Genomic DNA, 113,268 nt, shown 5'->3' with positions numbered 1-113,268 from the left:
GGGCAAACGGGACCCTGCTGGGCGGTTCTGAACCGCGCAAGGACGGCTGCGCCCTCGGTCTGTAGACCGGTTATGGCCAGAGTGGGATCCAAGATGCCGAAGATGCTCTTCATCGACATTTGGCCGGCGAGCAGGAGCCGCTGGCGCCATGGTCCAGATAATTCTTGCACGCCATCGACAATCCGATCGGCGCGAGGTTGTCACCCATGTCTTAGGTACAAACTGTTACCCATCTCCGGGCCGTACAGGGAAAAATGGTGCCCAGAGGCGGATTCGAACCACCGACATGCGAATTTTCAGTCCGCTGTCGGTGATTGATATTGTTCAGATTTTAGGTCGAATGTCGCGTTTGTGTCGCGTCAAGCCAAAAGCGCCCGCTCGGCCTGAACTCGTTGCCTTGTTCAGCGCCCAAACACGCGTGCCGTGGTGCCGACAGTCATTCAGATGGATGATGGTATGGTTCGGCACTCCTAGTAAGCTCCGATCACCAGGCAATTTAGAGACTTTCTGAGGTCCATGTTCCTATGGGCGCAAGCGGCGCGACGACGGAGGTGTTGGCGCAGGCGGCGGGGTCGGCGTCGTCGAGGCTCGCACGCCTGGAAGCCACAACGACCGACGTCGACCAACGGGCAACCGTGGGGCACGCGCTCGATCAGGAGATGGCACGGGCGACGAGCCAGTTCGACAGCGACAGGCGTGTCAACCAGCCGCAAGCGCAGGCGATCGAGAAGCAATTGCAAGTTCCCAAGTCAACCGGCAACGCTGTCGCGGCTCAACAGGCGGGACTGCACGCCATGGAAAGGCAGTTCCCGCCGCATCGCATCTCCTCCAAATCTTTTTGCGGCGTCAGCAGGATGCCAGCGAGCGGGGTCAACTCGGCCAGGCGGATGCCAGAGTGTTTACGCTCGCCACACCGCCGGAGCGGGCGAGCTCGCTTCATCCGATCTTTCTGTTTCCTGTTCGGGAGGTCCCTACATGATTATCGAGTTGTTCGGTCCGCCTGGTGCAGGCAAGACGACCCTTCTCCGCGCCCTTTGCCGTGAGCTGGCGAAACGCGACATCCGTGTGAAGACAGTCAATGGCTATCGCCGGATTGATTTTGTGTCTTTCGGCAGCGAAGTCGATTCGGTCGAGGATGAAGGCCCGGAGACACGCCATGGCATCCAGCGTCTGGTGCACAAGCTCGCCACCGCGAGTCCGGTCTTGTTCTCGACCCCGCCGAGCGAGGGGGCCGCTGCGCGGCTTTTGGCATCGATCCCTCCAAAAAGTCGAATATGGGCGTTGCGTCTGAAGATCGACGTCGTTTTGCTCTTCGAAGCCTGGAATACGGCGCAGGCCTCAGAAGGGTACTTCATTTTCGAAGAGGGCATCGTTCAGGCGTTGTGTGCGCTCGTCCTGTTGGCACGAAATCCAAGTATCGACATGGTTCGTAATTGCATGACGTTCCTGCCGCGACCGGATCTCCTCATTCAAGTCGACGCGCCCGGGGAAACGCTGCGCCACCGCCTCATTGAGCGGTATGCGCGGCAGCCGTACCTCGAGCGCCTTCTCGAAGTCGGAGTGGTCAGGGGCCTGAAGCAAGCGGATATCGCGAGGGAGATCGGCCAATGCCTGCAAGACAAATGGCCGCTGATGCGTGTCGACGGCCTCGACCCACGCAATTTCGAACAGGTCGTCGCGCGCATCGTGGGGCACGGATTGCCCGCGACGGCATGCGTCGGGCCAGACTAGAGGCGCGAGTTGCATGGTGCTCACGGTGAGATCGTTCGTTGGCATTCGCAGATTTCTACGGGCGCAGCGGCGACCGTTAGGCAGCGTCCATGAGAACCGTGCACCCGCTCGTCGGGATTACCGAGCAAGCCACCAGACGGATGGGTACGGTGCCCATTACTCCGACACGTTCCGGTCCGGCTACTATGCAGCTCTGTGGTCGGGTATCGAAAAGCCCTTGGTCGAACGTACTCTCCTGCCTGTCGGCGGGCCGAACCGGAAATGCCTGGACTTCGCATGCGGCACAGGCCGCATAGCAAATATCGCAGCTCAATTTTTTGGTGAAGTCGTCGGCGTTGACATCTCCCAATCTATGCTGGCTAGCGCACGGGTTCCGAAGAACGTGAAATTGGTCCGCGCTGATATTACGCTCTCTCCGCTCGCCGAAAGGTTCGACGTGGTCACGGCATTCAGATTCTTCCTCAATGCTGAAGATGAGCTCAGGAAGGATGCACTGTCGGCCATCAGCGCGCATTTGAACGAAGGTGGATTGCTAATCTCGAATATCCACATGAATGCGACCTCGCCAATAGGGCTGGTCTGCCGCATTCTGAACCGTTATGCAGGAGGGACAGTCCGCCACACTTTGAGCATTAAAGGATACGAGCAGACGCTCATTGCAAACGGCTTTATTGTCGAGCGGATAGTTGGGTACGGTTTTTTGCCGCGACCCGGGAAATTGCTGCCAAGACTCTGCGAAATATTGATCGTGCCGTTTGAAAGGATCTGCGCAAGTGCCAGGATTCCGGCGGAGCTTGCGCAGAATTTCCTGGTGGTTGCCAGAAAGCGGTAAAGCCGGCGGGCACATGAAATTTGAAACCGAGCATTTGCCATGAGGCTGGTCTTTGTTGAAGCTATTGGCAGGAAAGTATCGAGTGTCGTTTTTGGCTGCGCTTCGCTTGGCTCAATCAGACAAAGCGCTGCTCGCCTCTGCTCATCAGTGCGTTTGGCGACGGCGCTCGCCGGTGACCAACGATGCACTTGCCCTTTTGAGGCAGGACGATCGCAAGCATCCCGACGTCGCGAGGTACTTTCGTAGGTTGGGGGATTCCGGCAACGTAACGCGGGTTCGCGCCGTAATTTCCAGACGTCTTGAGGTTCAAGTATCTCCCTGCCGATTGCGGGACGCGAATTCCTCGTAATGCCTGCGTATGAACTCCGGTTTGGCCCGATGCCGCACCTGCCGGCCTGTAAGCCTCTCGCAGACAGTGCCCACGCATCTCGAACCATAAAGACGCATGAGAGAACGTCTGAAAGCGGCTACGGCGCGCTTTACGCGTGCCCATGTCGCGTTCATGTCGCGTGGAGTTGCCTACAGTCGCAGGAAACCCTTGAAAATCAACGGTAACAGTTCGCAACACGGCGCGACATGAAATGCCGTAAGTCGCCAAGTTGGCGACACCGCAAGCCATTGAGTGATTTTATATGAGGAAGTAGTGGTGCCCAGAGGCGGATTCGAACCACCGACACGCGGATTTTCAGTCCGCTGCTCTACCAACTGAGCTATCTGGGCCTGCTCCGGCGGGCGGCAATCTGCACACCGGGTTCATGAAAGCGCCGTCGGCACCCCTTGAAAGCGCGTGGGTTATAGCACGGGAATTCGGCCTGTCCAGCGCTTAGAGCATGATCCCGAAAAGTGGAATCCGGTTTTCGGAAAAGATTATGCTCAAACAAAACGCCAGAACCTGTTCCGTCCGACAGTGCCCGGATGGAACAAGTTCTGGACATTGATTTCAGGCGCGAAACGACAGGCAGTCCGCAAGGCCGATCATCGGTCACGATCGCGGCTGCGAAACCGTCCCAAGCCTGTGGAAAACCGCAGGTGGACGGCGCTATTTCTGGTCGTCGTTCTCGTCCTCGTCGTCGCGTCCCGGGATGACGTAGACCCCCTTCAGCCAGCGGTTGAGGTCGATGTCCTTGCAGCGCGTCGAGCAGAACGGGTAGGTTTCGCGCGCCGATGGCTTGCCGCATTCGGGGCAGGGCCGCTTGGGCCGCAATGGCGTGACCTTGTCGTCCGGGCTCATATCCGCGCACCCGACAGCCAGTTGGCGTGCACCTTAAACCCTTCGCCGCTCAAAAGCGCTACCGTCTCGTAGAGCGGCAGGCCGACGACGTTGGTGTAGGAGCCGACAAGCTTGACGACGAAGGCGCCGGCGAGCCCCTGGACGCCATAGCCGCCGGCCTTGCCGCGCCATTCTCCCGATGCGATGTAGGCCTCGATCTCCTCGCGCGGCAGCCGCTTGAAACGCACCCTGGTCTCGACCAGCCGCAAGCGCTGCTTGCCGCCCGGCGTGATCAGGCAGATGCCGGAATAGACCCGGTGCGAACGGCCGGACAAAAGCCCGAGGCAGTTGGCGGCGTCGTCGAGCGTCTCGGCCTTGGGCAGGATGCGCCGCCCGACGGCAACCACCGTGTCGGCGGCCAGCACGAAGCTCGGCAGGTAGTCGGCTTCGGTCTTCAGCGAAGCCAGCGCCTTCTCGGCCTTTTGTGTTGCCAGGCGCTTGGCCAGCGAGCGCGGGTGTTCGGCGCGCAGCGGCGTCTCGTCGACATCGGCCGGCAGCACACGGTCCGGCTCGATGCCGGCCTGCTGCAGCAGCTCGATCCGGCGCGGCGAACCCGAGGCAAGCACGAGCTTCTGCAAAATGCCCATCGCGATCCCGGCCGGGTTCTTGAACTTACTTGAAGCGGTAGGTGATGCGGCCCTTGGTCAGGTCGTAGGGCGTCATCTCGACCAGGACCTTGTCGCCGGTCAAAACGCGGATGCGGTTCTTGCGCATGCGGCCGGCCGTATGGGCGATGATTTCATGTTCGTTTTCGAGCTTGACCCTGAACATCGCGTTGGGCAGCAGTTCCGTCACGACACCCGGAAACTCGAGGACTTCTTCCTTCGGCATTCGATACCTTTGCTTGGATGGGTACTTCCAGCGCCCCGGCCGGAAAGTTGCGCGGAACCTATATGATAAACGTCCGCTTGTGAACATGCTTAATCCGCGGCGTTTTCAGCCCCGGTGCCGAGAAAACGGCGGCCGATCCGCGCCTTCAGCCGCTCGCGCACGTCGCGGTAGGCGGCCATGATCTGCTCGCGCGTGCCGCTGACGCCGGTCGGGTCGGGCATAGGCCAATACTCGACCTCGACGGCCAGCGAGCGGGTGAGCTCGAGCGCGGTGTGGTGGGCTTCCGGCGCCAGCGTCACGATCAGGTCGAAATAATCATCCTCGAGGTCGTCCATCGTTCTCGGGTGCCGTTCGCCGAGCGACAGCCCTTCTTCGGCCAGCACGGCATCGACGAACGGATCGCGTTCGCCGCCGCGCACCCCGGCCGAGGCGACGAAGGTGGTGGGCGGAAGCACCTTGCGCGCCAGCAATTCGGCCATCGGCGAGCGCACGGCGTTCATGCCGCAGACAAACAGGATCGAGCGGGGCAGGATCGGGCGGGGCAGCGGGGCGGCCAGTTCAGCCTCGCCAGTGCAGCACGCAAACCAGCGTGAACAGCCGGCGCGCCGTGTCGAAGTCAATCTCGATCTTGCCGGCAAGCCGGTCCATCAGCGTCTGCGAGCCTTCATTGTGCAGGCCGCGCCGGCCCATGTCGATCGCCTCGATGTGGCTGGGTGTCGCGGTGCGGATGGCATCGTAATAGCTTTCGCAGATCATGTAGTAATCCTTGACGATGCGCCGAAGCGGCGTCAGCGACAGGATGTGGGTGACCACGGCTGCGCCGTCCTCGCGCGCCACCGCAAACACCAGCCGGGATTCGGCCAGCGACAGTTTCAGCCGGTACGGGCCGGCGCCGTCGTCATTGACCGGCTGGAAGCGGTTCTCCTCGATCAGGTCGAAGATCGCCACCGCCCGCTCATGCTCGACATCGGGCGTCGAGCGGCCGATCGTCTCGTCGAGCTCGACATCGATCAGCCTGGCGCGGGTTTGGTCGTAGTCGGACATTTCTACATGTTCAGCCGAATGCCGACGGAGCGTCCATGTGCATCGAGCCCTTCCGCCTTGGCGAGCGTGATCGCCGCCGGCGCCAGCGCCCGCAACTGCTCCGGCCCGAGCTTCAGGACCGAGGTGCGCTTGACGAAATCGAGCACCGAAAGCCCGGACGAAAAGCGCGCCGAGCGCGCCGTCGGCAGCACGTGGTTGGAGCCGGCGACATAGTCGCCGATGGCTTCCGGCGTGTGGCGGCCGAGAAACACCGCACCGGCATTGCGCATTCGCGCCAGGAAGGCCTCTGGGTCGTCGATGGCAAGCTCGACATGTTCGGCCGCGATGCGGTCGACCAGCGGCAGTGCTGCCTCGATCGTCGGCACCAGGACTATGGCGCCAAAATCGCGCCAGCTCGCCGCCGCCGTTTCTCCGCGCGGCAGGTTCTGCAACTGCCGCTCCACCGCCTGTTCGACCGCCGCGCCAAAGGCAGTGTCGTCGGTGATCAGGATCGACTGCGCCGACACATCGTGTTCGGCCTGGGCGAGCAGGTCGGCGGCGATCCAGTCCGGATCGTTGCTGCCGTCGGCGACGACCAGCACTTCCGACGGCCCGGCGATCATGTCGATGCCCACCGTGCCGAACACCTGGCGCTTGGCCGCAGCGACATAGGCATTGCCGGGGCCGACGATCTTGGCGACGGGCTTTATCGTCTCGGTGCCATAGGCAAGGGCCGCGATCGCCTGGGCGCCACCAACGCGGTAGATTTCGGAGACACCGGCAAGGTCGGCTGCCACCAGCACCAGCGGCGGCACCTCGCCGCCGGAGGCCGGCACCACTATGGCGATGCGCTCGACGCCGGCGACCTTGGCCGGTACCGCGTTCATCAGCACCGAGCTCGGATACCTCGCCGTGCCGCCCGGCACGTAGAGCCCGACGGCCTCGATTGCCGTCCAGCGCGAGCCGAGCTCGACGCCGGCGGCATCGGTGTAGCGGTCGTCCTGCGGCAGCTGCCGCTGGTGGTGGGAGCGGATGCGCTCGCGCGCGAATTTCAGCGCCTCGACCGTCTGCGGATCGGCGGCCTCATAAGCCTTGGCAATGTCGTCCCTGGAGACGGCGATGCCGAGCCTGGCCAGGTCACCGCCGCCGAATTTCTGCGTGTACCCGACCAGCGCCGCGTCGCCCTCGGCACGCACCTTGGCGATGATCTCGCGCACCACGGCGTCGACATCGGCCGAGACTTCCCGCTTGGTCAGCAGGAACGCGGCAAAGCGCTGCTCGAAATCGGCGTCGGACTGGCGAAGCGTGATGGCCATCGGCTCAAACCCTGTGGACCGGGCGCGACGTCGCTTCCCAGGCGCCGCCGACATCGGCAAGCCGTGCCTCGATGCATTCGACATCGAGCATGATCGCGCCGCCGCCCGAAAAGATCAGCTCGACGATGCCGGCCGGCTTGTCGAGCGCGAGAAAGCTGATCGCCAGCAGCGACAGCACTTCGTCCGGCTTGTCGCGGGCAATGCCGCTGGTCTTGGCGCCGAGCACCCGGTCGAAATGCAGCACGGCCTGCCGCCGCTCATTGTGCTGGCGCAAGAAGCCGGATTTCGCCTCCCACACGAAGCGGTTCATGGTCAGCACGAAGCGCTTTACAGAAGGCAGGTATTCGAGATCGCTGACCTTCATGACGGCATCCTGGACATGCGCCGAGATGATGCTCAGATCCTGATCGTCGAGCGCGACAAGCTTGAGGCCATTCATGCGGAATTCGCACCTGCGAGTTGATTATTCGACCTTCTGTTAGGCGGTCTTTCCGGCTCGTGCAACCGCGCCGGAGGTCTTGGCCAGGCAATCGCTCCGGTCGGCGCCGCCCCTCATCCTCCTGCCGGGACCTTCTCCCGTATAGGGACGGGTGTAGGGGCTGGCCGCAACCTCGGCACCCTCTCCGCAACGCCGGAGATTGGCGAAATCCTTCGCGAGGCGGTCCTACTCCCCGTCCCTATACGGCGAGAAGATGCCGGCAGGCAGGTGAGGGGCAGCGCCGACCTGAGCCTGCTATCATTACCCCGAAATGCGCTCGATTTCCGCGCCGCAGCCGGACAGCTTTTCCTCCAGCCGCTCGAAGCCGCGGTCGAGATGATAGACGCGGTTGACCGTGGTTTCGCCTTCGGCAGCAAGGCCGGCAATGACCAGCGACACCGAGGCCCGAAGATCGGTCGCCATGACTGGCGCGCCCTTCAGCTTCGCTACGCCGTCGACAATCGCCGTCTGGCCGGACAGCGTGATGTGGGCGCCGAGCCGGGCGAGTTCCTGGACGTGCATGAAGCGGTTTTCGAAGATCGTCTCGGTGATGCGCGACTTGCCCTTGGCCATCGTCATCAGGCCCATGAACTGCGCCTGCAGATCGGTCGGGAAAGCCGGGAAGGGCGCCGTCGTCACGTCGACCGGCGAAATGCCGGCGCCGTTGCGCCTGACGCGGATGCCGGAATTGGTCTGCGTGATCTCGGCGCCGGTCTGTGAAATGATGTCGAGCGCCGTCTGCAACAGGTCGGGCCGCGCGCCTTCCAGCACGACGTCGCCGCCGGTCATCGCCACCGCCATCGCATAGGTGCCGGTCTCGATGCGGTCGGGGATCACCCTGACGCGGGCACCCGACAGCGCCTCGACGCCGTCGATGGTGATGGTCGCCGTGCCGGCGCCCGAGATCTTCGCGCCCATGGCGTTGAGGCATTCGGCGAGGTTGACGATCTCCGGCTCGCGGGCGGCGTTTTCGAGCACCGTCTCGCCCTTGGCCAGCGAGGCCGCCATCATCAGCACATGGGTGGCGCCGACCGAAACTTTCGGGAACACATAACGGTTGCCGACAAGCCGGCCGTTCCTGGTCTTGGCGATGACGTAGCCGGTGTCGACATCGATATCGGCGCCCAGCGCCTGCAGGCCTTCGAGGAACAGGTCGACAGGCCGTGTGCCGATGGCGCAGCCGCCGGGCAGCGACACCTTGGCTTCGCCCATGCGGGCCAGCAGCGGGCCGATCACCCAGAACGAGGCCCGCATCTTCGACACCAGCTCGTAAGGCGCCGTCGTGTCGACGATGTTGCGGGCGGAGAAAGTGATGGTGCGCGAATAGCCTTCCTGCTGCTTTTCGCGGCGGCCATTGACCGAATAGTCGACGCCGTGATTGCCGAGGATGCGGATCAGCTGCTCGACATCGGCCAGATGCGGCACGTTTTCCAGCGTCAGCGTGTCATCGGTCAAAAGCGCGGCGATCATCAGCGGCAGCGCAGCGTTTTTCGCGCCCGAGATCGGAATGCTTCCGGCAAGCTTGTTGCCGCCGACAATTCTGATGCGATCCATGAAGAGCGTCCCCTCGGCGCCAAGGCCGGTTTAAATCGGTTGAGTCTGTTGCGGCCATCTAGACCATTGGCCGGCTTGGTTCAAGAAACAGGCTACTCCCCACTTTGGCCCACGCCGACTTGGCCAAAGTACCGGCGACCAACATAGCCGATTCGCGTTAATCTTTTTTCATCGCCGCCTGCAGCCCCTCCGGCCGCTCGTCGGCCTCGCCAGCGCGCCGCTTGTCGGCGTCGCCGGTCCTTCGTGAGCGCGATTGCGCCTTGCGCTTCTGCAGGTTGGCGCGCAACTGCTCGGCCAGCCGGTCCTTGCGGCCCGTTCCGGCCTTTTTCGGTGGGTCATCCTTTTTTGGTGAAAGCGTCTTGTCGTTCATCGTCCCGTCTCCGGCCGGCGACCCGCCAGCGTGCTATCAAGGGATAGCCAACATTGTGGCACGGCCATGTCCGGAACAATCGCCGGTGCGGCCTTTCAACCCGTCTTTGTCTTGGCCTTGCGCTTGCCGGTTCGATATGGCAGAAGCCCCGCCATCGGCGGCTGCGGTAGCTCAGTGGTAGAGCACTCCCTTGGTAAGGGAGAGGTCGAGAGTTCAATCCTCTCTCGCAGCACCAGATTGTTTTCGCTGGCGCATCTTCCAAGGCCTCTTTGACCTGCTCGATGATGATTGTGCGCGGTTGGCGAGGTTGCCGAAAAATATGGCGCCCCGCGATCTGCCGAGTGCCACGCGCACAAGCTCGTCGAAACAGTGGTCTTGCACGCTCACCTCCCGGCGCTCGCACGAGCCATGATGCGCGGGGAAAGCGTTCCAGTCTGCCCTGCTGCAGGCTGCTTAACAAAGCTTGCAGCCGGGAACAATCGCTCAATGACTCGCGTTTCTTGCGAAGACCCGCTTCTTTTGCACGGGCAGCGGCCTCGAAGGCTCGCAAATGTCGCGCCGGCGTTTCAATCGCACTCGCCTCAGCCCTCACGATTTGGCTATTTGTGAACGCGTGTTTGATCAGGTTTGCGCAGATGAGCACATTGACCCTCTAAGCCTGGATGCCGAAGCCTTAGCGGTGATGATTGTCGCAATCTTCCGAAACGTGACTACCAATGAGCGCGAACTGCTGGAGGAAGTTAGGTCTCTTCGTCGCTCAAAAGGCGCAGAGAAGGCGCACTAGCTAGGCGGCGTTCCGAGGCGAATTGTTCTAGTCCCGCATTGGCACAATCGGATTGGCATCTGAATTGCCCATTGATGATCGCCAGAGTGTAGCCACCGAGCTTGCGAAGGGGATAGAAATGGGTTTGGCCGAAGACTTATCTGATGTCGCGCTCACATTCGAATGTCCGGATTGCTCACACCCGGCGGTAAGAAAGGGCTCCGCACTAAGAACAATCGCGCACTTCAGATGCGACGGGTGCAACGCCAAGGTGCGGATGACCTATCCGCAGAAGCTCGCGATCTTCGAAAAGCACAAGCTATTGGCCGCAAGCAGCCGGCAAAGCCGCGGGAAGCGATTATACGCCCCCTACCGGGGCTGATTGCCGCCGACAACACGACACAGAAGGAAAAAAATGCCCGAGGTCAGGGGCACAGATGCGGCCGAAGTGGCTTCGCGACCTCTGCCGCGTGCAGCGACGCCTGCTAAGCCTTCCTCATCCGCGCGGCCTTCGCCCCTTTTGACGCATGTTGACCATGACAATGCGCCCAATCGGACTAATTCGGGCGAACGGCTCGTTAGTTCGTTAGACGGTGCTAAAATACGGCAAAGTGTCCGAATGTCATCTCATGAAGCCCGCCAGACAGGCTGCGGCTCGCTCTGGCCTAACCGCGAAGGGAACCAGGAATGAAAACGGCTGTTTCGACCTCTTTGACAAGACGAAGTGTTGTCGCCGCGCTGGCGCTGACCGCGGCATCGACGGCGGTATTGCCTACCGACAACACGCTCGCCCAGGCCAAGAAAACCACAGCTGAGAAAAGTCTGTATGAGCGGCTGGGCGGCGTGTTTGCCATCGCAGCGGTGATCGATCACTTCAGCGACGCCGTCGTGAAGAACCCGATCGTCGGCAAGAAATCCAAGAATCCGCAGCTGCGCAAATGGCACACCAAGAACCTGGAAAGGTTGCCCGGCCTCAAGTTCATGCGCACGCTGTGGGTCTGCGACGTTTCTGGCGGGCCCTTCAAGTTCGTCGCCACCAAGCCCGGCACGACGCCGCTCGGTCTCGAGGAGGCGCATCGCGACCTGCGGATTTCCCCCGCGGAATTCGATGAGGTCGCAGCCGAACTCGGGCGGACCTTGGATCATTTCAAAATTCCGAAGCCTGAGAAAACCGAAGTCCTGGAAGCTTTCGCCGCCCACAAAGACGAGGTCACCGCCGGCTACGTCAAACCGGGCTGAAGCGCTTATATCGCGCGGGCATTCGTTCTCAGCATGGCGCGCATCGCCGTGACGATGCGGCGCGGCCGTAGCTCAGCGCGCGCAGTCTTCCGATGGATCCTACTCGGAACCTGCGCGAACTGTTTCCGCGCTGAGCGACCCTTCCGGCAGTGGCAGCATGAGTTCAGCCTCGGACCTCGTGAGATGGATCCAGGCCGCCCAGTCCGATGGCCGCAGCACAACCACTTGCCGATTGTGATATGGCGCGACGTCCGGCCCCGGATCGGTCGTCAGCATCGTGAACGTCGGCGGCTTGTTGCCGACACCCTCGCGCCACAGCCCGGCAATCGCCATGAACGAATGGCCATTCAGCGAGAACCTGTGCTTGGTCTTTGGATATTTCGTTCCCGTGAATTCGAAGAATGCCGACGCCGGAACGAGACAGCGCTTGCTGTTGCCGAACTGCCGGCCCTCCGAGCGAAAGTTGAATACAGGTCCGCCTTTTGGCCCGGCCGGGGGAAAGCCGAATGTCATCGACGCCAGTTCGATTGCGTCGCCGGCGGCGCGCATTACAGGCGCGGGGTCGTTGATGTGGATGTCATCCGCCTGCGGCAGATCCAGTTCGGTTTGATGGCTGGGGATTTTGAGCGCCAGCGATTCCATCATCCGGCAGTATTCGGCCCAGGCGATGTGCTGCTCGTAGTCATTGCACATGGAAAGGCTCCGTACGCTCGACCGAGATCAGTTCAACAAAGCGTTTATCGGTGGGCGCCGATTGCTGGCGGGTTTGATATAAGCCTATTTGGGCCGGCGTGCGGCAGCGATGGCCTGCAACAGATTGATGCTGTTCACGTCGGGTTCGCTGGATGCGGCAACGGCAAGTGCGGCGGCTTCGGCTATTTTCGCGACGTCGTCGCTGCTGATCGTTCCACGCTTTTCCAGCAGATTTACGAGTTCGACAACGAGAAGAAAGGCGTTCACACCATATCGTTCGGCTTTGAGCTCGAACTCGCCTCGAGCCAATCTCTCCGCGTCTCCTTCAGCCCGTTTGTCCACGTTGGCGTCCTCTCCTATGGCTACAAGCTATTAACGCTTAGCACGAATGGTTTAATCCTTCGAACTGGCCACAACCTTCGCCAATTGCCGGGCATAGTGTCGCCGGTGGCAAGGGCATGGGTTCAGCCAAGGATGAGACCAACCAACAGAACGGTAAGAATAAAGGACAACACGACGGCAAGTAGCCCGCATGCTTCCAAAGTGTTGGTTTGCCAAGCTTTCGTCGGGCGCCTCCGGTTTGAATTCCCGTTTCGCGAAACAAACTTCATCGGGCACCAGATCGGACGCGGAGCCGGCTTGAATTTGGCAAAGCGCTCCTCTTCATCGGCCCGGAAGGCATCTCCGCGAAACTCCGGAGCACCGTATGCGCGGCGCCGGCCTGCCTTTCATCGACGCGAGCCATCACCAGTACGACACCTTCTGCGATCTTCGGCTTGCGCGGCTTCTGGGCGAAATTGGCGAAAGTTCCGAGAAGCACGCCGGCAAAGCCGCCCCACGCCGCACCGACCAGGGCCATGCCGGTCATCCCCGCAGGATCAAGGCCTTGAACTCCAAAAGCGCTGAAACCGGCCAACAGACCAGCCGTGGCGCCAAGTGCGGCACCAGCAACCGCACCCCGCCAGAGAGCGCTCATCTCATCGTCGTAATATCCAGCAACGCTGATCGGTTCATCATTGTCATTGTAAGATCCGACGACGCTGATCTGGCGGCGACGAATCCCGGCAGCCTGAAGCCTGGCAACGGCACGTGCTGCCTGGGCATGGGAATTGAACAGTCTGCTGATCGTTTGCATTTACGCCCAGGCCCGTCGCCCGTTCGGAGCGTCGGGCCTCGCCTCCCTGGCTTGAACTCTTCCGCCCGGACGCATCTTCGTCGCGCCAAAGCTCACCACAACGTGAGCCAGCCGGCTACGTTCCTCAGCCGGGGCTTCGGTCCAACCCCAGAGCGTCTTGCTTGGGACCTAAGTCTGACCAGCTTGGGCGTGCTGAGGCCATGCCGAGCGGGGACGGTCGCCGACTCGAAGAGAGGGTTCAGATGCTATCGCAGACCCAAAAAGCTCAAAATGGCTATTACGATCACGATCGCGCCGACCAGCCAGATAATGTTGTTCATGATTGCACTCCTTGGATCCGGGCTGGGCGCACGCCGGGGCGAAGCCCGCCACGCAAGTGGAACATCAGATATGGCTAAAGGTTCCTCGCCGGCCTCGCTGTCGAAAGAGCCCACCGCACCAGTCGGCACGGCGGGCGACGCAGAGTTTCACCCCGGTGGTGGGGCAGCAAACGGCGTTGCGCCCAAGGCTCAGCTGATGCTTCGGGACCAGTCATCTACCTGGCGCTCTGCCTCTTCCTTGGCGATGCCATATCGCTCCTGGATACGTCCCAAAAGCTGGTCTCGGTTGCCCTCGATGCGATCAAGATCATCGTCGGTGAGGTCACCCCACTGCTCTTTCGCCTTGCCCTTGAACTGCGTCCATTTTCCCTTGATTTGATCCCAGTTCATATGTTCCTCCTTGCTTCCTGGGCCCGCGCTGAAGCGGAGCGCGGACCGATCGGCATTTCAATGTTGGTGACGAATGAAGATTAGCAGCCGCTAAAAGTTCCGGTGCCGGCGCAAAAAGCCCGCCGTGCCCGTGCCTGACTGCGAGCTGATGTTGATGATGTCCGGAGCTTGATGCTCTTTCGCGGCACTATCTTATGCCGTTGAAGGCGCTGAGCTTCTTGCTGGTTGGCCTTGGCTGGCAAGCCTCGAAAGGCTACCCGGCAGCATTGTTCTGTCCTTGCCGATCATGAGCACGCCGCTGTCGGGCGCCAACAGTGCCGAGAACGGCAGCATCGCCGCGCCGATCGGCGAGGCCTCGGGGCCGAATTGTCCCGAGACGATTTCCGGCGCCACGATGCCGATGGCGCTGATCCTGTTGAACTGGGTCTGCACCTTTGCCAGCAGCTCGAGATGAATCGGCCGCGGCAGGATGCTGTCGAGAACGATCGCCTCGATGTCGATGACGGAGGTGATGGCGATGATCGCCTCGACCAGCGCATTGGCGCAATCGTCGATCCATTCGGACAGCGGTTCGCGCGCCCCTGGCGGCAAGGGGTCGAGTTCGCGCACGCGGTTGATCTCGATGCCGCGCGATTTGAGATGATTGACCAGCACATAGATCGAAGCGCGATGCAGCAGGCTCTGGTAGCGCGCCGGCTTGGCCGCCACCGAATCGAGGCTTGAAGGCGAGACCGGCAAAGGACCGAGCGCGGCGCTGTTGCCGTGCGGCCCGGTATGGACCTTGCCGCCTTGCACCAGTCCGCCGCCGACAAAGGTGTCGATCGAGATATGCATGAAGTCGCGGAACCGTGCGCCGGTCCCCTGGATGAGTTCGGCGAGTGCGGCCGATGATGCGTCGTTTTCCACGAAGACCGGGGTCTTCGGCTTTGTGGCGAAGAACGTCGTCAGATCGATTGCTTCCCAGCGGCTGCCGAGATCGTCGGGAAAGCCGAGCTCTTCGCTCCAGCCGCCGAGGAAATATGGCGAGGCGATGCCGACGCCGACGATGCTGGCATCGCCAAGCCCCTCGACCAGCTTGTCGAAATTGGCCAGCGACATGTTGCCGGCCTTGAGCACCATGTCGGGATCCGGAAAGCGATATTCGTGCGACTCGCGCGAGCGGACCTCGCCGGCAAAGTCGACGAGCACGGCTTCCAGCGCGCGCCGGCCGATCTTGATGCCGACGCTGTAGATACGCTCAGGTGCAAGTCGGTAGAGAGTGGATGGCGATCCGCGTTGCCCGAACCTTTTCCCCACTTGCTTTACGAATCCGGACGATTCCAGCCCGTCGACAATGGTGGCGACCGCGGCCGGCGTCAGATTTGCGGCGCGCGCCAGATCGGACTTGGATGCCTCCTTCAGGCGGCGAATGGCATCAAGCACGAAGCGCTCGTTATAATGCCGAACCTTGACCGAATTGCTGCCTTTTCCGGACAAAACCGGCGCCTCCCCATTCATTCCCGCAGAGCCACTCCAGCCGCTTGCAGCTTTGAGGCTGCCGCGGGGTCGAGCACTCCAATCGCACCCGTGCGCGACGCGACAGTGCCCTTCGCGGCCATGGAAGTCAATTTTCCAGTTGCGGCATTCGGCCATTTAATATAGCAAATTGAAAAAACAGGACCAGGGAGGAAAGGTGCTGCACTTGGGCGCATTAGGCGAAGCCGACGCCATGGTGAAGAGCGACGCGGCTGTCCCCGTTGCCCTGGTTCAGGCGACAAAAGCCTTCGGCGGCACGATTGCCCTCAAGGACGCGTCCTTCGAATTGCGCTCAGGCGAGGTGCTGGCTCTGCTTGGCGAAAACGGCGCCGGCAAGAGCACCTGCGTAAAGCTGCTGGCCGGCGTGTATCTCCCGACCGGCGGCCATGTCGAAGTCGATGGCAAGCCTGTGGTCTTCCATTCGCCGCACGACGCCCAGGCTGCCGGCATCTCGGTCATGCACCAGCACCCCGGTCTTTTCCCTGATCTTTCGGTGGCGGAGAACATCTATCTCGGCCATATGCCGCGCGACCGCTTCGGCGGCATCGACAACGCCGCCATGCTTGCCGGCGCGCGCAGGGTGCTGGCGACAGCCGGCCTCGACGTGCCGGCCGAAACCCGGCTCGGAACGTTGCGCACCTCCGAACAGCAACTGGTCGAGATCGCCCGCGCCCTGTCGCTCGACGCGCGGGTGCTGATCATGGACGAGCCGACGGCCGCCCTGTCGCAGCGCGAGGTCGAGCGGCTGTTCACCGTCGTCGCCGACCTGCGGCTGCACGGCGTGGCGATGATGTTCGTCGGCCACCGCATGGACGAGATCTTCCGCATCGCCGACCGCATCGCGGTGCTGCGCGACGGGCGTCTCATCGGTGTCAAGCCGAGGGCCGAGCTTGGCCGCGCCGCCGCCATCGGCATGATGGTCGGCCGCGAGGTCACCGACCTCTATCCGCAACGAAGCCACGCCACCGGCGCACTGGTGCTGGAGGCGAGGGGGCTTTCGCACGCCGGTGGCTTTTCCAATATCGACCTCAAGCTCCATGCCGGCGAGGTGCTCGGGCTCGGCGGCCTGGTCGGCAGCGGGCGGACCGAGATCGCGCGCGTGCTGTTCGGAATCGACCAGCCCGATGCCGGCGAAATCCTGATCGACGGCGAAGCTGTGCGCTTCGCGTCGGCACGCGACGCCATGGATGCGCGTATCGCCTATGTCTCTGAAGACCGCATGGGCCAGAGCCTGGTGATGGATTTTTCCATCCTCGACAACGCGGTGCTGCCAGTCCTCGACAAGGCAGCCCGCTCCGGCTTCTACGGCACGAACCGCGCGATCAATCTGGTTTCGGACTGGCTGAAGCGCATGAAGCTTCGCTTTTCCGGCTATGCGCAGCCGGTAAAGGAACTGTCCGGCGGCAACCAGCAGAAGGTAGTGTTGGCCAAATGGCTGCGCAGCGAACCGCGCGTCCTCATCCTCGACGAGCCGACGCAAGGCATCGACGTCGGCACCAAGGCGGAAGTGCATGCGATGATCGCCGACCTTGCCGCCCAGGGCATGGCAATCATCCTGATCTCCTCCGAAATGCCCGAGCTCATCGGCATGTGCGACCGCATCATCGTCCTGCGCGAAGGCCATCGGACGGCCGAATTTGCCAGGGGCGAAGCCACTCAGGAAAAGGTGCTGGAAGCAGCGACCAAGGCCGGCGAAAGCGCCGATGCGGCGGCACAGGCCACCGGCGAGGAGAAGAGAAGAGGACCGCTCGACATACTGAAGCGGCGGGAGTTCGGTCTGCTCGCCGCGATGCTGGCGGTCGCCATCCCGGTCACCGTCATCAACCCGCGCATGGTGAGCGCCGCAAACCTGACCGCCGTGTCGATGGATGCCGCCTTGCTCGTCGTTGCAGCACTCGCGCAGATGCTGGTGCTGATCACCCGCAACATCGACCTTTCGATCGCTGCGGTGATCGGCCTGTCGGCTTACATGGCGGCCAGCATGGTCCAGGCCTATCCAGGGCTCGACATCGGCATTGGCCTGATAACCGCATGCGCCGTCGGTGGCGTCGCCGGCCTGATCAACGGCCTCGTCGTCACCAGGGGAAAGATCCCGGCGATCGTCGTCACGCTGGCCTCGATGTCGATCTTCCGCGGCTTCAACTCGATCTGGGCAGCCGGTGACCAGATCAGCGCCGACGAAGTCACGCAAGCCTGGCTCGACATGACCGGCCTGAAGATCGCCGGCGTGCCGCTGATCGTCGTCATCGCGATCGTCATCCTGTGCCTGGGTTATGTGCTGCTCTATCGCACGGCCATCGGGCGCGAACTGTTCGCCGCCGGCTCCAATCCCGACGGCGCGCGTCTTATCGGCATCCCCGTCGACCGCCGCATTCTGTTGGCCTTTGGCATGGCCGGCCTGCTCGGCGGCCTGTGCGGCGCGCTGTGGGCATCGCGCTATGCGACCATCGATGCACGCGTCGCGCTCGGTTTCGAACTCACCGTGATCGCGTCGGCGGTGGTCGGCGGCGTCGCCATCCGCGGTGGTTCGGGCACGCTGCTCGGTATCATCCTCGGCGCGCTCACGCTGCTCGTCATCAAGAACGGGCTGACGCTGGTGCGCGTCGACCCGCTGTGGCTGCAGGGCGTCTACGGCCTCGTGATCCTGGTCGCCATCGGCATCGACACCTTCATCGTGCGGCGGGCCGAGCAGGCAAGACAGGCGAGGGCGCGGTGAAAAAGTTCCTCCGTTCGATCGACTTCTGGGATCTGCTGCTGGCGACCTCTTGCGTGGCCATCTTCCTCTATGCCGCGATCTTCGTGCCGAATTTCGTTTCCGGCTTCAATCTCTCGCAACTGGCCGCCAGCGCCTCGGAAAAGGCATTGCTGATCCTGCCGATGACGCTGCTCATCATCACCCGCGAGATCGACCTGTCGATCGCCTCGGTGCTGGCGCTGACGTCCGTCGTCTTTGGCTTGCTGGTCCAGGCCGGTGTGCCGACATTTGCCGCAATCCCGCTGACGCTCGTCATCGGCGGCCTGCTCGGCGCCTTCAACGGCTATCTGGTCTCGGGCCTTGGACTGCAGTCGTTGGTTGTGACGCTCGGCACCATGGCGCTCTATCGAGGCATTGGCTACATCCTGCTCGGCACCGGCTCGGTCAACATCCTGCCGCCCGCGGTCGTCGATTTCGGCATCAACAACCTGCCTGGCACCGAGATACCGTGGACCATCGTGCCCTTCCTGGTGCTGGCGCCGGTGTTTGCGGTCGTGCTGCAGAAGACGCCGACCGGCAAGCGCATCTACGCGCTCGGCGGCAGCCCCGAAGTGGCGCGCTATTCCGGCATAAACACGCGCCGGATGGTGCTGAACCTGTTCGTCGTCTCGGGCGTCGTCGCGGCGATAGCCGGCATCGTCTATACCGCGCGCCTTTCCAACGCCCGCGCCAACAATGCGCTCGGCATGGAGCTCGACGTCATCACCATCGTGCTGCTCGGCGGCGTCAGCGTCTTTGGCGGCAAGGGCCGCCTGACCGGCGTCATGCTGGCACTGGTCCTGATCGCCATCATCCGCAACGTGCTGGCGCTGAACCAGATCGGTGGCGACGCGCAGGGCATGATCATCGGCCTGCTTCTGATCGGCTCGCTGCTGGTCGGCAATTACTGGCGCTCCACACAGGAGATGCTCAGCAGATCCCGCGCAATGCGCGAGACAAAGGGGTGATCTCGGGCCCCTTCCTTCAAGCCCGAATTTTGACGGAGGAGTCACAATGAAAGCGTTTAGATTAGCCCTGCTCGCATCCGCGGTTCTGCTTGCGCCAAGCTCGCTGGCCTTCAGCCAGGAGTGCGCCAAGGAACCCGTAACGGTCGGTTTCCTGCCCAAGCTCGACACGGATCCCTACTTCAAAGTGGCCTTTGGAGGCGCACAAGAGGCAGCCAAGGAAATTGGCGGCACCGCTACCCAGGTCGCCCCATCGCAGGCGACCGCCGAGGCGCAGATCGAATTCATCAACAGCCTCGTGTCGCAGAAGGTCGGAGTCATCGCAATTGCCGGCAACGACGCCAATGCCGTCGCGCCTGCGCTGAAGCGCGCCGTTCAGCAGGGCGTCAGAGTGATTTCGTATGACTCCGATGTGGCCGCCGATGCGCGTGCGGTGTTCGTCAATCAGGTGAAGGGCGACAGTCTCGCCGAGATGATGCTCGAAAGTGCATTCGCCCTCAGCGGCGGTGAAGGCGAATTCGCGATCCTGTCGTCGACGCCGACGGCAACCAACCAGAACGCCTGGATCGACTTCATGAAGGCGAAGATGGCGGCCGAGCCGAAGTTCTCCAAAATGAAGCTGGTGCAGGTAGCCTATGGCGAAGAAAGCGAACAGATCAACCAGCAACAGGCGTTGGCGCTGGTGCAGGCGTTTCCGGATCTCAAGGTGATCATCGTCCCGGCTGGCATCGGCCTTCCGGCGGCCGCGCGTGCACTCGAGGAAGCGGGCATGATCGGCAAGGTCAAGCTGACCGGCCTCGCGCCGGCCACTCTGATCTCGAAATACATCAAGGACGAAGCTGCTCAGGATATCTGGTGGAACGTCACCGATCTTGGCTATCTTACTTATCAGACGGCCCAGGCGTTTGCGCAATGCAAGATCACCGGCAAGGAGGGTGAGAAGTTCACGGCAGGCAGGCTCGGCGAATACACGATTGGCGCCGGCGGCGAACTGATCCTTGGTCCGGCCAAGATCGTGACTCCCGAAAATCTGGCCGAGTTCAAATTCTGATCCTATAGAGCTTGAGTTCTAGGGGGCGCCGGTCCATCCGGCGCCCTTCCTAAAAACCTCTCGAATGAAAACAGTGCGGGGCGGCAATGAAGATATTGCTTGCAGGCGAAACCTTTGCAGCGACGACCTCGGTTGCCATCGGCAGCGACGTGCTTACAAGTGCGGCCTCGACAAATGGTGCGACGGCCTTCAATGCCGTGCTGGCCACTGAAGGCATCGCGGTCACGCAGATCGGCGGCGAGCGTTGCAGCGCGGAGTTTCCCTGTGACCTCGATGGGCTCGCCCAATATCAGGCGGTGGTGATCTCCGACGTCGGCGCCCTGACATTGCTGGTGACGCCGGATGCCCGCGCTGGGCGTGTCGGCGTCAACCGCCTCGATGTGCTCAAGGCCTATGTCGAAGGTGGCGGCGGGCTGATGCTGGCCGGCGGTTACATGGGCTTTCAGGGCATGTTCGGGACGGCGCGTTTCCACGACACCCCGGTCGAGGACGTTCTGCCGGTCCGTTGCCTACCCTACTGCGACGGCATGGAGGTGCCGCAAGGCCTGCAGGCCTCCATCCTGCAGTCGTCACATCCGATTTTTTCCGGGGTGGAGGGACCTTTGCCGCCGATTCTCGGCATGAACAAGCTGGAATTCAGGCGTGACGGTTCGTCCCGGCTTCTGGCGACCTGCCATCATCGCGGCACCGACTGGCCGCTCCTTGCCGTCGGTAGCCATGGCCGCGGCCGCACGATTGCCTGGGCAACCGATATCGGCCCGCATTGGCTCTCGCAGGATTTCCTCGGATGGCCGTTCTACGGAAGACTGATGGCGAACATGGTCGGTTGGCTCGCCGGCGATGGATGAGAAAGCTGGTTTGACCAGTGCTGCTGCCCAATCCTCCAACGAAAGACCAGGCTATCAAGCATACGTTGAATCAGGACGGCAGTGGCTCATAAACCGAAACCCCGATGTATCGATCGTATGAGCCACGATCTTTCTCAGGAAGCTTGTCTCGGGTTACACGCAATGTGAATCCCCCCTGCAAGTGCCCCGCGTCGAGAACCATCCAATCGAAAATATCATCGCCTTCAAACGAAAGTCGCTGTCCGACTTGATGCCATTTCTGAAGCTCGGGTGGCACCTCGAAAAACGTGCCTGAAAATAGCCGCTCCTCAGCATGATAATGCACAGCGGCAAGCCAAAGGAAAACAAAGTGGTCCTCCCGAAGACGTACGGACTCGTCGGGATCGCGAAACCGAAGCTTCGCGGAACAGAAGGCATCTGCATTTCCCTCGATATGTTCGACAAATGTCGGCACACTCGCAAGCGCGCGATCGTAAGCTGCTAGGAAGGCGGGGTCTGTCTGCGAGATAGCCGTGAAGAGTGGCTCATTCCGCGGTTCGTCGAATTCACCGTTCGATTGAGATTTTTCGCTCATAAAAGACCTCTTGGACTAACCTTGCGAAGTCCGCGCGCTTCTTCCTGGTGTGGGGAGACGGCGCTCGCGAAGCGGTGTCGCACTACCAGCCAAAGAGTCCTATCACGCTACCGACCAACCGCCATCCACCAATTATTTTCGCGCCAGTGATCAGTGACGCCGGCGGCGAGGCGAGGAACACCACGGTGCCCGCGACGTCGATCGGGTCGCCGATGCGGCCGAGCGGAATGTGGCCAGCACATGCAGGCGAGTGCGCAGGCGCGGCCGCTGCCGCGCGAGGCCCCGGTGACCAGCACCACCTTGCCGGCGAGGTCGAATTTCGGCGTGAACTCATTTGTCATGCGATTCCACCTTGTTCTTCAAATCGGACCGGCTGCCGTGTCGAACCGAATAGGCTCGCGTGAATTCGGCGCCCAGCAGAAATATCTCGGCCGAATAATAGACCCATAACAGCACGACGAGCAGGGCGCCGGCCGCGCCGTATGACGATGAGATGGCGCTGGTTCCGATATACCAGCCAATCAGCGACTTGCCGATGGTGAACAGAAACCCGGTGACCACGGCGCCGATGCCGACATCGCGCCATTGCAGGCTGCGGTCCGGCAGCACCTTGTAGATTGCGGCAAACAGCAGCGTGATCAGGGCAAACGAGACGATCCCGTTGATGGCGCTCAGGATGATGGTGCCGAACGGCAGGTAGGCGTTGATGACTTCTCCGAGCGCCGAAATTGCAGCGCTTACGACCAGTGACACCAGGAGCAGAAAACCGAGGGCGGCGACCAGGCCCAGGCTTGCAATGCGTGCCCGAACCATTCGTGAAATCGTTGCCCCGGTCGGTTTGACTTTCCAGATTTCGTTCAACCCCAGCTGCATCTCGCCGAACACGCCGGATGCGGCGACGAACAGCGTGACCAGCCCCAGAATGCTGGCGAGGGTTCCGGCTTCCTTCTGCGAGGCGTTTTCGATCGTAGCTCGCAGCAGCTCGGCACTTTGCGGCCCCATCAGGCCAGCGATCTGTGCCGAAAGGGCGAGTTGCGCCGCCTCGTGCCCGAAGGCCATGCCGGCAATAGCGACAACGATGAGCAGGATCGGCGCAAGCGAGGTCGTGGCATAAAACGCTATCGCCGCCCCATGGCTCAGCGCATTGTCGTCGATGAAGCCGATGACGCTCTGCTTGAGGAGCCTCCAGCCCTCTGCTGCCAAATTCCACATGTAGGCCTCGCATGCCTGTCAACAAACAAGTAGCGGCGGCGCAGCGCTAGGCGAGGGGTGGGGGCTCGGCCGGAACAAAGCCGGCAACGGCACGCCGTACAAGGCGATCGCCTATAAAGGCGGCGTGCAGCGAACATCCTGCGAAAGGTGCCGCTCGACTGGCCGGGGACGTGCTCACGATGCAATCAGGGGAACTGTGACAGTTGTCTGATAATGTATCGGATATCGGTTGAAATACGGGAACTCGATCACGAACGCATATTGGGCGGTCAGATGTGCCATGCGAAAGCCGCCGCTGGCGACGTCGATTGCTATTGTTACGTCGACGTCTTTCAATCCCAAATCCAGTAATTTTTCCGTGGCAATGGCTTGGATCTGGGCCTGAGTCAGCGAGTTCTTCATTTGCAGCGCACGTGACGACGTTTCCAGCGTGTACCGAACACTCGACATAGCGTTCAGAGCCCAGCCGAATGCAAAGATGCCGATCAAAAGCATTATCAGAAAAGGCGCGATCAGCGCGAACTCTAATGCAGCTCCGCCTGATGCATCCCCCGTGAAAGCTCTCGACTTAGCGGACACGAATCACCTGTTGATGACTGAGTTCGCGCGAGAGGGAAAACGCGCCAAAACTGAAGGGCGGTGACCAGGTGGCTGTCGCCTGTATTACGAGGAAGACCGAGGGGGCTTTCAAAGTGTCGCACAGGACCGATGGATCGGCCACGATGTTCCCGCACATGTATTTCCGGCTCACTGCCACCTGCGCGCCATCAGGATGGTTTTCCCAGCTCGAAAGAGCGACAGCTTGGATGGTCGTATCCTCGACTGCTCCTTGCATCACGAGGTTCGCCGCGGTTTTGACGCCTGCACGCATCGACAATGCGCTCGAGACAAAAGACCAGCCGTCGATGATGCCAAGAAGTACCAGGCAAAGGATGGGCAGAACCAGCGCAAACTCTACCGCGGCAACACCCGAATCACTCCGGAACATCCGGACTTGTAGCCGATCCACGAAAACTACTCGACAAGCTGAACGGTTTGCGTGGCCGGAATGTCTCGCATTCCAAGGCTCGTGCAATCCTGAATGATGTTTGCGTTGCCGGACCATTGCACGGTACTTGCGACGACCTGCGTGCAACCACCTTTGCCCGAGAAATTGCCGAGATAATTGACGCCCTGTGTTGGAAAATACAGAGCGCCGGTCAATAGCGAATCCGCCGTGCCATTAAACGTGTTGGATCCCGCCAGGTTGGCTCTGTCGCCATAGAACAGCACACCTGAATAGGTGCCCGACGTCGGTGCGCTGAGCTTGACGGTCGCCGTGCCGTTCATGCTAACGCCGGAGGTATCGGCCAGATAAATGACGACACCCTCGCCGGAAATATTTGCATTCGAGCTCGCTTTGAAATCGCCTCCCTCAATGACGTATATCCCGGGCGAGAGGGTTACATTGCCGCTCAAGCTGAGCCCCTTGCAGTATGTTCCAGGTTGCAAGGTTGACTGATTGCCGTTTTGACAAGGGTTCGTGGCCGGCGGCGCCGGCAGGTCGGCAAAAGGATCAGCAGCGGGCAGCGCCTGAGTTATCAGGCTGGCGCAAACGGTCTTCACGACGTTGCTCAACGAAACACCGCCTGCCGATATCAGGCAATCGACATCAAGGCTTGCCGATCCCTGAAGTTTGATGGCGTCCGGAGCTATCGAATTCGACATGACGGAGCAGCCTGTCAGTTTTGTGGTCGAACTGCCGGAAAAGAGCGCCGCTTTCGAAGCGGAAGGATCGACCGTCAAAATGCAGGCTTTTGAAGCATCCGTAATAAGAGCCACCGCCCTTGCTTGTGCGCCAACTGCGTTTTGCGTGAATATCGACGTAAAGAACCGATCGAGGTTCTGATGAACGACTACCTCAACCGCCTTTTTTCCGACATTTGGACCGGCTGACGGAGGCGAGAAGACCTCTATTGTACCTGCTGACGGTCCCCAGCCGTTCGTGGTCGCTGACGCTGTCGCTGCGGAGACAATCTTTGGCGTGTCGGATCCCGAAACCTTTTCCAAAGCGCCAGCATAGGCCGCCGCATCCGCCACCGCTTGTAGCTTCAGGCTGCTGTAATACCAATAGGAAGTCTCGATACCGAGGCCCGCACCGCCGACGACAATCGGCAAAGACAGAGCAAAAATAGTAGCAACGTTGCCGCTCTCGCCGATCGGTCGCATAGCGCGGAAAAAACACCTAAAAATGCGGGCACGCCAGTCCATTTCCCTATTAAAGCAGGATTGCATAAAAGAATGACTAAGAATTTCCGTACATTTCTTGGCTGCGATCCATCCGGGCTTAACGGCCCGTTCCGCCGCTTCAACGCGGGCCTTTGGCGCCACAGGACCCTCGTTAGTCCTTCGGCCGGGTGCATGTCTTCATAGGAACAATTCTGGTTTCCGGGGTCATGCGCAAGAAAAGACCGCCGCGGCCGGTTTCGATTGGCAATGGGTTGCCGTTCCCTGCTATTCCCGCTTCAAATCAAAAAGCAGTGGACGTTTCCAGTATGACCAATGTCGCCTTGACCGGGCTTGCCCGCGATCTTGCCAAGCGTGCCGCGGAAGGCCGCCCGGTGCGCATCGGCGTCATTGGTTCTGGCGAGATGGGCACCGACCTGGTGACGCAAGGCATGCTGATGCCGGGCATTTCGGTTTGCGCGATCTCGACGCGCCGCCCGCATACGGCGCGTGACGCCATCCGCATTGCTTATGGCGACCAGGCGATGGCAGCCGAAGCGGACAGCGCTTCGAAGGTCAGCCAGGCGATCGAAAGCGGCAAGATCGCCGTCACCTCGAACGAAATGCTGGTCACCAATCCGCTTATCGATGTCGTCATCGATGCCACCGGCAAGCCCGGGGTCGCCGCCGATTTCGACCTGATGGCGATGCAGCACGGCAAGCATCTGGTGATGATGAATGTCGAGGCCGACGTCACCATCGGCTGTTATCTGAAGCAGCAGGCCGACCGGCTCGGCGTCGTCTATTCGGTCGGTGCCGGCGACGAGCCGTCGAGCTGCATGGAGCTGATCGAGTTCGCCTCGGCGCTCGGCTACACCATCGTCTCCGCCGGCAAGGGCAAGAACAACCCGCTCAACCACGACGCCGTTCCCGACGACTACCGCGAGGAGGCGCTGCGCCGCAACATGAATCCGCGCATGCTGGTCGAGTTCGTCGACGGCTCGAAAACCATGGTCGAGATGTGCGCCATTGCCAACGCCACCGGGCTGGTGCCCGACGTTCCCGGCATGCACGGCCCCAAGGCCGATCGCGACGAGCTGGTCAAGGTGCTGATCCCGCGCGAGCAGGGCGGCATTCTGTCGAAGAAGGGCGTCGTCGACTACACCGTCGGCAAGGGCGTGGCGCCCGGTGTCTTCGTCATCGTCGAGGCGACGCATCCGCGCATCATCGAGCGCATGGACGATCTGCATATCGGCCACGGTCCCTATTACAGCTTCTTCAGGCCCTACCATCTGACCTCGTTGGAAGTGCCGCTGACGGCCGCTCGCATCGCGCTTTACGGCAAGCCCGACATGGTGCCGCTGCCGCGGCCGGTGGCAGAGGTCTGCGCGGTGGCCAAGCGCGATCTGGCGGCAGGCGAGGTTTTCGACGCGATCGGCGAGACCTGCTACCGCTCCTGGACCATGACCGTCGAAGAAGCCCGCGCCCATCGCGCCGTGCCGGTCGGTCTGCTCGAAGGCGGCAAGGTGCTGAAACCGGTGAGGAAAGGCGAATTGCTCACCGCCGACAATGCCGCGCCCGACCCGACGACCGGGCTGTTCGCCTTGCGCCGGCTGCAGGACGAGATGCTGTATGGGCGTGACGCTGTCGACCGGTGAGCTGTCGCGGTGGCCTTTGGCCGGGCCTACTGGCATTGTCATTACAACTCTCTATATTGTATTGACGATGAAGGCGGAGGCGATCACATGAATCTTCAGATCAGGGACCCGCGCGCACGCGAACTGGCGCGAGAGCTTGCTGCCAAACGCAAGATTTCGATGACCGAAGCGGTCATCGAAGCGCTTGAATCCGAGTTGAAGCGGGAGAGCGGACGCATTCCCCTGGCTGAGCGGCTTGCTGCCATTGCCAACGACTTCAAGGCCAAGGCAGGCCAAGGTGGTCGGGCTGTGACGAAGGATGAGATCGATGAGATGTGGGGCCATCCCTGATGTTCATCGACACCTCCGTGGTTGTCGCGATTCTTTCAGGCGAAGAGGATGCCCGCGAGTTGAGTAATCGCATTGAGGCAGCGCCCGCGAGAATAACTTCGGCGTTGGTGGTGCTTGAAGCGGCGATGCGGCTTTCGACGATGCTTGCCGTGCCGCCGGTTGTCGCCGGAGATGCGATAGAGGCGTTTCTTCGCGAGGCCGAAATCGAAATTGTGCCGATCGACGCCAGCGATGCCAAGCTCGCGATCCAGGCATTTTCAGACTACGGAAAGGGGCGCGGACATCCCGCCCAGCTCAACTTAGCCGACTGCCTTTCTTATGCCTGCGCAAAAAGTCATGGCTCCGCACTGCTCTACAAGGGCAACGACTTTTCGCATACCGACCTCGCGTAATCCGCAACCGGCTGTTACTTCCCGAGCTCGATAGACCGCAGCCGCGCCGCTTCCACCGCCTCGGTGAGCAGGCGCGTCAGACGGTCCTCGCCCATCAGCACGGCAAGGGCGGCAGCCGTGGTGCCGTTGGGGCTGGTCACCTGCTGTCTGAGCACGCCGGGCTCCTCGCCGCTTTCGGCGGCCAGCGAGGCGGCGCCGTAGACCGTCTGCATGGCCAAGAGCTTGGCAGTCCCCGTCGGCAGGCCGGCTTTCTCGGCGGCCACGGTCAGCGCTTCGATGAAATGGAAGATATAGGCCGGCCCCGACCCGGAGACTGCCGTCACCGCATCCATCAGGGCTTCGTCGTCGATATCGGCCACTTGCCCGCTCGCCGAAAGCAGGTCGGCAACAAAACGCTTGGTGTCGTCGGAAACCAGGCTGTTGGAAAACACCACCATCATGCCCTTGCCGATCGCCGCCGGCGTGTTGGGCATGCAGCGCACGATCGGCGCGCGGTCGCCGAGAATACCTTCGAACGTAGCGACGGGTGTCCCGGCGGCGATGCTGAGGAAGGTGGTCCGGCCATCATTGAAGCGGATGTAGCCGGCCGTCACGTCGCGGATCACCTGCGGCTTGACCGCAATGACGACGAGGGTCGGCACGGCGTCCGCCGGGATGGCGCCGGCATCCGCGCCGGCAGCGCAGCCCAGCGCTTCGGCACGCTTGCGCAACTCGGCATTGGGCTCGACCACAAACACCGCAGCCGGAGCCAGCTTGCCGGCTTTCAGCCAGCCCGAGAGCATGGCGTAGCCCATATTGCCGCAACCGGCGAGAACAAGCCTGATCGTCATCGAAAGCCTCCCATAGAGATGGCTTCCCATAGACGTTCGCGGCAGGGCGGGGAAGCCCCTGTTGGGACTGTGATCACGCGGAATTCCCGGACTGAGATCGGTCGCAACGATACTTGCTCAGGCCAGCAACACCACATTATCAATGAAGAAATCGCCGGGACAGATGTTCTCCTTGCGGTTGGGATGCGCATGTAGTCGCGCAGGGGTGGGCCGACCAAATTAACCTTTTATTTCCTATGCCTGTTTAGCATCGCTTAACCAGGAACGGTCGCTACGTCCCAGCCCGAGGGGAAAGCTCGAGGAATCATGGCTTACAGGGATAATCGTGAACACCGGAGGAACGAGCGGTCCTTGCTGTCGCTCGTCGAGGCGGTGCGCGGCGAGGACGAAGCATCGCTGGTTTCGCTAGAGGACCGCGCAGGCCGGTTATGGCGCGAGGATGCCGCCACACGCCATCGTCTTGCCCGCTCGCGCCGCGAAGCGCGTGCCAGCACGATCCTGTTGGCAGCCGCCGGCATTACCCAGCCCCGTCCTGATGAGCCAAAGGCCGGCACCATGCTGATGGAAGAGGCTGCAGCTGCCGATCGGTTTTTCGTCCCCGCTGGCTCCCTTGGCGGCCCCGATGCCGGTTCCGCCGATCGCCCAGCATATCGGGCAGCGCCGCCTCCTGCTCTGCCGGTCGAGATCGCGCGTACCAAACGTCCTGGTCCGATCGGTGCCGTGTTGTCGGCGCTGAGCCGGCTCATGCCTGGCAGAGCGCCGGAGGAGATGGCGTCCGGTGAGACTTCCGCCGCGACAAATTCCACCGCAGCGATGCCACCTGCGTTCCACCCGCAGCCGCTCTATGCCGGTCGGGCACCTTATCCGCAGCAACCCACGCCGCCGCATTCGGCCCATACTCAGGCCTGGTCGAGGAAGGCAAATCAGGCCTCGGAAGCCGCCGATCAGCAAAGCCAGATCGAGGAAATCCGCGCCAGCCTGCGCGAATTCCGCGAGGTCGTTCGCGAGCTCACCGAAAACCGCGCGCGCCGCCGCTATTTCTGAGCGTCGAATAAAACATGCCGGTTTCGAGTTAACGGCATGGGACGGCGCATTGACGGGATTGCCCGGCTCGATTTTCGTGAAAATGCCGCGCTGCATGTCCGCCCGCAGCGCATGGTTCTGGGCAACGGCCTGCATAAAAGATATCTGGAGCGCGCCGCATGGATGTTTTAACGCGGCAGGCTTACGCGATAGGCGTCGAGGGTGGTTCATGGCTGAGTTGATTGACGGAAAAAGCGTCGCCGAAGACGTGGTGCGGCGGGTCAAGGCCCTGACCGCCGAACTGGCGGAAAAGGGTGGACGGCAGCCCGGTCTCGCCGTGGTCATCGTCGGCGAGGATCCGGCGAGCCAAGTCTATGTCGCCTCCAAATCCCGCACCGCCAAGGAATGCGGCTTCCATTCGGTTCAGCACACGCTGCCGGCCGAAACCTCCGAGCCGGACCTGTTGAAGATCATCGGCCAGCTCAACGCCGATCCGGCCATCAACGGCATCCTCGTGCAGCTTCCGCTTCCCGGCCATATCGATTCCGGCAAGATCATCCAGACCATCGCGCCGGAGAAGGATGTCGACGGCTTCCACTTCATCAATGTCGGCAAGCTCGGCACCGGCGAACTCGAGACCGCCTTCGTGCCTTGCACGCCGGCCGGCTCGATGCTGCTGATCGAACGGGTGCGCGGCAAGGACCTGTCCGGTCTCAATGCGGTCGTCGTCGGGCGTTCGAACATCGTCGGCAAACCGATGGCCAATCTTCTGCTTGCCGCCAACTGCACCGTCACCATCGCACACAGCCGGACCAGGGACCTGCCGGCGCTTGCCCGCACCGCCGATATTCTGGTCGCCGCCGTCGGCCGGTCTGAAATGGTCCGCGGCGACTGGGTCAAGCCTGGCGCCACCGTCATCGATGTCGGCATCAACCGCGTCGCCGCACCTGAAAAGGGCGAAGGCAAGACGCGCCTCGTCGGCGACGTCGCCTTTGCCGAGGCGGCGAAGACGGCCGGCGCCATCACGCCGGTGCCTGGCGGCGTCGGACCGATGACCATTGCCATGCTGATGGCCAACACGCTAGCTTCCGCCTATCTCGCAGCCGGATTGGAACGGCCTTCCTTCTGACCAGAAAGCAGCGTCCTTGCCGAACCTCACTGTTCCCTTAGAACGGCCGGTCACCAATGATCCCGTTCAGGGCGGGCGGCAGTTCGGGTTTCTGTTGGTCGACAAGTTCTCCATGTTCTCGCTGGCCGCGGCAATCGACACGTTCCGGTCGGCGAACCGGCTGCTCGGCCGCGATTTCTATGGCTGGACTACGGTGTCGGCCGACGGCGACGCCGTCATGGCGTCCAACGGCCTGCCGCTCAAGATCGACTACGCGGTTGCCGATCTGCCGCCGGTCGATATCCTGTTCGTCTCGGTCGGGCTGACGACGGAATTTCCCGGCAAGAGCAAGGTGCTGGCAGCGCTGCGCAGTTGGGGCCGGCGCGGCAATGCGCTCGGCGCGCTTTCGGTCGGCTCCTATTTGCTTGCCGAAGCAGGCCAGCTCGATGGCTATCGCTGCACCATCCATTGGGAAAACCGCGCCGGCTTCCTCGAACGCTTTCCGGACATCAACTGCACCGGCAACGTCTTCGAGATCGACCGCAAGCGCTACACCTGCGCCGGCGGCACCACATCGATCGACCTGATGCTGGAGATCGTGCGCGGTGATTTCGGCTCGAGCCTCGCCAATGGCGTCGCCAACCAGTTCCAGCATGAGCGCATCCGCTCGGCCGGGGACCGCCAGCGCGTCGGCCCGGAACGCGACCTGACCGGCAAGTCGGAGAAGCTGCGCCGCATCGTCGAGCTGATGGCCGACCATCTCGACGAGCCGCTGTCGGCGGTGCAACTCGCCAAGTCGGCGGGCCTGTCGGTGCGCCAGGTCGAGCGCCTGTTCCTGCGCCATCTCAGTGTGACGCCCGGGCGCTATTATATGCGGCTCAGGCTCGAGCGGGCGCGCGAATTGCTGCGCCAGACAAACATGCCGATCCTCGACGTGGCAATCGCCACCGGCTTCACCTCGCATTCCTATTTTGCCCAGAGCTACCGGCTGCAATTCGGCCGGCCGCCTTCCGAGGAACGCCGCACGGCGTATTGAGGGTTTGGCAGAGAGGCGACGCAGCTTCGTACTCCGTCCGGGCTTGTGTCGCGACCCGGCGTCAAATAGCTTTCCGGCGCCGAGCGGCGGCGACTGACGGGGGAGATTTTTGATGGCGGGATTTGTGCAGAGCGTCGCTGCGGCCGCCCTGTTGCTGTGGACGACGGGGTTCGGCTTCGCCGCCGATCGCGTCATCGTCATTCTCGATGCCTCCGGCTCTATGTGGGCGCAGATCGACGGCAAGCCCAAGCTCGAAATCGCCCGTCAATCGCTGCGGAACGTGCTGCAATCGGTCCCGGCCGAGGAGGAAATAGGCTTCATGGCCTATGGCCATCGCGAGAAGGCCAGTTGCGACGACATCGAACTCATCGTGCCACCGCAGGCAGGCTCGGCAAGTGCGATCTCAGCCGCGGCCGACAGCTTGAAATTTCAGGGCAAGACGCCGCTGACCGCTGCGGTCAAGCAAGCGGCGGAAGCATTGAAATACACCGAGGACAAGGCGACGGTCGTTCTCATCACCGATGGCATCGAGACATGTAGCGGCGATCCCTGTGCGCTCGGCAAGGAACTGGAGGCTGCTGGCGTCGACTTCACCATCAATGTCGTCGGCTTCGGCCTGACGGCGGCCGAGGGCAAGCAGGTCGGTTGCCTCGCCGACAATACCGGCGGCAAATATATCGAAGCGTCGGATGAAAAGGCATTGCAGGACGCCCTCGTCGAGACCGTTGCGCCTCCGCCACCCGCCCCTGAACCGACTCCCGCCCCGCAGCCTGCTCCCCAGCCGGCGCCCGCCCAGCCGGCGGAGTCCAATTTCGTGCCCACCGTCGCGCTTGCCGAGGGTGGCGATCCCGTCACCGACGGCAATGCCTGGGAGATCTACAAGGCGAATTCCGACGGCACGCGCGGCGATCCCGTCACCACCGAATATGGCACCTACAAGGGCAATCTGGAGCCGGGCGACTATATCGTCGTCGCGCGTGCCGGCGAGGCCAGGGCCGAACAGAAGATCAAGATAGAGCCTGGCCAGGTCGCCAAACCGCACTTCAACCTGAATGCCGGCACGCTGGTCATCCACCCGCGGCCAAGCGAAGGAGCGGACGTTGATGACGGCGCGGCTGTCGTAATCGGCTATCCCGGCGTCGACACCCCGCCGACCTATTACGGTGACACGAAAGTCGTGCTGCCGGCCGGTGACCAGAAGGTGACGGTCACGATCGGCCAGGGCATGGTTATCGAGACGATCCCGCTTGCCGCCGGCAGGGTCATCGACAAGGACATTATCGTCGGCGTCGGGCGTATCGTCGCCAACGCCTATTATGCTGCCGGCGGCGACAAGGCCGAGGGTTCGGGCGTTGGCTTCAAAGTGCTCCAGGCGAAAAAGAACATCGACGGAACCAGGCAGGAGGTGACTTATGCCTACGGTCCGGACAGCAAGTTCGATCTGCCGCCCGACGATTATGTAATGGTCGCGACGGTCGACCTTGCGGTGGCCGAGCAGCCGTTCAGCGTCAAGGTTGGCGACCATCAGGATCTGAAGATCGCGATGAACGCCGGTATGCTGACGATAACCGCGCCAGGGGCCTCGAAGATCGAGATATTCGAGGCCAGGAAGGCCATCGACGGAACCCGCAAGTCGGTCGGCTACGCCTACGACCAGAAGTATCAAGCCACTCTGTCGGCCGGCGACTACGCGGTGGTTTCGGAGAAATCGGACAACAGCTCGAGGCAAGGCACGGTAACGGTCAGGGCCGGCGCGCGAGCCGAGCTGACCGTTCAGTAGATCTAAGGGAGAGCGGCCACCAGCCGCTCTTCCATGGTCGAAAAGTCACGCCGTACCGAAGGCGCTGGCGCCATGGTCGGCGCGTCCCACCAACTGCCGGAACCCGGCGAAAAGCTCGCGGCCGAAGCCGAATTCATTGCCTATGAGGTCGCTGTCCGCGGGGCGGCGCAGTGCGAAATCGCCGGCTGGCACCAGTACCTCCAGCGTCCCGGCCTCGGCGTCGAGCCTGATGATATCGCCGTCATGGATCCTGGCGATAGGCCCGTCCTCCGCCGCTTCCGGCGTCACGTGAATCGCCGCTGGCACCTTGCCTGAAGCGCCCGACATGCGGCCGTCGGTGACCAACGCCACATGCTGGCCGCGGTCCTGCAGGATGCCGAGCACGGTGGTCAGCCTGTGCAATTCCGGCATGCCGTTGGCCTTCGGTCCCTGGAACCGAATGACGGCGATGAAGTCGCCGGTCAGCGACCCCGCCTTGAACGCCTCGTTCAGGCCTTGCTGGCTGTCGAACACCTTGGCCGGCGCCTCGATGACGCGCCGCTCCGGCTTGACCGCCGATGTCTTGATGACGGCGTGGCCGAGATTGCCCGAAAGCACTTTCAGACCGCCGCTCGGCTGGAACGCCTTCTTGAACGGCGCCAGCACCTTCTCGTCCCCGCTCTCGCGCGGCGAAGCCTCGCGCACGACGCCGCCGTCGGCGCCGAGCCTGGCCTCGACCGCGTAGGGGCGCAGCCCTTCGCCCCACACCGTCTGCACATCCTCGTGCAGGATGCCTGCGTCGAGCAGTTCGCGGATCAGGAAGCCGAGCCCGCCGGCGGCGTGGAAATGGTTCACATCGGCAAGGCCGTTCGGATAGACCCGCGCCAGCAGCGGCACCGCTTCCGAGATGTCGGAGATGTCCTGCCAGGTAATGGCGATGCCGGCCGCCGCTGCCATAGCGATCAGGTGGATGGTGTGGTTGGTCGAACCGCCGGTGGCGTGCAGGCCGACGATGCCGTTGACGATCGAGCGCTCGTCGATCATCCGCCCGACCGGCGTGTAGGCGTTGCCGAGCGCGGTGATCGCCAGCGCCCGCTTCGTCGCTTCCCTGGTCAGCGCGTCGCGCAGCGGCGTGCCGGGATTGACGAAGGAAGCGCCAGGCGTGTGCAGGCCCATGATCTCCATCAGCATCTGGTTGGAATTGGCGGTACCGTAGAAAGTGCAGGTTCCCGGCCCGTGATAGGATTTTGATTCGGCTTCGAGCAGTTCGGCCCGCCCGGCCTTGCCCTCGGCATAGAGCTGGCGGATCTTGGCCTTTTCGTCGTTCGGAATGCCGGTCGTCATCGGCCCGGCCGGGATGAAGACCGCCGGCAGATGACCGAAGGTCAGCGCCGCGATCACCAGCCCGGGCACGATCTTGTCGCAGACGCCGAGATAGACGGCGGCATCGAACATGTTGTGCGACAGGCCGATTGCCGCGGCCATGGCGATCACGTCGCGCGAGAACAGCGACAGCTCCATTCCGGGCTGGCCCTGGGTGACGCCGTCGCACATCGCCGGCACGCCGCCGGCCACCTGGGCGATGCCGCCGGCCTCGCGCGCCGCATCCTTGATCAGCGCCGGAAACGTCTCGAAAGGCTGATGTGCCGACAGCATATCGTTATAGGAGGTGATAATGCCGAGATTCGGTACCCGGTCCCCGCCAAGCGCTACCTTTTCGGAAGGGCTGCAGACGGCAAAGCCGTGGGCCAGGTTGCCGCAGGACAGCACGGCCCGGTTGGCGGTGCGGTTCGAGGCTTCGGCGATGCGGCCGAGATAGGCCTCGCGACCGGGCTTGGAGCGCTCACGGATGCGCTGGGTGATGGCTTCGATATCGCGTCTTGCGGTCATGGCGGTCGGTCCTTTCAGGCGAGGTCCCGCAAACACCTTCCGGCTGTTGCCGGGACCTGCAGCCAAGTTGAGATCAGGGTGCCCAGAAAACCTCTACGGGCTTTTGAGTGGCATCGAGCACGGCGCGAATGGGCTTTCGTGCTCCAACTCCAAGCGCGGCCTCGAATGCGGTGCGTTTTTCCGCGCCCTCGATATGCAGCGCGATGAAGGCGGCATTGATGATCCGCGCCAGTGACAGCGTCAGCCGTGGCTCGCCGGCACTTGCCGCGTGAACCGGAAGCACGATCCTTTGCGACGACGGATCGAGCAATCTTGCCAGGTTGTCGGCATCCGGAAAGAACGAGGCGGTGTGGCCATCAGTTCCCATGCCTAGCACAACAACGTCGAGTGGCCAGGGCAGCACTTGCAGCGCCTCACTGTCGGAGACCGCTGCACCCTCGATCGTTGCCGCGGCGTGGTAGAGCGGCACGAAATTCGCGGCGGCGGCCGCGTTCTGCAGCAGGTTGGCGGCAACCAGGCCGGCATTGGAGCGCGGCGATGAGGGCGGCACGAAGCGCTCGTCGACCAATGTTATCGTCACCTTTTCCCAGGCGATCGGAACGGTCGAAAGCGCCGCGAAGAATTTCGCCGGCGTCGTGCCGCCCGAGACCGCAAGCAGCGCCATGCCGCGCTCGGCGATCGCCTTTGAGAGACGGCCGGCGACGTGGCCGGCAAGCGCTGTCGCCAACTCCTGGCGTCCGGCAAATTCGTGCCAGTTGTAGGCGCCGCCTAATTGCTCTCGTGCCATGTCCGCCCGTCGCGTTCGATCAGCGCAATCGAGGCCGAGGGGCCCCATGTGCCGGCGGTGTAGCCTTGCGCCTCTTGCCTGCCGCTTTCCCAGGCGTCCTGGATCGGGTCGATCCATTTCCACGCCGCCTCGACCTCGTCGCGGCGCATGAACAGCGTCTGGTTGCCACGGATGACGTCCATGATCAGCCGCTCATAGGCATCGGGGGCGCGGCCGTCGAAGGATTGCGCAAAACTCATGTCGAGCGGAATCTGGCGCAGCCGCATGCCGCCCGGCCCCGGATCCTTGATCATGATGAACTGCTTGACGCCCTCGTCGGGCTGCAGCCTGATGACCAGCTGGTTGGCGGAGATCGGCCCGGCGCTCTCGCCGAAGATCGAATGCGGGATCGGCTTGAATTCGATGACGATCTCCGAAACGCGCGTCGCCAGCCGCTTGCCGGTCCGGAGATAGAACGGCACGCCCGCCCAGCGCCAGTTGCCGATCTCGGCTTTGAGCGCAACGAAAGTCTCGGTGTTGCTGTACTTGCCGAGCTCCTCGACATAGCCTTTCACCGGCCCGCCGGCCGAGGCGCCGGCACGGTATTGTCCGCGCACCGTGTGCTTCGGCGCTTCGTTGCCGTTGATGCGCTTCAGCGCCCGCAGCACCTTCAGCTTTTCGTCACGGACGGCATCGGCGTCCATCGACGACGGCGCCTCCATGGCGACGAGGCAGAGCAGTTGCAGCATGTGGTTCTGCACCATGTCGCGCAATGCGCCGGCCTTGTCGTAATAAGTGACGCGGTCTTCCAGGCCGACTGTCTCGGCCACGGTGATCTGCACATGATCGACATTGGCGGAATTCCAAAGCGGCTCGTAGAGCGCGTTGGCAAAGCGCAGCGCCATCAAATTCTGGACCGTCTCCTTGCCGAGATAGTGATCGATGCGGAAAATCTGGCTTTCATGGAAGTCGTCGCCGACCAGGTCGTTGAGCGCGCGCGCCGAAGCTAGATCGCGGCCGATCGGCTTTTCCAGCACGATGCGCGAATTCGGCGTGATCAGCCCGTGCTCCTTCAGCTTGTGCGAGATGTCGCCGAACAGTGCCGGCGCCACCGCCAGATAGAAAGCGCGGATGTGTTCGCTGTCGCCGATCGCCTTCTTCAGCCTGTCGAAGCCGGCACCTGTGGTTGCATCTGCCGGGACATAGGAAAGCCGTGCGAGGAACGTCTTCAGTTCCGTGGCGTCGATATCTTCCGGCTTCACGTGGTCGGCAATCGCCTGCCTGGCGAAAGACTGGAACTCCTCGTCTGTCATCTTCGAACGCGATGTGCCGATGATGCGCGTCGGCTCGGAAAACTGGTGGTCGCGCTGGCGGTAGTATAGCGACGGCAGAAGCTTGCGTTCCGACAGGTCGCCGGTGCCGCCGAAAATGATGAAGTCGAAAGGGTCGACGGGAATGATCTGGCTGGTCATGGTCTGTCCGCTGTGACGCCGGTCGCGATAACGCGGCTGATATAATCTAATCGATTTAAACTTGCCAGTGCCATTGCGTCACATCCGCGTGTGCTCTTGACACCGGCGCTGGCCGGAGGCTTGTCGGCAAGCGATGCTTCCGGGGGCGTTCGCAGTTGCAGCATAGAGCCGGATGGCAGCGAAAGCCAAAGGAGAAATCGTCGATGGACGCACATCTTTCGATGGCCATCGCCAAACGCGTTTTCGATCGTCTTCAACGATGAGTGAGAAAAGCATGCGCCTCAAAAACAAGGTCGCCATCATCACCGGCGCTGCCTCGGGTTTTGGCGAGGGCATGGCCAGGCGCTTTGCCGAGGAGGGCGCGCGCGTAGTCGTCGCCGATCTGAACGCCAAGGGCGCAGAGCGCGTTGCCGGCGAGATCGGCGAAAAGGCGATCTGGACCCAGACCGACGTCTCGCTGCGGTCCGAATTCGACGACATGGTCCATGCTGCAATGAGCGCCTTCGGCCGCATCGACATCATGGTCAACAACGCCGGTTATACCCATCGCAACGGTGACATGCTGGAAGTCGACGAGGCGACCTTCGACCTGATCACGTCAGTCAACATGAAGGCGATCTACCACGCAGCGCTTGCCGTGGTACCGGTGATGGAGCGGCAAGGCGGTGGCGTCATCCTGACGACGGCCTCCACGGCCGGTATCAGACCGCGGCCCGGCCTCACCTGGTACAATGCATCGAAGGGCTGGGCGATCACCGCGACCAAATCGATGGCGGTGGAACTCGCGCCGAAGAACATCCGCGTCAACTGCCTCTGCCCAGTTGCCGGCGAGACCGGCATGCTCGCGAAATTCATGGGCGCCGACACACCCGAGATCCGCGAGAAGTTCCGCGCGTCGATCCCGCTCGGCCGGCTTTCGACGCCGCTCGACATAGCCAATGCCGCGCTTTGGCTCGCTTCGGACGAGGCGGCTTTCATCACCGGCGTGGCGCTGGAAGTCGACGGCGGGCGTTGTATTTGAACGGTCCGGTTATCCGGCGGAGGACCGGCTGATGGCGAGCGACCCGCAATCGCTCTGCCGGCCTACGCCCCGGTTTTGACGTAGCTCTTGTAGATCCAGCCGCGCTTGCCGTTGTAGACGATCTGGCACCATTGCTTGCAGCTCATCACTTGCACCGATGTCTTGGCCGGCACGGTGAGAATGGCGGCCGCATTCTTTTTTGGGCCGGTGCGCATGGTGACGGATCTCAGGATGCGTCCGGTACCGGCAGTATTGGCTCTTCCGGATTTTGCCTTGGTGCTGTTGTCGTCTTCGCTCGCGGTCTGCGTCGGCAGTTGCGGCTTGGGCGTGGGGATGGCGGCGGTCTGCGCGCCATCGGGCCCGCTGTTTTTCGTTGAGCTGCCGGGAGCCGCGACCTTGGCAAACAATGCCGCAGCGTCGGGTTTTGCTGCCGGGTCGGCGAATGCCACCGAAGCAGACGATTTATCGGTCGCCTGCTCGGTCTGGCTTGCCAGCTGGTCGGATGCTGCCGTGGCGGCGGCCGATGCCGTCTTTGGCCCCGTCCAGCGCGGATCGTTGGGAGCCAGCGCTGGTATCTCGGCTTCCGCTGCGGCCACCGCTGGGGAAACCGCATCTGCCTTGCCCGTCGTCCGCGGCGCCGCAGCAACCTTGGCAGGCATGATCTTCGTCGTCTTGACCGGGATGGTCGGAACGATCTGCTCAGGACTTGCGGCCGCTTGTCGCTCATTTGCCGGCAATGCCAGCCACAGTGCCACCGCGGCAACGCCGAGCAGTGCGGCCGTGCCAAGCGCGGCTATCACCAGATGCGCGTTCGACCGGACCCCGTGCCAGAACGTCGGCCGCATATCGTAACCGAATTGCATCGCAAGGCGCCGTCGTTCCGGCGCGCCGAAACTGAAGGGCTCTCTCACACTTGCCACCTCCATTTGCGGGCCGATGTTCTTACGACCCATGCCGGAGAGCCGGCATTTCGATCGGCATCGGTCCCAAACCAAAAGCGGGCAGGCCCGCAAAAAATTCCCCGTTCAGCTGCCCACGAGCATCATCTTTCGCCCGCGATTGTGGCATCACTGCGCCCTTGGCGGCAATTCTGCGCCCTGGTTAAGGATTCTGCAACGTCTGGTTAGATCCTGTCCCGCAACGCGTACCAGTTGAGCGCAAGAAAGAGCAGTGGCGCGCGCAAACGCCGGCCGCCGGGGAAGGGTGGAATTTTCAGGTCCTCGATCAGCTTCAGCCGGTCGCGGTTGCCGGCGACCGTCTCGGCATAAAGCTTGCCGAAAAAGTTCGACAGCATGACGCCGTGGCCGGAATAACCGCCGATCGAGGTCACATTGGGCATCACTTCGCGCACGAACGGCTTTCTCGGCATGGTGATGCCGACATAGCCGCCCCAGCCATGCGTGATCTCGACGTCCTTCAGTGCCGGATAGATTTCGGCGATCTGCCGGCGGATGTGGATGTGGATGTCCTTGGGATCGTTGACCGCATAGATCTCGCGGCCGCCAAACAGCAGCCGCCCATCCTTCGATTTGCGGAAATAGCGCACGACGAAGCGCGAATCGTCGACCGCCTCGCCACCCGGCAACACTTTGGAATCGGCTCCCAGCGGTACCGTCGCGCCGATGAACGAGCCGATCGGCATGATATGCGCGGCACTCACCGGTTCGAGCGTGCCGCCATAGGCATTGACCCCGATCAGGCATTTAGCGGCGGCGATCGTGCCCTTCGGCGTCGCAACCCTGACCTTGCCGCCGCCGGAGGTGATGCCGGTTGACGACGTCTGCTCGAATAGCTTTGCGCCGGCCTCTGCCGCCACCTTTGCGGTGCCGATGACCAGTTTCAGCGGATGGATGTGGCCGGTGCCGGTGTCGCGGGTGCCGCCGAAATAATGCGTCGAGCCCAGCCGCTCGGCTGTCTCCGCGGCATCCATGAATGAGATGTGCGGATAGCCGAAACGGCTCGCCATGATCTCGGCATGCGCCTTGTAGTCGTCGACATAGCGCTTCTTGTGCGCCACCGACATCTGGCCGGGCATATAGTCGATCTCGATCTGGTGCATGGCGGCAAAGTCGAGCAGATGCGCCTTGGCCTCTTCGGCCAGGTCGAACAGCGCCTTGGCGCGGGAAAAGCCGTATTCCGCTTCCAGTTCCTCTGCCCAGGCCCGTTGTCCGGTGCCGAGCTGGCCACCATTGCGGCCCGATGCGCCGTCACCGAAACGATGCGTTTCGATAAGCACGACATCCGCGCCTGTCGTGGCGAGATGAGCCGCCGCCGACAGGCCGGTAAAGCCGCCGCCGACAATCACCACATCGCATGTCCGGTCGCCATCGAGCGCCGGATATTCGGGCCTTGGCCCGGCCGTGTCTTCGTACCAGGAGCGGCCGGGGGAGATTGGGGATTGGTAGGTCATGATGCTTGGCTAGGGGAGTAGGGGAGTAGGGGAGTAGGGAAGTAGGGAAGTAGGGGAGTAGGGGAGTAGGGAGCTAGTCGGGTGACAGTTTGCGGATCAGGAGGCGAAGAAGCTTCCCAACGCTTTCGGTACTCGCCAACAATGAAGCCGCCGTCGCCTTCGGCGCGATGCCGGTACGCTCGGCGATCAGAAGCTGAGTTTCCAGTTCCTTCAATGATCCTTGAGCGATACGGAGAAATTGTTGATAGGAACCTCGGATCTCTCTGCCATATCCCTCCGCAATGTTCGACGGCACCGAGCTTGCAGCGCGCCGCACTTGGCTGGTGAGTCCATAAAGTTCTTCCTTGGGCCATGATTTCGCCGCGCCGTAAACGGCCACAGCAAGGTCCATTGCCTGCTGCCAGACTATCAAATCCTTGTAGGAACCCGTTTTCTCAGCCATTCGTCCCTACTCCCCTACTCCCCTACTCCCCTACTCCCCTACTCCCCTACTACACATTCAGCAGCAAATACTCCCTCTCCCACGGGCTGATCACTTCCATGAAGGTCTCGAATTCCGCTCGCTTGATCGCCGCATAGGTGGCGGCAAATGACTTGCCGAGCAGCGTGCCGAGTTCTTCGTCAGCCTCGAACAGGTCGACGGCTTCGAGCAGGCTGCGCGGCAGGTCGATCTGGTCCTCGTTGGCGGTCGTCAGAACCGGCGGCTCGGCCTTGATCTTGTTGGTCATGCCGATCAGTCCGCAGGCAAGCGATGCCGCCAGCGCCAGATAGGGGTTGGCGTCGGAGGAGGGGATGCGGTTTTCGACGCGCCGCGCCGCCGGGTCGGAGCGGGGCACGCGGAAGGCGGTGGTGCGGTTGTCGTAGCCCCATTTGTTGTTGACCGGCGCCGAGGCCGACTGCGTCAGCCGCCGGTAGGAATTGACGTAGGGCGCAAACATCACCAGCGCGTTGGGCACATGTTTCTGCATGCCGCCGATGAAATGGAAGAAGGCCTCGGTCTCCGAGCCGTCCTCCGCCGAAAAAACGTTCTTGCCGGTCTTCTTGTCGATGATCGACTGATGGATATGCATGGCCGAACCGGGCTGCCCCTGGATCGGCTTGGCCATAAACGTGGCGTAGATCTCGTGCTTGAGCGCCGCCTCGCGGATGGTTCGCTTGAACATGAACACCTGGTCGGCGAGCTCGATCGGATCGCCGTGACGCAGATTGATTTCGAGCTGGCCGGCGCCCTCCTCGTGGATCAGCGTGTCGATCTCCAGGCCCTGGCTTTCGGAGAAATGGTAGATGTCGTCGATCAATTCGTCGAATTCGTTAACCCCGGCGATCGAATAGCCGGCGCCGCCGCCGATCGGCCGTCCCGATCGACCTACTGGCGGGGTCAGCGGATAGTCCGGATCGGGGTTCTTGCGCACCAGGTAGAACTCGATCTCGGGTGCCACGACCGGCCTCAGCCCACGCTTGTCATAGGCGGCAAGCACGCGCTTCAGCACGTTGCGCGGCGTGAACTCGACCGAGCGGCCGTCCTGGTGGACGAGGTCGCAGATAACCGCCGCGGTAGGGTCCTCCTCCCACGGCACCACCGTCAGCGTCGAGAGGTCAGGCATCAGCTTGAGGTCGCCGTCGTCCTCCGGATAGTGGAAGCCGTTGCCGTCCTCCGGATAGCCGCCGGAAATCGTTGTCATGAACACCGCCGAAGGCAGCGCCAGCGAGGTGTTGGAGGTGAACTTCTTCGATGGCATCATCTTGCCGCGCGCAACCCCGGCCTGGTCGGGTGTGATGCATTCGATATCTTCGATGCCGCGCCATTCCAGCCAGGCGCTGACTTCCTTCCAGTTCTTGACGCCACGTTGGTTTTTCACGAAGGCAGGCGTGCGGGCGCGTCCTCCGCGGCTCGACGGACGGACTTCCTTTTTTGCAGGCGGCATCAATCACCAGATTTGTTGCAGATTGTGGAGTATAGCCGTTGCCGACGACGAAAGGGAAGGGGAGCCGGCTGGCGTGCGCCTCGATAACCGGGGGAACACAACGACTTCCGGATAAAAGCCTCCTGGTCTAGGGTCGGCCTCCCGCAAGGCTGCAATTAATGGTCCCCATGCAACACAGCCGCAAACTGACGACGATCGGCTTCGACGCCGATGACACGCTGTGGCAGAACGAACAGTTCTTCCGCGTGACCGAGAAGCGCTTTGCCGCACTGCTCGCCGATCACGCCGAGGAGGACCGGATTTCAGCAAGATTGCTGGAGGCCGAGAAGCGCAACCTCGCGGTCTACGGCTTCGGCATCAAGGGGTTCACGCTGTCGATGATCGAGACGGCGATCGAGGTCACCAACGGCCAGGTGCGGGCCTCGACTATCGCCGAAATTCTCGCCGCGGGCCGCGAGATGCTCAACCATCCGATCGAGCCGCTTCCCCATGCGCGCGAAACCGTGGAAAAGCTGGCCGGCGCCTACCGCCTGGTGCTGATCACCAAGGGCGACCTGTTCGACCAGGAACGCAAGCTCGCGCAATCCGGGCTGGGCGAGCTGTTTGATGCCGTCGAGATCGTCAGCGACAAGAGCGCAGCCACCTATAGCCGCATCTTCAGCCGCCACGGCGACGGCCCGGAAAAGGGCATGATGGTCGGCAACTCGCTCAAATCGGACGTCGTACCGGCCATCGAAGCCGGCAGTTGGGGCATCCACGTTCCGCATGATCTGACCTGGGTGCTGGAACATGTCGAGCCGCCGGTCTCGGCACCACGCTTTCGCCAGATAGCCAATCTCGGTGAACTGCCGGGCTTGATCGAGCGTATCGGCGAGATTGATTAATCAGGTCTGCAGTCGACGCGTCGCGGTAGAAGTCAGTTGCGGCCGACCCCGACCAGCCGGTCGATCACCGGCTGCAGCCGTTCGGTGGTGATCGGCTTGACGACCACCGCATCGATGACGCTCGACAGGCCCAGGGTCTCCGGAGTGCCGGTCTTGACTGAAAGCAGGATCACCGACGGAAGCGATTTGCCTGACGCCCTTCGCAGTGCATCGATACCCGACAGCAAAGCGTCGCAGTCCCCGTTCTCCGCTCCGCCGTCGAGAACGACAGTGCCGGGAACCAGTGCGTGCAAGGCCTTTGCCGCGGTTTCTGGCGTTTCCGAGATCGGTTTGAGGCCGGACCGCTCGACGATCTTTGAAACCACGACCCGGTTGATCGGTGATTTTCCGACCACCAGCACACGCGAGAAATCCGGAAGCATGCCGGTCTCCACGTCCCGGCTACCGAAAGCCAGCTGTTTTGCAGTCTCGATATCGCGATTCGCTGGGCACATGGCGGGGGCAGGCCGTTGTTCAATGTTTCAATGCAGGGTTGAAACTTGGAGGTAATTGGCGTGAGATCGCTGCTCATGTCAAGCTGAAATGGCATATCAGGAGAATATCGCAAGAAACATTAAAATTTAAATTAAGTGCTTTTCTTTGCCGCCGCTCGAAAGGAGAAGTCGCCATTGCAACTGGGCAGGCTTCAGCGAAGTTTGGCTGTGCAGCGCGAACGCATCAACTCGCAGCCATAGCCGGATTGACGCAGGTTGGATGAAGGCGAGGCAAGTCTGTCGCGAGCTTGTCGCACCGTCTCGCTGGACTATCCTTCCTCGTTGGCTAAGCACGTCTCTTTGGGCGACGGGAGATGACAATGGAACTCGTGACTCACAAGAAATTTAAAAACGGCCGGTTGATGCCATGGGGAAAGGGTACGGTCGTTACCGGCGCAAAGGGGTTTGTCTACCTTTCCGGAAACACCGCGACGGCCGACGACTACGATCCGATCGGCAAAAGCGGTGGCGGCGCCGTTGGAGATGCCGCGGCGCAGTGGCGCAAGATTCTCACCAACATCAAATCAGATCTGGAAGAGCTTGGCACTGCGCTCGAGCATCTCATCAGGCTGACCTTCTTTGTTAAGGGGCCATTTCCCGATGGCGGTGTTCTGAGCTCTCCCAATTTCCGCCTGGACGTCTTGGACGAATTCTTTGCGGTGCACTGCCCGAAGCACTGCAGCTACAACAACCCGCCGCCCTCGGAAATTATTGGCGTTGCAGCGCTTGCGCAGCCTGATCTTGTCATTGAAATCGTTGCATTAGCGGCTCTGCCGGATTAGGCAAAGCCGCGGCGTGCAAGGTGCGATAGCATGCGCTCAAAAGAGGCGCGGTGCGGTAGAATTCATCAGTCGTGGCTCCGTTGCGTGACGATGACCGGGATCAGCAGATCGCCCCAGTTGCCGTCGCCGCCATGGTGTCGTGCCGAGCGCACCAGCTCGACCGAGACGCCGGCCTCGACCGCCTTCATTACCGACTGATTGAGCCTGTGCAGATCGTTCGCCAGCATGCGGATGGTCGCCTGCTGATCGACATTCATGCTTGTGGCCTGCTCTTCGGCCCGTTCCTTGACGCGGCTTATCGATGCCATTGGTCTTCTCCCTGTGTTGCCATGCCTGTTGTGTTGCCATGCCCGCTTGGGCGTTCCCTCTGTTTGTCTGCTGTTCCGCTATTCCGCCGCCGGCCTGAATTGGGCGTGCTCGGTCGATCCATGCATGGCCGTGGTCGAAGACTGGCCACCGGTGATCGCCATTGAGACGGCGTCGAAATAGCCGGTGCCGACCTCGCGCTGGTGCTTGGTGGCGGTATAGCCATTGGCTTCCGCGGCGAATTCCGCCTCCTGCAGTTCCGAATAGGCTGCCATCTGCCGCTCCTTGTAGCCGCGGGCGAGCTCGAACATGCCGAAATTGAGCTGGTGGAAACCGGCCAGCGTAATGAACTGGAACTTGTAACCCATGGCGCCGAGTTCCTTCTGGAATTTCGCAATCGTCGCGTCGTCGAGATTCTTCCTCCAGTTGAAAGACGGCGAGCAATTATAGGCAAGCAGCTTGCCCGGATGATGCTTGCGCACGCCGTCGGCAAACGTCCTGGCCTGCGCCAGATCGGGCTTGGAAGTCTCGCACCAGATCAGGTCGGCATAGGGCGCATAGGCGATGGCGCGGGCGATGCAGGGCTCGATGCCGTTGCTGACATGGTAGAAGCCCTCCGCGGTGCGGCCGGCGTCATAATCGACGAAGGGCCGGTCGCGTTCGTCGATATCGGAGGTCAGGAGCTTTGCCGCTTCCGCGTCAGTGCGCGCCACGACCAGCGTCGGCGTACCCATGACGTCGGCGGCAAGCCGCGCCGCGTTGAGGTTGCGGATGTGTGCGGCGGTCGGGATCAGCACCTTGCCGCCGAGATGGCCGCATTTCTTCTCCGAAGCCAGCTGGTCCTCGTAATGGACGCCGGCCGCACCCGCCTCGATGAACGCCTTCATGATCTCGAAAGCGTTGAGCGGCCCGCCGAAGCCGGCTTCCGCGTCGGCGACGATCGGCGCGAACCAGGTGTCGACCGACAGCCCCTTGCCTTCGGAGGTCTCGATCTGGTCGGCGCGCTGTAAGGTGCGGTTTATGCGCTTGACCAGTTCGGGCGCGGCATTTGCGGGATAAAGCGATTGGTCCGGGTACATGGCGGAAGCGGTGTTGGCATCGGCGGCGACCTGCCATCCCGACAGATAGATCGCTTTCAGCCCGGCCCGCACCTGCTGCATCGCCTGGTTGCCCGACATGGCACCCAGCGCGTTGACGAAATCCTCTTCATGGATGAGCTGCCACAGCCGGTTTGCGCCCATTTCGGCGAGGCTCTGCCGGATCTGCACCGAGCCGCGCAGCCGCTTCACGTCGTCCGGCGAATAGGGCCTTTCGATGCCATCAAAGCGGCCTTGCGGCGCCGACGGGACGAGGTTGTAAAAGTCGGTCATTGATCACTCCAGGCGGTTTTGATGCCGGTTTAGGAAGGCGTCGCAGAGGGAAAATATGTGCGCCATATGTGTGACACCATTTACACGTCGGCACGACGCAAGCGAGGTAAACCTCCTGATCAGTCATAAAATAAGGGAAAACCTGTGTTGTGTTTGACTGATGAGAGCTGTAAATCTGTCATGATTGTAAAGACAGCCATGCCATCGGTGGATGTAAATTTCTGTCAAGGGCAGTCGATTGGCCGACCATAAAATCTTTGCCGGGCCGCGCATTCGCCGCATCCGCAACGCCAAGGGGCTGACCCAGACGGCGATGGCCGAAGGGCTCGGCATCTCGCCGTCCTATCTCAATCTCATCGAGCGCAACCAGCGGCCGCTGACGGTGCAACTGATCCTGAGGTTGGCAACCGTCTACAAGGTCGACCCACATGAATTGCAGGGCGAGGCGAGGGGGTCGGTCGCCGATTTGAAGGAAGTGTTTTCAGATCCGTTGCTGGCCGGCGAACTGCCGGGCGACCAGGAACTCATCGAGCTTGCCGAGGCGGCGCCCAACGCTTCCGCCGCTGTCATAAAGCTGTTTCGCGCCTATCGCGAGCAGGCCGAGCGATTGTCGGATATCAACGAGCTGCTCGCGCGCGAGGGCAAGGCCACCGCCCTCTCCGGTGCCAGGCTGCCGATCGACGAGGTGCATGAGATTTTCGAACGCCGGCCGAACCATTTTGCCGCGCTCGAAGAGGAAGCCGAGGCATTCACGTCGGTGCTCGATCCCGGCGACGATCTGTCCAGTGCGTTGAAGGCCTGGCTGCGGCGTGAATTCGGCATCGTCGTCAAGGTGCTGCCGGTCGCCACCATGCCCAACTGGCGCCGTCGCTACGACCGTCACTCGCAGCGCCTGTTCCTGTCCGAGCGGCTGTCGCCATTCGATCAACTACGCGAGGTGGCGATGGAGGCCTGCCTGATCCGCATGAGCGTCGCTGTAGCCGCCGAGATCCAGGTGCTGAAGCTGACCACGGACGAAGCCCGCCGGCTGGCGCGTTTCGAGCTCGGCCGCTATGCCGCGCACGCTCTGATGATGCCCTATCAGCCTTTTCGCGCCGCTGCGGTCCGTGCCCGCTATGATATCGACATGTTGCGGTCGCGCTTCGGCGTCTCTTTCGAGCAGGCGGCGAACCGGCTGACCACGCTGCAGCGGCCGGGTGCGTCGGGCGTGCCGTTCTTCATGCTCGAGGTCGACAGTGCCGGCAATCGGTTCCGCAAGGCGGGCAGCCACGGCTTTCCGCAAAGCCGCTTCGGCGGCGGCTGTCCGAAGCTGCCGGTCCATGCCGCCTTCGCCCAGCCCGGCCAGATCCTGGTCGAGGCAGTGGAAATGCCCGACGGTGCGGCGTTCCTCTGCATGGCCCGCACGCTCGAAGGGCCGCAGGGCTCGTTTGCCGAGCGCCCGCGGCGCACGGCGCTGTTGCTCGGCTGCGACATCAGTTTTCGCGACGAGGTCGCCTACGGAGCGGCATTGCCGGGGCCGGCCGCCATCGGCAAGACCGGACAGAGCGCCGCTGCACCGGCGACGCCGATAGGCCCTGCCTGCCGGCTGTGCGAACGCATCGGCTGCCTCGCCCGCGCCGAGCCACCCGTTACACGTCCGCTCGGCCTCGACGAGATGGTCACGGGACTGTCGGCGTTCGATTTCCAGTGATTCGGCTCCAGCAATATTGCGGCTGAATCTTCGACCAAAGGACCTCATCTGTTCCTGCGGCGGCAACCAGTAAGCTGGTTCGCGGTTGCCGGCCAAAATATTGGTTCAGCCAAAATATTGATTCAGCCGAATATTGATTCAGCATTGACGGTACGGTATCAAAAAAAAGAACTGCGCAACGGTCGGGGGATCAATGATGGGCAGGACAGTTTTTTGGCTTGGCTTGGCGCTCGCGTTTTCGGCCGATCCCGCATTGGCTGAAAAGTCCTCGGATTTCTTCAATTCCTATCAACACTATAATGATGCCGGCAAGGCGTTCCTGGACAAGATCGATCCGAAGACCGGCGCGATAAATCTTGCCGAAGGCATCCATCTCGACCTCAAGGACAAGTTCTATTTTCTGGACAAGAAGGACACGCTCTCCGTCCTCACCGAAGCCTGGGGCAATCCGCCCGACTCTGGTTCCGATGCCCTCGGCATGATCTTTCCAGTCTCCCATGATCCCATTGCCGACAACAATTGGGGGATAGAGCTGCGCTGGGAAAAGATCGGTTACGTCGACGACAGCGACGCCGCGTCCATCGATTACAATGAACTGCTGCGCAACATGCAGTCAGACACTCTTTCCGGCAACGATCAGAGGGTAAAGGATGGCTATGCGCCCATTACGCTGATCGGCTGGGCGTCGCCGCCGGTTTATGACGCGGCCCACAAGCGCCTGCACTGGGCCAAGGAGCTGCAATTTGGCAACGATGCCGCCCATACGCTCAACTACGACGTCCGTTTCCTTGGCAGGGAGGGCGTTTTCGTGATGAGCTATATCGCGACGGTGGAACAATTGCCGGAGATAAGGCAAAGCCTGGATGAAGTGCTTGGCCTCGCGGACTTCAATACCGGCAAGACATACGCCGATTTCGTGCCGGGCGTCGATACGGTTGCGGCGATTGGCGTCGGTGGCCTGATTGCCGGCAAGCTGGCGGCGAAAGCAGGTTTTCTGGTCGTGGCGCTGATCGCGCTGAAAAAGTTTGGCCTGCTCCTGCTGATTCCGCTGGCCGGTCTCTGGCGTTTTATCCGCGGCAACAAGAGCACCTCGTAACGCATCATCGACAGGTCGCCTCGGATCATCGCCGGGCGAGGGGCGAGGCGCGCTCATCAGTGCGCCAAACGGAACATCGAACTGGATCACGCCCGGCCTTCTGCTTTGCGTTACGCGAATTAGGCACGTCTCTGTCGTCCATTGCACATCGTGCTGCTCCGAATTCGCCGACAGTCGTACCCATGACCGATACCGCATCATCTCCGGTTGCCGCTTCGCCGATCGTGTCGCCGCAAGGGGAACGCGTCGGCTTCCTGCTGGTATTCCTGTCGGCGTTGATGTGGAGCTTCGGCGGCAGCATTGCGCGCTTCATCGACAACGCCGACAGCTGGACGGTGGTGTTCTGGCGCTCGGTCTGGGCCGCCGCCTTCCTGCTCTGCTTCATGGTCTGGCGCGACGGCTGGCGTGGCACGCTGAAGCTGTTTCGCGGCATGGGCCTGGCCGGCCTTGCGGTGGCGTTCTGCTTCGCCACGGCGTCGACCTCTTTCGTCGTGGCGCTTGCCTATACCACGGTCGCCAACATCCTGTTGATGCAGGCCGGCGTGCCGCTTCTGGCGGCGCTGTTTGCCTGGGCGCTGTTTCGCGAACGGGTGGCGGTGGCGACCTGGGTGGCGATCGCCGCCGTCATTGTCGGCGTCGCCATCATGGTGTCGGAATCGCTCGATGGCGCGGTGTCGCCGATCGGCGACGGGCTGGCGCTGCTCATCGCTGTCATGTTCTCGATCGCCACCGTCATCACGCGCCGCTTTGCCCATGTGCGCATGACGCCGGCGACCTGTCTCGGCACGATGCTGGCGGCCGCCTTTGCGGCATCGCAGGCGTCGGCGCTGGGCGTCTCCAGTCACGATATGGGCTTCCTCTTTGCCTTTGGCGTGATCAATCTGGGACTCGGTCTCGCCTTCTTCGCCACCGGAGCCCGGCTTGTTCCGGCCGCCGTCGCGGCGCTGCTCGGCACGTTCGAACCGATCCTTGGCCCGATCTGGGTCTGGCTCATCCATTCCGAGGTGCCGTCGGCGCGCACCATCGTAGGCGGTGCGGTCGTGGTCACCGCGCTGCTCGTCCATATCGGGCTCGAGTTCAAGCGTCAGACGCGGCCCGCGCGAGCGGGCGTCACCGGTGTGCCGTCACCTAATTGATGCAGTGCGCGCGTCAAAGCGAGATGAACCATTGACAACGTCGCAGCCGCGCGGGCAGGCTGCGATCACGGCAACAACAAGACAGGCGTATCTTGCCAAGTCTCCATGCCGGCCGCATCGAGGCCGGACAATATCGTCGTCTCCCTGCCCGCGCCGTAGCGAAAGCTTCCGACGGCGTCGGAACACCACCAACGCCACGCCAGGTCTTCGCTGTCGGCTCGCCGCCGAACGATAATGGCGCCGGCAATTCGCGCTTGTCGCCTGCCTGCAAGCCCAATACCTTGAAGCAAATGCCCAGCCGCGCGGACGCCGCGACGAGCCGGCGACGGAACACTCATCAAAGGAGAATAGCATGACCCGCAAAGCGCTCTGGCTTTCGGCGACTTCGGCGTTTCTGGCAGTTTTCACCTTGGGCGCGCATGCCGAGGATCGCGTCGTCAACGTCTTCAACTGGTCGGACTATATCGACAGTTCGATCATCGACGACTTCACCAAGGAAACCGGCATCAAGGTCGTCTACGACACTTTCGATTCCAACGAGATCCTGGAAACGAAACTGCTCGCCGGCGGCAGCGGCTACGATGTCGTCGTGCCCAGCGGCAATTTCCTTGCACGCCAGATCCAGGCGGGTGTGTTCCAGAAGCTCGACAAGTCGAAACTGCCGAACATTTCAAATATGTGGGACACGGTCATGGAACGGACCGCCAAATATGATCCCGGCAACGAATATTCGATCAACTACATGTGGGGTACGGTTGGCATCGGCTACAACATCAAGAAGGTGCAGGCAGCGCTCGGCACCGACAAGATCGACAGCTGGGACGTGTTCTTCAATCCCGAAAGCCTGGCCAAATTGAAGGACTGCGGCGTCTATGTGCTGGATTCGCCGGCCGACATCATACCGGCGGCACTGAAATATCTGGGCCTCGATCCAAACAGCACGTCGCCCGATGAGATTGCCAAGGCCGAAGAAACCTTGCTGAAGGTCCGGCCCTATATCCGCAAGTTCCACTCTTCCGAATACATCAACGCCCTTGCCAATGGCGACATCTGCCTGGCGGTCGGCTGGTCGGGTGACGTCTTCCAGGCCCGCAACCGCGCCGACGAAGCCAAGCAGGGCGTCGAGATCGGCTACTCCGTGCCGAAGGAAGGTGCCCAGATGTGGTTCGACCAGATGGCGATCCCGGCCGATGCGCCGCATGTCGCCGAAGCGCATGAGTTCCTGAACTACATGATGAAGCCCGAAGTGATCGCCAAATCGTCGAACTATGTGCTCTATGCCAACGGCAACAAGGCTTCGCAGCAGTTCATCGACAAGGCGATCCTGGAAGATCCGGCGATCTATCCGGATGCAGCCACCTTGCAGAAGCTCTACACCGTATCGCCTTACGATCCCAAGACCCAGCGCATCATCACCCGCACCTGGACCAAGATCGTCACCGGCCAATAGCATCTGACCAGGCCCCGGCAGCCGTTGCCGGGGCCGCTTTCTCATGGGGCAAGCAGCAGGACGGAGTGGGACATGAAATCGCTTGGCAGCATCCGCAGGGATTTTGCGCCATGGAACGATCCGAACGCCAAGCCATACATCCAGTTCGACAACGTCACCAAGAAATTCGGTGAGTTCACCGCGGTCAACAATCTGTCGCTGACCATTTTCGAGCGCGAATTCTTTGCCTTGCTCGGGGCCTCAGGCTGCGGGAAATCGACGCTGCTCAGGATGCTCGCCGGCTTCGAGGAGCCGACCGCCGGCCGCATCCTGCTCGATGGCCAGGATCTGCGCGGCATTCCGCCCTACCGGCGGCCGGTCAACATGATGTTCCAGTCCTACGCCTTGTTTCCGCACATGACGGTCGAGAACAACATCGCCTTCGGCCTCAAGCAGGAAGGCATGGCCAAGGCCGACATCGACAAGCGCGTCGCCGAGATGCTGAAGCTGGTCAAGCTCGAGCAGTTCGCCAAGCGCAAACCGCACCAATTGTCGGGTGGCCAGCGCCAGCGCGTCGCGCTCGCGCGCTCGGTGGCCAAGCGGCCGAAAGTCCTGCTGCTCGACGAGCCGCTTGGTGCGCTGGACAAGAAGCTGCGCGAGGAAACCCAGTTCGAGCTGATGGACCTGCAGCAGAACCTCGGCCTCACCTTCGTCGTCGTCACCCATGATCAGGAAGAGGCGATGACGATGGCCGACCGCATCGCCATCATCGACAAGGGCGAGGTGATGCAGGTGGCGACGCCGGCCGAGGTCTACGAGGCGCCGGGTTCCCGCTTCGTCGCCGGCTTCGTCGGCAATGTGAATATGTTCGACGGCAAGATCGCGGCTGGCGAGGCCGGCAGTGCGAGCATCGATGCCGGCAACGGCATCACCATCCGGACCGAAAATGCCGGCAGGGCCGCCGCCGGAACATCCGTCACCTTCGCCATCAGGCCGGAGAAGATCAAGGTGTCCTCCACGAAACCGGCCGGTGCCGTCAACGCCATCGAGGGCGAGGTCTACGACATAGCCTATCTCGGCGACATGACCGTCTATCACGTCAGGCTGGACGACGGTCAGGTGGTGCGGGCGAGCACCATGAACGGGGCACGCCTCACCGAGGATCCATTGACCTGGAACGACCGCGCCTGGGTTTCTTTCCGCCCCGACGCCGGCGTCGTCCTGACACGGTAGGGACTGATCATGTCCGCTGTCACCGCCGCAACAAGCTCTCCGGCAAGCGCTGCCGGCAAATCCGCCTTGGTCAGGCTGGGAGCGGCCTTCGTTAGCCGGCTCGTCATCATCATCCCCTACCTCTGGCTGCTGTTCTTCTTTCTCGTCCCTTTCATCATCGTCTTCAAGATTTCGCTGTCGCAGACGGCGATCGCCATGCCGCCCTACACGCCGGTGCTCGATTTCCGCAGCGGCATTTCCGGGTTTATCTCGGAATTCGGCGCGCTCAATTTCGACAACTATACCTGGCTGACGCAGGATGCGCTTTACTTCAATGCCTATGTGACGAGCGTCATCGTCGCCGCCATCTCGACGGTCCTGACATTGCTGGTCGGCTATCCCATAGCCTATGGCATGGCGCGCGCTCCGGCGACGATTCGCCCGACCTTGCTGATGCTGGTGATCCTGCCGTTCTGGACCTCGTTCCTGATCCGTGTCTACGCCTGGATCGGCATCCTCAAGCCCGAGGGCCTGCTCAACCAGCTGCTGCTCGCCACCGGCATCATCAGCCAGCCGCTGATCATCCTCAACACCTATACGGCGATCTTCATCGGCATCATCTACTCCTATCTGCCGTTCATGGTGCTGCCGCTCTATTCGTCCTTGGAGAAGATGGACCATTCTCTGATCGAGGCCGCCAAGGATCTCGGCTGTCCGCCGACCAGCGCCTTCTGGAAGATCACCTTCCCCCTGTCGCTGCCCGGCGTCATCGCCGGCTGCCTGCTGGTGTTCATTCCCGCCGTCGGCGAGTTCGTCATTCCCGACCTGCTCGGCGGCTCGCAGACGCTGATGATCGGCAGAACGCTGTGGAACGAGTTCTTCGCCAACCGCGACTGGCCGGTGTCGTCCGCCGTTGCCGTCATCTTGCTGCTGCTGCTGATCGTGCCGATCATGCTCTTCCAGCGAGCCCAGGCGCGCGCCCAGGAGCAGGACCAATGAACGCGACCTGGAGCCGCTTCAACATCATTTCGATCGTGCTCGGCTTTGCCTTTCTTTACCTGCCGATCGTCCTGCTCGTCGTGTTCTCTTTCAACGAATCGAAGCTGGTCACCGTCTGGGGTGGCTTCTCGACGAAATGGTACGTGTCGCTGTTCCACAACCGGGGTCTGATGGACGCCACCTGGGTGACGGCCCGCGTCGGCGTCATCTCGGCAAGCGTCGCGACCGTGCTCGGCACGCTGGCGGCGCTCACCTTGACACGCTACACGCGCTTTCGCGGCCGGCTGCTGTTTTCCGGCATGGTGTTTGCGCCGCTGGTCATGCCGGAAGTCATCACCGGCCTGTCGCTGCTGCTGCTCTTCGTCGCCGTCGGCCTCGACCGCGGCTTTCTGACGGTGACGCTTGCCCACACCACGCTAACCATGTGCTTCGTTGCGGTGGTGGTTCAGTCGCGCCTGATCACTTTTGATCGTTCGCTGGAAGAGGCCGCGATGGACCTCGGTGCGCCACCGGTGAAGACCTTCTTCCAGATCACGCTGCCGGTTATCATGCCGGCTATCGTCTCCGGCTGGATGCTGGCCTTCACGCTGTCGCTCGATGATTTGGTTATTGCCAGCTTCACCTCGGGACCCGGCGCCACGACGCTGCCGATGAAGATCTACAGCCAGGTCCGCCTTGGCGTGACGCCGGAAATCAACGCAGCGTGCACCATCCTGATCGCGGTCGTCGCAGTTGGCGTGATCATCGCTTCGCTCGCAAACAAACGCCGCGAGGTGCAGCGCCAGCGCGACGAGCAGGCGGCGCAGCGAGGTTGAAGGCTCGCTACTCTCCCGAAACGCCGCGGCTTATCGGCGAGATGAACGGCGTGCTCCACGTGCCGCCGACGAAGAACGACGACTGCTTGGGCGGCTGGCCATTCGTCTGCGTGGCAGCCTGGCTCGGCTGGACGATGCCGCCGGACAGCGCCAGCCCGCGTCCGGCATAGGATGCGATGCCGGAAAGCCAGATCTTGTATTGCGCGGAATTCACCTCGGCCTTGTCGATACGCGCCACGCCGTTCGAAACGCTCGCCTTGAGCTCGGCCCCGTCGATCGGCAGCGTTCCGTCCGAGACGTCGTCCAGCGCGAAGAATCCGCCCTGTTCGGTGTGCTTGAGGAACGCCGGCAGGTTAAGCCGGCTCAGCGCACCCGCGCCGAACGTCGCGGACAGCGAGCCATTGGCGTTTTCGAAAATCGAGTCCCAGGTTCTGCCAGGCCCCTTGAGGATGACCGAAACGGTTCCAGTGCCGATCGGCACCAGCCGCGTCATCCCGGCCGCGGTGCCGAAAGCGCCGCCGTCGATATCGGAAGCAAGCAGCCGGATCTCGACTTCCGTGCCGGCGGGCTTGCGGTCGAAACGGACGCTGCTCTGGACGTTGCCGCCAAAGGCGGATGCATCCGAGATGTCGAAGACGGCAAGGCCGTTCTTGACCTGGGCAGTGGCAGCGACGTCGGCAAGCTGGATGGCGCCGGCGGTGGCATGCGCCGCCGACAGCCTGAGATCGAGATTGATCCGGTCGGCGAAGCTTGTGTCGATTTCGCCCGGGCCGGTGCCGCCGGCGGATGGCACCGGGGTAAAGGCGGAGAGAAATGATCTGAGGTCGAGCGTATCGAAGGCAAGTGTGCCGGAGATCACCGGCAGTGCCTCACCATAGGTGAAGTCCAGCGCACCCATTCCGGGGTTATTGTCGAGGGTCAGGGCCGTGTTTTCAAATTTGACGCGCCCGGCCGTCGCCGTGATCTTGCTTGAAACCGAGATCGAGCCGATTGCGGCACCGGGCGCGATGCCGGCCTGCGACCATTCGAGCACGCGTCGGAGCGAAGGTGCGGCGAATTTTGCCTGGCCGTCGAAATAGCCGTTCTCCGACATGCTGGCGCGGCCGTCGAACGAAAAACTGGCCGGTGCCGCCTTGAAGGAAAATGTGGCCGGTGCTGTGCCGCCACCGAACAGCACGAGCGGGTTCGGCGATGCGGCGTCGATGGCAACACTTTCGCCGCGCCATATCCCGGTCGCCGACAGCGTCGCATTGCTGTTCATCGCGGCCCAGTTCGCCTGGCCGCTCAGGCTGCTCAATATCTCCTGGTCCTTGCCGCCGATGGCAGCCACTACGCGGCCGTCCCTGAACTCGACTGTGCCGAACGGATCTGTCGGCAGCTTGCCGAGATCCGGCTTGGCGGGATTTGTGTTGATCACCGCGCGGGCAGCATCGATCGAACGCGTAATGCGCCCACCGCTGGGAATCGCAGGCAGGAAAAACCCGCTCGCGGTACGCTGAACCCGGATCGTCGGTCGTACCAGCCGCGCCGTCGAAAACACCACATCGCCACGCAGCGCCGCCATCGCCGAGAGGTCGACCTCGACCCGTTCGGCCTCGACCACGGGCGGCGCATCCGTCTCCGTCCATTGCGACAGCGTCACGTCGCTCAGGATCGCCCGGAAATTCGGCCACACCTCGATACGCGGCGCGCCGTCGATGGTGACCCGGAAACCGCTCCACGCGCTCATTTCCCACGCGATACGGTCGCGTACGATGCGGGTCGAGGCGATCAACGGCAAGGCTGCGACAACCAGCGCGATGACGATGACGGCTGCGCCGATCGCCCATATTCCGCGTCGGATCAAAGGTGATGGCATATCGCCCCGTATGCTTCCATTCCGACAAAATCGCCCGACGGGTGTAACCGACGGCTGACGCATTTCAAGTCTTTATGGCCCGGCGATGGCATTTGCGCACACCCTGACCGGCGCGGTCCAACAAAATCTTGCTCTGCTGCATCGCGATATGCATAAGCGATGCCAATGCATGTCGCCCAAAAGTGCGCAGCGGTTTTGGGATAAACGACATGCATAAAGACAAAAGTTTAAAGCGCGTCGCGTGAATCTCTTCAAACGTGACGTGCTTTAAGGAGAAACAATGATGGCTGACGACGCACCGCTCTGGATCCCGACGCAAGAGCAGATCGACGCAGCGCCGATGACCGCCTTCATGAACGCCGCGGCGAACATGGCCGGCAAGGTTTTCTCCTCCTATGCCGACCTGAATCGCTGGTCGATCGATGATCGCGAGACCTTCTGGAGCCTGGTCTGGGACTTTTGTGGCATCGTCGGCGACAAGGGCGAACGCATGCTGGTCGATGGCAACAAGATGCCCGGCGCGACCTTCTTTCCTGAGGCAAAGCTGAACTTCGCCGAGAATCTCCTCAAGAAAACCGGGCTTGGCGACGCAATCGTCTTTCGCGGCGAGGACAAGGTCGAGCGGCGGCTGTCCTGGAACGAGCTGCATGCGCTGACCTCGCGCCTGCAGCAGCTTTTCCTGTCGCTCAAGGTGAAGAAGGGCGACCGCATCGCCGCGATGATGCCCAACATGCCGGAGACCGTTGCTGCGATGCTGGCGGCCGCCTCGATCGGCGCGGTCTGGTCGTCCTGCTCCCCAGATTTCGGCGAGCAGGGGGTTCTCGACCGGTTCGGCCAGATCGAGCCTGTCGTGTTCATCGCGCCGGACGGCTACTGGTATAATGGCAAGGCGATCGAAGTCGCCGACAAGATCGCGGCCGTGGCGGGCAAGCTCGCCACCGTCCGCAAAGTCCTCATTGTCGACTATCTCGGCACCTCGCTCGACGTCGCCGCGACCATCGGCAAGGCGGCTGCGCTGGAAGAGGCGCTGTCACCCTTTGCCGCAAGGCCTGTCGCCTACGAAAGGCTGCCGTTTTCGCATCCGCTGTACATCCTGTTTTCATCGGGCACGACCGGCATTCCCAAATGCATTGTCCATTCGGCCGGCGGAACGCTGATCCAGCACGTCAAGGAAGAACGGCTGCATGCCGGCCTGCTCGACGGCGACCGCTTCTTCTACTTCACCACCTGCGGCTGGATGATGTGGAACTGGCTGGTGTCGGGCCTGGCATCGGGCGCCACCTTGCTGCTCTACGACGGCTCGCCGTTCTACCCGGACGGCAATGCGCTGTTCGACTTCGCCGATGCCGAAAAGATGACCTATTTCGGCACCTCGGCCAAATTCATCGATTCCGTGCGCAAGGCCGGCCTGAAGCCGATCCACACGCATGATCTTTCCAGCGTGCGCACCATCTCATCGACCGGCTCGCCGCTATCGCCGGAAGATTTCCGCTTCGTCTATGAAGGCATCAAGAAGGACGTGCATCTGGCTTCGATTTCCGGCGGCACCGATATCGTCTCCTGCTTCGTGCTCGGCGTGCCGATCGAACCGGTATGGACCGGCGAGATCCAAGGGCCCGGGCTCGGCCTTGCCGTCGATGTCTGGGACGATGACGGCCGCCCGCTCCGCCAGGAGAAGGGCGAGCTCGTCTGCACCAAGGCGTTTCCGGCGATGCCGATCGGCTTCTGGAACGACCCTGACGGCAGGAAATACAAAGCCGCCTATTTCGAACGTTTCGACGATGTCTGGTGCCACGGCGATTTCGCCGAATGGACCGTCCATGGCGGCCTGATCATCCATGGCCGTTCCGACGCCACGCTCAATCCGGGCGGTGTCAGGATCGGCACGGCGGAGATCTACAATCAGGTCGAGCAGATGCCGGAAATCCTCGAAGCGCTGTGCATCGGCCAGGATTTCGACAATGACGTGCGTGTCGTGCTGTTCGTGCGGCTGGCGGCCGGCGTTGAGCTCGATGCCGAGCTGGAAAAACGCATCCGCGCGAAAATCCGCACCGGGGCGAGCCCGCGCCACGTGCCGGCCAAGATCGTCGCCGTCAGCGATATTCCGCGCACCAAATCGGGCAAGATCACCGAGCTCGCGGTACGCGACGTGGTGCATGGCCGCGCCGTCAAGAACAAGGAAGCGCTCGCCAATCCCGAAGCGCTCGAGCTGTTCCGCAACCTGCCGCAGCTTGCCGACTGAGCCGGGTTCAAGGTGGGAGCTGTTTTGAGGTCTCCGGTATCGTTAACGAATTATCTCTTCGGAATTTACCTAGATTTCATGAGTGGTACACATTGGTAAATTTTCCGGCGTGCCGGTAAGGATTTGTTAAGGCCCGGCATCAATAGTCGTGCGTAACTTGAGGGAGAAATCCCGTTCCTCTTAGCCCCGAGAGGATCTGATTCGCTCAAGCCCCGTTGTGACAGCAATTCCAATTTCTCAAGGCGTCCTGTTGGACGCCTTTTTTCTTTGCGCAACCATAGCTAACCGGCGAGCACTCGGGTCGAGGGAAAGGCGACTTCGACAAGGGTTCCCTCGCCGGGCGTCGAGTTGATGGTGAACCGGGCCCGGTTCGCTTCGACCATCGCCTTGGTCAGCGGCAGCCCAAGACCCGTGCCGTCGCCACGGCCGCGCTTCAGCGCATTGATCTGCTTGAACGGCTTCAGCGCCTGCTCGATCTCGGACTGGCTCATGCCGATGCCGGTATCGCGAACGCGCATGACGACATCGCCGGAGATCTCGTAAGCCGTCGACACGATCACCTGGCCGCCGGCCTGCGTGTAGCGGACGGCGTTCGACAGGATGTTGAGCGCGATCTGCCGCACGCTGCGCAGATCGGCCACCACTTCCGGCAGCCGCGAGGCGAAGCTGGAGCGGATGATGACGCGTTCCCGGTTGGCTTGCGGCTGCATCATCGCCACGGTTTCGGCAAGCGTGTCGTTAAGCGACACCGCCTCATAGGCCATCTCCTGCTGGCCGGCCTCGATTTTCGAAATGTCGAGCAGGTCATTGACCAGATCGAGCACGTGGTTGCCCGAACGGTTGATGTCGCGCAGATAGTCGCGATAGCGGTCATTGGCCACCGGCCCGAATTTCTCGTCGACCATCAGCTCGGAAAAGCCGATTATGGCGTTGAGCGGCGTGCGGATCTCGTGGCTGATGCGGGCCAGAAAATCGGTCTTCTGCGACGAGGCGCGTTCGGCGACCGCGCGCGCCTGGGTCAAGTCCTCTTCGGCCCGCTTCCACTGGGTGATATCGCGCACCACCGCACAGAAGCCGCTGTCGTTGGGCAGCCTGCCGATGGTCATGAACAGCGGAATGAAACGCCCCTGCGCCTCGCGCCCGATCACCTCGCGGCCATCGTTCATCACGCTTGCAACGCCGGGCTCCGACAACCCCTCGAGATAGTCACGCGCCGCGCGCTGGCTTTCGATCGCAAACAGCGAGACGAACGGTTTGCCGGTCACCTCGTCGCTGTCGAAGCCGAACAGCGCTTCCGCCGGACGGCTAATTGAACGGATCGTTCCGTTACGGCCGATCAGCACGACGCCGTCGGTGGCGGTGTCGATGATAGTGCGCATTTCGGCAATGCGTGCCTTGAGCTCGGAAACATCCGGCTGCGTTTGGTCTTCGGCGGCGCCATGTGGAATGGCTGCTGCCTCGTCGTCGCCGGAACGGCGTACGACCAGCATCAGCGCCTTGCCGTTTCCCCAGGGGACGGAGCGTAAAATCGCGTCGATCGGAAACTCCTGACCGTCGCGCGTTTTCAGCCGCAGAGCGCGGTCGCCGCCGTCCGAACTGCCGTCGTCGGCATAAGGGTCGGCAAACAGCGCGCCGAGCCCGCCGGCCTCGTCCAGGGCATTGAGCGTCGCATAGCCGGTCAAGCCGAGGAATTCGTCGTTCGCGTAATGCAGCTGGTCGCCGGAATGGATAAGCACCGGCACTGGCAGCTTGCCGAGGATCGAGGTATCCGGCCCCTTGTTGTCCTCTCCGGCAAACGCCGACGGCACGAAGCCGTCGAGTTTGAGCGGTGGTGCCTGCGGCCGCGCGATGGGCGGCACCTGGCCGGCAACGTCGGCTGCGGCTGCGCTGTCCTCGGACCAATCCTCGCTGTCCTCGGCGTCACGGAAATCTTCGGCCGTCATGCTGTCGTCGTCGCCATCCCGCGGCGCTTCGGCAACGATCGTTCGACGGTTCGTGCTGGGCTCAATGCCTTCCTGCGCTTCGTCGCTGGGTTCGCGGTCGGCATAGTCGAGCAGCGATCCGGAAACAGGGCGTGTGACGGGTTCGCCGGCTTGCGCCTCTGCTTCCGCCTCATCGGACTGCTCGCCGTCGAGCCGGGCAAGATCCTTCTGGTCTTCGGCATCGGCCTCGAGCGGTTCGGCGGCAGCCGCCTCGATTTCCGGACCTTGTGCCGGCATCTCACCCTTGTCCGTCGGGCCGGCTTCTTTCAGCTTTGGCTCGTCGGCCTTGCCGGCTGCCTCGACTTTCTCAACCGGCTTCTGCTTTCCGGCGCTGGGCTGTTCTTCGGCCGGGGTGCTGTCCTTCTTGAGACGCTCGCCAATCTCGCGAAACGCGCTGCGTTCCAGCGTCGACAGGCCCTTGTCGTTGGCCGGCTGCCGGTGCTCGGCCAGCCGGATCACCTTGTCGGCAAAGCGCCGCTCGGGTTTTGGCACGATGGTCAATGCCGGCACTTCGCCCCTGAACGGATCGGCGGGTTTAGGTGTCTCGGGGAGAGGTTCGACGGCTTTCGGCCCGATGGTCGCGGCAGGTTTCTCCTCGGCGACAAGGGCCATGCCGACGGCATCCGGATCGACCACCGCATCGCCGCTCCTGGCCACGCCGAAACCGCGAAAACCTTCGAAAACGCGGCTGCGGCTGTAAACCGGGAGCGCCGCCAGGTCGACGGGTATCTTCAGATCGGTGCCGGCGACCGGCCACAGCACGGAGCGGCCGGACCAGGTGTCGCGCCGTTCGAGCAGGCCGGCAATCTCGCCAGAAGCATCGAGGCCATAGGCGGCCGAAACATCCTCGAAGCGGCGGCCGATCACGTCGGCGGCAGGCTTGCCGACGAGCTCGGCAAATTCCGGCGACAGGGCGCTGAAATGGCCCTCCGCGTCGGTACGCCAGACGAAACGCATGGGCGCGGCGGTGCGATCGATCGCCGAAGCGCGGTGTTCGGCCGGCGAGGCGGCTTTGGTGGCCTTTGCGGCGCTTTCCGGCGAAGTATCCGCGCCGGCCTGCGAAGCGTCCGGGCTGGTCTCGACTTTGCCGGACGCAGCTGCCCCGGGCGGGACCTGCGCGTCGTCGCCGGCATTGAAGTACCAATGGTCATGCTGCGTCGGCGCTTCGCCAACCGTGCGGTGATCGTCGGCCGCGTCGGCAGGTTCGTGCTCGGCCGATGCCGAGGTGCCTTCCATCGCTGCAAGGTCGATCTCCGCCGCGCCGGTGCTGGCGATTGGCTGCTCGTTGTCCTGGTCCGTTGGCTGGGGAAGATCGCCACCGCTCAGTGCCGCTGCCGCCTCGGTTTCCCCGCCGGCGCGCTCGCCATCGGGGGCCTCGCCGTCAAGCCGGTCCTCGTCGATCACCACCAGCAGGTGCCGCTCTTCCGTCAGCCGGGCAAGGCCCGCGGGATAGGAGCTGGACCCACCCGGAACCAGGCGCTTGACGATGCGGTCGCTCTCGTTCGCCACATCGGCGACAAGTGCGGCCAGCGTCTCAGGCCGGATGCCGAGCGCCGAAAAGCCGTGCGATGCGGCGTCGATATTGCCCTTGGCATCGACAAAGGCGATGTAGTGGCCGTCTTCCGTAAAGCCACCGATGGCGCGGTCGGCGATCTCGGCGGCGCTTCGCGAGCCGGTCTGCGCCGCCTGCAGCGCCAGCATGATTGCTTCCTCGCCATCGGGCATGGTCACCGCGCTGGCCAGGAAACCGACGGCACGGCTGGTCAGGCCGGTCGCCAGCCGGACCGTGATGGCACGGTCGCGGCCGATCTGCGGAAAACCGCTGGTTGCCATGATCTGGCGCCGGGCGATCAGCGGCAACCCTGCCGAGGCGCCGATGATAGCGCCGATGTCCGGATAGCCGAATACCGCCGCGCCGGGCCCGTTGGCCCAGATCACCTGCTCGAGATCTGCCGACAGAATGGCGATCGCGTCGCCTGCGGCGAAGCGCAGGCGGACGGCGTCGAGCACGGCGACGTCAAGGAAGGAGTAGTTTTCAGCCGGCATGCGCTTGGCGACCCTCACAGAGCGGGCAATTTGCGGTTAACGCTTTGTTAATAAAAGCCGACGGCGCGAAGGTCCACAAGTCATAGCGTGCAACCAGCGGAATCTCTAGGCGCGTGGTTAACGCCGCGAACCAAATATTTTATGGTGCGATGCAACAAACATGTTGCAACGCACAAAATTTGCCTTTATATTGCCATGATAGATGAACGAGACGGCATTTTGTCAAAGCCGCTGCCGCTGAAAAGGATGGAAAATGTCCAGGACCAAGACCGCTGAAACGATCGAAAACGTTGAATTCCCGAGCTTCGACGCTTCGAAGGCCACCGACCAGATCCGTGCCTTCGCCGAAAAGGGCGTTGAGCAGTCGAAAGAGGCCTACGCCAAGCTGAAGACCGGCGCCGAGGAGACCCAGAAGGCTCTGGAATCGACCTACGAGACCGCCAAGTCCGTTTCCAGCGACCTGTCGCTCAAGACCATCGCCGCCCTGCGCGCCAATGCCGAAGCCGGCTTCTCGCATTTCGAAGCCCTGATCGGCGCCAAGTCGCTGTCGGAAGTCGTCGAGTTGCAGACCGCTTTCCTGCGCAAGCGCGTTGAAATGACCGTCGAGCAGGCTAAGGACTTCCAGGCGGTTGCTGCCAAGGCGGCCGAGGACGTATCCAAGCCGATCAAGACCGCCTTCGAGAAGGCCGTGAAAGAAATCAAGATCGCCTAATATTTGCGCACAGTTTGACGATGCATCAAAAGGTCGCATTTCGTCAGACAAATAGATGTGCGATATAGTGGTTTAAGTGAATACCCGGCGGGTGGAACCTCCTCCCTCTGCTCACCGGGGTGACCAGCCAGCACCTCCTCCCGCTGGCTCGTAACAGGAAAAGGCCGGCACCTCCTCCCGCCGGCCTTTTCTTTTGTCCGGCGGAAAATGACGCGATGCCGGAGCGAGCTTTTGCCTTGCCAAAAGCCTTGAATTAAACTCCGATAGCCCGTATGGACGCATCGCCGAACGACAGAGCGGATCCCGAACGTTTCATCTCGATCCCGCTCAGGCAAACGTGCCGTTGTAGCTCAGATGGTTAGAGCGCCGGATTGTGGATCCGGAGGTCGCTGGTTCGATCCCAGCCAACGGTACCATTCAGCTTTCAGCCAGGCTTCTGACCAATAGCGCAAGCGATCTCTACGATCCGGTTGCGGTTACCTGCGATCCCGCGCCTGGCGCGTGGCGCGCAGGTGGTCCACGAGGCCCCTCAGCTTCGGCGCGATATTCCGTCTGCTGGGGAAATAAAGATAGAAACCCGCAAACGGCGGAAAATAGCCGTCGAGGATTGGCACGAGCTCGCCGCGGTCGAGCCAGGGGCGGAATGTATCGGCCATGCCGAACGTGATTCCGGCGCCTGCAACGGCCAGTCGGATCATCAGCCACATGTCGTTGGTAGTGATCTCGGGCGCAACCGCCACGTCGAACTCGCGCCCGTCCTCGCCGAACTCCCACCGATAGGGCGAAACTCCCGGCGCCGGCCGCCAGCCGATACATCGATGTGCCACAAGCTCGCGCGGATGGGCGGGTGCTCCGAACTTCTCGAGATAGCGCGGGGCGCAGACGGCCATCTGCCGCTGATCGCCCGATACCGGCACGGCAATCATGTCCTGCTCGATCACTTCGCCGAGCCTCACTCCCGCATCATAGCCTTCGGCAACGATGTCGAATTCCTCGTCGGTGACCACAATATCCAGATGCACCTCGGGAAACCTTTCTGCAAAGGACGCCAGCAGCGGTCCTGACAGAAAGGCCTCTGCGATAGACGAAACCGCGATCCGTAGGCGGCCGCGCGGGCGGTCCAGAAACTCCGTGGTGGCTTCGATTGCCGCGTTCACGTCGGCGATCGCCGGTGCGACGCTCGCCAGCAGGCGTTCGCCCGCTTCGGTCAGGTTGACGCTGCGTGTCGTGCGCTGCAGCAATGCGATGCCAAGGCGCTGTTCAAGCCTGAGGATGCTCTGGCTGACCGCTGAGCGCGTCACGCCCAGACGGTCTGCCGCAGCGCGAAAATTGCGTTCCTCGGCCACGGTGACGAAGACGGCAATCGCATTGAGATCGATGTCCATTGGTTAGTCAAACTTACCATCTAGGTTAACGGCGGGCGGGTTATCGCGACAATGCCATGGCTCTATCTCTGTCGCAACGGCAAGAAAGGCTTGATCCCCCGATCCAAGTCGATGCCGGCTGACCAAGGAGATACCCCCATGACATCACTTCCTTCCCCCTGGGACCTGGATGGAAAAGTCGCCCTCGTGACCGGCGCGGCACGCGGCATCGGCCGCTGCACGGCGGAACTGCTGCGGGCGCGGGGCGCCCGGATCGTGGCAAGCGATCTCAGCGACAGCGTACGCGAATTGGAAGCCGAGGATGTGGCGACCCTGGTCGGCGATGTCGCCGACGAGGATCTGGCCAGACGCTCGGTCGAACTCGCCGCGAAGCGCTTCGGACGACTGGACATTGTCGTGAACAATGCCGGTCGCACGCTCAACAAACGACTGACTGAGACCTCGGTCGACGACTATGACCGCATCCTGCAGATCAACGCGCGCGGCAGCTTCGTCACTGCCCGTGCCGCAGTGGAATTGATGGCCGCCGGCGGTAGCGGCGCGATCGTCAATGTCTCGTCGATCTCGGCCGTCGCGGCCTTCGAGACGCAGGCGGCCTATGCCTCCTCCAAGGCGGCTGTCGCACAGCTGACCAAGGTGATCGCGATCGAATACGGGCGCACGGGCATTCGCTGCAACGCCGTTGCCCCTGGCGTGATCGAAACCGACATCATGGAAGGCGTGGTGGAGAATGGCCGGGAGATGCTGCGCAGCTTCGGCGGCGCGCATCCAATCGGCCGGATCGGCCAGCCGCAAGAAGTTGCCGAGGCCATCGCCTTTCTTGCCTCGCCGGCATCCAGCTTCATCACCGGGGCCTTGCTTCTGGTCGATGGCGGCTACACCGCCCAGTGAGCCCCCCAATAGGGCCGGCGCGCCGCGGGAGCTCACCCGCACCCAATCCCTTCACATCGTGAAAATAATCACAGACCAAAAGGATCATCTCGATGACCATGAACAGAGTTGTTCTGATCACCGGTGCCTCCAGCGGCATCGGCGCTGGCATTGCCCGCGAGCTTGGCGCGGCAGGTGCGAAGCTGATGCTCGGCGCACGCCGCACCGACCGCCTTGAAGCGCTTGCGGCCGAAATCGAGGCAGCTGGTGGAACGGTTCGCGTGCGAGCGCTCGACGTCACCAGGAGGGCGGATGTCGCAGCATTCGCCGACGCAGCCCGGGCCGAATGGGGCCAGGTCGATGTCATCGTCAACAATGCTGGCGTCATGCCGCTGTCAGCCATGGCAGCCATGAAGGTCGACGAGTGGGAGCTGATGGTGGACGTCAACATCAAGGGTGTTCTGTACGGCGTCGCGGCGGTTCTGCCCGAGATGACGGCACGCGGCTCCGGTCACATCATCAATGTCGGTTCCATCGGCGCACTGGCCGTCTCGCCCACGGCCGCCGTCTATTGCGCAACGAAATACGCTGTCCGCGCGATTTCCGATGGGCTCCGCCAGGAGAGTGACGATATCCGCGTAACCTGCATTCATCCTGGCGTGGTGGAAAGCGAGCTGGCGAACACGATCTCCGACGAAGCCGCTGCCGCCGCCATGAAAACCTGGCGTGCTATTGCCCTGCAACCCGATGCCATCGCCAGGGCAGTGCGCTACGCAATCGAACAGCCCGACGATGTCGACGTCAACGAGATCGTCGTGCGTCCGACGAAGGCGGCGCATTGATGCGATCCACTTTGGCCGCAGTGCTTACGCGTATTGCCGTTGCTGTAGCTCCAACCGGCCTGACCCTTCCTGCAACTCCAATCCTTGCGGAGGAACGAATGACGCGCCAAGATCATCCCTATGTCGGAATGTGGGTCACCGAGGATCGCTATATCAGGCACGAACTCCTGCCGAACGGCCGTTATGACGAAGCGCGCGGTGACCGCGAGAGCGCCTACCGGGGACGCTATGAAGTGCACGGCAACCACATAGAATACTGGGACGATACGGGCTTCACCGCGGATGGTGAGTTCGTCGAAGGCGTCCTCTATCATGCCGGCATGATCCTTTACCGCCAGCGGTAGAGAGCCGCCCTAGACAAGCACTTCAGGGTTTCCACAAGACGCTATTGCATGCCTTGCATGAGGCGCTCGGCAGCTTGCACTGCAAGACCCGTCACACCACATATCTCCCAGCAAGCGCGGCGGAAAGAAGCAGGACCGCGAGCAGAGTCGACATTGCAAATGGTTGTCACTATATAGCGGCGGCTTTGACGGCTCGCCTCTTACATGGTGCCGGCGAGAGCGCGGTAAATGTGCTAGTCATTGCGACATCTATTGTGATCTAAAACGGCTTGAAAATCGAAAAAAAGCAAATAGAAACAATAGCGCGGGTCGAACGAGTTTCGTCGAGAGAATCAGTCCTCAAGAACTAGAACGTGCTCCTTGAACCCTCCATTCCCTTCAGCTCTGTGGACCTCGGACAAGTTCGGCTTGCCGGGCGAAGCCGACTCGGCTCGAATGGCAGCACGCATCTTTTCGAAGATGCCGACGTTTATGATTACCAACCGGCATAGCCGCTAGGGAAACAGCAGTATGAGTGAACACGCGATCGAGTTCTTGCGCGGGTGGATCGGCGAAAAAGTCCACTGCCAGCCCTCGCCAGCCAGAATCGAGAAGCAGGCCGAGACCCTCGCCAGGGAATGTGCGGCCAAGGCTGCCGAAGCCGGCATACCCCTGGAGGATATCCAGGAAGAGGTCGGCGACATTCAGGAGCTCATTGCTTCGAGGCTCGAAGAGGCGGCCGAGGCCGATCAGGACGAGCGGAATTCCAACAAGCCTGCCGGCTGACGGATCGCCTCCGGCAAAACCTGCCGGGCGAACATTGCCTGTCTGATGCAGTTGCGCGGTCCTATCGCCGCGCAGCCTTGCCAAATCTCTCCTCGAGCCACTCTTTCGGCAATGCCGGCACGAAATTGCCGTCGCGCCCGGTCATGTCTTCATTGGCGACCAGCGCGTTGAGGATTGCTTCCTCCACGCTCTGAACGACGGCGTCGAAGAACGGGTTGATATCGGCATCCGGTATGTAGCCGGCGCTGACCAGCTTGCCGGCCGCGCCGCGCGCCGCGTCGGGATTGGCCGTGCTGAAGGCCAGAAAGATATCGCCGGACGAATTGTATCCATAGCCGCCGGTTAGCGCCACGCCGAGCGGCACGCGTTTCGCCAGCCGTTTCAACTGATGCGGCATGAATGGCGCATCGGTGGCGACGATCGCGATGATCGAGCTCTTCTCCGCTCGCGGCGTGTTGTCCCGGGCCGCCGGATCGGCGAGTTCCGCTCCGGCTCTGATGCCACGGATCACGAGGTTTCGCCGTGCACCGAAATTCGACTGGACGAAGCAGCCGATCGTTAAACGCTTTCCATTCCAGTCGACGCTGCGCGAGGATGTGCCGGACCCTGCCTTGAAGCCGAAGGTGATCATGCCTGTGCCGCCGCCGACGCTGCCCTCTTCGATCGGCCCGCTATCAGCCGTTTCGAGCGCGGAAAACACGTGCTCGAAGCTCACATGGTGGCCGTTGATATCGTTCAGGAAGCCGTCGTAAGTCTCGCCCGCCACCGGCAGCGCCCAGGCGCTGTCGAGCGATTGCGGCAGCACCGTCTGCATCCAGCGCAGCGTTGCGTCGCGGCTGACGCCGCAGGAATGCGTGTTGGTGATGGTGATGGGAAGATTGAACGCTCCGAGCTCCTCTATCAGATGCGAGCCGGTCAGTTCGCCATTGCCATTGGCGCTGAACATCCCGGCAAACGCCGGGACGGCCAACTCGTCTCTGGGCCGTGGCAGGATCGCGGTCACGCCGGTGCGTACCGGACCCTTGCCGACGACGAGCGGCCCATCCCCTGAGATCAGCGTGGTATAGCCGACCGTCACGCCGGGCACATCGGTGATGGCATTGAAGCGGCCTGGCGTGCCATCGAATGGGATCGCGAAGGCGCGGGCGCGCAGTTTGCCCGAGGGCGTCGCAAGATGCGGGTCGGTCATTTTTTCCTCAGAAAAGCGAACCTTGGCCGCCCGGCGCCTTGAGCTTGGCCGCGGGCTTGGCAACCGTCTTCGGCCGCGCCGTGCCACTGATGGCGACTGCATCGGCGGTGCCGTCGGCGAACTCCAGCGAAAGCGCCATCCCCGACACAACTTCTGCCGCGTGCTTGACCACCGCGCCGTCCGCATCCTTGACCAGCGCGAAGCCTCGCGCCAGCACGGCCTTGTGCGAGAGCGTCGCCAGCAGCCGGTCGGCCTGCGTCAGTTTTCCACGCAGACGGTCCAGCCGCCGCGAAATCGCCTGGTCCTGCCGCCGCGTCAGTGCCAGCAGGGCATCGCCTTGCAGTTTCTGCCGTCTTGCGATCGGCGCCGGTGACAGTCTGGTCGCCGTGCGCGAAAACCGCGCCCGACGCTCGCGCACGATGGCGAAGAAAGCCGCTTGCGCACGGGCGAGGTCGCGGCGGGTCAGAGTGCGGGCTTCGTTCATGCGCCGCGACAAAGTCGCCGGCGTCAGCCGCTGCCCCAGAAGCCTGGCTCGCTTGCGCTCGACGCTGACCGACAGCGCCCGGCCGAGCCGGCTCGTCGCCTCGTCGAAGCGCCGCCGCGGCAGCGCCAGCAACTGGTCGGGCGAGGGCAGCGCACGGGCGGCCGCGCGTGCCGCCTGCCGCTTGCGTTCGAAATTGCGCGACAGTGCGGTCTTCAACCGCGCGCCAAGGCCGGCAAGCGTCGCTTCGAGGTCGACCTTGACCGGCACGGCGATCTCGGCGGCGCCTGTCGGCGTCGGCGCCCGCACATCCGCCGCCAGATCGATCAATGTCCAGTCGGTCTCGTGGCCGACCGCGGAAATCACCGGAATGCCCGAAGCGGCGACGGCCCGGGCAAGCGCTTCGTCGTTGAAGCCCCACAGATCCTCCAGGCTGCCGCCGCCGCGCGCCACGATCAACAGATCGGGCCGCGCGATGGCGCCGTCCCATGGCAGTGCGTTGAAGCCGTTGACGGCAGCGGTCACTTCCGCACCCGCCGTCTCGCCCTGCACCCGCACCGGCCAGACCAGCACGTGCAGCGGAAACCGGTCCTTGATGCGGTGGATGATGTCGCGGATGACGGCGCCTGTCGGCGAGGTGACGACGCCGATGACGCACGGCATGAACGGCAGCCTGCGCTTGCGCGCCGCGTCGAACAGGCCTTCGGCCTGCAGCCGGCGCTTGCGCTCGTCCAGCAGCGCCATCAGCGCACCGGCACCGGCCGGCTCGAGATTGTCGATAACGATCTGGTAGTTCGACTTTCCGGGATAGGTGGTGAGCCGGCCGGTGGCGATCACCTCCATGCCTTCCTCTGGACGGAATTTCAGCCGGCTCATCGTGGTCTTCCACACCACGGCGTCGAGCCGCGCGCGATCGTCCTTCAGGCAGAAATAGGCATGGCCGGAGGAATGCGGTCCGCGATAGCCGGAAATCTCGCCGCGCACCCGTACATTGCCGAAGACGTCCTCGACCGTACGCTTCAGCGCGCCGGAAATCTCGCTCACCGTATATTCGGTGGCGTTGGTGCGTGATTCGGATGCTGCGTCGCTCATCGGCCGATTGGGGGACGATTGCTGGCCGGCGTCAAGGCGGCCGTGTTCGATGTCCGCCCCAAACGCGCGATCACCAGCCCGGCAGGATCTGGTTCGGCTTGGTCCGCTTCATCTTGGCGAAGGCGAGGGCGGCGAAATCGAACGTGCCGGTCTCCTCGCCGAGTGGCACGGAAATATTGTCGAGGCTCTCCGAAATGTGGCGCGCAAGCGCGTCGACGATCTCCGGCCGCGAGGTCTGACCGCGCATGATACCGATGCGGCAATCGGGCAGGGCGCCGAAACCGTCGGCCTCGCCCAGCACCCGCATGCCGGGCCGCAGCGCGCATTCCGGCAGCACCGAGATCGCCAGACCGGAAAGCACCGCGGCGGCGATGACGGTGGCAGAGAAGCTGGTGAACAGGATGCGATAGTCGCGGCTCTGCTGATCGAGCACGTCGGCGGCGGCCCGCCGCCAGATGCAGTTCGGCCGGCCGAAGGCCATCGGCAGGATCGGCTGCTCATGCGTCGCATGGTTGGCCGAGGTAACCCACAGCAGCGGTTCGCGCCGCACCACTTCCGACTGGCCGCGCGCGTCGTTGTGCGTCACCAGCGCCAGGTCGAGATTGCCGCGCTTGATGTGTTCGACCAGTCCCGGCGTCGGTTCGCAGATAACGGTCAGTTCGACATGCGGGTTGGAACGGGCAAACCGCGCCATGATCTCTGGCAGGAAGCGATCGGCATAATCGTCCGGCGTGCCGATGCGGATGGTGCCTTCGAGCCGGCGGTCGTCGAAGGCGGCCAGTGTTTCCTTGTTGAGATAGAGCAGCCGCCTTGCGTAGGAGAGCAGTCTGTCGCCTTCCTCGGTCAGCCTGTTGGTGCGGCCGTCTTTTTCGAACAGCGGCTTGCCGATCCGTTCCTCCAGCCGCCGCATCTGCATCGACACCGCAGACTGGGTGCGATGCACCGCTTCCGCCGCGCGGGTAAAGCTGCCGGTGTCGACAATCGAGATGAAGGTCTGCAACTGATCGAGATCGAGCGGCGCTTTCATTGGCCTAATCCATCATTGATGCTGATGCTAAAGATTAGAAACATTCGTTGGATTAATCAATCGGGCCATGGCAAATTCCGATTGTCCACATGAAGGCATGTGAATCGAAGCCGGAACGGCCGCTGTCGCCAGCGCCCGATCGACCGGTTTCGCCCGTTCGAATGTGAAGGAGACCGACATGGCTACGTTTGATTTCGCTACCGAGACCTCGCGCATCACCTCGCGTCCGGCCGTTGCGACGCGCGTGGCCAATGCCGCTGCCAATGTTTACCGCGCCTGGAGAAACCGCCGCGCCTTTTATCGCCTCGGCGAGATGTCGGATGCCGAGCTCGCCGACATCGGCCTGACCCGCGCCGACCTGCACGTCGCTGTCGGTGTACCCTTTGGCCGCGATCCGACAGAAAGGCTTCGCGTCATCGCGGTCGAGCGCGCCGAAACGATCGAGGATATTGCCCGCAAGGTGGTGTGATCGCGTGGTTTCGCCGTTCGGGCGCGTTGAACCTTTTTGAGGCACGACGCCACTAAGTTACGCAGGCTCCCCACTCCCTGCCGGATCCCCCCGGCCAGCCTGCGCGCTGCCCGGTCCTCCCAGGACCGGGCTTTCTTTTTTGGGCGGCACTGATGATTGATTGCCGGTGTCTGGTCTACCGCCGGCCCATGCCCTGCTTGAACTGGTCGAAGATCGACTCCATGCCTTTCTGGTAGTCGTCGCGCTGCTGGGCGCCTGTCTCGAACATCTTGCCGAACAGGTCGTCAAACGGATTTCTCGGCCTGCCGCTCGGATTGGCCTGCGGCTGCGGCGCCTGGGGTTGCTGCGGCGCCTGACGCGGCTGAGACTGTTGTGCGCCACCGCCGAACATGTCCTGCAGCACCTTGCCGAGCGGATTGTCACCATAAGGGTTCTGTGTCTGCTGGGGTTGGTTCTGCGGCTGCTGTGGCTGTGGTGCACCGCCGCCGAACATATCCTGCAGCACCTTGCCGAGCGGATTGTCACCATAAGGGTTCTGTGTCTGCTGCGGCTGGCTTTGTGGCTGCTGCCCGCCGCCGAACATGTCCTGCAACACCTTGCCCAGCGGGTTGTCGCCGTAAGGGCTCTGCGTCTGTTGCGGCTGCTGCCCGCCGAACATATCCTGCAGCACCTTGCCGAGCGGGTTATCCGTGGGGCCTGCAGGCTGAGGGGTCGGTGCCTGGCTGCCGCCGCCAGCCTGCCGCATCATCTGCTCGATGAGCTCGCCAAGCGGATTGCCGCCACCGCCTGCCGCATGCATCTGCCCGCCTAGCTGGTCGGTGGTCTGCTTGAATAGCCCGCCCATCATCATCGAGGCGATTGCCGGCAGCATCTGCTGCAGGACCTGCTGGCTGACGCCGCTCGCCTGCGCGGCCTGGCTGGCGACGGCCCGCGACAGGTCCTTCGAGCCGAACAAATGGCCGAGAATGCCCTTGCCTTCATCGAGGCCCTGCGGCGAGAAGGCCCGGCTTGCATCCTCGAAATATTTGGCGTGCTGGCCGCTGGCCATCGCCGTCATGAAGGAGCCGAGCCCATAAGGGTCCGCCGTGTTGCGCTTCAGCCCCTGCGAAAAGGCCGGCAGCAGCGCCGCGACCGCCGCCTGCGTCTGCTGCTGCGAAAGCCCGAACTGCTGGGCCAGCGCCTGCATGCCGTTGCCGTTCTGGGCCTGTGCCAGAATATCGAACAAGGAAGGCATTGTTTTCTCCTCCGGGAAAATCCTCGTTGGAGAAGCCTAATTCGTTTCCATCACTGATTGAAGCGAATTTGCCGGACCATCGGCCAAGCGGATAGCGAAGCGTTAATACGCGTATTCCATGAACACCGGCTCGATCGAGCCGCCCCAGCGTGTGTGGTAGGCCGAGAGCATCTCTTCGGCGCTGGTGGTGCCACGCGCGACGACCTCGTCCAGCGTGTTGAGGAACGAGGTCTCGTCATAGCCGTCGCGGTTCTTGCGGCCGCGGTTCTTCAGTCCCATGCGCGAGATGACGAGCACGTCGCGGGCTATCTCGCGCAGTGTCGTGTTGCGGAAGGGCGCCGAAATGCCCTGTTCGGGCACCGCGTTGCGCATCGCCAGCACCTCGTCATAACTCCAGCTCGAGGTCAGCGCCTCGGCCGCGTCGAGCGCAGCCGCATCATAGAGCAGCCCGACCCAGAAGGCCGGCAGCGCGCAGATGCGCCGCCACGGCCCGCCATCGGCGCCGCGCATTTCGAGAAAGCGCTTCAACCGCACGTCCGGGAACAGCGTCGACAGATGGTTCGCCCAGTCGCCCATCGTCGGGAGCCCGTCCGGCAGTTCGTTGCGGGCGGCGCCCGCCATGAACTGGCGGAAGGTGATGTGCGTCATGTCATGGTACTGGCCGTCGCGGATGACGAAATACATCGGCACGTCGAGCGCCCATTCGACATAATCGGCAAAGCCGAAATCGGGCGAGAAGCAGAATTCGAGCAGGCCGGAGCGCTGATTGTCGGTGTCGCGCCAGATCTCGCCGCGCCAGCTCTGCAAGCCGTTCGGCCGGCTTTCGGTGAAGGGCGAGTTGGCAAACAGCGCCGTCGACAGCGGCTGCAATTTCAGCGACACTTGCATCTTGCGGCGCATGTCGGCTTCGCTTTCGAAGTCGAGGTTCACCTGGATCGTGCAGGTCCGGTACATCATGTCGAGACCTTTGGTGCCGACCTTGGGCATGTAGCGGGTCATGATCTCGTAGCGCGATTTCGGCATCTTCGGCGTCTCGGCCAGCGACCATTTCGGGCTGCCGCCAAGGCCGAGAAAACGAATGCCCATCGGTTCGGCGATCTCGCGCACCTGCGCCAGATGCGCATTGCCTTCGCGGCAGGTCTGGTGGATCGTCTCCAGCGGCGCGCCGGACAGTTCGAACTGGCCGCCGGGCTCCAGCGAGATCGCGCCTTGGCCGGTCGGCTCGACCAGTCCGATGATGCGGCCGGCATCCATGATCGGGTCCCAGCCGAGTTTGTCCTGCATGCCTTCGAGGATGGCGCGGATGCCGCGCTCGCCGCCGTAGGGCACCGGGGCATTGCCGTCAACATAGAACGGGAATTTCTCGTGCTCGGTGCCGATGCGCCATTTGTCGCGCGGCTTGTTGCCTTCGGCCAGGTGCTCGACGAGTTCGTCGACGCCTTCGATCGGCCGGAAATCGGTAGTATCGCGCGCCATAATAGCCCTCCGCACATGGCCCCGAAAACCGGCTTCGATTTTCGGAAAGGATCATGTGCCCAATCAATATGTTACAGCGTCCTTTGCGCGCCCGAAAGGACGCGCGGCCACTGCCGGCGCTAGATGGACGAAATGTCAGTAGCCGATCAAGCGAAAAATCCTGAGCCAGAGGGTAACTGGAATTGATCACCAATCCCCGATTGTCGCCTGGATCAGCGCCAGTGCCGCTACGGCCGCCGTGTCCGCCCGCAGGATGCGCGGCCCAAGCGGAATGGCGGTAACGAAGGGCAGGGCTCTCAGCATCCTGCGCTCCTCGTCGGAAAAGCCGCCCTCCGGCCCGACCAGCAGGCCGAGCTTGTTCTCCCGCACCGCCTGCAATGCCGGCAGGGGACTGTTGGTCGATGCATCCTCGTCGCAGAAGATCAGCCGCCGCTCACGGTCCCAGTTGCTGAGCAGGCGCTCGAATTTTTCCGCTTCGCGCAGCTCCGGCACCGCCAATATGCCGCATTGTTCGGCCGCCTCGACGACATTGGCGCGCAGGCGCTCGATGCCGGGCTTTGCCACCTGCGTATGCTGGGTGATGACCGGCTGCAGGATGCCAGCGCCCATCTCGACCGCCTTTTGCACGAGGTAGTCGAGCCGCCCCTGCTTCAGCGGCGCGAAACAGTAGACGAGATCGGGCAACGGCGGCTGCGGCCGCTGCAATGCCAGCAACTTCAGGCGCAACGCCTTCTTCGATTTTGCCGCGATCGCCGCCGACCATTCGCCGTCGCGGCCGTTGAAGACCAGAATTTCGGCGCCTTCGCCGAGCCGCAGCACGTGCGAGAGATAATGGCTCTGCTGCGGGCCGATGTCGAACTCGATGTCCGGTCCAAGCCCGTCCGGCACGAACAGCCGCTGCATCTTGTAATTGGCGCGCATCGCCGAGGAATGCGGCAACGTCACCCTCGGCGTCAAGCCTCGGCGGAAGGATGCCAGACAGGCTCGTAGCCTTTCTGCAGCACCGAAACAGTTGTCGCTGGCGTGAGCAGGCGGATTGGACTGTCGGTAAAACCGCCGAACCCGACCGGTTCGTCATAACCGCCGAAACTCCAGGGCAGCGCGGCGCCATCAAACAGGGCGTACGCCCTGTTTCCTGACGAGATCATCGTGCCGTCCGGCAAGTCCGCAAGCGCTTCCGGTTTCAGTCTCGTCGCTCGTCCGCCCGAGGCCAGGCGCTCCTTGTGCAGGCGCTTGTCGAGTTGCGGCGCGCGTGGCTCGGCAATGCCGAAGGCGTCGCCGAAACGCCGGACAAAATCCTTGGCCCGCTCGCGCCGGCAGAAGAAGCAGGGACGGTGGCCGGCGGCAAGTGCCGTCACCTCGTCGAGGAAAAACAGCTCGGTCCAGCCGGCCTTGCCGCCAGCCCGGTTGCGCCCCATCGGCTCGCGCCGCACGTTGCCGAATTCGCAGACGCAGATGATCCAGGCTTGCAGCGCCCAGCGCTTCTTCAACAGCGTTCTCGTCTCGGGGTCGTGAATGATGCCGCGATTGCCCATGAACAGGCCGCGCTCCGGCACGGCATGGATGGCGCCGAACGGGTCGACCCGGTTTTGCAGTGGCATAGGCGTTCCCTGTTGGCTGCAATGCTGGTGCCATGATATCGCTCGTTGCATCAATTTCATGTCAGCAGGTTTCGATGCGGGTCTTGGTTGTCCAGAACTTCGACAATGAGGGCCTTGGCCAGATCGGCGCGGCCCTTGTCGAGGCGGGCGCCGATATCGACCTGCGCCGTCCCTACCGCGGCGACGCGCTGCCGCAAGATAGCGGCGGGCATGACGCCATGGTGGTGCTCGGCGGCGCCCAGAATGCGCTGGAGGACGAGCTCTGTCCTTATTTTCCGGGTCTGCTCGATCTGACACGCGACTTTGCCGAGAGGGATCGCGCGGTGCTTGGTATCTGCCTCGGCAGCCAGTTGGTCGCGCGCGCCTTTGGCGGCGAGAACCAGATCGGCGGCGCGTCGGAGTTCGGCTGGCACGAGGTCGCGCTCACCGCGGCGGCGCAGGCCGATCCGGTGCTCGCCGCTTTGCCCGCAAAATTCCCGATCTTCGAATGGCACGACGACACCTTTGTCTTGCCTAAGACTGCCGTGCGGCTGGCCGGCAATGCCGTCGCCGAGAACCAGGCGTTCCGCATCGGCCGCGCCGTCTACGGCTTCCAGTTCCATTTCGAGGCCGACAGTCCGATGGTGCGCGACTGGAGCACCTCCTTCGCACCGCTGATCGCCGAGCGGCATCCTGAATGGGCGGGCCGGCTCGACGACGAAATGGCCCGCAACGGACCGCAAGCCGATGCCGCCGGCCTGGCCATCGCCCGCGCCTGGGTGGCGACGATCTGACGGCTCATATAGTCAGCGTATTTGGCGACGTTGCATATTTGGCACGCGGCGGCAAATCCGCCGGGGATAACGCGTTTCATCCTTGGCCTGTGTCTGTCCGCCAGCCTAAAAGGCGCCCGCTCTGCATCTTGCGTGCAACCGCGATGAACCTTTCCTGTGACCCGCGCGACACACCGCCGATACAGAACATGCCTAGAAGCGCGAAACCGTCAGACATTTGCGACGTATTTTGCGTTTCAACGCATTGGTAACCCGCTCGTGCATAGATGCAGGAAGCTCAACAAGAGATGACGTCCGTGAAAGCAGCCTTTTTGTCCTTTGTCATGTTGTCGGCTATCGTCTTGTGCGGCCTCGGCATTTATTCCGCCGACGCGGCCAACGACCACAATGCCGTTGACGGCTACGGCGTCACCGCCGCGCTTCGCTAGACCCTCTGCACATAACCTCACGCCTTACCTACGCCCGCCCACCCGTCACTGTCAGGATATGCTTGTCAGCGCCGTCCACGACGAGCGCGGTGAGGTTTCCCGACTGCCAGGCGAGGGTGTCGACATTGACGCGGTTGCCGGTGATCTCGGGCTTGGGCACCGGCGTATGACCGTGCACCACGATCTTCGGATGAAGACCGGTGTGGTCGTGGAAGACCTCGCGGATCCAGATCAGGTCCTGCCGGCTCTGGCTTTCCAGCGCAATGCCGGGCCGGATGCCGGCATGGCAGAAGAAGAAATCGCCGAACGTTACTGAAAAGGGCAGCGAGCGCAGGAACTCGACATGGTTCTGCGGCACGGCCTCGATCAGCGCGGCGTGTCCTTGCCGCAATGCCGCATCGGCGCGGCCAAACCAGGCGCTGCTCCCACCGAGCGACACGCCATAGGACAGCGCCGTCTGGATGCCGCCATAGCGCATGAACAGGCCGTCCGGGTCGGGGACATCGAGAAAATCGAGGAAGCCGAGATCATGATTTCCGGCCAGCATCAGGTGACGCGGATCGCGTCTTTGCGCGTCGATCAGGAAATCGATGACGCCTTTGGAGTCCGGACCCCGGTCGACATAGTCGCCGAGATGGATCACGCGCCAATCGGCCGACGGTCTTTGACTGAGCTCCGCCTCGATCCGCCGGTGCATGGCGGTCAGCAAATCGAGCCGGCCGTGCACATCGCCGATCGCGTAAAGGCGCATGCCTTGCGGTCCGCGCGCCTCGTAGAAACTGATGCCGGGCTCCGTCAATGCCTGCGTCGCCTCCATGATCATGCCGTCACGGGACTTTAGCGCCGAAGCTGATCCTTGCCCATGTCGGTGACCAGGCGCTTTCCGCACAGCGCCAGCGTTATGTCCATCTCCTTGCGGATGATTTCCAGCGCCTTGGTAACCCCTTCCTTGCCGAGCGCGCCGAGGCCGTACAGGAAAGGCCGTCCGATATAGGTGCCCTTGGCGCCGAGGCACAGCGCCTTGAGCACGTCCTGGCCGGAGCGGATGCCGCCGTCCATATGCACCTCCATCGTGTCGCCGACGGCGTCGGCGATCTCTTCGAGCGCCATGATCGACGACGAGGCGCCGTCGAGCTGGCGGCCGCCATGGTTGGAAACGATAATCGCATCGGCACCCGTCCTGGCCGCCATCAGCGCGTCGTCCTTGTCGAGTATGCCTTTCAGGATCAGCTTGCCGCCCCAGCGCTCCTTGATCCAGGCGACGTCCTTCCACGACAGGTGCGGATCGAACTGCTCCTTCGTCCACGACGACAGCGAGGCGAGGTCGCCGACGCCCTTGGCATGGCCGACGATGTTGCGGAAGCTCCGGCGCTTTGTCCCGGCCATGCCGACGCACCAGCGCGGCCTGGTCGCCATCTGCCAGATGTGCTTCGGCGTCATCCGCGGCGGCGCCGAAAGCCCGTTGCGGATATCCTTGTGGCGCTGGCCTAGGATCTGCAGGTCGAGCGTCAGCACCAGCGCCGAGCATTTCGCCGCTTTTGCACGGTCGATCAGATCGAAGACGAAATCCTTGTCGCGCAGCACATAGAGCTGGAACCAGAATGGCTTCCTGGTCACCGACGCGACATCCTCGATCGAGCAGATGCTCATTGTCGACAGCGTGAACGGCACGCCGAATTCCTCCGCAGCCTGCGCCGCCAGCATCTCGCCGTCCGGATGCTGCATGCCGGTCATGCCGGTCGGCGCCAGCGCCACCGGCATCGCCACCTTCTCGCCGATCATGGTCGATTCCAGCGAGCGATTGTCCATGTCGACCAGCACGCGCTGGCGGAACTTGATCTTCTGGAAGTCCTCTTCGTTGGCCCGGTAGGTGCTTTCGGTCCAGGCGCCGGAATCGGCGTAGTCGAAGAACATCTTCGGCACGCGGCGGCGCGCCAGGTCCTTGAGGTCGGCGATGGTGAGAATGCTGCTCATGGATCTTTTTTCCGCTGGTTCTTCGCTGGTTCGTCGTTGAATTTTCTGGGCGGTGCCTACGGCTGTTTTCTTGCCGGCTCACCGCCACCGGGCTCGGAGCGCTGCCTGAGCCTCAGCCGCGACACGCGCTGCCAGTCGCCGCTGCGCTCGGCCTCGGCCATCGATCGTTCGACGTAGGAGATGTGGTCCATCGCCGCCTGCCGCGCCGCAGCCGGATCGCCGGCCTTGACCGCCGTGTAGATTGCCCGGTGCTGCGAAAGCAGCGTCTCGCGCGCGCCCGGCACGTTGAACACCAGCCGCCGGTTCTGGAACACGCCTTCCGACAGCAGCCGATAACAGGAGCGCAGCGTGTGCAGCAGGATGATGTTGTGCGCGCATTCGCAGATCGCGTGGTGGAACTCGACGTCGATTTCCGCCTCGTCGTCGAAATTGCCGGTCCGGTGCGCCTCGTCCATACGTGCCATGATGCGGTCGAGCAGCGCCAGATCGTCCGATGTGGCACGGCGCGCCGCATATTCCGCCGCCACCGCCTCGATCTCGCGGCGGTACTCCAGATAGTCGGTCACCGCCTTGCGATGCATCGAGATCAGGTCGGTCACCGGCTTGGTGAACAGCTGGCCGATGACATCGGCGACATGGGTGCCGCCGCCTGGCCGTGTCGTCAACAGCCCGCGCCCTTCCAAGGCTTTCAAGGCATCGCGCAGGATCGGCCGCGACACCTCGAACTGGCGCGCCAGTTCGCGCTCGCCCGGCAGCCGGTCGCCGGTGCGCAGGACGCCTTCGAGGATCAGGCTCTCGATCTGCTGCACCACCTCGTCGGCGGTGCGCGAATGCTCGATCCGGGAGAAAATGTCGCTCAAACGGGATGCCTGGGGGTTGAACCGATGTCGCGCAAGATAAAGCCAGCGTCGCCAACTGGTCAAATTATTTATCCAATTCGCCGGGGCCGGGTCCGTTTCACAGCCGCGGCTTCATATCAGCTTGAGCTAAACTGGCTGTTTGCGCCCTCTGGAGATTGCCTCTAGAGCAACCAGGAAAAGTGTGAAACGGTTTTCCGTCCGGAATTGCGCAGAATCAAAGAGATAGAGCGGTTCGCCGTTTCCGTGAAACGATGGACCGCTCTAGAGGGACATCATTGCCAAAGGGCTCACAGAAGCCCGGGGGACCAGCCGTGCCAGACGCCGACCCTTCCAACCTCGAATTCCAGCTGCGCGCCAAAGCCGTGGGCGGCACCGTCATGGGCTTTCCGGCGCATGAAGGTCGGCCGGGCGCGCTCGGCGAGGTCCACGCCCGGCCGCAGCCGCTGGTCGAAAAGCCGCGCGTGCTGGTGCAGCTTTCCTTCATGACCGAAGCTGGATCCGGGATCGATCAGGCCGTGCTTTCCGAATTGTCGCGACGCCTCGGCATTGCCGCGCCCGACCCTCACGCCCGCCACCACGCGATGAAATGGGGCAAGGGCTCGCTGCGTTGGGAACGCCACACGGAATTCTCGACCTATCTCTGGGAAGGCCCGCTCGCCGAAAACGGCAGGGGGCAAGAAGACACACCCTTCGGCAACGGGTTTTCGCCGCCGGGCACGGTGATTTCCGGCATCAGGCTGGAGATCCGCAAATGGACGCCGGCGAACGAAAAACTGATCGCCGGCTTCGACCCGACCAGCCTGTGCTATTCGCTGGTCGAGCGCGGCAACGCGGCCATCGTCACCGATTTCCGTCAGGATGGCGACGGCTTGACCCGCATGCTGGTGCTCGACCGCGGCCTGACCCCGGCGCGCACCGGGGCACTGTCGCAGCGGCTGATCGACATCGAGACCTACCGCACGCTGGCCATGCTTGGGCTGCCGCTGGCCCTGACGCTGTCCGGTCGCGCCCGCCGCATCGAAGACAGGCTGGCCCAGACCACGTTGGAAATGAAGGTCGCCGAGACCCGCGACAGCCAGACGCTACTTGCCGACTTGACCGAACTGGCCGCCGAGCTGGAGGCCGATGCCGCCTCCAGCCTCTACCGCTTCGGCGCCAGCCGCGCCTATGACGGCATCGTGCGCGAACGGCTGGAGGCGCTCGACGAAGAGGCAGTGCCCGGCTACGACACCTGGGGCGGTTTTCTGCAGCGCCGCGTGGCGCCGGCGATGCGTACCTGCCGTTCGGTCGAGGAGCGTCAGGCCAACCTGTCGACGAAGCTCACCCGTGCCACCACACTGCTGCGCACCTGGGTCGACGTCGAGGTCGAGAAGCAGAACCGCGATCTTTTGGCATCGATGAACAATCGCGCCCGCCTGCAATTGCGGCTGCAGCAGACGGTGGAGGGGCTCTCGGTCGCCGCGGTTTCCTACTATGTCGTCGGGCTCATCGGCTACGTCGCCAAGGGCGCCTCGATCTTCGGCCATGCCTTCGCGCCGGAAATGGTCACCGCCGCCTCGGTGCCGCTCGCCATCGTGCTCGTCTGGTGGGGCGTGCGCCGCGTCCGCCGCATGCACTCCGAACCAGGCAAGCAGCCGGGCGAGTAGTGTGGGGCGCAGCGGCAGATTGCCGCTGCGGAAGGCTGTCTCGGCCATAGGCCTCTCATCCCGGCCAAAGCGGCATTTGCAAGCGACCACCGTCGCTGGTAAAAGATTTTTACCAGTCGATCGAAGGAGGCTGTCGATGTCCGGCCTTGCCATGCCGAAACCAGACGACGCCACGATGCGCCGGCGCGACGAGATCGTCGCCGATATGCGCATCATGGTGCCGGGCGAGGGCGTCGTCGACGCCGCCAATGCCATGCGCGCCTTCGAGAGCGACGGGCTCACCGCCTACCGGCAATTGCCGCTCGTCGTTGTACTGCCGCAAACCGTGCCCCAGGTCTCGCGGGTGCTGAAATATTGCAGCGACCGCAACATCCGCGTCGTGCCGCGCGGCTCCGGCACCTCGCTCTCCGGCGGTGCGCTGCCGCTCGAAGACGCGGTGCTGCTGGTGATGAGCCGCTTCAACCGCATCCTCGAGATCGATTTTCAGAACCGCGTCGTCGTCGCCCAGCCCGGCGTCACCAATCTCGGCATCACCACCGCCGTCGAGCAGGAGGGCTTCTATTACGCCCCCGATCCATCCTCCCAGATCGCCTGCTCGATCGGCGGCAATGTCGCGGAAAATTCCGGCGGCGTGCACTGCCTGAAATACGGTCTCACCGCCAACAATGTGCTCGGCATCGAGATGGTGCTGATGAATGGCGAGGTGGTGCGCCTCGGCGGCAGCCATCTCGACGCGGAAGGCTACGACCTGCTCGGCGTCATGACCGGCTCCGAAGGACTGCTCGGCGTCGTAACCGAGGTCACCGTACGCATCCTGAAGAAGCCGGAGACGGCGCGTGCCCTGCTGATCGGTTTCCCGACCAGCGAGCAGGCCGGCCAATGCGTTGCCGACATCATCGGCGCCGGCATCATTCCGGGCGGCATGGAGATGATGGACCGTCCGGCCATCCACGCCGCCGAGGATTTCGTCCAGGCCGGCTATCCCTTGGATGTCGAGGCGCTGCTGATCGTCGAGCTGGACGGGCCGGGTGTCGAGGTCGATCACCTGATCGGCCTGGTCGAAGCCATCGCCTATAGGAACGGCTCGACCATATGCCGCATTTCGCAATCGGAGCAGGAGCGGCTGAGCTTCTGGGCCGGCCGCAAGGCGGCTTTCCCGGCGGTCGGCCGCATCTCGCCCGACTACTACTGCATGGACGGCACCATCCCGCGCAAGGAACTGCCGCGCGTGCTCGCCGGCATGCGCGAGCTGTCGGAGAAATACGGGCTCGGCGTCGCCAATGTCTTCCACGCCGGCGACGGCAATCTGCACCCGCTCATCCTCTATGACGCCAACGCGCCGGGCGAACTCGACAAGGCGGAGAGTTTCGGCGCCGACATATTGCGGCTCTGCGTCAAGGTCGGTGGCGTGCTGACCGGCGAGCACGGGGTCGGCGTCGAGAAGCGCGACCTGATGCCGGAAATGTTCAACCAGATCGACCTCGACCAGCAGATGCGCGTCAAATGCGCCTTCGACCCCAACCATCTTTTGAATCCCGGCAAGGTCTTCCCGCAATTGAGGCGATGCGCCGAGCTCGGGCGGATGCACGTGCATCGCGGGCAAGTGGCGTTTCCGGACATTCCGAGGTTTTGAGTGGGTATGTTGGCGCTTGAACACCCCCCTCTGTCCTGCCGGACATCTCCCCCTCAAGGGGGGAGATTGGCAGCTTGCACGCCTCAGCCTTCTTTCAATATTGACGATTGGCGAAGCCAGACGCGACGTCCGATCTCCCCCCTTGAGGGGGAGATGTCCGGCAGGACAGAGGGGGGCGCGAAGGAACGCGACGTCTTTGCATTTGCCATTGGCGCATCCGCCTCATGACCACCTTCGTCCCCACCACCGCAGCCGAAGTCCTCTCCACCGTCGCCTGGGCCGCGGCGGAAGACGCACCGCTGGAAATCCTCGGCCACGGCTCCAAGCGCGGTATCGGCCGGCCGCAGCAGGGCGAGCATACGTTCGACCTTTCCAAACTCTCCGGCGTCATGCTTTACGAGCCGGCCGAACTGGTGCTGTCGGCAAAAGCCGGCACGCCGCTGGCCGAAATCGAAAGCCTGCTTGCCGAAAACGGCCAGCAACTTGCCTTCGAACCGATGGATTACGGCCCGCTGCTCGGCGGTGAGCCAGCGCGAGGCACGATCGGCGGCGCACTCGCCGCGAACCTTTCCGGCCCGCGCCGGCTGAAGGTGGGTGCTGCGCGCGACCATATCCTCGGCATAGCGGCCGTTTCCGGGCGCGGCGAGGCCTTCAAGTCCGGCGGCCGCGTCGTCAAGAACGTCACCGGCTACGATCTGTCCAAGCTGATGGCCAACAGCTGGGGCACGCTGGCGGTGCTCACCGACGTCACCTTCAAGGTGCTGCCTGCTGCCGAGACCGAAGTCACGCTTGCCATCCGCGGCCTGCTCGACGATCACGCCGCCGCCGCCATGGCGCTGGCGCTGGGTTCCAGCGCCGAAGTGTCGAGTGCTGCCCATCTTCCCGAACGGGTCGCAGCTAGGGTCGCTGGCGGCAGTCTCGGCAGCGATGCCGCGACGCTGCTGCGCATCGAGGGCTTCGGCCCGTCGGTCGCTTACCGCATTGCCGCGCTGAAAGACCTGCTGAAAAACGCTGGGCCGCTGCAGGAGATTTCCGGTTCGGTCTCGTACTCGGTCTGGCGCGATGTCCGCGACTGCGCGCCGTTCGCCGATGGCAGCGAAAGGCCGGTGTGGCGCGTCTCGATGGCGCCGTCGCGGGGCCACCAGATGGTGCTGGCGCTGCGCATGCAGGCCCCGGTCGATGCCTTCTACGATTGGCAGGGCGGGCTGATCTGGCTGCGCATGCAGCAGGACGATCCCGAGGCTGGCCTGTTGCGCGGCCTGATCAGAAGACATGGCGGCGGCCATGCGACGCTGGTGCGCGCAACCCCTTCGCACCGCGCCGCCGTGCCGGTGTTCGAACCGCAAGCGCCGCAACTGGCAGCACTGTCGGCGCGGCTGAAGGCCGAATTCGACCCGAAGAATATCCTCAATCCCGGCCGTATGGCGCCGGGCGCAAGCTCTGCTACTCTCGCGCCGGCAACCGAGGGAGGAGCACAATGAGCGATCCAGGCCAAAACGGTACGTCACGCCAGACCGACCGCTGGCTGGAGCCCGGCCCGACCAACGCGCTGGTCATCTACATCCTCTATCTCGCCGGCCTAGCCATCGGCGTCAGCGGCATTGTCGGCGTCGTCCTGGCCTATATCAATCGCGGCAAGGCCGGCGGCTTCGTCGAGAGCCATTACACATTCCTGATCCGCACCTTCTGGATCGGCCTGCTCTATGCACTGATCTCGGCGCTGTTGATGGTCGTGGTCATCGGTGTCGTGCTGATGGTTGCCGTTGCCGTCTGGTTCATCGCCCGCTGCATTCTCGGCCTGCAGGCGCTGCAGCGCGGCGAGGCGGTCAAGAACCCGGAAAGCTGGTTTCTGGGATTATGAGCATGATCCCCAAAAGTGGGTACCGGTTTTGGGAAAAGATCATGCTCAAACGGTAAGGATTCGTTTACGTGCAGACCAATTTCTCAGCTGCCCAGCTCGCCGATCCGCATGTCGCGGAATCGGAGAAGATCCTGCGCAAATGTGTGCATTGCGGCTTCTGCACCGCCACCTGCCCGACCTATGTGACGCTCGGCAACGAACTGGATTCGCCGCGCGGCCGGATTTATCTGATCAAGGACATGCTGGAAAACGGACGGCCGGCCGACAAGCAGATCGTCACCCATATCGACCGCTGCCTGTCCTGCCTCGCCTGCATGACCACCTGCCCGTCGGGCGTCAACTACATGCATCTGGTCGACCACGCCCGCGTCCACATCGAGGAGACCTACAAGCGTCCGCTGGCCGATCGCCTGACACGCGCCCTGCTGGCCTTCGTGCTGCCCTATCCCTCGCGTTTCCGCGCGGCGCTCAAGCTGGCGAAGCTCGGCCAGCCATTCGCCGGCCTGTTTGAGAAAATCCAGGCATTGAAGCCTTTGGGCGCGATGTTGAAGCTGGCCCCGGCGTCGGTCCCGGCAGTCTCGCCGATGGCCTCGCCGGGCGTCCATGCCGGGCAGGGCGCGAAGAAAAATGGCCGCGTCGCCATCCTCACCGGCTGCGCGCAATCCGTGCTCGATCCCGGCATCAACGACACGACGATTTCGCTGCTGACCCGGCTTGGCGTTGAGGTCGTGGTGCCCGAGGGCGAGGGCTGCTGCGGCGCGCTGGTGCATCATATGGGGCGCGAGGACGCTGCCTTGGCGTCGGCCCGACGGAACGTCGACGCCTGGACGCGCGCCGTCGAGCAGGGCGGACTCGACGCCATCGTCATCACCGCATCCGGGTGCGGCACCACCATCAAGGATTACGGCTTCATGCTGCGCCTCGATCCGGCCTATGCCGACAAGGCCGCGCGCGTCTCGGCGCTGGCCAGGGACATCACCGAATATCTGGCAAGCCTCGACCTGCCCGAGCCGGTCCGCAAGCCGGGCACCATCGTCGCCTATCACTCAGCCTGCTCGATGCAGCACGGCCAGAAGATCACCCGCCAGCCGAAGGAGCTTCTGGTCCGTGCCGGCTTCGTCGTGCGCGAGCCGCGCGAAGGGCATCTGTGCTGCGGTTCGGCCGGCACCTACAACATCCTGCAGCCCGGGATTTCGGCAACGCTGCGCGACCGCAAGGTCAGGAATATCGAGGCGACCGGTGCCGAAATCGTCGCCACCGGCAATATCGGCTGCATCACCCAGATCGCTTCTGCCGCCAAGCTGCCGGTGGTGCATACGATAAAGCTGCTCGCCTGGGCCTATGGCGGGCCGAAGCCGGAAGGCGTTCCGGAAGAAAAGCTGGTTGCGGCTGAGTAACAGGATGGTCGTGGGCGTCAGGCCCCTCATCCGGCCGCTTCGCGTCCACCTTCTCCCCGCTGGGGAGAAGAGGGTGGCACCAACGCTGGCGATCTCCTCTCCCCTCGGGGAGAGGTCAGCCGAGCGAAGCGGAGGCTGGGTGAGGGGGCTTGGCGCCTGCGGGTCTTTATTCCGCCGCGAGCCTGTCAACTACGCCATAAGTCGCCTGATAGCGGGCACGCTGCCGGCTGAGGGCCACCATCGTGTTGCGCAGCAGGATCGCCACAGTGATCGGGCCGACGCCGCCCGGCACCGGCGTGATCCAGGACGCGACATGCCTGACGCTCTCGGCATCGACGTCGCCGACGATGCGGCTCTCGCCGTCCGGCCCGATCTCCGAATTGATGCCGATGTCGATCACGGCAGCGCCCGGCTTGACCATGTCGGCCTTGATCAGCCGCGGTTTGCCGACCGCGACGAACAGTGCGTCGGCACGGCGTGCGTGTGCCGCCACCGAACGCGTCATGTGGTGACAGACGGTCACCGTCGCGCCTTCGCTCATCAAAAGGAACGCGATCGGCTTGCCGACGATCTCGGAATGGCCGACGACCACCACCTCGAGCCCCTTGAGGTCGAGGCCGGTTTCCCTGAGCAGTTCGACCGAAGCGGCGGCGGTGCAGGGCGCCAGGTCGAGCTGGTTGTAGACGATGTTGCCGATCGAGGCCGGATGCATGCCCTCGACATCCTTGAGCGGATGCACCGCCGCCTGCAGCGTCTTGATCGGAATGTGCACCGGCACCGGCCGCTGGATGATGATGCCGGTGACGCGCGGGTCGGCGTTAAGCCCGTGGATTGCCGCTTCCAGCTCGCCGGCGGTGATGTCGGCGCGAAAGCGCCTTTCCTCGAAGCCGATGCCGGCCAAGCCGGCCTTGGCGCGCTGGTTGCGGACATAGACGTCGACCGCGGCGGTATCGCCGACGGTGACTGACACCAGCTTGGCCGGAAAGCCTTCGGCGGTGGCGATCGCCGCGTCCTCGCGCACGCCGGCGATGATGCGTTGGGCAACCGGGCCGCCTCTGAGATAGCGGCTGTCATCGGAAAGGGACATCGGGATGGGGCCTTTATCTGGATTTTAGCCGCCACATAGCAAAGCAACCGCGAAAAGGCAGCGCGAAAAGCGAACCGTCATGCCGGTCGCGCGACGTGCCGGCAAAATCTTCCCGTCAATTCCTGCTGGCGGAAACAAAAAGGGCAGCACGGCTTGCCGCGCTGCCCTTTCGTGACTGGCCGCATCCCCACACGGCCCGTCCCCCGTTATTCAATGCTCCCGAGGCTTCTGAGCAGAATCATCGGTGAGGTCAACCGCAGATTACATCACTACAACCGTCGTGCCAACATTGACCCGCTCGTAAAGGTCGACCACGTCCTCGTTGCGCATGCGGATGCAGCCCGACGACACCGCGCCGCCGATCGTCCAGGGCTGATTGGTGCCGTGGATACGGTACTCGGTCGAGCCGAGATAGAGCGCGCGTGCGCCGAGCGGGTTTTCCATGCCGCCGGCGAGATAGGTCGGCAGATAACGGCCCTTGGCGGCTTCGCGGGCGATCATCACCGCCGGCGGCCGCCAATCCGGCCAGACGCGCTTGTTGGTGACCTTGTGGGTGCCGGACCATTCGAAGCCCGGCTTGCCGGTGCCGACGCCATAACGCCGCGCCTTACCGTTTTTCCCGATCAGATAGAGGAAATTCTCTCGCGTATCGATGACGATCGTGCCCGGCTTCTGCGGGCCGTCATAGGCGACTTCCTGCGGCAGATAGATCGGGTCGATCTGCGGCCGCATCACCATGCGCTTGGCCGGCGCCTGCACCGCTGCGGTGCGCAGCTGATCGGGTTCGGCCAGCCGCCGGTAGCGCCGTTGCGGCTGCGCCTCTTGCCGGCTCTGCCGCACGATGCCCGGCGCATGGCCGAGCTGCAGCACCCAGGGCGCCGAAAGATCTGGGCTGACCACCACCGGCGGCCTCTCGGCATAGCGGTCGTTGGCATTGGCGGCGCCGGCCGCAAGCACGGCCGCGGCGCCGAACAGGGGGAACAAGAATGTCTTCATCGCAACGCACCTTGATCGTCGAACATGCCGGGGTGCAAAGCCTCCCCGATTTCGCCGACATTGGGCGCGAAGCGGCAACCGAAACATGAATCGGAATGCGTAAAATGCCGATCTGTCAGTAAAGCTTTTGGTGTGGTTACCGCCCGGTTCAGGAATCTGGTAAAGCCGCGGTAAAGCCCGCGTCAAAACGCGTTAACGCCAAGACACGAACGGAATTCCGCCATGGATGAAAAGACAGGTCTGCTTGCCGGTCCCGACGGCATCGCCCGCTGCTTCTGGCACGGCAACCTGCCGGATTATCTGCACTACCACGACCACGAATGGGGCCGGCCGGTCGCCGACGACCGCCGCCTGTTCGAGAAGATCTGCCTCGAAGGTTTTCAGTCGGGCCTGTCCTGGCTGACCATATTGCGCAAGCGCGACAATTTCCGCGAGGCGTTTGCCGGCTTCGATGTCGACAAGATCGCCGCCTTCACTGACGCCGATGTCGAGCGCCTACTCGGCAATGCCGGCATCATCCGTCACCGCGGCAAGATCGTTTCGACCATCAACAACGCCAAGCGCGCCCGCGAGCTCATCGACGAGGCCGGCTCGCTGGCCGCCTGGTTCTGGAACTTCGAACCCGGCCCCGACGAGCGGCCCGAGATCGTCGACCTCGCGCATTTGCGCGCCAATCCGACGACGGCCGTCTCGGTCCGCATTTCGAAAGAGCTGAAGAAGCGCGGCTGGAGCTTTGTCGGCCCGACCACTGTCTACGCCTTCATGCAGGCGATGGGGCTGGTCAACGACCATCTCGAGGGTTGCGTCTGCCGCGAGCCGGTCGAGGCGGAACGGAAAGCGTTCAAGCGGCCGAAATAGCGGCTCAGGCGCCGCCGGCGCCGGCGAGGAAAAACCCGGCAAGGATGGCCGCCAGCGCGGCGAACACCGGATAGATCACCAGCAGTCCGGTCATCAGCACGTCGCGCATGGTCGGTCCGCTGCGCTGTTGCGCCGCGATCTCGAAAGGTCCGGCGATTTGCTTCGCCTTCGGCGCATAACCATCGGCCGGCCGCACCCGGGCCGAGGCGTCGCGTGCGCCGCTATCGATGATGTCGAACTTCTGTAGCGTGGCCATGGCCCCGAGCCCCTTGTTTCGGCGCGCTTATCGGCCCGGATTGTGTCGGCACGATGCCGCGCGCATGGCGCAATTGTTTCATTTGTGATGCGGTTTGTTTCGGGGATGGTCGCCTTGCCTGATGGCTTTGCGCTGCCCCTCATTGCCCTGCCGGGCATTTCTCCCCGTATAGGGACGGGGAGAAAGGACGCCTCCGCCGGTGGTTTCGCCAATCACAGCGTTGCACAAGTAGCGCCGAGGCTGCGACAAGTCCCCTTCTCCCCGTCACTATACGGGGAGAAGGTGCCGGCAGGCGGATGAGGGGCGGCGCGACGTTTGCGAACCAACTGGTCCCGCGACATCGCGGAAAAGGCGCAAACCCTTGCCTTCTCCGGGCTGCATCGGTAGGACACGCCGACCCGAAATAAGTCACCGTTTACATAGCAAAGTACCCATCCCATGGCCGACAAATCCGAAAAGATGAAAGCGCGGCTGCCGCGCGGCTTTGTCGACCGCGGCGCCGACGATCTCCGCGCCGTCGAGAAGATGATGGCGACGATCCGCTCGGTCTTTGAGCTCTACGGTTTCGAGCCGGTCGACCAGCCGCTGATCGAATACACCGATGCGCTCGGCAAATTCCTGCCCGACCAGGACCGGCCGAACGAGGGCGTGTTCTCGTTCCAGGACGATGACGACCAGTGGCTGTCGCTGCGCTACGACCTGACCGCGCCGATGGCGCGCTTTGTCGCCGAGAATTTCGAGCGCCTGCCGAAACCCTATCGCAGCTATCGCTCCGGCTGGGTGTTCCGCAACGAGAAGCCGGGCCCCGGCCGCTTCCGCCAGTTCATGCAGTTCGACGCCGACACGGTAGGCACGCCGGGTGTCGCGGCCGATGCCGAGATGGCGATGATGATGGCCGACGTGATGGAGGCGCTCGGCATCAAGCGCGGCGACTACGTCATCCGCGTCAACAATCGCAAGGTGCTCGACGGCGTGCTGGAGGCGATCGGCCTCGGCGGCGACGAGAACGCTGGCCGCCGGCTGCAGGTGCTGCGGGCGATCGACAAGCTGGACAAGCTGGGCGTCGAGGGGGTTCGTCTGCTTTTGGGCGCCGGGCGCAAGGACGAGAGCGGTGATTTTACCAAGGGTGCCGGGCTGGGTAACGCTCAAATCGATGTTGTGATCAGCTATTTCACGGTCATGGCGCAGCATGATCCCGAACAAATTGTCCAGACACTGGGATCTATCACCCCAGGGCTCAGCAATCTTGTCGAGGAAAGGAAACTCGAACATCTCGGCATAACGAATGCCTCGTTTGTTGAGGGTCTTGCAGAGTTGGAGCAGATAAGAACCATGGTCGCACAAAGCGGCTACGGTGAGGATCGCATTCGCATCGATCCCTCCGTCGTGCGTGGCCTCGAATATTACACCGGCCCGGTCTACGAGGCCGAGCTGCTGGCCGAGATCCCCAACGAGGACGGCCAGATCGTGCGCTTCGGCTCGGTTGGCGGCGGCGGCCGTTATGACGGTCTCGTCTCGCGCTTTCGCGGCGAGCCGGTGCCGGCGACCGGTTTTTCCATCGGTGTCTCGCGGCTGATGACGGCGCTGAAGAACCTCGGCAAGCTCGATACTTCCGATGTCATCGCGCCGGTCGTCGTGCTGACCATGGACAAGGATACGGAAAGCCTCGGCCGCTACCAGAAGATGGTGGCCGAGCTGCGCGCCGCCGGCATCCGCTCGGAAATGTACCTCGGCGGCGCCGGCATGAAGGCGCAGCTGAAATATGCCGACCGTCGCGGCAGCCCGGTCGCCGTCATCCAGGGCGGCGACGAGCGCGCCAAAGGCGAGGTGCAGATCAAGGATCTGATCGAAGGCGTGAAAATGTCGGCCGAGATCGCCGACAACGCCGAATGGCGCGCCGCACGGCCGGCGCAGGTGACCGTGGCGGAAGGCGATCTGGTCGCCGAGGTGAAGAAGATACTGGCGGCGCAGACCGAGGAGCGGGCGCGTGGCAAGTAGGGCGCCGCTTCCTTCTCCCCTTGTGGGAGAAGGTGGCCGAGCGACGCTCGGTCGGATGAGGGGTGTTCCAGGGAACGCCGACGCCTCATTTCTTCCGGCACCCCTCATCCGTCTTGGCGCGTCGCGCCAATCCACCTTCTCCCACAAGGGGAGAAGGGGAGGTGGCGTTTTATGACCTCCCGCCCCGCCATCGCATCCGACATCGCCAGGCTCTTCGCCGCGCGCAACACCCATGCGGTCGAGGTCGCCGTGCTGCAGCCGGCCGATCCGTTCCTCGACATGGCCGGCGAGGATTTGCGGCGCCGCATCTTTCTCACCGAGAGCGAGACCGGGCAGACGCTTTGCCTGCGGCCGGAATTCACCATTCCGGTCTGCCTCGACCACATTGCCAGCCAGGCCGGCACGCCGCGCCGCTATTCCTACCTCGGCGAGGTGTTTCGCCAGCGCCGCGAGGGCGGCAACGAGTTCTTCCAGGCCGGCATCGAGGATCTCGGCGACCGCGACACGGCCGCCGCCGACGCCCGTTCGCTGGCCGATGCGCATGCGCTGCTGTCGCTGGTGCTGCCCGGCCGGGAGCTGGCGGTGACGCTCGGCGACCAGGCCATTTTCGAGGCGGTGCTTGCAGCCCTTGGCCTGCCGCGCGGTTGGCGCATGCGGCTGGCGCGCGCCTTCGGCTCGGCGCCGATGCTGGAGGCGGCGCTTGCCGATCTCGCCAATCCGCCGCGCAACAGCCAGCTTGCCGGCCCGGTCGCCGCCCTTGTCCTCGATGGCGATCTCGACAGCCTTTCGGCGCATATCGCCGGCGGCATGGAAGAGGCCGGCCTGTCGGCAACGGCCGGGCGTTCGCCGTCCGAGATTGCGCGGCGCCTGATCGAGAAAGCCGAACTGCGCAGCGTGCGGCTGTCGAACGAGGCGTTTGCGGCGCTGAAGAGCTTTTTGGCCATCGACGTGCCGCTCGATAGCGCCGCCGGGGCGCTCGAAAGTTTTGCGATCGATGCCGGGCTTTCGCTGGGCGCCGCGCTGGGGAATTTTGCCGCCCGCGCCGCGGCAATCGAAACCCTCGGCCTGCCGATGTCTGAAATCAGCTACGACGCCGCCTTCGGCCGCCCGCTCGATTACTACACCGGCCTCGTCTTCGAGATCGCGGCGCAGGATGGCGACCGGCCGCTCGCCGGTGGTGGCCGCTACGACCGACTGCTGACGCTGCTCGGCGCCAAAACGCCGATCCCCGGCGTCGGTTTTTCCGTCTGGCTTGACCGCATCGAGGCGCTGCGGGAGACGGCGCCATGATCACGCTGGCGATCCCGTCGAAAGGCCGGCTCAAGGAGCAGGCGCTGGAGGTGCTGGCCAAGGCCGGGTTTGCCGTCAGCCTGCCCGGCGACGAGCGCAAATATCGCGCCCGCATCGACGGCCTTGACGGCGTCGAGATAGCGTTCCTGTCTGCCTCGGAGATATCAGGCGAAATCGGCCAGGGGTCGGTCGATCTCGGCATCACCGGCGAGGACCTTTTGCGCGAAAACCTCGCCGATTGCGAGACGCGCGCCGAAATCATCGCCCGCCTCGGTTTCGGCAATGCCGATGTCGTCGTCGCCGTGCCCGACATCTGGCTCGATGTCGACACCATGGCCGACCTCGACGACGTCGCCGCCGATTTCCGCCAGCGCCACGGCCGCCGGCTCAGGATCGCCACCAAATACTGGCGCCTGACCCAGCAGTTCTTTTCGCAAAAGCACGGCATCCAGGTCTACCGCATCGTCGAAAGCCTGGGCGCCACCGAAGGCGCGCCGGCGGCCGGGTTGGCCGATATCGTCGTCGACATCACCACGTCAGGCTCGACCTTGCGCGCCAACCATCTCAAGGTGCTGGCCGATGGGCTCATCCTGCGCTCGCAGGCCTGTCTCGTCGCGTCGAGGAAGCAGCGCGCTGTGGCCGACGAGGCGACTTTGCGCGATATTGCGGCCAGGATGGCATCGGTGAATTCAGGCTGACGTCGCCAATCTCCCCCCTTGAGGGGGAGATGTCGCCGAAGGCGACAGAGGGGGTCGGTACGTCTTGACGCGACTCTCCTAACGGACAGAACAGGCAGGTGCTCCATGCGAGACGACCCCCTCTGGCCTGCCGGCCATCTCCCCCTCAAGGAGGGAGATTGGCAGCTTGGCCGCTGGCACCGACCTGACGCGATTTTCTTGACGTACAGCAATTTTGTTCTTGCTTTGTGCCGGCAGCTATGCTACTAATCTCGCTATGGTGCCAATTGGCCCCGAAGACCCGCCCGCCGTGGCGGGTTTTTTATTTTCGGCGCCATCCCTCACGTTCGAACCCCAACCGCACCATCGACGGGATTTCCACTACCCCGCCGGGCTGATAGGCTCGTTCTGTCTGCGGAGGACACGGCGATGCCGATCAATCTCGACGAGTTGAAGAATGCCAGCAATTTGCGCTCCAAGCGCGATGGCGGTTCGTTCATTGCGCCGGTCGACGGCACGGCGCATGTCTCGGGGGAGCGCAGCGTGCCGCTGCTCAACCTGACCATCCCGGCGCTGTTTGCCGATACGGTCGGCAAATACGGCACGCTCGATGCCGCCGTCTTCGTCGAGCAGGACAAGCGCTTTACCTGGGAGGAACTGTCGGAGACGGTCGATGCGCTGGCCGCCGGCTTCCTGGCGCTCGGCCTCGAGAAAGGCGATCGCGTCGGCATCTGGTCGCCGAACCGCTGGGAATGGCTGGTGACGCAATTCGCCACCGCCCGCATCGGCCTGATCCTGGTCAACATCAACCCGGCCTACCGGCTGGTCGAGCTGGAATATGCCTTGAACAAGGTCGGTTGCAAGGCGCTGGTCACCGCCGCCACATTCAAGAGCTCCGACTATCTCGGCATGATCGAGACGCTGGCGCCGGAGATCGCCGAGGCCACCCCTGGCAAGCTCGACGCCAACAAGCTGCCGGCGCTTAAGACCGTCATCCGCATGGACGAGGAGAATTCGCCGGGCATGTTCAATTTCGCCGACGTGCTGGCGATGGCCGGCCGCGACGAGCATGACAAGCTCGACCGGATTTCAGCGGGGCTGAAACCGGACGATGCCATCAACATCCAGTTCACAAGCGGCACGACAGGTGCGCCCAAGGGCGCGACGCTGACCCACAACAACATCGTCAACAACGGCAATTTCGTCACTTCTGCGATCCGGCTCACCGTCGACGACCTGCTGTGCATCCCGGTGCCGCTCTATCATTGCTTCGGCATGTCGATGGGCACGATGGGCTGCGTCACCAAGGGCGCGACCATGGTTTTCCCGAGCGAGGGGTTCGATGCCGGCGCCACGTTGAAGGCGGTGGCGACGGAAAGCTGCACCGCGCTTTACGGCGTGCCGACCATGTTCGTCGGCCTGCTCGACCATCCGGAGTTCGCCTCCTTCGATCTCACCAGCCTGCGCACCGGCATCATGGCCGGCTCGCCATGCCCGATCGAGGTGATGAAGAAGGTGGTGTCGCTGATGCATATGGCAGAGGTGACCATCGCCTACGGCATGACCGAGACCAGCCCGGTGTCGTTCCAGAGCAGCGTCGACGACCCGCTGGAAAAGCGCGTCTCGACCGTCGGCCGCGTCCATCCGCATGTCGAGGTCAAGGCCATCGACGCCGAAGGTGCCACCGTCGCCGTCGGCGCGCCGGGCGAGCTCTGCACGCGCGGCTATTCCGTGATGAAGGGCTATTGGGACGATGAGCAGAAGACCCGCGAAGCCATCGACGCCGACGGCTGGATGCACACCGGAGACCTCGCCACCATCGATGCCGAGGGCTATTGCAACATCGTCGGCCGGGTCAAGGACATGGTCATCCGCGGCGGCGAGAACGTCTATCCGCGCGAGGTCGAGGAGTTCCTCTATCGCCACCCCAAGGTCAAGGAGGTGCAGGTGTTCGGCATTCCCGACCCGAAATACGGCGAGGAGCTGTGCGCCTGGATCGTGCTGAAGCCCGGCCAGATCACCACGGAGCAGGAGATCAAGGCCTTCTGCGCCGGCCAGATCGCCCATTTCAAGATCCCGCGCTACATCCGCTTCCGCACCGAATTGCCGATGACGGTGACCGGCAAGCCGCAGAAATTCCTGATGCGCCAGGCGATGGTCGATGAACTGGGATTGGTGACGCAGAAGACGGCGTGAGCGGGGGCGCGCTTCGGGCTTCGTCAAGGTGCGCAGGGGGCTTGCGCAGAGGGGGCTGAATGAGTGGTTTCGCAAGATCGGCGGTTTCCTACGGCATGCCGTTGGCCGCGCTGGCGATGGCGGTCGCGGTCAGGGCCAGCGGGGTGTCGGTGGACGAAGGGTCGCTGGGCACCAGGATATTCATCGGCGCGCTGTCGAGCGCGATCATGTTCATCACCATTTTCGTGGTGCTCGACCACGCCGAGGCGGTGGCTAGGCGGGTGGGCGAGCCGTACGGCACGTTGGTGCTGACCATCGCCGTGACGGCAATCGAAGTGTCGATCATCGTTTCCATCATGCTGCACGGCGCGAACAACCCGACGCTTGCCCGCGAATCCGTGTTCTCGACGGTGATGATCACGTCGACCGGCGTCGTCGGCATGTGTCTGACGTTTGGCGGCTGGCGCCATCGCAAGCAGGCGATCGTCCGCCAAGGGACCAGCGCCTATCTGGCGGTGCTGGTCGCGCTGAGCGTCATGACGCTCATTCTGCCGACCTACACGCGAACCACCGATCCCGGCACGTTTTCGGCCGCCCAACTTGGCTTCGTCAGCGTCCTTTCAGTGCTGCTCTATGCCGGTTTTCTGTTCGCGCAGACTGTCCGCCACCGCGACGATTTCATCGACGGGCAAGCGCATGGCGCCGCAGTGCGAACCGACGCTAACGAAAGCGTCGCCGCCGGCGCTGTTCTCCTGCTGATCGGGCTGATCGGCATCGTCATGCTGGCCGAACAGGTCGCAGCCAGCGTCGAAGATGCGCTCGTCGCCTACCAAGTGCCGCAGGCCGACGCCATTGTCGGCGCAATGATCGCCGCGCTGGTCTTGATGCCGGAGGCCATTTCGGCGGTTCGTGCCGCACTCAACAACGAGCTGCAGCGCGGCCTGAACGTCGCCATGGGCTCGGCCTGTGCCACGATCGGCCTGACAATACCGGCAATCGCCGCCGCCAGCCTGCTGACCGGAAGAGGCCTGACCCTGGGGCTGCCGGCGACCGACACGGTGCTTTTGGTTCTGGCGCTCTTCATCTGCAATGTAAGCTTTAGCACCGAGAGAACGACGTTCTTGACCGGCTTGGTGCATCTGGTGGTGTTTTTTACTTGGGTGTTTTTGATATTTGTGCCGTGAGGGTTGGGGGGGAGGTGGCAAACCACTATCGACCGGTTTTCGAACGAGCGGTCATCCGTTTCCGCACTGAGTTGCGAAGTAGGCGAGCCGCAGAAGTTCCGGATGAGGCGATGGTCGAGAGTAGTTGGGGGTGGTGACAGTTAAGACGGCTTCAGGGCTAGGCGCCAATTTGTCTCCTTTGCGCCGTGGGCGGACGCTTAGCACCAAGGCCTTGAACGTCTCGATCTGCAGCCGATTGCGGAATGGCGGCTTTAACGTTTGAAGAAGGATTGCGGACGTTCAGCCCGACGGGACCAAGATCTGCTCCCGGGTCTAGCCGTCCCGTCTCAATGGCGTCCCGGACCGCCCGGTGGATCTGCGTTGCCAGTGGCGGGTGGCGGGGCAGCCACAGGGTGGACATTTCAGCCGACATGGAAAATGATCATGTTGCCATGCACAACACTGCAGTGCTCTGATCTCGACGAAAAGCCTGAGCGTAGAAGCGGATCAACCGACCTCCGGGTCCAGCGAGCGAGGACGCAAATGGACACCCCAGAGAATGGGCAATTGCATCGCGACGCGGGCGAGCGACCCTGTCGATCGGCCGGCTGGCTTCCCCGCGCCGCCGTGTCGGCGGCATTCCTGCTCGGCATGGCTTTCAGCAGCACTGCGTTTGCGCAGGACCAGCAGCTACCCGTGGTGACAGCGGCCAAGCCGGTGGTCCGTGAAATCGTCGAAGACGACGAGTTCGTCGGGCGCTTCGAAGCCGTCGACCAGGTCGCCATCCGTTCGCGCGTCAGCGGCTATCTGGACAAGGTCAGCTTCCAGGACGGCGCACTGGTCAACAAGGGCGACCTGCTCTTCACCATCGACGAGCGTCCGTACCAGGCGGCTTATGATGCCGCCAAGTCGCAAGTGGACGTCGCCAAGAGTCTGCTCGAATTCTCCAAGATGCAGCTGGATCGCGCCGACGAACTCGCCAAGACCGGCAATATCTCAACCGCGACGGTCGACGACCGCCGGCGGGAATACCTTTCGGCGCAGGCGCAGATGCAGGGCGCGACGGCTGCCCTGACGACGGCCAGCCTGAACATGGAATTCACCGAGATCAAGGCGCCCTTGTCCGGCCGCATCGACCGCCGGCTGGTGTCGGTCGGCAACCTCGTGCAGCCGGATTCCACCTTGCTGACGACCATCGTTACGCGCGATCCGATCGACTTCTATTTCGACGTCGATGAGCGCCTGTATTTCAGCTATGCCCGCGACGCGAAGGAGCGCGGCGGCAGCATGCAGGAAGGCGCCGGCGGGCTCGAGGTGGTGGTTCGCGTCGCCGACCGCGCGGAGGCGGTATTCAAAGGCAAGCTCGATTTTGCCGAGAACCGGATCGACAACGCGACCGGCACCATGCGGGTACGTGCAAGGTTTCCCAACGCCGATGGCATTCTCCAGCCAGGCATGTTCGGGCGCATCAACGTGCCGGGGTCGCTGCCGCATAGCGGCGTGCTGGTGCCCGACGAGGCGATCGGCGCCGATCAGGATCGCCGCATCGTGTTCCTGGTGGATGAGGCCGGGATGGTGTCGGCGAAGCCCGTGCGCACCGGCCCGCTTCTCGACGGCTACCGGGTCATCCGCCAGGGCCTGACCGGCGACGAGACAATCATCGTCAAAGGGCTGATGCACGCCAGGCCGGGCACCAAGGTGAAGGTCGAGATGGTGACGTTGCCGCCCAAGGCCGAGACCGCCGAGTTGCAGCAATGAGGTTCGCACATTTCTTCGTCGACCGTCCGATCTTCGCATCGGTCGTTTCGATCGTCCTGCTGATCCTCGGCGGGATTGCTTATACCCAGCTGCCGGTCGCGCAATATCCCGAGATCGCGCCGCCGACCATCGTCGTTCGCGCGCAGTATCCGGGCGCCGACGCCGAGACGGTCGCAGCGACGGTGGCAACGCCGATCGAGCAGGAGATCAACGGCGTCGAGGGCATGCTCTACATGTCGTCCTATTCGTCGGGCGACGGGGCGATGGCGCTGACCATCACCTTCAAGCTGGGCACCGATCTCGACCAGGCTCAGGTGCTGGTGCAGAACCGCGTGTCGGTCGCCGAGCCGCGCCTGCCCGAAGAAGTCCGCCGCCTCGGCATCACCACCACCAAGAGCTCGCCCGACCTGATGATGGTCGTGCACATGCTGTCGCCCGACAATACCTACGACCAGCTCTACGTCTCGAACTACGCCCGCTCGCGGGTGCGCGACATACTGCTCAGACTAGACGGCGTCGGCGACCTCATCATCTTCGGCGAACGCGAATACTCGCTGCGCATCTGGCTCGATCCGGAAAAACTGTCCGCCCTGGGGATGACCTCGGGCGATGTGGTGCAGGCGCTGCGCGACCAGAACGTCCAGGTGTCGGGCGGCTCGATCGGCGCGCCGCCGACCAGCACCGGCACGGCGTTCCAGTACACGGTCACCACGCAAGGCCGCTTCAACGACGCACGCGACTTCCGATACGTGATCGTCAAATCGACCGACGACGGCCGCCTGATCTCGCTGCAGGACGTGGCGCGCATCGAGCTCGGCGCCAAGGATTACGTCACCAACTCCTATCTCAACGGCAAACCGGCGGTGGCGCTCGCCATCTTCCAGCGGCCGGGCACCAATGCGCTCGCCGCAGCCGCGGAGATCCAGGACAAGATGAAGGAGCTTTCCCGCGACTTCCCGAAGGGGTTGAGCTACGACATCGTCTACAATCCGACCGAGTTCGTCGCCGAGTCGATCCAGGAGGTCTACAAGACGATTCTCGAGGCGATGCTGCTGGTCATCATCGTCATCATCGTCTTCCTGCAATCGTGGCGCATGGCGATCGTGCCGATCGTGGCGATCCCCGTGTCGCTGATCGGCACGCTGGCGGTGCTTTACGCCGCCGGCTTCTCGCTCAACATGCTGACGCTGTTCGGCCTAGTTCTGGCGATCGGCATCGTCGTCGACGATGCGATCGTCGTGGTCGAAAACGTCGAGCGCAATATCGCCAGAGGGCTGGCGCCCAATCCGGCGTCGCACCTGACCATGGACGAAGTCGGAACGGCCGTCATCGCGATCTCGCTGGTGCTGATAGCCGTGTTCGTACCGACAGCCTTCATCCCCGGCATTTCTGGGCAGTTCTATCTGCAGTTTGCGATCACCATCGCGGTGTCGACGGCGATCTCGGCGTTCAATTCGCTGACGCTTTCGCCGGCGCTGGCCGCACTGCTGTTCAAGCCGCATCACGCCGCGGCGGCGCCGCCGCGCTTTTTCCTGGCGCGGTTCGGACGGGCGCTCGCCGACGGCTTCAATCGCGGCTTCGACAGGGTCGCCCATTGGTATTCGAGCATCATCCGCGTGCTGGTCGGCTCGTGGACAACGATCGCCGCCATGCTGGCCGTTTTCGCGGCCCTCATCTACGCCACGGCCTACATGGTGCAGTCGGTGCCGCGCGGTTTCATTCCGTCGCTTGACCAGGGCTATGCGATCGTCGTCATCCAGTTGCCGGACGGCGCTTCGCTGTCGAGGACCGATGCGGTCATCCAGCAGGCGTCGCAGATCATCCAGAAAACGCCAGGCGTCGACTACGCAGTCGCCTTCGCCGGCTTCTCCGGCGCGACCTTCACCAACGCCAGCAACGCGGGCGTGATCTTCGCCAGGTTCAAGCCGTTTGACGAGCGACTGAAAGCCGGCCAGTCGGCGACCCAGGTCATCGGCAATCTGTTCGGCAGCCTGCAAAGCATCAAGGAAGCCTTCATTATCGCACTGCCGCCGCCGCCGATCCGCGGCGTCGGCAATGCCGGCGGCTTCAAGCTGCAGATCCAGGAGCGCAACAGCGCCGACATGCGGCAGATCCTGGCGCTTGCCAACGAAATCGCCGGCAAGGCCAACAAGACGCCGGGGCTGACGGGCGTGTTCACCACGTTCTCCGCGTCGAGCCCGCAATTCTTCCTGGCGATCGATCGCGACAAGGCGCGCATCCTGAACGTGCCGATCCCCAACATCTTCGAGGCGCTGTCGATCAATTTGGGCACCGCCTACGTCAACGACTTCAACGCTTTCGGGCGCGTCTACCAGGTGCGGGCGCAGGCCGACCAGGCGTTCCGCCTCGATCGCGCCGACATCTTGAAACTGAAGGTGCGCTCGGCGACCGGCGCGCTGGTTCCGCTCGGCACGTTGGTCGAGATCCGCGACGTCACCGGCCCGGCGCTGGTCCAGCGCTACAACATGTACGTTTCGGTGCCGCTGCAGGGCAACGCCGCGCCCGGCGTTTCCACGGGCGACGCGCTGGCATTGATGGAAGGGATCACGGCAAAGACGCTGCCGGCCGGTACCTCCTATGAATGGACCGAGCTCGCCTATCAGGAGCGCAACACCGGCAATGCCGCTGTCTATATCTTCGGACTGTCGGTGCTGTTCGTGTTCCTGGCGCTGGCGGCGCAATATGAAAGCTGGGTGCTGCCGTTCGCCATTGTGCTGGTGGTGCCGCTCGGCGTGCTCGCGGCGTTGCTCGGCGTGTCGTTCCGAGGGCTGGACAACAACATCCTCGTGCAGATCGGCCTCATCGTGCTGATCGGGCTTGCCGCCAAGAACGCGATCCTGATCGTCGAATTCGCGCGGCAGGCGCAGGAACGCGGGCTGTCGGCCGCCGAGGCTGCCGTCGAAGCCTGCCGGCTCAGGCTGCGGCCGATCCTGATGACCGCCTTCTCGTTCATCCTCGGCGTCGTGCCGCTGATGATCGCAACGGGCCCGGGCGCAGAAATGCGGCAGTCGCTCGGCACCGCGGTGTTCTCCGGCATGCTCGGCGTCACCTTCGTCGGCCTGTTCCTGACGCCGGTGTTCTACGTCACGCTCAGGTCGCTGTTTTCACGGCGCAAGCCCCGTGCCGAGGCCGAGCCTTCGGGGCCGGCAGAGGCGCCATCGGAGACGGCCGCCGAGTAGGGTTACGAATTCGCCGCGTCGGGCGCGGCTTATCACTCCAGAAAATCGGCGCGGCGCGGCAACGGCCACGATCTGCGCGACCTCGGCGTCGAGGTGCGGCGGAGACCCTGCCCGGTCTGATCCAGCCTAACAGCCGCATCCAGCTCGGCGAGACGATGCCGGGCGGCGAGGCCAATGCGATCTTCTATCTGGTCGACCGGGCGGGGCTTGAGGGCGCACCCGCGACCTCCGGAGTCCTCGCTTGCGATGTCTGCTTTCAGGACGCGGAGAAGCTGATCTCTACGGCCGACATGGGGCGCGAAGCGGTCATCCACGATCTTCAGGTTTTGACCCAGGACGGCCTTTCCCCCGTAGTGAGCGGGAAGGGCGCGGTCGTCGAGCGAGTTGTCAGCCGCCTATTTCCGCAGCCCATTAATGTGCAACTTGGGAAGCCGCTGACATCAATTCCTCCGGATTCGGCGCCTTGGGGGTATTGAGGCCAGCCTCCAGAACTTCAGTGAAGCTCCAGCGTACAATGCCCCCTCGGTCGATGAGAAACTGACCAACCAGCAGCTCCTTAGCGGAAGCCATCATCTGCTGATCGGCTTCCGTAATCTCATACCCCTCCTTCTTGTTGAGCAACTCGTTTATGGCGATGGGGTCCATAGGCTCGGGCAACTCACCCGGGAGATCGATACGGATCCCCATGACCTTGTCCATCCCGATCTCGCGCAAGCCGAAAGCACGGTGCGAGGCCCGCTCCGGGTCGGACGCGGCGAGAAGATCGGGTGTCGGATGGTAACGGAAATAGAGCCGTGCCCGCTCTACCGGCGTATTGACGACCGCCAGGCATTCGACGCCTTTCTCAGCCAGAGCCGGCTTGAGTTGCGCCATTGCCGCGACATTGCGCCGGCAGAACGCACAGTGCAGGCCTCGAAACAAGCCGATCAACAATGGGCTACGACCTCGAAAATCAGTGAGCGCGATTTTGCCTTCGCGGGAGATCGCATCGAGAATAATATTCGGTGCCCGGTCGCCCGGCTGCAGCGGACGTTCGACACTACTCGTGGACATGGACAACCTCCTCGCCCCGGATAAGCACGCCCAGCCATCCGGAGTTGAGTCCGTGCTGGGCGACGCCAGGGCAAAATTGCTTTCGACCTTTGTCATATTGCCGAGGTCGAGATTAGGCGCGTTGCAAATGCATCATAACACGAAAAAAGCCTCTGCGGGTCGCCCGTTTCGCGAGCTGTCGCGAGCGCTGTGGTAAACAGTGTATCGTCTCATCCGTGCCATGGGACGACACAGCGGCGGGACCGATTGGATCTTCACATGCTTGCGGTGTTCAAGCCTTGAAACTTGGGCGGCTTCGATGTGCCCGGACGTCAAATTCCGACCGCACAGATCGCAGATCTCTACCCTCAGCGGAACCGACGGCCGTGCAGCCGGTTAAGTCGGCATGAAGCCACCACCAATCCAAGGCCGCATCATGAGCATTCTGCAAACCACGAAGAAAGCCGTCGAGCAGGTCACCGGTGCCGCCAGACCGGGCCGGCGCGAGGTCCCCGATCTGGTCAGGCCGCGCAAAGCGAATGCGTTTCGGTTTGGGGATGATGGCCTTGTGCCCAACCATCCGTTCTGGCCGCTTGTCGTCTATCGCGGCGCCGTGACGCTGTCCGAGGAATTCGATCCTGCGGCTGTCATGGAGGCGCTTTTCGAGGCAAATGGCTGGGGCGATAGCTGGCGCAACGGCATCTACGACTACGTCCACTACCATTCGCGGATACACGAGGTGCTCGGCGTCGCGCGCGGGACGGCGAAAGTCCGCTTTGGCGGCAACAAGGGACGAACGCTCCCCCTGAAGGCCGGCGACGTCGCGGTGCTTCCGGCCGGCACCGGGCACCAGCGTCTTTCCGCGTCCGACGATTTTCTGGTTGTCGGCGCCTATCCTCCATCCGGCACCTATGACCTGTGTACGACCGCCGCCGACCATGCCAAGGCAGTCGTCACGATCCCCAGGGTTGGCCGTCCGCGCAAGGACCCTGTCTATGGAAGCAACGGCCCGTTGCTCGCAGCCTGGGAAAAGGATTGAAGCCGTTCCTTTCTTGCGAGTTGGCTTCGGGGCTAAAACCGGATCCTTGACCCGCCGCTCTACGCTGCCAGCACCGCCGCATCCAGCCCGCGGATGATCTTGGCCAGTTCGACGCATTCGTCGTGGCGAACCTTGTTGCGCCGCCAGGCGAGGCAGATCGTACGCTGCGGCATCGGTTCCTGGAACGGCACGATCTTCAAATCGGGGATAGTGCTGGCTGGCCCCGCCGCCATCTCGGGGATGAGCGTGACGCCGAGCCCATGTGCCACCATCTGTAAGAGCGTCGTCAGGCTGGTCGCGCCATAGCTTGCCATCGCCACCGGCCGCACGCTGCCGCAGACTGCGAGCGCCTGTTCGCGCAGGCAGTGGCCTTCCTCGAGCAGCATCAGCCGCTCCAGCGCCGGGCTCTCCGGCGGCACCGGCGGCGAGGCGAAGGCGGGATCGCCGGCCGGCACGGCCAGGAAGAACCGGTCGGAGAAAAGTTCCTCGGTAACCAGGCCGGGGTAATCGAGGGGCAGCGCCGCGACGAAGGCGTCGAGCTTTCCCGAACTGGTGTCCTCGACCAGCGAGGCGGTCACGGCTTCGCGCAGTTCCAGCTGCAAGGCCGGGAAATGCTGTTTCAGCTCCGGCAGCACATGCGGCAGGAGATAGGGCGCCACCGTCGGGATGATGCCGAGCCGGAAGCGGCCTTCCAGCGCCGGGCGGCCGCGCCGGGCCGTCGCCTCGACGTCGCGGACGTCGGCAAGAATGCGCTCGATGCGCGGCAGCAGGACCTGCGCCTCGTCGGTCATCCGCACCACCTTGCCGCCGCGCTCGAACAGACGGCAATTCAGCCGCAGCTCCATCTCGGCGATCTGCGAAGACAGCGCCGGCTGGCTGACGCCGGCGAGTTTTGCGGCACGGCCGAAATGCAGCGTCTGCGCCAGCGCCTCGAAATAATGCATCTGCCGGACGGTCAAACCGATCATAAGGAAAACCTATCAGAATAAACAGCAAAGGCAATTTGTCTTTATCGGCTGGGCGGGCTAGTCTGGAACCATTCCAAGATGGCGCGGCCGCTGGCCCTGCCCGGAAAATCAACAAAATCCCGGAAAATCAACAAATCGGAGGCAAAGATGGACGCGAAAACCGACGACAACAGCGCCGGCAAATGCCCGGTCCCACATGGATCGGCCAGCAGGACCAACCGCGACTGGTGGCCAAACCAGCTCGACCTTGGCGTCCTCCACCAGCAGTCCAGCCTCTCGGACCCGATGGACGAGGACTTCGACTACGCCAAGGAATTCAAGAGCCTCGATCTCGATGCGGTGATCAGGGATCTGCACCAGGTGATGACCGATTCGCAGGATTGGTGGCCGGCCGATTTCGGCCATTACGGCCCGCTCTTCATCCGCATGGCCTGGCACAGCGCCGGTACCTATCGCATCGGCGACGGCCGTGGCGGCGCCGGCGCCGGCCAGCAGCGTTTCGCGCCGCTCAACAGCTGGCCGGACAATGCCAATCTCGACAAGGCGCGCCGGCTGCTGTGGCCGGTCAAGCAGAAATACGGCAGGAAAATCTCCTGGGCCGACCTGTTGATCCTCACCGGCAACGTCGCGCTGGAATCGATGGGCTTCAAGACCTTCGGCTTCGCCGGCGGCCGCGCCGATGTCTGGGAGCCGGAGCAGGACGTCGACTGGGGATCGGAAACCAAATGGCTCGCCGACGAGCGCTATTCCGGCGACCGCGAACTTCACGGCCATCTCGGCGCCGTGCAGATGGGGCTGATCTACGTCAATCCGGAAGGGCCGAACGGCACGCCCGATCCATTGGCCGCGGCGCGCGACATTCGCGAGACCTTCGCTCGCATGGCCATGAACGACGAGGAAACCGTGGCGCTCATCGCCGGCGGTCACACCTTCGGCAAGACGCACGGCGCCGGTGATGCATCGCTGGTCGGGGCGGAGCCGGAAGGCGCCGGCATCGAGGCGCAGGGCCTCGGCTGGTCGAGCAAGCATGCCACCGGCATTGCCGGCGACGCCATCACCTCGGGCCTCGAGGTGACCTGGACCACGACGCCGACCAAATGGAGCAACAACTTCTTCGACAATCTGTTCAACTACGAATGGGAGCTGACCAAGAGCCCGGCCGGCGCCCATCAGTGGACGCCGAAGGGCGGCGCCGGTGCAGGCACCGTGCCGGACGCGCACGATCCCTCGAAGCGCCGCGCGCCGGCGATGCTGACCACCGACCTCGCGCTACGCGTCGACCCGGCCTACGAGAAGATCTCGCGGCGGTTCCATCAGAATCCTGATCAGTTCGCCGATGCCTTTGCCCGCGCCTGGTTCAAGCTGACCCATCGCGACATGGGTCCGGCCGTCCGCTATCTCGGGCCGCTCGTGCCGAAGGAAGAGCTGATCTGGCAGGACCCGATACCGGCAATCGACCACGAGCTGGTCAGCGAACAGGACATCGCCTCGCTGAAGGCGAAGATCCTGGCCTCCGGCCTGTCCGTTTCCGAACTGGTCTCGACCGCCTGGGCCTCGGCCTCGACTTTCCGCGGCTCCGACAAGCGCGGCGGCGCCAACGGCGCCCGCATCCGCCTGGCGCCGCAGAAGGATTGGGAGGTCAACCAGCCGGCGCAGCTGGCCAAGGTGCTCGAGACACTCGAAGGCATCCAGAAGGGCTTCAATAACTCGCAGTCCGGCGGCAAGAAGATCTCGCTTGCCGACCTGATCGTTCTCGGCGGCGTCGCCGCGGTCGAGAAGGCGGCCAAGGACGGCGGCCATGACGTGGGGGTGCCGTTCACGCCGGGCCGCATGGACGCTTCACAGGAACAGACCGACGTCCAGTCCTTCGCCGCGCTCGAGCCGAAAGTCGATGGCTTCCGCAATTATGTCAGGGGTAAGCCGCCGATGTCGGTCGAAGCGATGCTGGTCGACCGGGCGCAGCTGCTGACCTTGACGGCGCCGGAGATGACGGTGCTCGTCGGCGGGTTGCGGGTGCTCGGCGCCAACAGCGGTCAGTCGAAGCACGGGGTGTTCACCGACAGGCCGGGCACGTTGACCAACGATTTCTTCGTCAATCTGCTCTCCATGAACACGGTCTGGGATCCGGCCGCCGGGTCCGATGAAGTCTACGAAGCACGCGACCGCAAGACCAGGGCGGTCAAGTGGACCGGCACCCGCGCCGACCTGATCTTCGGCTCGCACGCGCAATTGCGTGCGCTTGCCGAGGTCTACGGATCGGCCGACGCCGGGCAGAAGTTCGTCAGGGATTTCGCCGCCGCCTGGACCAAGGTGATGAACGCCGACCGTTTTGACCTCGCGGCCTGATCCGGGCATACGAATTTCTCGACGCAACAAAAAGGGCGCGGGTCTCGACCCGCGCCTTTTTCGTTGGGCTTCCGAAAAGTCAGTCTTTCTCGAAGATACCGGCCTTGGCGACCACGCCGGCAATGGCGCCGCCGATCAGCGGCGCGACGATGAACAGCCAGAGCTGGCCGATCGCCGCAGTTCCCGAAAACAGCGCCGGTCCGATCGAACGGGCCGGGTTGAGCGATGTGCCGGTCACCGGAATGATGGCGAAGTGTAGTCCGGCCAGCGTCAGGCCGATGACCAGGCCGGCGAAGGCCGTGGTGTGCTTGGCGTTGGTGACGCCGAGGATCACCGTGACGAAGGTGAAGGTGCCGATCAGCTCCCACAGGAAGGCCGAGCTGACGCCCCATTTCGTCACATCCCAGCCATTGGCGCCGAAGCCGCCGGTGTGGCCGCCCACCTGTCCGGAGACGATGATCCACAGTGCCAGCGACGCGATGATGGCGCCGATGACCTGCGCGATCCAATAGGGAATGACATCCCTGGCCGGCATCCGCCCGGCGAGGAACACACCGAGCGTCACCGCCGGATTGAGATGCGCGCCCGAAATCGGGCCGATCGCGTAAGCGGCCGCTATCAGGCCGATGCCGAACGCCAGACCGATACCTTCCTGGCCGAGCGGCAGCGCGCCGCCGAAGCCGCCCGTCACCACCGAAGCCGTGCCGATGAACACCAATAGAAACGTGCCTAGAACTTCCGCCAGATAAGTTTTCATTGCCCTCTCCTCGTATCGACCCGCGGCTCCGCTTTTTCTGCGACGCGAATCACCGCGCAAAGAGTATTCGCAACCGGAAAACTTGCAAAGCAGAGCAGTTGCGCAAGCCGCTATGCTTGTGAGCACCAGACACGCACATTAGAAACATATAATATATTGATCGAATTGTTTCGTACCGCATGCCGGCGCCCGCTTGGTGGCGGCGGCTCGCGATGCACCAACCCACATTCGTCACCCCTCCGCATGGATCGTCTCGCCGTCGGCGAAACAGAACTGTTTCAATCAGGGCACGAAAAGCTCTAAGAGCAGGGCCGGAATTAATTTGCTGAGTAATGGAAGACGACAATGAGACTGGGCGGGCGGCTGGCGGCAGCCATCGAAGTGCTTGACGATATTGGCCGGCGTCACCGGCCGGTGGCCGATGCGCTGAAGGACTGGGGCCTGTCGCACCGCTTCGCCGGTGGCGGCGACCGTGCCGCGATCGGCAACATCGTCTACGACGCGCTGCGCCGCAAGCGCTCCGCAGGCTGGCTGCTCGGCGAGGACACGCCGCGCGCCATCGGCTTCGGCGCGCTGCTGCTCGAATGGGGCCAGACGGCGCAGTCGCTGAACGAGGCGCTCGAGGGCGACAAGTTCGCGCCGCCGCTGCTTACCGCCGACGAACTGACAACGCTCGGCGGTCGCCGGCTTGCCGATGCGCCGCCGGCCGTCAGGGCAGACATCCCCGACTGGTGCATGCCGCTGTTCGAACGGGCGTTCGGCACGGCCTGGGTGGAAGAGGGTGCCGCGCTGGCGACACGCCCGCCGCTCGACCTCAGGGTCAACACGCTGAAGGCCGATCGCGGCAAGGTGCTGGCGGAACTGGCGGAGACCGGCGCCAAGCCTGCCCGGATCGCGCCGCACGGTATCCGCATCCCGCCGATCGAAGGCGACGGCAGGCACCCGAACGTGCAGGCCGAGCCGGCCTTCCAGAAAGGCTGGTTCGAGGTCCAGGACGAGGGTTCGCAGATTGCGGCTGAACTGGCCGGCGCCGAGCCTGGAATGCAGGTGCTCGACTTTTGCGCCGGCGCCGGCGGCAAGACGCTGGCGCTGTCCGCGGCGATGGATAATCGAGGCCAGATCTTCGCTCACGATGCGGAGAAGGCAAGGCTGGCGCCGATCTTCGACCGCATCCGCCGCTCGGAAAACCGCAATGTGCAGATCGTCACCAAGCCGGCCGAACTCGCGCCGCTCGGCAAGCATATGGACATCGTCCTGATCGATGCGCCCTGCACCGGCAGCGGCACCTGGCGGCGCCGGCCGGATGCCAAATGGCGGCTGACGCAAAGACAGCTCGACGCCCGCAAGGGCGAGCAGGAGACGATACTCGATGCCGCCAGGGACTTCGTCAAACCCGGCGGCCTGCTGGTCTACATCACCTGTTCGGTGTTCGACGAGGAGAATGGCGACCAGGTTTCGGCCTTCCGGGACCGCCATCCCGGTTTTGTCCCGCTCGATCACCGCCAGCTTTGGGACAGCCGTTTTGCGGGCCACGAAGCGGCAATGCGGATAGGCGCTGCGGGCGGCATTTCGCTGTCGCCGTTGCTGAGCGGCACCGACGGCTTTTACTTCTGCGCGCTGCGGCGGGCCGGCTGAATCGTTGCCATCGATACAGGGCTAAGCCGAATGCTGCAGTGCAGCATTTGCGATTGCCTGCCGCCCACCCCTCTGCGATAAATGCCTTTGCAATAAGATTTGTCGAGAAACGAAGGGCGACGGCCATGGCAGCAAAGATCGTTCCTGCTCCCGATTACGAGGACCGCGTCAGGACGTCCTTCGCGCGCCAGAACGCGATGATGACGATTGGCGCCGAGCTGACGCTGGTGACGCCCGGCATCATCGAGATCGAAATGCCCTATTCTGCGGCATTGACGCAGCAGCACGGCTTTCTCCATGCCGGCGTCATTTCGACGGCTCTCGACTCGGCCTGCGGCTATGCGGCATTCTCGCTGATGCCGGAAAATTCCGGCGTGCTGACCATCGAGTTCAAGGTCAATCTGCTGGCGCCGGGCAGGGGCGAGCGTTTCCTGTTTCGCGGCTCGGTTACCAAGCCCGGCCGCACCATCATCGTCGCCGACGGCCAGGCCTATGCGTTCGCCGTCGACGGCGAGGCCAAGCTGATCGCCACGATGACCGGAACGATGATGACAGTGCTCGGCCGCGACGGCATCGAGGGCTGAGGAACGGGCAGGGGAGGATGGACGATCATGGCCGGCAAGACACCTGGTGAGCTCACCCCGATCTCCGGCAGATCCGTTCTCTTCGTCATGGCGGCCGAAGCCGAATACGGTCCACACCTGCAGCGGCTGTTCACGCCGCTGCTGACCGGCGTCGGACCGGTCGAGGCCGGCGTCGGACTCAGCGCCGAACTATCCCGGCTGCATGCCGGGATGGCGCTGCCCGATCTAGTCGTGTCGCTCGGGTCGGCGGGCAGCCGGACGCTGGAGCAGACGGAAATCTACCAGGCCGTTTCAGTCGCCTACCGCGACATGGACGCCTCGCCCCTCGGGTTCGAGAAGGGCGCCACGCCGTTCCTCGACCTGCCTGTCAGCGTGCCGCTGCCGTTCAGGATACCAGGCGTCAGACAGGCGACGCTGTCGACCGGGGCGGCAATCGTCTCCGGCGCCGCCTACGACGCGATCGCCGCCGACATGGTCGATATGGAGACCTTCGCCTGCCTGCGCGCCTGCCAGCTGTTCGACGTGCCGCTTATCGGCCTGCGCGGCATTTCCGACGGGGCAGCCGATCTGAGGCATGTCGGCGACTGGACCGAATATCTGCACGTCATCGACGAGAAGCTGGCCGCGGCGGTGCAACTGCTGGAACAGGCGATCGCCTCGGGCGCGATCGACTTCAAGCTTGTTGGGGCGGCAGCTTCTTAGCGTTGCCGAACAGCACGCCGATCATCCTGAAGCGAACGGCGTTGTCGCGATTGATGTAAGTGACTGACCCGGGCTCGTGATCGAGGGTCCAGCGTCCGGTCGCGCCGGTGTCCCAGTCGGCGACATAACCGTCATCGAGCATCCGCCAGCGCCCGCTTCGCGCCTCGCCATCGTCGAGCAGCATGTGCGCGGCACCCTCGCTTTCAAAATAGACGTAAGCCTCCTTGCCGTTTCGTTCCAACACATGGGTCATGCCCGGAATGAGCATTGCAAGGGTTTCCTTCTGAAGTGCTGCCATGATTTCCTCCTGAATTGAAGTCGCCGATTGCCTTGACCGGCATCGCCACTTAGAGTGAACTAGTAGTCAAGATGCTTGACTATGTATCGGGCGAGAAGAATTTGGTCAAGGGCCTTGACGAAAAACCTGAAGCGCTGCCGGATCACATAGGTTGGCGGCTGTGGCAGGCGAGCCGCGCCTGGCAGACCGAGTTCGCCGCTGCGATGCGCGCTGCCGGCCATCACTGGTTCACCGAAGCGCGTGCCGGCCTGCTTGGACACATCCCGCGCGGCGGCATGCGCCAGTCGGCGCTGATCGAGCGCTCGGCGATCTCAAAGCAGGCGATTCAGCAATTGCTCGATGGCCTGGAGACGGAAGGTGTGTTGCAGCGTCTGCCCGATCCGCAAGACGGTCGCGGCAAGCTTGTGCGCTACACCCGCAAGGGCCTGGACGCCCTGCGCGATGGCGACCGCATCAAGCTGCAGATCGAACGGAGCTATGTTGCCCGCCTTGGTCACGAGCGTTTCGCGGCGCTGATGGGCGCCTTGCAGTCGCTCGATACAACGCAAACGGATGCATTGGACAAAGCCTCTGGCGTTCAGGACGACACACCGGAATCGAAGTGAAAGCGCGACCTCACAACCCATTGCGCCGACTCGTTTCTTTCTCTAAACGCTCGCCATGAAAACAGCCAATCATCCCGACACCGTCCTGATTGTCGATTTCGGCAGCCAGTTCACCCAGCTGATCGCCCGCCGCATCCGCGAGGCCGGCGTCTTTTCCGAGATCGTGCCCTTCCAGTCGGCCGAGGCGGCGTTCAAGCGCATCGATCCGAAGGCGGTGATCCTGTCCGGCGGCCCGGCCTCGACCGGCGACATCGGCAGCCCGCGCGCGCCGCAGATCGTCTTCGATGCCGGCGTGCCGGTGCTCGGCATCTGCTATGGCCAGATGGCGATGTGCGTGCAGATGGGCGGCGTCGCCGAAAGCTCCGACCACCGCGAATTCGGCCGCGCCTTCGTCGAGATCGCCGAGGACAGCCCGTTGTTCGAGGGCCTGTGGGCGCCCGGCCAGCGCCATCAGGTGTGGATGAGCCATGGCGATCGCGTCATCTCCCTGCCGAAGGGGTTCGAGGTGCTCGGAAAATCGGAGGGCTCGCCCTTCGCCATCTTCGGCAATGTCGAGCGCAAAATGTACGGCCTCATGTTCCACCCCGAAGTGGTGCATACGCCGGACGGCGCCAGGCTGCTCCGCAACTTCGTCCACAACATCGCCGGCATCGAAGGCGACTGGACGATGCGCGCCTACCGCGAGCACGCGGTCGAGACGATCCGCAAACAGGTCGGCAAGGGCAAGGTGATCTGC

105 protein-coding genes, 3 tRNA genes and 1 pseudogene (1 of these 109 only partly in view) are annotated in these 113,268 nt (G+C 63.1%); 57 read left to right on the top strand and 52 right to left on the bottom strand.

Translation table 11 applies throughout. From position 1 onward, the window contains the following. The 3 genes from ggt to NKJ73_RS26710 form a co-directional block, all read left to right on the top strand. Nucleotides 1–65 carry the 3' end of a gamma-glutamyltransferase gene (gene ggt, locus NKJ73_RS26720; RefSeq protein ID WP_352571655.1) on the top strand. The gene continues 1,528 nt to the left of window position 1, outside the view, so the window shows 65 of its 1,593 coding nt (coding positions 1,529–1,593); the start codon falls outside the window, past its left edge; its stop codon occupies nt 63–65. Nucleotides 66–975: 910 nt separating this feature from the next. Continuing rightward, nucleotides 976–1,731, top strand: a complete 756-nt coding sequence (locus tag NKJ73_RS26715) for an AAA family ATPase (protein ID WP_051406149.1) — start codon at nt 976–978, stop codon at nt 1,729–1,731. Nucleotides 1,732–1,948: 217 nt separating this feature from the next. After that, nucleotides 1,949–2,563, top strand: coding sequence for a class I SAM-dependent DNA methyltransferase (locus tag NKJ73_RS26710; RefSeq protein ID WP_245274725.1), 615 nt, complete (start codon nt 1,949–1,951; stop codon nt 2,561–2,563). 644 nt (nt 2,564–3,207) lie between these two features. On the opposite strand, the gene NKJ73_RS26705 is transcribed toward NKJ73_RS26710, so the two are convergent. From NKJ73_RS26705 to NKJ73_RS26660, 10 genes are all read right to left on the bottom strand, one after another. Next, nucleotides 3,208–3,283: transfer RNA gene (locus tag NKJ73_RS26705), tRNA-Phe, on the bottom strand. A gap of 319 nt (nt 3,284–3,602) precedes the next feature. Next, a complete protein-coding gene (gene yacG / locus NKJ73_RS26700; RefSeq protein WP_023677402.1) occupies nt 3,603–3,794 on the bottom strand; it encodes a DNA gyrase inhibitor YacG in 192 nt (63 codons plus the stop codon). Further along, a complete protein-coding gene (locus NKJ73_RS26695; protein WP_352457706.1) occupies nt 3,791–4,420 on the bottom strand; it encodes a Maf-like protein in 630 nt (209 codons plus the stop codon). Before NKJ73_RS26695 ends, yacG begins: the two co-directional genes overlap by 4 nt. 25 nt (nt 4,421–4,445) lie before the next feature. Then, nucleotides 4,446–4,664, bottom strand: coding sequence for a translation initiation factor IF-1 (gene infA / locus NKJ73_RS26690; protein WP_006200926.1), 219 nt, complete (start codon nt 4,662–4,664; stop codon nt 4,446–4,448). 89 nt (nt 4,665–4,753) lie between these two features. Then, nucleotides 4,754–5,221: an arsenate-mycothiol transferase ArsC gene (locus tag NKJ73_RS26685; RefSeq protein ID WP_352571660.1), complete on the bottom strand. Its 468-nt coding sequence runs from the start codon at nt 5,219–5,221 to the stop codon at nt 4,754–4,756. 1 nt (nt 5,222) lies between these two features. Further along, complete coding sequence (locus NKJ73_RS26680) at nt 5,223–5,708, bottom strand: UPF0262 family protein (protein WP_292663977.1); 486 nt, start codon at nt 5,706–5,708, stop codon at nt 5,223–5,225. 2 nt (nt 5,709–5,710) lie between these two features. Then, nucleotides 5,711–7,003, bottom strand: a complete 1,293-nt coding sequence (hisD, locus tag NKJ73_RS26675) for a histidinol dehydrogenase (RefSeq protein ID WP_352571654.1) — start codon at nt 7,001–7,003, stop codon at nt 5,711–5,713. Nucleotides 7,004–7,007: 4 nt separating this feature from the next. Beyond that, the gene (locus tag NKJ73_RS26670; protein WP_352457708.1) at nt 7,008–7,442 is read right to left on the bottom strand and encodes a DUF2948 family protein; all 435 of its coding nucleotides are present in this window, start codon (nt 7,440–7,442) and stop codon (nt 7,008–7,010) included. 300 nt (nt 7,443–7,742) lie between these two features. Continuing rightward, the gene (murA, locus tag NKJ73_RS26665) at nt 7,743–9,035 is read right to left on the bottom strand and encodes a UDP-N-acetylglucosamine 1-carboxyvinyltransferase (RefSeq protein ID WP_023677408.1); all 1,293 of its coding nucleotides are present in this window, start codon (nt 9,033–9,035) and stop codon (nt 7,743–7,745) included. Nucleotides 9,036–9,192: 157 nt separating this feature from the next. Then, nucleotides 9,193–9,405 (bottom strand): hypothetical protein, encoded by a 213-nt coding sequence (locus tag NKJ73_RS26660; protein WP_352571653.1) that lies wholly within the window; start codon nt 9,403–9,405, stop codon nt 9,193–9,195. A gap of 160 nt (nt 9,406–9,565) precedes the next feature. Between NKJ73_RS26660 and NKJ73_RS26655 the strand changes: the two genes are divergently transcribed. Together NKJ73_RS26655 and NKJ73_RS26650 are read left to right on the top strand one after the other, a co-directional pair. Beyond that, a tRNA-Thr gene (locus NKJ73_RS26655) sits at nt 9,566–9,640 on the top strand. Between the two features lie 1,215 nt (nt 9,641–10,855). Next, the gene (locus NKJ73_RS26650; protein ID WP_352571652.1) at nt 10,856–11,407 is read left to right on the top strand and encodes a group I truncated hemoglobin; all 552 of its coding nucleotides are present in this window, start codon (nt 10,856–10,858) and stop codon (nt 11,405–11,407) included. 99 nt (nt 11,408–11,506) lie between these two features. On the opposite strand, the gene NKJ73_RS26645 is transcribed toward NKJ73_RS26650, so the two are convergent. The 5 genes from NKJ73_RS26645 to NKJ73_RS26625 all read right to left on the bottom strand — a co-directional run bounded on the left by NKJ73_RS26645 (nt 11,507) and on the right by NKJ73_RS26625 (nt 15,421). Continuing rightward, entirely contained in the window at nt 11,507–12,100 is a 594-nt protein-coding gene (locus NKJ73_RS26645; RefSeq protein ID WP_352571651.1) for an SOS response-associated peptidase, read from the bottom strand. 84 nt (nt 12,101–12,184) lie between these two features. Further along, complete coding sequence (locus NKJ73_RS26640; RefSeq protein WP_352571650.1) at nt 12,185–12,442, bottom strand: hypothetical protein; 258 nt, start codon at nt 12,440–12,442, stop codon at nt 12,185–12,187. A gap of 265 nt (nt 12,443–12,707) precedes the next feature. Further along, the gene (locus NKJ73_RS26635; RefSeq protein ID WP_352571649.1) at nt 12,708–13,235 is read right to left on the bottom strand and encodes a hypothetical protein; all 528 of its coding nucleotides are present in this window, start codon (nt 13,233–13,235) and stop codon (nt 12,708–12,710) included. 509 nt (nt 13,236–13,744) lie between these two features. Continuing rightward, entirely contained in the window at nt 13,745–13,945 is a 201-nt protein-coding gene (locus tag NKJ73_RS26630) for a CsbD family protein (protein ID WP_023677416.1), read from the bottom strand. Between the two features lie 192 nt (nt 13,946–14,137). Beyond that, nucleotides 14,138–15,421, bottom strand: a complete 1,284-nt coding sequence (locus tag NKJ73_RS26625) for an ROK family transcriptional regulator (protein ID WP_023677417.1) — start codon at nt 15,419–15,421, stop codon at nt 14,138–14,140. A 196-nt stretch (nt 15,422–15,617) separates the two neighbouring features. On the opposite strand from NKJ73_RS26625, the gene NKJ73_RS26620 reads away from it, so the two are divergent. The 4 genes from NKJ73_RS26620 (at nt 15,618) to NKJ73_RS26605 (ending at nt 21,058) form a co-directional block, all read left to right on the top strand. After that, nucleotides 15,618–18,176, top strand: a complete 2,559-nt coding sequence (locus NKJ73_RS26620; protein WP_352571648.1) for an ATP-binding cassette domain-containing protein — start codon at nt 15,618–15,620, stop codon at nt 18,174–18,176. After that, complete coding sequence (locus NKJ73_RS26615) at nt 18,173–19,162, top strand: ABC transporter permease (RefSeq protein ID WP_352571647.1); 990 nt, start codon at nt 18,173–18,175, stop codon at nt 19,160–19,162. Before NKJ73_RS26620 ends, NKJ73_RS26615 begins: the two co-directional genes overlap by 4 nt. 46 nt (nt 19,163–19,208) lie before the next feature. Then, nucleotides 19,209–20,210 carry a rhamnose ABC transporter substrate-binding protein gene (locus tag NKJ73_RS26610; protein WP_023677420.1) on the top strand — a complete coding sequence of 334 codons (1,002 nt, stop codon included), beginning with the start codon at nt 19,209–19,211 and terminating at the stop codon, nt 20,208–20,210. An 86-nt stretch (nt 20,211–20,296) separates the two neighbouring features. Continuing rightward, nucleotides 20,297–21,058: a glutamine amidotransferase gene (locus tag NKJ73_RS26605; protein WP_352571646.1), complete on the top strand. Its 762-nt coding sequence runs from the start codon at nt 20,297–20,299 to the stop codon at nt 21,056–21,058. 70 nt (nt 21,059–21,128) lie between these two features. Here NKJ73_RS26605 and NKJ73_RS26600 read toward each other — a convergent pair whose 3' ends face one another. The 6 genes and pseudogenes from NKJ73_RS26600 to NKJ73_RS26575 all read right to left on the bottom strand — a co-directional run bounded on the left by NKJ73_RS26600 (nt 21,129) and on the right by NKJ73_RS26575 (nt 25,214). After that, nucleotides 21,129–21,632 (bottom strand): DUF2314 domain-containing protein, encoded by a 504-nt coding sequence (locus NKJ73_RS26600; protein WP_352571645.1) that lies wholly within the window; start codon nt 21,630–21,632, stop codon nt 21,129–21,131. Nucleotides 21,633–21,734: 102 nt separating this feature from the next. Further along, nucleotides 21,735–21,876 (bottom strand): annotated as a pseudogene (locus tag NKJ73_RS26595) (SDR family oxidoreductase); the annotation flags it as partial. A gap of 86 nt (nt 21,877–21,962) precedes the next feature. Next, on the bottom strand, nt 21,963–22,844 hold the full coding sequence (locus NKJ73_RS26590) for a YihY/virulence factor BrkB family protein (protein WP_352571644.1): 882 nt from the start codon (nt 22,842–22,844) through the stop codon (nt 21,963–21,965). A gap of 174 nt (nt 22,845–23,018) precedes the next feature. Continuing rightward, entirely contained in the window at nt 23,019–23,423 is a 405-nt protein-coding gene (locus NKJ73_RS26585; RefSeq protein WP_352571643.1) for a TadE/TadG family type IV pilus assembly protein, read from the bottom strand. Then, a complete protein-coding gene (locus NKJ73_RS26580) occupies nt 23,413–23,832 on the bottom strand; it encodes a TadE/TadG family type IV pilus assembly protein (RefSeq protein ID WP_352571642.1) in 420 nt (139 codons plus the stop codon). Before NKJ73_RS26580 ends, NKJ73_RS26585 begins: the two co-directional genes overlap by 11 nt. A 26-nt stretch (nt 23,833–23,858) precedes the next feature. Then, nucleotides 23,859–25,214, bottom strand: coding sequence for a pilus assembly protein TadG-related protein (locus NKJ73_RS26575; RefSeq protein ID WP_348625932.1), 1,356 nt, complete (start codon nt 25,212–25,214; stop codon nt 23,859–23,861). Between the two features lie 164 nt (nt 25,215–25,378). Between NKJ73_RS26575 and NKJ73_RS26570 the strand changes: the two genes are divergently transcribed. From NKJ73_RS26570 to NKJ73_RS26560, 3 genes are all read left to right on the top strand, one after another. Next, nucleotides 25,379–26,707, top strand: coding sequence for an NAD(P)H-dependent oxidoreductase (locus NKJ73_RS26570; RefSeq protein WP_352571641.1), 1,329 nt, complete (start codon nt 25,379–25,381; stop codon nt 26,705–26,707). Nucleotides 26,708–26,794: 87 nt separating this feature from the next. Beyond that, nucleotides 26,795–27,037, top strand: a complete 243-nt coding sequence (locus NKJ73_RS26565) for a type II toxin-antitoxin system VapB family antitoxin (RefSeq protein ID WP_352571640.1) — start codon at nt 26,795–26,797, stop codon at nt 27,035–27,037. After that, entirely contained in the window at nt 27,037–27,429 is a 393-nt protein-coding gene (locus tag NKJ73_RS26560; RefSeq protein WP_023677428.1) for a type II toxin-antitoxin system VapC family toxin, read from the top strand. The genes NKJ73_RS26565 and NKJ73_RS26560 overlap by 1 nt, the downstream gene beginning before the upstream one ends. 14 nt (nt 27,430–27,443) lie before the next feature. Here NKJ73_RS26560 and proC read toward each other — a convergent pair whose 3' ends face one another. After that, complete coding sequence (gene proC / locus NKJ73_RS26555; RefSeq protein WP_352571639.1) at nt 27,444–28,259, bottom strand: pyrroline-5-carboxylate reductase; 816 nt, start codon at nt 28,257–28,259, stop codon at nt 27,444–27,446. Between the two features lie 306 nt (nt 28,260–28,565). Here proC and NKJ73_RS26550 point away from each other — a divergent pair, with 306 nt between their 5' ends. From NKJ73_RS26550 to NKJ73_RS26530, 5 genes are all read left to right on the top strand, one after another. Further along, a complete protein-coding gene (locus tag NKJ73_RS26550; protein ID WP_352571638.1) occupies nt 28,566–29,303 on the top strand; it encodes a hypothetical protein in 738 nt (245 codons plus the stop codon). Between the two features lie 36 nt (nt 29,304–29,339). Further along, nucleotides 29,340–29,474, top strand: a complete 135-nt coding sequence (locus NKJ73_RS26545) for a hypothetical protein (RefSeq protein WP_023677431.1) — start codon at nt 29,340–29,342, stop codon at nt 29,472–29,474. Between the two features lie 37 nt (nt 29,475–29,511). Then, a complete protein-coding gene (folD, locus tag NKJ73_RS26540) occupies nt 29,512–30,411 on the top strand; it encodes a bifunctional methylenetetrahydrofolate dehydrogenase/methenyltetrahydrofolate cyclohydrolase FolD (RefSeq protein WP_352571637.1) in 900 nt (299 codons plus the stop codon). Between the two features lie 16 nt (nt 30,412–30,427). Then, on the top strand, nt 30,428–31,426 hold the full coding sequence (locus NKJ73_RS26535; protein WP_023677433.1) for a GlxA family transcriptional regulator: 999 nt from the start codon (nt 30,428–30,430) through the stop codon (nt 31,424–31,426). Between the two features lie 112 nt (nt 31,427–31,538). Then, a complete protein-coding gene (locus NKJ73_RS26530) occupies nt 31,539–33,206 on the top strand; it encodes a vWA domain-containing protein (RefSeq protein WP_352571636.1) in 1,668 nt (555 codons plus the stop codon). Nucleotides 33,207–33,251: 45 nt separating this feature from the next. On the opposite strand, the gene edd is transcribed toward NKJ73_RS26530, so the two are convergent. From edd to zwf, 3 genes are all read right to left on the bottom strand, one after another. Further along, nucleotides 33,252–35,075, bottom strand: a complete 1,824-nt coding sequence (edd, locus tag NKJ73_RS26525) for a phosphogluconate dehydratase (RefSeq protein WP_352571635.1) — start codon at nt 35,073–35,075, stop codon at nt 33,252–33,254. A gap of 73 nt (nt 35,076–35,148) precedes the next feature. Continuing rightward, nucleotides 35,149–35,862: a 6-phosphogluconolactonase gene (gene pgl, locus NKJ73_RS26520; RefSeq protein ID WP_352571634.1), complete on the bottom strand. Its 714-nt coding sequence runs from the start codon at nt 35,860–35,862 to the stop codon at nt 35,149–35,151. Next, entirely contained in the window at nt 35,844–37,313 is a 1,470-nt protein-coding gene (gene zwf / locus NKJ73_RS26515; RefSeq protein WP_023677437.1) for a glucose-6-phosphate dehydrogenase, read from the bottom strand. Before zwf ends, pgl begins: the two co-directional genes overlap by 19 nt. Nucleotides 37,314–37,587: 274 nt before the next feature. Here zwf and NKJ73_RS26510 point away from each other — a divergent pair, with 274 nt between their 5' ends. Beyond that, complete coding sequence (locus tag NKJ73_RS26510) at nt 37,588–38,334, top strand: SDR family oxidoreductase (protein WP_023677438.1); 747 nt, start codon at nt 37,588–37,590, stop codon at nt 38,332–38,334. 62 nt (nt 38,335–38,396) lie between these two features. Here the strand turns inward: NKJ73_RS26510 and NKJ73_RS26505 are convergent, their stop codons facing one another. The 4 genes from NKJ73_RS26505 to NKJ73_RS26490 form a co-directional block, all read right to left on the bottom strand. Next, nucleotides 38,397–39,197 carry an SH3 domain-containing protein gene (locus NKJ73_RS26505; RefSeq protein WP_352571633.1) on the bottom strand — a complete coding sequence of 267 codons (801 nt, stop codon included), beginning with the start codon at nt 39,195–39,197 and terminating at the stop codon, nt 38,397–38,399. Nucleotides 39,198–39,457: 260 nt separating this feature from the next. Continuing rightward, nucleotides 39,458–40,744 carry an NAD(P)/FAD-dependent oxidoreductase gene (locus NKJ73_RS26500; RefSeq protein ID WP_352571632.1) on the bottom strand — a complete coding sequence of 429 codons (1,287 nt, stop codon included), beginning with the start codon at nt 40,742–40,744 and terminating at the stop codon, nt 39,458–39,460. Between the two features lie 73 nt (nt 40,745–40,817). Next, the gene (locus NKJ73_RS26495; RefSeq protein WP_352571631.1) at nt 40,818–41,186 is read right to left on the bottom strand and encodes a four helix bundle protein; all 369 of its coding nucleotides are present in this window, start codon (nt 41,184–41,186) and stop codon (nt 40,818–40,820) included. A gap of 49 nt (nt 41,187–41,235) precedes the next feature. After that, nucleotides 41,236–42,669, bottom strand: a complete 1,434-nt coding sequence (locus NKJ73_RS26490; RefSeq protein WP_352571630.1) for a glutamine synthetase family protein — start codon at nt 42,667–42,669, stop codon at nt 41,236–41,238. 167 nt (nt 42,670–42,836) lie between these two features. Here NKJ73_RS26490 and NKJ73_RS26485 point away from each other — a divergent pair, with 167 nt between their 5' ends. Beyond that, entirely contained in the window at nt 42,837–43,553 is a 717-nt protein-coding gene (locus NKJ73_RS26485; protein WP_352571659.1) for an HAD family hydrolase, read from the top strand. Nucleotides 43,554–43,585: 32 nt separating this feature from the next. On the opposite strand, the gene NKJ73_RS26480 is transcribed toward NKJ73_RS26485, so the two are convergent. After that, nucleotides 43,586–43,975 (bottom strand): ANTAR domain-containing protein, encoded by a 390-nt coding sequence (locus NKJ73_RS26480; RefSeq protein WP_352571629.1) that lies wholly within the window; start codon nt 43,973–43,975, stop codon nt 43,586–43,588. A 431-nt stretch (nt 43,976–44,406) separates the two neighbouring features. On the opposite strand from NKJ73_RS26480, the gene NKJ73_RS26475 reads away from it, so the two are divergent. Then, nucleotides 44,407–44,868 carry a RidA family protein gene (locus NKJ73_RS26475; RefSeq protein ID WP_352571628.1) on the top strand — a complete coding sequence of 154 codons (462 nt, stop codon included), beginning with the start codon at nt 44,407–44,409 and terminating at the stop codon, nt 44,866–44,868. A 65-nt stretch (nt 44,869–44,933) separates the two neighbouring features. Here NKJ73_RS26475 and NKJ73_RS26470 read toward each other — a convergent pair whose 3' ends face one another. Next, a complete protein-coding gene (locus NKJ73_RS26470; RefSeq protein ID WP_023719402.1) occupies nt 44,934–45,176 on the bottom strand; it encodes an SMc00767 family acetate metabolism repressor in 243 nt (80 codons plus the stop codon). A 78-nt stretch (nt 45,177–45,254) separates the two neighbouring features. Then, nucleotides 45,255–46,544, bottom strand: coding sequence for an isocitrate lyase (aceA, locus tag NKJ73_RS26465; RefSeq protein ID WP_352571627.1), 1,290 nt, complete (start codon nt 46,542–46,544; stop codon nt 45,255–45,257). A gap of 238 nt (nt 46,545–46,782) precedes the next feature. Here aceA and NKJ73_RS26460 point away from each other — a divergent pair, with 238 nt between their 5' ends. The 7 genes from NKJ73_RS26460 (at nt 46,783) to NKJ73_RS26430 (ending at nt 54,921) form a co-directional block, all read left to right on the top strand. Continuing rightward, entirely contained in the window at nt 46,783–48,234 is a 1,452-nt protein-coding gene (locus NKJ73_RS26460; protein ID WP_352571626.1) for a helix-turn-helix domain-containing protein, read from the top strand. A 196-nt stretch (nt 48,235–48,430) separates the two neighbouring features. Next, nucleotides 48,431–49,330: a DUF2167 domain-containing protein gene (locus NKJ73_RS26455; protein ID WP_352571625.1), complete on the top strand. Its 900-nt coding sequence runs from the start codon at nt 48,431–48,433 to the stop codon at nt 49,328–49,330. A gap of 182 nt (nt 49,331–49,512) precedes the next feature. Then, nucleotides 49,513–50,466 (top strand): DMT family transporter, encoded by a 954-nt coding sequence (locus tag NKJ73_RS26450; RefSeq protein WP_023677450.1) that lies wholly within the window; start codon nt 49,513–49,515, stop codon nt 50,464–50,466. A 352-nt stretch (nt 50,467–50,818) separates the two neighbouring features. Then, nucleotides 50,819–51,916: a polyamine ABC transporter substrate-binding protein gene (locus NKJ73_RS26445; protein WP_352571624.1), complete on the top strand. Its 1,098-nt coding sequence runs from the start codon at nt 50,819–50,821 to the stop codon at nt 51,914–51,916. Between the two features lie 72 nt (nt 51,917–51,988). Then, nucleotides 51,989–53,128 (top strand): ABC transporter ATP-binding protein, encoded by a 1,140-nt coding sequence (locus tag NKJ73_RS26440; RefSeq protein WP_352571623.1) that lies wholly within the window; start codon nt 51,989–51,991, stop codon nt 53,126–53,128. A gap of 9 nt (nt 53,129–53,137) precedes the next feature. Next, nucleotides 53,138–54,106: an ABC transporter permease subunit gene (locus tag NKJ73_RS26435; RefSeq protein WP_352571622.1), complete on the top strand. Its 969-nt coding sequence runs from the start codon at nt 53,138–53,140 to the stop codon at nt 54,104–54,106. Further along, entirely contained in the window at nt 54,103–54,921 is an 819-nt protein-coding gene (locus NKJ73_RS26430; RefSeq protein WP_023677454.1) for an ABC transporter permease, read from the top strand. Before NKJ73_RS26435 ends, NKJ73_RS26430 begins: the two co-directional genes overlap by 4 nt. Nucleotides 54,922–54,928: 7 nt before the next feature. Here NKJ73_RS26430 and NKJ73_RS26425 read toward each other — a convergent pair whose 3' ends face one another. Further along, the gene (locus NKJ73_RS26425) at nt 54,929–56,779 is read right to left on the bottom strand and encodes an AsmA family protein (protein ID WP_352571621.1); all 1,851 of its coding nucleotides are present in this window, start codon (nt 56,777–56,779) and stop codon (nt 54,929–54,931) included. A 283-nt stretch (nt 56,780–57,062) separates the two neighbouring features. Between NKJ73_RS26425 and NKJ73_RS26420 the strand changes: the two genes are divergently transcribed. Continuing rightward, entirely contained in the window at nt 57,063–59,021 is a 1,959-nt protein-coding gene (locus NKJ73_RS26420) for an acetoacetate--CoA ligase (protein ID WP_352571620.1), read from the top strand. A gap of 281 nt (nt 59,022–59,302) precedes the next feature. Here the strand turns inward: NKJ73_RS26420 and NKJ73_RS26415 are convergent, their stop codons facing one another. Next, complete coding sequence (locus tag NKJ73_RS26415; protein WP_352571619.1) at nt 59,303–63,049, bottom strand: PAS domain S-box protein; 3,747 nt, start codon at nt 63,047–63,049, stop codon at nt 59,303–59,305. Nucleotides 63,050–63,302: 253 nt separating this feature from the next. Between NKJ73_RS26415 and NKJ73_RS26410 the strand changes: the two genes are divergently transcribed. Together NKJ73_RS26410 and NKJ73_RS26405 are read left to right on the top strand one after the other, a co-directional pair. After that, nucleotides 63,303–63,761: a phasin gene (locus NKJ73_RS26410; protein WP_254819298.1), complete on the top strand. Its 459-nt coding sequence runs from the start codon at nt 63,303–63,305 to the stop codon at nt 63,759–63,761. A gap of 339 nt (nt 63,762–64,100) precedes the next feature. Then, nucleotides 64,101–64,177 (top strand) — tRNA-His (locus tag NKJ73_RS26405). Between the two features lie 60 nt (nt 64,178–64,237). Here the strand turns inward: NKJ73_RS26405 and NKJ73_RS26400 are convergent. Continuing rightward, nucleotides 64,238–65,146, bottom strand: coding sequence for a LysR family transcriptional regulator (locus NKJ73_RS26400; RefSeq protein ID WP_352571618.1), 909 nt, complete (start codon nt 65,144–65,146; stop codon nt 64,238–64,240). Between the two features lie 138 nt (nt 65,147–65,284). On the opposite strand from NKJ73_RS26400, the gene NKJ73_RS26395 reads away from it, so the two are divergent. The 4 genes from NKJ73_RS26395 to NKJ73_RS26380 all read left to right on the top strand — a co-directional run bounded on the left by NKJ73_RS26395 (nt 65,285) and on the right by NKJ73_RS26380 (nt 67,967). Beyond that, nucleotides 65,285–66,037, top strand: a complete 753-nt coding sequence (locus tag NKJ73_RS26395) for an SDR family NAD(P)-dependent oxidoreductase (RefSeq protein WP_352571617.1) — start codon at nt 65,285–65,287, stop codon at nt 66,035–66,037. A 92-nt stretch (nt 66,038–66,129) separates the two neighbouring features. Continuing rightward, complete coding sequence (locus NKJ73_RS26390; protein ID WP_352571616.1) at nt 66,130–66,858, top strand: SDR family oxidoreductase; 729 nt, start codon at nt 66,130–66,132, stop codon at nt 66,856–66,858. Further along, a complete protein-coding gene (locus tag NKJ73_RS26385; protein WP_352571615.1) occupies nt 66,858–67,202 on the top strand; it encodes an Atu4866 domain-containing protein in 345 nt (114 codons plus the stop codon). The genes NKJ73_RS26390 and NKJ73_RS26385 overlap by 1 nt, the downstream gene beginning before the upstream one ends. A 510-nt stretch (nt 67,203–67,712) precedes the next feature. Then, nucleotides 67,713–67,967, top strand: a complete 255-nt coding sequence (locus tag NKJ73_RS26380; protein ID WP_023677464.1) for a DUF768 domain-containing protein — start codon at nt 67,713–67,715, stop codon at nt 67,965–67,967. A 61-nt stretch (nt 67,968–68,028) separates the two neighbouring features. Here the strand turns inward: NKJ73_RS26380 and NKJ73_RS26375 are convergent, their stop codons facing one another. The 3 genes from NKJ73_RS26375 to NKJ73_RS26365 all read right to left on the bottom strand — a co-directional run bounded on the left by NKJ73_RS26375 (nt 68,029) and on the right by NKJ73_RS26365 (nt 71,756). Further along, on the bottom strand, nt 68,029–69,156 hold the full coding sequence (locus NKJ73_RS26375; RefSeq protein WP_352571614.1) for a DmpA family aminopeptidase: 1,128 nt from the start codon (nt 69,154–69,156) through the stop codon (nt 68,029–68,031). A gap of 7 nt (nt 69,157–69,163) precedes the next feature. Continuing rightward, a complete protein-coding gene (xseA, locus tag NKJ73_RS26370; RefSeq protein ID WP_352457093.1) occupies nt 69,164–70,729 on the bottom strand; it encodes an exodeoxyribonuclease VII large subunit in 1,566 nt (521 codons plus the stop codon). A gap of 70 nt (nt 70,730–70,799) precedes the next feature. Beyond that, entirely contained in the window at nt 70,800–71,756 is a 957-nt protein-coding gene (locus NKJ73_RS26365) for a LysR substrate-binding domain-containing protein (RefSeq protein ID WP_023680469.1), read from the bottom strand. A gap of 178 nt (nt 71,757–71,934) precedes the next feature. On the opposite strand from NKJ73_RS26365, the gene NKJ73_RS26360 reads away from it, so the two are divergent. Then, the gene (locus NKJ73_RS26360) at nt 71,935–72,225 is read left to right on the top strand and encodes a DUF1127 domain-containing protein (RefSeq protein ID WP_352571613.1); all 291 of its coding nucleotides are present in this window, start codon (nt 71,935–71,937) and stop codon (nt 72,223–72,225) included. Nucleotides 72,226–72,400: 175 nt separating this feature from the next. On the opposite strand, the gene NKJ73_RS26355 is transcribed toward NKJ73_RS26360, so the two are convergent. The 4 genes from NKJ73_RS26355 to NKJ73_RS26340 form a co-directional block, all read right to left on the bottom strand. Then, nucleotides 72,401–73,459 (bottom strand): DUF937 domain-containing protein, encoded by a 1,059-nt coding sequence (locus NKJ73_RS26355; protein ID WP_352571612.1) that lies wholly within the window; start codon nt 73,457–73,459, stop codon nt 72,401–72,403. A 102-nt stretch (nt 73,460–73,561) separates the two neighbouring features. Beyond that, on the bottom strand, nt 73,562–74,935 hold the full coding sequence (locus tag NKJ73_RS26350; protein WP_023680466.1) for a glutamate--cysteine ligase: 1,374 nt from the start codon (nt 74,933–74,935) through the stop codon (nt 73,562–73,564). 186 nt (nt 74,936–75,121) lie between these two features. Continuing rightward, complete coding sequence (locus tag NKJ73_RS26345) at nt 75,122–75,856, bottom strand: 16S rRNA (uracil(1498)-N(3))-methyltransferase (protein ID WP_023680465.1); 735 nt, start codon at nt 75,854–75,856, stop codon at nt 75,122–75,124. Nucleotides 75,857–75,888: 32 nt separating this feature from the next. Next, entirely contained in the window at nt 75,889–76,536 is a 648-nt protein-coding gene (locus NKJ73_RS26340; RefSeq protein WP_352571611.1) for a hypothetical protein, read from the bottom strand. Between the two features lie 74 nt (nt 76,537–76,610). Between NKJ73_RS26340 and NKJ73_RS26335 the strand changes: the two genes are divergently transcribed. Next, nucleotides 76,611–77,309: a type 1 glutamine amidotransferase gene (locus NKJ73_RS26335; RefSeq protein ID WP_352571610.1), complete on the top strand. Its 699-nt coding sequence runs from the start codon at nt 76,611–76,613 to the stop codon at nt 77,307–77,309. 287 nt (nt 77,310–77,596) lie between these two features. After that, on the top strand, nt 77,597–77,737 hold the full coding sequence (locus NKJ73_RS26330; RefSeq protein WP_292664785.1) for a hypothetical protein: 141 nt from the start codon (nt 77,597–77,599) through the stop codon (nt 77,735–77,737). Nucleotides 77,738–77,765: 28 nt separating this feature from the next. Here NKJ73_RS26330 and NKJ73_RS26325 read toward each other — a convergent pair whose 3' ends face one another. The 3 genes from NKJ73_RS26325 to NKJ73_RS26315 are packed head-to-tail and all read right to left on the bottom strand — an operon-like array spanning nt 77,766 to nt 80,571. Further along, the gene (locus NKJ73_RS26325) at nt 77,766–78,536 is read right to left on the bottom strand and encodes a metallophosphoesterase family protein (RefSeq protein WP_352571658.1); all 771 of its coding nucleotides are present in this window, start codon (nt 78,534–78,536) and stop codon (nt 77,766–77,768) included. A gap of 38 nt (nt 78,537–78,574) precedes the next feature. Beyond that, entirely contained in the window at nt 78,575–79,711 is a 1,137-nt protein-coding gene (locus NKJ73_RS26320; RefSeq protein ID WP_352571609.1) for an alpha-hydroxy acid oxidase, read from the bottom strand. Between the two features lie 56 nt (nt 79,712–79,767). Beyond that, nucleotides 79,768–80,571, bottom strand: coding sequence for a FadR/GntR family transcriptional regulator (locus NKJ73_RS26315; RefSeq protein WP_352571608.1), 804 nt, complete (start codon nt 80,569–80,571; stop codon nt 79,768–79,770). A 311-nt stretch (nt 80,572–80,882) separates the two neighbouring features. Here NKJ73_RS26315 and NKJ73_RS26310 point away from each other — a divergent pair, with 311 nt between their 5' ends. From NKJ73_RS26310 to glcF, 5 genes are all read left to right on the top strand, one after another. Continuing rightward, a complete protein-coding gene (locus NKJ73_RS26310; RefSeq protein WP_352571607.1) occupies nt 80,883–82,217 on the top strand; it encodes a DUF3422 family protein in 1,335 nt (444 codons plus the stop codon). 136 nt (nt 82,218–82,353) lie between these two features. Beyond that, entirely contained in the window at nt 82,354–83,850 is a 1,497-nt protein-coding gene (locus NKJ73_RS26305; RefSeq protein ID WP_352571606.1) for an FAD-linked oxidase C-terminal domain-containing protein, read from the top strand. A 224-nt stretch (nt 83,851–84,074) separates the two neighbouring features. Then, entirely contained in the window at nt 84,075–85,331 is a 1,257-nt protein-coding gene (locus tag NKJ73_RS26300; protein ID WP_352571605.1) for an FAD-binding protein, read from the top strand. Then, entirely contained in the window at nt 85,328–85,711 is a 384-nt protein-coding gene (locus NKJ73_RS26295) for a DUF4870 family protein (RefSeq protein ID WP_023680455.1), read from the top strand. The genes NKJ73_RS26300 and NKJ73_RS26295 overlap by 4 nt, the downstream gene beginning before the upstream one ends. 68 nt (nt 85,712–85,779) lie before the next feature. After that, nucleotides 85,780–87,108, top strand: coding sequence for a glycolate oxidase subunit GlcF (gene glcF, locus NKJ73_RS26290; RefSeq protein ID WP_352571604.1), 1,329 nt, complete (start codon nt 85,780–85,782; stop codon nt 87,106–87,108). A gap of 166 nt (nt 87,109–87,274) precedes the next feature. On the opposite strand, the gene NKJ73_RS26285 is transcribed toward glcF, so the two are convergent. Both NKJ73_RS26285 and NKJ73_RS26280 read right to left on the bottom strand, forming a co-directional pair. Next, complete coding sequence (locus NKJ73_RS26285; RefSeq protein WP_352571603.1) at nt 87,275–88,195, bottom strand: bifunctional 5,10-methylenetetrahydrofolate dehydrogenase/5,10-methenyltetrahydrofolate cyclohydrolase; 921 nt, start codon at nt 88,193–88,195, stop codon at nt 87,275–87,277. A 261-nt stretch (nt 88,196–88,456) separates the two neighbouring features. After that, the gene (locus NKJ73_RS26280; protein ID WP_352571602.1) at nt 88,457–89,191 is read right to left on the bottom strand and encodes a L,D-transpeptidase; all 735 of its coding nucleotides are present in this window, start codon (nt 89,189–89,191) and stop codon (nt 88,457–88,459) included. A gap of 222 nt (nt 89,192–89,413) precedes the next feature. Here NKJ73_RS26280 and NKJ73_RS26275 point away from each other — a divergent pair, with 222 nt between their 5' ends. Then, the gene (locus tag NKJ73_RS26275; protein ID WP_352571601.1) at nt 89,414–90,049 is read left to right on the top strand and encodes a DNA-3-methyladenine glycosylase I; all 636 of its coding nucleotides are present in this window, start codon (nt 89,414–89,416) and stop codon (nt 90,047–90,049) included. Between the two features lie 4 nt (nt 90,050–90,053). On the opposite strand, the gene NKJ73_RS26270 is transcribed toward NKJ73_RS26275, so the two are convergent. After that, a complete protein-coding gene (locus tag NKJ73_RS26270) occupies nt 90,054–90,305 on the bottom strand; it encodes a hypothetical protein (protein ID WP_352571600.1) in 252 nt (83 codons plus the stop codon). 438 nt (nt 90,306–90,743) lie between these two features. Between NKJ73_RS26270 and hisS the strand changes: the two genes are divergently transcribed. The 7 genes from hisS (at nt 90,744) to NKJ73_RS26235 (ending at nt 102,566) form a co-directional block, all read left to right on the top strand. Continuing rightward, nucleotides 90,744–92,303 (top strand): histidine--tRNA ligase, encoded by a 1,560-nt coding sequence (gene hisS / locus NKJ73_RS26265; protein ID WP_352571599.1) that lies wholly within the window; start codon nt 90,744–90,746, stop codon nt 92,301–92,303. Nucleotides 92,304–92,474: 171 nt separating this feature from the next. After that, nucleotides 92,475–93,593 (top strand): ATP phosphoribosyltransferase regulatory subunit, encoded by a 1,119-nt coding sequence (locus NKJ73_RS26260; protein ID WP_352571598.1) that lies wholly within the window; start codon nt 92,475–92,477, stop codon nt 93,591–93,593. Then, nucleotides 93,590–94,291 (top strand): ATP phosphoribosyltransferase, encoded by a 702-nt coding sequence (gene hisG, locus NKJ73_RS26255; protein WP_352571597.1) that lies wholly within the window; start codon nt 93,590–93,592, stop codon nt 94,289–94,291. Before NKJ73_RS26260 ends, hisG begins: the two co-directional genes overlap by 4 nt. A gap of 408 nt (nt 94,292–94,699) precedes the next feature. Then, nucleotides 94,700–96,466, top strand: a complete 1,767-nt coding sequence (locus tag NKJ73_RS26250) for an AMP-binding protein (protein ID WP_352571596.1) — start codon at nt 94,700–94,702, stop codon at nt 96,464–96,466. A gap of 59 nt (nt 96,467–96,525) precedes the next feature. Then, nucleotides 96,526–97,629 carry a calcium:cation antiporter gene (locus tag NKJ73_RS26245; RefSeq protein WP_352571595.1) on the top strand — a complete coding sequence of 368 codons (1,104 nt, stop codon included), beginning with the start codon at nt 96,526–96,528 and terminating at the stop codon, nt 97,627–97,629. A 630-nt stretch (nt 97,630–98,259) separates the two neighbouring features. Then, entirely contained in the window at nt 98,260–99,366 is a 1,107-nt protein-coding gene (locus tag NKJ73_RS26240; RefSeq protein ID WP_051406143.1) for an efflux RND transporter periplasmic adaptor subunit, read from the top strand. Then, nucleotides 99,363–102,566, top strand: a complete 3,204-nt coding sequence (locus NKJ73_RS26235) for an efflux RND transporter permease subunit (protein ID WP_352571594.1) — start codon at nt 99,363–99,365, stop codon at nt 102,564–102,566. The genes NKJ73_RS26240 and NKJ73_RS26235 overlap by 4 nt, the downstream gene beginning before the upstream one ends. A 411-nt stretch (nt 102,567–102,977) precedes the next feature. Here the strand turns inward: NKJ73_RS26235 and NKJ73_RS26230 are convergent, their stop codons facing one another. After that, nucleotides 102,978–103,619, bottom strand: coding sequence for a peroxiredoxin-like family protein (locus NKJ73_RS26230; protein WP_023677134.1), 642 nt, complete (start codon nt 103,617–103,619; stop codon nt 102,978–102,980). A 415-nt stretch (nt 103,620–104,034) separates the two neighbouring features. Here NKJ73_RS26230 and NKJ73_RS26225 point away from each other — a divergent pair, with 415 nt between their 5' ends. After that, a complete protein-coding gene (locus NKJ73_RS26225; protein WP_352457577.1) occupies nt 104,035–104,637 on the top strand; it encodes a cupin in 603 nt (200 codons plus the stop codon). Between the two features lie 59 nt (nt 104,638–104,696). On the opposite strand, the gene NKJ73_RS26220 is transcribed toward NKJ73_RS26225, so the two are convergent. Then, a complete protein-coding gene (locus tag NKJ73_RS26220; protein WP_352457578.1) occupies nt 104,697–105,605 on the bottom strand; it encodes a hydrogen peroxide-inducible genes activator in 909 nt (302 codons plus the stop codon). 147 nt (nt 105,606–105,752) lie between these two features. On the opposite strand from NKJ73_RS26220, the gene katG reads away from it, so the two are divergent. After that, nucleotides 105,753–107,951 carry a catalase/peroxidase HPI gene (gene katG, locus NKJ73_RS26215; protein ID WP_352571593.1) on the top strand — a complete coding sequence of 733 codons (2,199 nt, stop codon included), beginning with the start codon at nt 105,753–105,755 and terminating at the stop codon, nt 107,949–107,951. A 79-nt stretch (nt 107,952–108,030) separates the two neighbouring features. On the opposite strand, the gene NKJ73_RS26210 is transcribed toward katG, so the two are convergent. After that, nucleotides 108,031–108,708, bottom strand: coding sequence for an MIP/aquaporin family protein (locus tag NKJ73_RS26210; RefSeq protein WP_023677138.1), 678 nt, complete (start codon nt 108,706–108,708; stop codon nt 108,031–108,033). A gap of 345 nt (nt 108,709–109,053) precedes the next feature. On the opposite strand from NKJ73_RS26210, the gene NKJ73_RS26205 reads away from it, so the two are divergent. From NKJ73_RS26205 to NKJ73_RS26195, 3 genes are all read left to right on the top strand, one after another. Beyond that, nucleotides 109,054–110,343, top strand: a complete 1,290-nt coding sequence (locus NKJ73_RS26205; protein ID WP_352571592.1) for an RsmB/NOP family class I SAM-dependent RNA methyltransferase — start codon at nt 109,054–109,056, stop codon at nt 110,341–110,343. A gap of 125 nt (nt 110,344–110,468) precedes the next feature. Next, on the top strand, nt 110,469–110,927 hold the full coding sequence (locus tag NKJ73_RS26200) for a PaaI family thioesterase (protein ID WP_023677140.1): 459 nt from the start codon (nt 110,469–110,471) through the stop codon (nt 110,925–110,927). A gap of 27 nt (nt 110,928–110,954) precedes the next feature. After that, entirely contained in the window at nt 110,955–111,629 is a 675-nt protein-coding gene (locus NKJ73_RS26195) for a 5'-methylthioadenosine/S-adenosylhomocysteine nucleosidase (protein ID WP_023677141.1), read from the top strand. Here the strand turns inward: NKJ73_RS26195 and NKJ73_RS26190 are convergent. Next, on the bottom strand, nt 111,601–111,927 hold the full coding sequence (locus tag NKJ73_RS26190; RefSeq protein WP_023677142.1) for a hypothetical protein: 327 nt from the start codon (nt 111,925–111,927) through the stop codon (nt 111,601–111,603). The two genes, NKJ73_RS26195 and NKJ73_RS26190, sit on opposite strands and share 29 nt — an antisense overlap. Before the next feature lie 71 nt (nt 111,928–111,998). Here NKJ73_RS26190 and NKJ73_RS26185 point away from each other — a divergent pair, with 71 nt between their 5' ends. Both NKJ73_RS26185 and guaA read left to right on the top strand, forming a co-directional pair. Then, nucleotides 111,999–112,532 carry a MarR family winged helix-turn-helix transcriptional regulator gene (locus NKJ73_RS26185; RefSeq protein ID WP_245274715.1) on the top strand — a complete coding sequence of 178 codons (534 nt, stop codon included), beginning with the start codon at nt 111,999–112,001 and terminating at the stop codon, nt 112,530–112,532. Between the two features lie 55 nt (nt 112,533–112,587). Beyond that, a partial coding sequence (guaA, locus tag NKJ73_RS26180) for a glutamine-hydrolyzing GMP synthase (protein WP_352571591.1) occupies nt 112,588–113,268 on the top strand: 681 nt, incomplete at its 3' end.

Origin of the sequence: Mesorhizobium sp. M0074 (assembly GCF_040322975.1) — a bacterium.
Taxonomy (GTDB): domain Bacteria; phylum Pseudomonadota; class Alphaproteobacteria; order Rhizobiales; family Rhizobiaceae; genus Mesorhizobium.
This window is presented reverse-complemented; position numbering and strand designations above follow the sequence as displayed.

Coding starts and splice junctions, on each gene's coding strand:
- NKJ73_RS26715 (WP_051406149.1), top strand. CDS start 976: ATGATTATCGAGTTGTTCGGTCCGCCTGGTGCAGGCAAGACGACCCTT.
- yacG (WP_023677402.1), bottom strand. CDS start 3,794: ATGAGCCCGGACGACAAGGTCACGCCATTGCGGCCCAAGCGGCCCTGC.
- NKJ73_RS26695 (WP_352457706.1), bottom strand. CDS start 4,420: ATGGGCATTTTGCAGAAGCTCGTGCTTGCCTCGGGTTCGCCGCGCCGG.
- infA (WP_006200926.1), bottom strand. CDS start 4,664: ATGCCGAAGGAAGAAGTCCTCGAGTTTCCGGGTGTCGTGACGGAACTG.
- NKJ73_RS26680 (WP_292663977.1), bottom strand. CDS start 5,708: ATGTCCGACTACGACCAAACCCGCGCCAGGCTGATCGATGTCGAGCTC.
- hisD (WP_352571654.1), bottom strand. CDS start 7,003: ATGGCCATCACGCTTCGCCAGTCCGACGCCGATTTCGAGCAGCGCTTT.
- NKJ73_RS26670 (WP_352457708.1), bottom strand. CDS start 7,442: ATGAATGGCCTCAAGCTTGTCGCGCTCGACGATCAGGATCTGAGCATC.
- murA (WP_023677408.1), bottom strand. CDS start 9,035: ATGGATCGCATCAGAATTGTCGGCGGCAACAAGCTTGCCGGAAGCATT.
- NKJ73_RS26660 (WP_352571653.1), bottom strand. CDS start 9,405: ATGAACGACAAGACGCTTTCACCAAAAAAGGATGACCCACCGAAAAAG.
- NKJ73_RS26650 (WP_352571652.1), top strand. CDS start 10,856: ATGAAAACGGCTGTTTCGACCTCTTTGACAAGACGAAGTGTTGTCGCC.
- NKJ73_RS26645 (WP_352571651.1), bottom strand. CDS start 12,100: ATGTGCAATGACTACGAGCAGCACATCGCCTGGGCCGAATACTGCCGG.
- NKJ73_RS26635 (WP_352571649.1), bottom strand. CDS start 13,235: ATGCAAACGATCAGCAGACTGTTCAATTCCCATGCCCAGGCAGCACGT.
- NKJ73_RS26630 (WP_023677416.1), bottom strand. CDS start 13,945: ATGAACTGGGATCAAATCAAGGGAAAATGGACGCAGTTCAAGGGCAAG.
- NKJ73_RS26610 (WP_023677420.1), top strand. CDS start 19,209: ATGAAAGCGTTTAGATTAGCCCTGCTCGCATCCGCGGTTCTGCTTGCG.
- NKJ73_RS26605 (WP_352571646.1), top strand. CDS start 20,297: ATGAAGATATTGCTTGCAGGCGAAACCTTTGCAGCGACGACCTCGGTT.
- NKJ73_RS26600 (WP_352571645.1), bottom strand. CDS start 21,632: ATGAGCGAAAAATCTCAATCGAACGGTGAATTCGACGAACCGCGGAAT.
- NKJ73_RS26590 (WP_352571644.1), bottom strand. CDS start 22,844: ATGTGGAATTTGGCAGCAGAGGGCTGGAGGCTCCTCAAGCAGAGCGTC.
- NKJ73_RS26580 (WP_352571642.1), bottom strand. CDS start 23,832: ATGTTCCGGAGTGATTCGGGTGTTGCCGCGGTAGAGTTTGCGCTGGTT.
- NKJ73_RS26570 (WP_352571641.1), top strand. CDS start 25,379: ATGACCAATGTCGCCTTGACCGGGCTTGCCCGCGATCTTGCCAAGCGT.
- NKJ73_RS26565 (WP_352571640.1), top strand. CDS start 26,795: ATGAATCTTCAGATCAGGGACCCGCGCGCACGCGAACTGGCGCGAGAG.
- NKJ73_RS26560 (WP_023677428.1), top strand. CDS start 27,037: ATGTTCATCGACACCTCCGTGGTTGTCGCGATTCTTTCAGGCGAAGAG.
- proC (WP_352571639.1), bottom strand. CDS start 28,259: ATGACGATCAGGCTTGTTCTCGCCGGTTGCGGCAATATGGGCTACGCC.
- NKJ73_RS26550 (WP_352571638.1), top strand. CDS start 28,566: ATGGCTTACAGGGATAATCGTGAACACCGGAGGAACGAGCGGTCCTTG.
- NKJ73_RS26545 (WP_023677431.1), top strand. CDS start 29,340: ATGGGACGGCGCATTGACGGGATTGCCCGGCTCGATTTTCGTGAAAAT.
- folD (WP_352571637.1), top strand. CDS start 29,512: ATGGCTGAGTTGATTGACGGAAAAAGCGTCGCCGAAGACGTGGTGCGG.
- NKJ73_RS26530 (WP_352571636.1), top strand. CDS start 31,539: ATGGCGGGATTTGTGCAGAGCGTCGCTGCGGCCGCCCTGTTGCTGTGG.
- edd (WP_352571635.1), bottom strand. CDS start 35,075: ATGACCGCAAGACGCGATATCGAAGCCATCACCCAGCGCATCCGTGAG.
- pgl (WP_352571634.1), bottom strand. CDS start 35,862: ATGGCACGAGAGCAATTAGGCGGCGCCTACAACTGGCACGAATTTGCC.
- zwf (WP_023677437.1), bottom strand. CDS start 37,313: ATGACCAGCCAGATCATTCCCGTCGACCCTTTCGACTTCATCATTTTC.
- NKJ73_RS26510 (WP_023677438.1), top strand. CDS start 37,588: ATGCGCCTCAAAAACAAGGTCGCCATCATCACCGGCGCTGCCTCGGGT.
- NKJ73_RS26505 (WP_352571633.1), bottom strand. CDS start 39,197: ATGCAATTCGGTTACGATATGCGGCCGACGTTCTGGCACGGGGTCCGG.
- NKJ73_RS26500 (WP_352571632.1), bottom strand. CDS start 40,744: ATGACCTACCAATCCCCAATCTCCCCCGGCCGCTCCTGGTACGAAGAC.
- NKJ73_RS26495 (WP_352571631.1), bottom strand. CDS start 41,186: ATGGCTGAGAAAACGGGTTCCTACAAGGATTTGATAGTCTGGCAGCAG.
- NKJ73_RS26490 (WP_352571630.1), bottom strand. CDS start 42,669: ATGCCGCCTGCAAAAAAGGAAGTCCGTCCGTCGAGCCGCGGAGGACGC.
- NKJ73_RS26485 (WP_352571659.1), top strand. CDS start 42,837: ATGCAACACAGCCGCAAACTGACGACGATCGGCTTCGACGCCGATGAC.
- NKJ73_RS26480 (WP_352571629.1), bottom strand. CDS start 43,975: ATGCTTCCGGATTTCTCGCGTGTGCTGGTGGTCGGAAAATCACCGATC.
- NKJ73_RS26475 (WP_352571628.1), top strand. CDS start 44,407: ATGGAACTCGTGACTCACAAGAAATTTAAAAACGGCCGGTTGATGCCA.
- NKJ73_RS26470 (WP_023719402.1), bottom strand. CDS start 45,176: ATGGCATCGATAAGCCGCGTCAAGGAACGGGCCGAAGAGCAGGCCACA.
- aceA (WP_352571627.1), bottom strand. CDS start 46,544: ATGACCGACTTTTACAACCTCGTCCCGTCGGCGCCGCAAGGCCGCTTT.
- NKJ73_RS26455 (WP_352571625.1), top strand. CDS start 48,431: ATGGGCAGGACAGTTTTTTGGCTTGGCTTGGCGCTCGCGTTTTCGGCC.
- NKJ73_RS26450 (WP_023677450.1), top strand. CDS start 49,513: ATGACCGATACCGCATCATCTCCGGTTGCCGCTTCGCCGATCGTGTCG.
- NKJ73_RS26445 (WP_352571624.1), top strand. CDS start 50,819: ATGACCCGCAAAGCGCTCTGGCTTTCGGCGACTTCGGCGTTTCTGGCA.
- NKJ73_RS26440 (WP_352571623.1), top strand. CDS start 51,989: ATGAAATCGCTTGGCAGCATCCGCAGGGATTTTGCGCCATGGAACGAT.
- NKJ73_RS26435 (WP_352571622.1), top strand. CDS start 53,138: ATGTCCGCTGTCACCGCCGCAACAAGCTCTCCGGCAAGCGCTGCCGGC.
- NKJ73_RS26430 (WP_023677454.1), top strand. CDS start 54,103: ATGAACGCGACCTGGAGCCGCTTCAACATCATTTCGATCGTGCTCGGC.
- NKJ73_RS26425 (WP_352571621.1), bottom strand. CDS start 56,779: ATGCCATCACCTTTGATCCGACGCGGAATATGGGCGATCGGCGCAGCC.
- NKJ73_RS26420 (WP_352571620.1), top strand. CDS start 57,063: ATGGCTGACGACGCACCGCTCTGGATCCCGACGCAAGAGCAGATCGAC.
- NKJ73_RS26415 (WP_352571619.1), bottom strand. CDS start 63,049: ATGCCGGCTGAAAACTACTCCTTCCTTGACGTCGCCGTGCTCGACGCC.
- NKJ73_RS26410 (WP_254819298.1), top strand. CDS start 63,303: ATGTCCAGGACCAAGACCGCTGAAACGATCGAAAACGTTGAATTCCCG.
- NKJ73_RS26400 (WP_352571618.1), bottom strand. CDS start 65,146: ATGGACATCGATCTCAATGCGATTGCCGTCTTCGTCACCGTGGCCGAG.
- NKJ73_RS26395 (WP_352571617.1), top strand. CDS start 65,285: ATGACATCACTTCCTTCCCCCTGGGACCTGGATGGAAAAGTCGCCCTC.
- NKJ73_RS26390 (WP_352571616.1), top strand. CDS start 66,130: ATGACCATGAACAGAGTTGTTCTGATCACCGGTGCCTCCAGCGGCATC.
- NKJ73_RS26385 (WP_352571615.1), top strand. CDS start 66,858: ATGCGATCCACTTTGGCCGCAGTGCTTACGCGTATTGCCGTTGCTGTA.
- NKJ73_RS26380 (WP_023677464.1), top strand. CDS start 67,713: ATGAGTGAACACGCGATCGAGTTCTTGCGCGGGTGGATCGGCGAAAAA.
- NKJ73_RS26375 (WP_352571614.1), bottom strand. CDS start 69,156: ATGACCGACCCGCATCTTGCGACGCCCTCGGGCAAACTGCGCGCCCGC.
- xseA (WP_352457093.1), bottom strand. CDS start 70,729: ATGAGCGACGCAGCATCCGAATCACGCACCAACGCCACCGAATATACG.
- NKJ73_RS26365 (WP_023680469.1), bottom strand. CDS start 71,756: ATGAAAGCGCCGCTCGATCTCGATCAGTTGCAGACCTTCATCTCGATT.
- NKJ73_RS26360 (WP_352571613.1), top strand. CDS start 71,935: ATGGCTACGTTTGATTTCGCTACCGAGACCTCGCGCATCACCTCGCGT.
- NKJ73_RS26355 (WP_352571612.1), bottom strand. CDS start 73,459: ATGCCTTCCTTGTTCGATATTCTGGCACAGGCCCAGAACGGCAACGGC.
- NKJ73_RS26350 (WP_023680466.1), bottom strand. CDS start 74,935: ATGGCGCGCGATACTACCGATTTCCGGCCGATCGAAGGCGTCGACGAA.
- NKJ73_RS26345 (WP_023680465.1), bottom strand. CDS start 75,856: ATGCGCGCCAATTACAAGATGCAGCGGCTGTTCGTGCCGGACGGGCTT.
- NKJ73_RS26340 (WP_352571611.1), bottom strand. CDS start 76,536: ATGCCACTGCAAAACCGGGTCGACCCGTTCGGCGCCATCCATGCCGTG.
- NKJ73_RS26335 (WP_352571610.1), top strand. CDS start 76,611: ATGCGGGTCTTGGTTGTCCAGAACTTCGACAATGAGGGCCTTGGCCAG.
- NKJ73_RS26330 (WP_292664785.1), top strand. CDS start 77,597: ATGACGTCCGTGAAAGCAGCCTTTTTGTCCTTTGTCATGTTGTCGGCT.
- NKJ73_RS26320 (WP_352571609.1), bottom strand. CDS start 79,711: ATGAGCAGCATTCTCACCATCGCCGACCTCAAGGACCTGGCGCGCCGC.
- NKJ73_RS26305 (WP_352571606.1), top strand. CDS start 82,354: ATGTCCGGCCTTGCCATGCCGAAACCAGACGACGCCACGATGCGCCGG.
- NKJ73_RS26300 (WP_352571605.1), top strand. CDS start 84,075: ATGACCACCTTCGTCCCCACCACCGCAGCCGAAGTCCTCTCCACCGTC.
- NKJ73_RS26295 (WP_023680455.1), top strand. CDS start 85,328: ATGAGCGATCCAGGCCAAAACGGTACGTCACGCCAGACCGACCGCTGG.
- NKJ73_RS26285 (WP_352571603.1), bottom strand. CDS start 88,195: ATGTCCCTTTCCGATGACAGCCGCTATCTCAGAGGCGGCCCGGTTGCC.
- NKJ73_RS26280 (WP_352571602.1), bottom strand. CDS start 89,191: ATGAAGACATTCTTGTTCCCCCTGTTCGGCGCCGCGGCCGTGCTTGCG.
- NKJ73_RS26275 (WP_352571601.1), top strand. CDS start 89,414: ATGGATGAAAAGACAGGTCTGCTTGCCGGTCCCGACGGCATCGCCCGC.
- NKJ73_RS26270 (WP_352571600.1), bottom strand. CDS start 90,305: ATGGCCACGCTACAGAAGTTCGACATCATCGATAGCGGCGCACGCGAC.
- hisS (WP_352571599.1), top strand. CDS start 90,744: ATGGCCGACAAATCCGAAAAGATGAAAGCGCGGCTGCCGCGCGGCTTT.
- NKJ73_RS26260 (WP_352571598.1), top strand. CDS start 92,475: ATGACCTCCCGCCCCGCCATCGCATCCGACATCGCCAGGCTCTTCGCC.
- hisG (WP_352571597.1), top strand. CDS start 93,590: ATGATCACGCTGGCGATCCCGTCGAAAGGCCGGCTCAAGGAGCAGGCG.
- NKJ73_RS26250 (WP_352571596.1), top strand. CDS start 94,700: ATGCCGATCAATCTCGACGAGTTGAAGAATGCCAGCAATTTGCGCTCC.
- NKJ73_RS26245 (WP_352571595.1), top strand. CDS start 96,526: ATGAGTGGTTTCGCAAGATCGGCGGTTTCCTACGGCATGCCGTTGGCC.
- NKJ73_RS26240 (WP_051406143.1), top strand. CDS start 98,260: ATGGCTTTCAGCAGCACTGCGTTTGCGCAGGACCAGCAGCTACCCGTG.
- NKJ73_RS26235 (WP_352571594.1), top strand. CDS start 99,363: ATGAGGTTCGCACATTTCTTCGTCGACCGTCCGATCTTCGCATCGGTC.
- NKJ73_RS26230 (WP_023677134.1), bottom strand. CDS start 103,619: ATGTCCACGAGTAGTGTCGAACGTCCGCTGCAGCCGGGCGACCGGGCA.
- NKJ73_RS26225 (WP_352457577.1), top strand. CDS start 104,035: ATGAGCATTCTGCAAACCACGAAGAAAGCCGTCGAGCAGGTCACCGGT.
- NKJ73_RS26220 (WP_352457578.1), bottom strand. CDS start 105,605: ATGATCGGTTTGACCGTCCGGCAGATGCATTATTTCGAGGCGCTGGCG.
- katG (WP_352571593.1), top strand. CDS start 105,753: ATGGACGCGAAAACCGACGACAACAGCGCCGGCAAATGCCCGGTCCCA.
- NKJ73_RS26210 (WP_023677138.1), bottom strand. CDS start 108,708: ATGAAAACTTATCTGGCGGAAGTTCTAGGCACGTTTCTATTGGTGTTC.
- NKJ73_RS26205 (WP_352571592.1), top strand. CDS start 109,054: ATGAGACTGGGCGGGCGGCTGGCGGCAGCCATCGAAGTGCTTGACGAT.
- NKJ73_RS26200 (WP_023677140.1), top strand. CDS start 110,469: ATGGCAGCAAAGATCGTTCCTGCTCCCGATTACGAGGACCGCGTCAGG.
- NKJ73_RS26195 (WP_023677141.1), top strand. CDS start 110,955: ATGGCCGGCAAGACACCTGGTGAGCTCACCCCGATCTCCGGCAGATCC.
- NKJ73_RS26190 (WP_023677142.1), bottom strand. CDS start 111,927: ATGGCAGCACTTCAGAAGGAAACCCTTGCAATGCTCATTCCGGGCATG.
- NKJ73_RS26185 (WP_245274715.1), top strand. CDS start 111,999: ATGCTTGACTATGTATCGGGCGAGAAGAATTTGGTCAAGGGCCTTGAC.